Annotated in this window: 93 protein-coding genes, 2 pseudogenes and 1 other annotated feature (2 of these 96 only partly in view); of the genes and pseudogenes, 65 read left to right on the forward strand and 30 right to left on the reverse strand. The window is 52.3% G+C overall.

Going from position 1 to position 115,343, the window contains the following annotated elements:
• Together CPZ25_RS14895 and CPZ25_RS14900 are read left to right on the forward strand one after the other, a co-directional pair.
• Positions 1-721: the 3' portion of a UDP-N-acetylmuramoyl-L-alanyl-D-glutamate--2,6-diaminopimelate ligase gene (locus CPZ25_RS14895; RefSeq protein WP_074618175.1), read on the forward strand. The gene continues 761 nt to the left of window position 1, outside the view; only the last 721 of its 1,482 coding nucleotides appear in the window; the start codon falls outside the window, past its left edge; its stop codon occupies positions 719-721.
• An 87-nt stretch (positions 722-808) separates the two neighbouring features.
• The gene (locus CPZ25_RS14900; RefSeq protein WP_096919141.1) at positions 809-1,609 is read left to right on the forward strand and encodes an epoxyqueuosine reductase; all 801 of its coding nucleotides are present in this window, start codon (positions 809-811) and stop codon (positions 1,607-1,609) included.
• 39 nt (positions 1,610-1,648) lie between these two features.
• Here the strand turns inward: CPZ25_RS14900 and CPZ25_RS14905 are convergent, their stop codons facing one another.
• A complete protein-coding gene (locus tag CPZ25_RS14905) occupies positions 1,649-3,301 on the reverse strand; it encodes a GGDEF domain-containing protein (protein ID WP_096919142.1) in 1,653 nt (550 codons plus the stop codon).
• A 131-nt stretch (positions 3,302-3,432) separates the two neighbouring features.
• On the reverse strand, positions 3,433-5,844 hold the full coding sequence (locus tag CPZ25_RS14910; RefSeq protein WP_096919143.1) for an HAD-IC family P-type ATPase: 2,412 nt from the start codon (positions 5,842-5,844) through the stop codon (positions 3,433-3,435).
• A gap of 480 nt (positions 5,845-6,324) precedes the next feature.
• Here CPZ25_RS14910 and CPZ25_RS14915 point away from each other — a divergent pair, with 480 nt between their 5' ends.
• The 3 genes from CPZ25_RS14915 to CPZ25_RS14925 all read left to right on the forward strand — a co-directional run bounded on the left by CPZ25_RS14915 (position 6,325) and on the right by CPZ25_RS14925 (position 10,844).
• Complete coding sequence (locus CPZ25_RS14915) at positions 6,325-7,779, forward strand: trimethylamine methyltransferase family protein (RefSeq protein WP_058696153.1); 1,455 nt, start codon at positions 6,325-6,327, stop codon at positions 7,777-7,779.
• Positions 7,780-7,951: 172 nt separating this feature from the next.
• The gene (locus CPZ25_RS14920) at positions 7,952-9,244 is read left to right on the forward strand and encodes an MFS transporter (protein ID WP_243129312.1); all 1,293 of its coding nucleotides are present in this window, start codon (positions 7,952-7,954) and stop codon (positions 9,242-9,244) included.
• Between the two features lie 76 nt (positions 9,245-9,320).
• The gene (locus tag CPZ25_RS14925) at positions 9,321-10,844 is read left to right on the forward strand and encodes a BCCT family transporter (RefSeq protein WP_096919144.1); all 1,524 of its coding nucleotides are present in this window, start codon (positions 9,321-9,323) and stop codon (positions 10,842-10,844) included.
• 376 nt (positions 10,845-11,220) lie between these two features.
• On the opposite strand, the gene CPZ25_RS14930 is transcribed toward CPZ25_RS14925, so the two are convergent.
• Positions 11,221-11,667 carry an RrF2 family transcriptional regulator gene (locus CPZ25_RS14930; protein ID WP_074617370.1) on the reverse strand — a complete coding sequence of 149 codons (447 nt, stop codon included), beginning with the start codon at positions 11,665-11,667 and terminating at the stop codon, positions 11,221-11,223.
• Positions 11,668-11,815: 148 nt separating this feature from the next.
• On the opposite strand from CPZ25_RS14930, the gene CPZ25_RS14935 reads away from it, so the two are divergent.
• From CPZ25_RS14935 to CPZ25_RS14950, 4 genes are all read left to right on the forward strand, one after another.
• Positions 11,816-15,136: an ABC transporter permease gene (locus tag CPZ25_RS14935; protein WP_096919145.1), complete on the forward strand. Its 3,321-nt coding sequence runs from the start codon at positions 11,816-11,818 to the stop codon at positions 15,134-15,136.
• Between the two features lie 23 nt (positions 15,137-15,159).
• Positions 15,160-15,744 (forward strand): GrpB family protein, encoded by a 585-nt coding sequence (locus CPZ25_RS14940; protein ID WP_167495247.1) that lies wholly within the window; start codon positions 15,160-15,162, stop codon positions 15,742-15,744.
• 222 nt (positions 15,745-15,966) lie between these two features.
• Positions 15,967-16,419: a helix-turn-helix transcriptional regulator gene (locus tag CPZ25_RS14945; RefSeq protein WP_074617373.1), complete on the forward strand. Its 453-nt coding sequence runs from the start codon at positions 15,967-15,969 to the stop codon at positions 16,417-16,419.
• Between the two features lie 102 nt (positions 16,420-16,521).
• A complete protein-coding gene (locus CPZ25_RS14950; protein ID WP_058695978.1) occupies positions 16,522-16,983 on the forward strand; it encodes a hypothetical protein in 462 nt (153 codons plus the stop codon).
• 159 nt (positions 16,984-17,142) lie between these two features.
• On the opposite strand, the gene CPZ25_RS14955 is transcribed toward CPZ25_RS14950, so the two are convergent.
• Both CPZ25_RS14955 and CPZ25_RS14960 read right to left on the reverse strand, forming a co-directional pair.
• Entirely contained in the window at positions 17,143-17,583 is a 441-nt protein-coding gene (locus tag CPZ25_RS14955) for a DUF2178 domain-containing protein (protein ID WP_096919146.1), read from the reverse strand.
• Complete coding sequence (locus tag CPZ25_RS14960) at positions 17,570-17,797, reverse strand: helix-turn-helix transcriptional regulator (RefSeq protein WP_096919147.1); 228 nt, start codon at positions 17,795-17,797, stop codon at positions 17,570-17,572. The genes CPZ25_RS14955 and CPZ25_RS14960 overlap by 14 nt, the downstream gene beginning before the upstream one ends.
• Before the next feature lie 133 nt (positions 17,798-17,930).
• On the opposite strand from CPZ25_RS14960, the gene CPZ25_RS14965 reads away from it, so the two are divergent.
• Entirely contained in the window at positions 17,931-18,683 is a 753-nt protein-coding gene (locus CPZ25_RS14965; RefSeq protein ID WP_167495248.1) for an ABC transporter ATP-binding protein, read from the forward strand.
• Positions 18,670-20,058, forward strand: a complete 1,389-nt coding sequence (locus CPZ25_RS14970) for an ABC transporter permease (RefSeq protein WP_096919149.1) — start codon at positions 18,670-18,672, stop codon at positions 20,056-20,058. The genes CPZ25_RS14965 and CPZ25_RS14970 overlap by 14 nt, the downstream gene beginning before the upstream one ends.
• 89 nt (positions 20,059-20,147) lie before the next feature.
• Here the strand turns inward: CPZ25_RS14970 and CPZ25_RS14975 are convergent, their stop codons facing one another.
• A complete protein-coding gene (locus CPZ25_RS14975; RefSeq protein ID WP_096919150.1) occupies positions 20,148-21,038 on the reverse strand; it encodes a DegV family protein in 891 nt (296 codons plus the stop codon).
• 173 nt (positions 21,039-21,211) lie between these two features.
• Between CPZ25_RS14975 and CPZ25_RS14980 the strand changes: the two genes are divergently transcribed.
• The 5 genes from CPZ25_RS14980 to CPZ25_RS15000 all read left to right on the forward strand — a co-directional run bounded on the left by CPZ25_RS14980 (position 21,212) and on the right by CPZ25_RS15000 (position 28,296).
• Positions 21,212-23,362, forward strand: coding sequence for a Tex family protein (locus CPZ25_RS14980; protein WP_096919151.1), 2,151 nt, complete (start codon positions 21,212-21,214; stop codon positions 23,360-23,362).
• A 175-nt stretch (positions 23,363-23,537) separates the two neighbouring features.
• The gene (locus CPZ25_RS14985) at positions 23,538-24,875 is read left to right on the forward strand and encodes an MATE family efflux transporter (RefSeq protein ID WP_096919152.1); all 1,338 of its coding nucleotides are present in this window, start codon (positions 23,538-23,540) and stop codon (positions 24,873-24,875) included.
• A gap of 86 nt (positions 24,876-24,961) precedes the next feature.
• Positions 24,962-25,435, forward strand: coding sequence for a CarD family transcriptional regulator (locus CPZ25_RS14990; protein ID WP_038350969.1), 474 nt, complete (start codon positions 24,962-24,964; stop codon positions 25,433-25,435).
• A gap of 148 nt (positions 25,436-25,583) precedes the next feature.
• Positions 25,584-26,690, forward strand: a complete 1,107-nt coding sequence (locus tag CPZ25_RS14995) for a PIN/TRAM domain-containing protein (RefSeq protein WP_058695970.1) — start codon at positions 25,584-25,586, stop codon at positions 26,688-26,690.
• 217 nt (positions 26,691-26,907) lie between these two features.
• Complete coding sequence (locus CPZ25_RS15000) at positions 26,908-28,296, forward strand: RsmF rRNA methyltransferase first C-terminal domain-containing protein (protein WP_096919153.1); 1,389 nt, start codon at positions 26,908-26,910, stop codon at positions 28,294-28,296.
• A 287-nt stretch (positions 28,297-28,583) separates the two neighbouring features.
• Here the strand turns inward: CPZ25_RS15000 and CPZ25_RS15005 are convergent, their stop codons facing one another.
• Positions 28,584-29,846, reverse strand: coding sequence for an MFS transporter (locus CPZ25_RS15005; RefSeq protein ID WP_096919154.1), 1,263 nt, complete (start codon positions 29,844-29,846; stop codon positions 28,584-28,586).
• Between the two features lie 178 nt (positions 29,847-30,024).
• On the opposite strand from CPZ25_RS15005, the gene CPZ25_RS15010 reads away from it, so the two are divergent.
• Together CPZ25_RS15010 and CPZ25_RS15015 are read left to right on the forward strand one after the other, a co-directional pair.
• Positions 30,025-30,318 carry an ArsR/SmtB family transcription factor gene (locus CPZ25_RS15010; RefSeq protein ID WP_058695967.1) on the forward strand — a complete coding sequence of 98 codons (294 nt, stop codon included), beginning with the start codon at positions 30,025-30,027 and terminating at the stop codon, positions 30,316-30,318.
• Positions 30,315-32,804: pseudogene (locus CPZ25_RS15015) on the forward strand (FAD-dependent oxidoreductase). The gene CPZ25_RS15010 and the pseudogene CPZ25_RS15015 overlap by 4 nt, the downstream one beginning before the upstream one ends.
• Positions 32,805-32,911: 107 nt before the next feature.
• On the opposite strand, the gene CPZ25_RS15020 reads toward CPZ25_RS15015, so the two are convergent.
• Positions 32,912-33,676: an exodeoxyribonuclease III gene (locus CPZ25_RS15020; protein WP_096919155.1), complete on the reverse strand. Its 765-nt coding sequence runs from the start codon at positions 33,674-33,676 to the stop codon at positions 32,912-32,914.
• A 105-nt stretch (positions 33,677-33,781) separates the two neighbouring features.
• On the opposite strand from CPZ25_RS15020, the gene CPZ25_RS15025 reads away from it, so the two are divergent.
• The 7 genes from CPZ25_RS15025 to CPZ25_RS15055 all read left to right on the forward strand — a co-directional run bounded on the left by CPZ25_RS15025 (position 33,782) and on the right by CPZ25_RS15055 (position 41,523).
• The gene (locus CPZ25_RS15025) at positions 33,782-35,281 is read left to right on the forward strand and encodes an FGGY-family carbohydrate kinase (protein WP_096919156.1); all 1,500 of its coding nucleotides are present in this window, start codon (positions 33,782-33,784) and stop codon (positions 35,279-35,281) included.
• A 289-nt stretch (positions 35,282-35,570) separates the two neighbouring features.
• Positions 35,571-36,512, forward strand: coding sequence for a sugar-binding transcriptional regulator (locus CPZ25_RS15030; protein ID WP_096919157.1), 942 nt, complete (start codon positions 35,571-35,573; stop codon positions 36,510-36,512).
• A 107-nt stretch (positions 36,513-36,619) separates the two neighbouring features.
• Positions 36,620-38,152 (forward strand): FGGY-family carbohydrate kinase, encoded by a 1,533-nt coding sequence (locus CPZ25_RS15035; protein ID WP_058695962.1) that lies wholly within the window; start codon positions 36,620-36,622, stop codon positions 38,150-38,152.
• A gap of 22 nt (positions 38,153-38,174) precedes the next feature.
• Positions 38,175-39,209, forward strand: coding sequence for a 2-hydroxyacid dehydrogenase (locus CPZ25_RS15040; RefSeq protein WP_058695961.1), 1,035 nt, complete (start codon positions 38,175-38,177; stop codon positions 39,207-39,209).
• Between the two features lie 49 nt (positions 39,210-39,258).
• Complete coding sequence (locus tag CPZ25_RS15045; RefSeq protein WP_074617387.1) at positions 39,259-39,921, forward strand: L-fuculose-phosphate aldolase; 663 nt, start codon at positions 39,259-39,261, stop codon at positions 39,919-39,921.
• 115 nt (positions 39,922-40,036) lie between these two features.
• Complete coding sequence (locus CPZ25_RS15050) at positions 40,037-40,690, forward strand: class II aldolase/adducin family protein (RefSeq protein ID WP_074617388.1); 654 nt, start codon at positions 40,037-40,039, stop codon at positions 40,688-40,690.
• Positions 40,691-40,860: 170 nt separating this feature from the next.
• Positions 40,861-41,523 (forward strand): class II aldolase/adducin family protein, encoded by a 663-nt coding sequence (locus CPZ25_RS15055; RefSeq protein WP_074617389.1) that lies wholly within the window; start codon positions 40,861-40,863, stop codon positions 41,521-41,523.
• A gap of 32 nt (positions 41,524-41,555) precedes the next feature.
• On the opposite strand, the gene CPZ25_RS15060 is transcribed toward CPZ25_RS15055, so the two are convergent.
• A complete protein-coding gene (locus tag CPZ25_RS15060; RefSeq protein ID WP_058695958.1) occupies positions 41,556-42,257 on the reverse strand; it encodes a CatB-related O-acetyltransferase in 702 nt (233 codons plus the stop codon).
• 264 nt (positions 42,258-42,521) lie between these two features.
• Here CPZ25_RS15060 and CPZ25_RS15065 point away from each other — a divergent pair, with 264 nt between their 5' ends.
• Positions 42,522-43,712: a SpaA isopeptide-forming pilin-related protein gene (locus tag CPZ25_RS15065; protein ID WP_096919158.1), complete on the forward strand. Its 1,191-nt coding sequence runs from the start codon at positions 42,522-42,524 to the stop codon at positions 43,710-43,712.
• 65 nt (positions 43,713-43,777) lie between these two features.
• Here the strand turns inward: CPZ25_RS15065 and CPZ25_RS15070 are convergent, their stop codons facing one another.
• Positions 43,778-45,676 carry an ABC-F family ATP-binding cassette domain-containing protein gene (locus tag CPZ25_RS15070; RefSeq protein ID WP_096919159.1) on the reverse strand — a complete coding sequence of 633 codons (1,899 nt, stop codon included), beginning with the start codon at positions 45,674-45,676 and terminating at the stop codon, positions 43,778-43,780.
• Between the two features lie 378 nt (positions 45,677-46,054).
• Here CPZ25_RS15070 and CPZ25_RS15075 point away from each other — a divergent pair, with 378 nt between their 5' ends.
• From CPZ25_RS15075 to CPZ25_RS15105, 7 genes are all read left to right on the forward strand, one after another.
• Positions 46,055-47,236 (forward strand): acetyl-CoA C-acetyltransferase, encoded by a 1,182-nt coding sequence (locus CPZ25_RS15075; protein WP_013378875.1) that lies wholly within the window; start codon positions 46,055-46,057, stop codon positions 47,234-47,236.
• 171 nt (positions 47,237-47,407) lie between these two features.
• The gene (locus CPZ25_RS15080) at positions 47,408-48,184 is read left to right on the forward strand and encodes an enoyl-CoA hydratase-related protein (RefSeq protein WP_058695955.1); all 777 of its coding nucleotides are present in this window, start codon (positions 47,408-47,410) and stop codon (positions 48,182-48,184) included.
• A 139-nt stretch (positions 48,185-48,323) separates the two neighbouring features.
• Positions 48,324-49,163, forward strand: coding sequence for a 3-hydroxyacyl-CoA dehydrogenase family protein (locus CPZ25_RS15085; protein WP_074617392.1), 840 nt, complete (start codon positions 48,324-48,326; stop codon positions 49,161-49,163).
• A gap of 33 nt (positions 49,164-49,196) precedes the next feature.
• Positions 49,197-50,336 (forward strand): acyl-CoA dehydrogenase, encoded by a 1,140-nt coding sequence (locus tag CPZ25_RS15090; protein WP_058695953.1) that lies wholly within the window; start codon positions 49,197-49,199, stop codon positions 50,334-50,336.
• Positions 50,337-50,360: 24 nt separating this feature from the next.
• Positions 50,361-51,143 carry an electron transfer flavoprotein subunit beta/FixA family protein gene (locus CPZ25_RS15095; RefSeq protein ID WP_058695952.1) on the forward strand — a complete coding sequence of 261 codons (783 nt, stop codon included), beginning with the start codon at positions 50,361-50,363 and terminating at the stop codon, positions 51,141-51,143.
• Between the two features lie 19 nt (positions 51,144-51,162).
• Positions 51,163-52,173: an electron transfer flavoprotein subunit alpha/FixB family protein gene (locus CPZ25_RS15100; protein ID WP_013378880.1), complete on the forward strand. Its 1,011-nt coding sequence runs from the start codon at positions 51,163-51,165 to the stop codon at positions 52,171-52,173.
• Between the two features lie 176 nt (positions 52,174-52,349).
• Positions 52,350-52,874, forward strand: a complete 525-nt coding sequence (locus CPZ25_RS15105) for a gamma carbonic anhydrase family protein (RefSeq protein ID WP_058695951.1) — start codon at positions 52,350-52,352, stop codon at positions 52,872-52,874.
• Positions 52,875-52,926: 52 nt separating this feature from the next.
• Here CPZ25_RS15105 and CPZ25_RS15110 read toward each other — a convergent pair whose 3' ends face one another.
• The 5 genes from CPZ25_RS15110 to CPZ25_RS15135 all read right to left on the reverse strand — a co-directional run bounded on the left by CPZ25_RS15110 (position 52,927) and on the right by CPZ25_RS15135 (position 56,135).
• A complete protein-coding gene (locus tag CPZ25_RS15110; protein WP_013378882.1) occupies positions 52,927-53,238 on the reverse strand; it encodes a YbjQ family protein in 312 nt (103 codons plus the stop codon).
• Positions 53,219-53,440: a hypothetical protein gene (locus CPZ25_RS15115; protein WP_096919160.1), complete on the reverse strand. Its 222-nt coding sequence runs from the start codon at positions 53,438-53,440 to the stop codon at positions 53,219-53,221. Before CPZ25_RS15115 ends, CPZ25_RS15110 begins: the two co-directional genes overlap by 20 nt.
• A gap of 63 nt (positions 53,441-53,503) precedes the next feature.
• Entirely contained in the window at positions 53,504-54,847 is a 1,344-nt protein-coding gene (locus CPZ25_RS15120; protein WP_167495249.1) for a hypothetical protein, read from the reverse strand.
• A gap of 93 nt (positions 54,848-54,940) precedes the next feature.
• Positions 54,941-55,429, reverse strand: a complete 489-nt coding sequence (locus CPZ25_RS15130; protein ID WP_058695948.1) for an ECF transporter S component — start codon at positions 55,427-55,429, stop codon at positions 54,941-54,943.
• A 106-nt stretch (positions 55,430-55,535) separates the two neighbouring features.
• A complete protein-coding gene (locus CPZ25_RS15135; RefSeq protein WP_058695947.1) occupies positions 55,536-56,135 on the reverse strand; it encodes a hypothetical protein in 600 nt (199 codons plus the stop codon).
• Between the two features lie 162 nt (positions 56,136-56,297).
• Positions 56,298-56,528: a binding site (T-box leader), on the forward strand.
• 83 nt (positions 56,529-56,611) lie between these two features.
• On the opposite strand from CPZ25_RS15135, the gene ileS reads away from it, so the two are divergent.
• The 3 genes from ileS (at position 56,612) to CPZ25_RS15150 (ending at position 62,889) form a co-directional block, all read left to right on the forward strand.
• Positions 56,612-59,731, forward strand: coding sequence for an isoleucine--tRNA ligase (gene ileS, locus CPZ25_RS15140; RefSeq protein ID WP_058695946.1), 3,120 nt, complete (start codon positions 56,612-56,614; stop codon positions 59,729-59,731).
• A 268-nt stretch (positions 59,732-59,999) separates the two neighbouring features.
• A complete protein-coding gene (locus CPZ25_RS15145; RefSeq protein WP_096919162.1) occupies positions 60,000-61,586 on the forward strand; it encodes a helix-turn-helix domain-containing protein in 1,587 nt (528 codons plus the stop codon).
• Between the two features lie 13 nt (positions 61,587-61,599).
• Positions 61,600-62,889 (forward strand): DMT family transporter, encoded by a 1,290-nt coding sequence (locus CPZ25_RS15150; protein WP_096919163.1) that lies wholly within the window; start codon positions 61,600-61,602, stop codon positions 62,887-62,889.
• 53 nt (positions 62,890-62,942) lie between these two features.
• On the opposite strand, the gene CPZ25_RS15155 is transcribed toward CPZ25_RS15150, so the two are convergent.
• Complete coding sequence (locus CPZ25_RS15155) at positions 62,943-64,211, reverse strand: phosphotransferase (RefSeq protein WP_058695943.1); 1,269 nt, start codon at positions 64,209-64,211, stop codon at positions 62,943-62,945.
• A gap of 336 nt (positions 64,212-64,547) precedes the next feature.
• Between CPZ25_RS15155 and CPZ25_RS15160 the strand changes: the two are divergent.
• From CPZ25_RS15160 to CPZ25_RS15220, 13 genes and pseudogenes are all read left to right on the forward strand, one after another.
• A pseudogene (locus CPZ25_RS15160) lies at positions 64,548-65,999 on the forward strand (trimethylamine methyltransferase family protein); the annotation flags it as partial.
• Between the two features lie 27 nt (positions 66,000-66,026).
• A complete protein-coding gene (locus CPZ25_RS15165) occupies positions 66,027-67,031 on the forward strand; it encodes an EamA family transporter (protein WP_058695941.1) in 1,005 nt (334 codons plus the stop codon).
• Positions 67,032-67,057: 26 nt separating this feature from the next.
• Positions 67,058-67,852, forward strand: a complete 795-nt coding sequence (locus tag CPZ25_RS15170) for a methyltetrahydrofolate cobalamin methyltransferase (protein ID WP_096919165.1) — start codon at positions 67,058-67,060, stop codon at positions 67,850-67,852.
• A gap of 48 nt (positions 67,853-67,900) precedes the next feature.
• On the forward strand, positions 67,901-68,539 hold the full coding sequence (locus CPZ25_RS15175; RefSeq protein WP_058695939.1) for a cobalamin B12-binding domain-containing protein: 639 nt from the start codon (positions 67,901-67,903) through the stop codon (positions 68,537-68,539).
• Positions 68,540-68,702: 163 nt separating this feature from the next.
• Positions 68,703-69,665 (forward strand): DMT family transporter, encoded by a 963-nt coding sequence (locus CPZ25_RS15180; RefSeq protein WP_096919166.1) that lies wholly within the window; start codon positions 68,703-68,705, stop codon positions 69,663-69,665.
• An 80-nt stretch (positions 69,666-69,745) separates the two neighbouring features.
• The gene (locus CPZ25_RS15185) at positions 69,746-70,051 is read left to right on the forward strand and encodes a hypothetical protein (RefSeq protein ID WP_096919167.1); all 306 of its coding nucleotides are present in this window, start codon (positions 69,746-69,748) and stop codon (positions 70,049-70,051) included.
• Positions 70,052-70,138: 87 nt separating this feature from the next.
• The gene (locus CPZ25_RS15190; RefSeq protein ID WP_096919168.1) at positions 70,139-71,125 is read left to right on the forward strand and encodes a metal ABC transporter substrate-binding protein; all 987 of its coding nucleotides are present in this window, start codon (positions 70,139-70,141) and stop codon (positions 71,123-71,125) included.
• 1 nt (position 71,126) lies between these two features.
• Positions 71,127-71,837, forward strand: coding sequence for a metal ABC transporter ATP-binding protein (locus tag CPZ25_RS15195; RefSeq protein ID WP_096919169.1), 711 nt, complete (start codon positions 71,127-71,129; stop codon positions 71,835-71,837).
• Positions 71,830-72,654 carry a metal ABC transporter permease gene (locus CPZ25_RS15200; RefSeq protein WP_058695935.1) on the forward strand — a complete coding sequence of 275 codons (825 nt, stop codon included), beginning with the start codon at positions 71,830-71,832 and terminating at the stop codon, positions 72,652-72,654. The genes CPZ25_RS15195 and CPZ25_RS15200 overlap by 8 nt, the downstream gene beginning before the upstream one ends.
• Positions 72,654-73,157, forward strand: coding sequence for a TIGR03943 family putative permease subunit (locus CPZ25_RS15205; RefSeq protein WP_058695934.1), 504 nt, complete (start codon positions 72,654-72,656; stop codon positions 73,155-73,157). The genes CPZ25_RS15200 and CPZ25_RS15205 overlap by 1 nt, the downstream gene beginning before the upstream one ends.
• A 260-nt stretch (positions 73,158-73,417) precedes the next feature.
• Entirely contained in the window at positions 73,418-73,972 is a 555-nt protein-coding gene (gene amaP, locus CPZ25_RS15210; RefSeq protein ID WP_013378907.1) for an alkaline shock response membrane anchor protein AmaP, read from the forward strand.
• A 15-nt stretch (positions 73,973-73,987) separates the two neighbouring features.
• Positions 73,988-74,296, forward strand: a complete 309-nt coding sequence (locus tag CPZ25_RS21040; RefSeq protein WP_317985603.1) for a DUF2273 domain-containing protein — start codon at positions 73,988-73,990, stop codon at positions 74,294-74,296.
• A gap of 86 nt (positions 74,297-74,382) precedes the next feature.
• Positions 74,383-74,901, forward strand: a complete 519-nt coding sequence (locus CPZ25_RS15220; RefSeq protein ID WP_058695933.1) for an Asp23/Gls24 family envelope stress response protein — start codon at positions 74,383-74,385, stop codon at positions 74,899-74,901.
• A gap of 26 nt (positions 74,902-74,927) precedes the next feature.
• Here the strand turns inward: CPZ25_RS15220 and CPZ25_RS15225 are convergent, their stop codons facing one another.
• The 4 genes from CPZ25_RS15225 to CPZ25_RS15240 all read right to left on the reverse strand — a co-directional run bounded on the left by CPZ25_RS15225 (position 74,928) and on the right by CPZ25_RS15240 (position 79,838).
• Positions 74,928-76,757: a putative bifunctional diguanylate cyclase/phosphodiesterase gene (locus tag CPZ25_RS15225; RefSeq protein ID WP_096919170.1), complete on the reverse strand. Its 1,830-nt coding sequence runs from the start codon at positions 76,755-76,757 to the stop codon at positions 74,928-74,930.
• Positions 76,758-77,102: 345 nt separating this feature from the next.
• Positions 77,103-78,005 carry a prephenate dehydratase gene (pheA, locus tag CPZ25_RS15230; RefSeq protein WP_090410706.1) on the reverse strand — a complete coding sequence of 301 codons (903 nt, stop codon included), beginning with the start codon at positions 78,003-78,005 and terminating at the stop codon, positions 77,103-77,105.
• Positions 78,006-78,018: 13 nt separating this feature from the next.
• A complete protein-coding gene (gene aroF / locus CPZ25_RS15235; RefSeq protein WP_090410707.1) occupies positions 78,019-78,888 on the reverse strand; it encodes a 3-deoxy-7-phosphoheptulonate synthase in 870 nt (289 codons plus the stop codon).
• Positions 78,889-79,202: 314 nt separating this feature from the next.
• On the reverse strand, positions 79,203-79,838 hold the full coding sequence (locus tag CPZ25_RS15240) for a lactate utilization protein (protein ID WP_090410709.1): 636 nt from the start codon (positions 79,836-79,838) through the stop codon (positions 79,203-79,205).
• A 236-nt stretch (positions 79,839-80,074) separates the two neighbouring features.
• Here CPZ25_RS15240 and CPZ25_RS15245 point away from each other — a divergent pair, with 236 nt between their 5' ends.
• From CPZ25_RS15245 to CPZ25_RS15275, 7 genes are all read left to right on the forward strand, one after another.
• On the forward strand, positions 80,075-80,821 hold the full coding sequence (locus tag CPZ25_RS15245) for an HAD family hydrolase (RefSeq protein WP_096919171.1): 747 nt from the start codon (positions 80,075-80,077) through the stop codon (positions 80,819-80,821).
• 541 nt (positions 80,822-81,362) lie between these two features.
• A complete protein-coding gene (locus CPZ25_RS15250) occupies positions 81,363-82,259 on the forward strand; it encodes a dihydrodipicolinate synthase family protein (RefSeq protein WP_096919172.1) in 897 nt (298 codons plus the stop codon).
• A 33-nt stretch (positions 82,260-82,292) separates the two neighbouring features.
• Entirely contained in the window at positions 82,293-82,952 is a 660-nt protein-coding gene (deoC, locus tag CPZ25_RS15255) for a deoxyribose-phosphate aldolase (protein ID WP_090410711.1), read from the forward strand.
• A gap of 33 nt (positions 82,953-82,985) precedes the next feature.
• Positions 82,986-83,792, forward strand: coding sequence for an SDR family NAD(P)-dependent oxidoreductase (locus CPZ25_RS15260; RefSeq protein WP_090410712.1), 807 nt, complete (start codon positions 82,986-82,988; stop codon positions 83,790-83,792).
• Positions 83,793-83,832: 40 nt separating this feature from the next.
• Positions 83,833-85,377, forward strand: a complete 1,545-nt coding sequence (locus CPZ25_RS15265) for an FGGY-family carbohydrate kinase (protein WP_096919173.1) — start codon at positions 83,833-83,835, stop codon at positions 85,375-85,377.
• 82 nt (positions 85,378-85,459) lie between these two features.
• Entirely contained in the window at positions 85,460-86,368 is a 909-nt protein-coding gene (locus tag CPZ25_RS15270) for a damage-control phosphatase ARMT1 family protein (protein ID WP_096919174.1), read from the forward strand.
• Entirely contained in the window at positions 86,355-86,696 is a 342-nt protein-coding gene (locus tag CPZ25_RS15275; protein WP_096919175.1) for a tautomerase family protein, read from the forward strand. The genes CPZ25_RS15270 and CPZ25_RS15275 overlap by 14 nt, the downstream gene beginning before the upstream one ends.
• 45 nt (positions 86,697-86,741) lie before the next feature.
• On the opposite strand, the gene CPZ25_RS15280 is transcribed toward CPZ25_RS15275, so the two are convergent.
• Positions 86,742-87,704, reverse strand: a complete 963-nt coding sequence (locus CPZ25_RS15280; RefSeq protein WP_096919176.1) for a sugar-binding transcriptional regulator — start codon at positions 87,702-87,704, stop codon at positions 86,742-86,744.
• A gap of 452 nt (positions 87,705-88,156) precedes the next feature.
• Between CPZ25_RS15280 and CPZ25_RS15285 the strand changes: the two genes are divergently transcribed.
• Positions 88,157-88,426, forward strand: coding sequence for a Veg family protein (locus CPZ25_RS15285; RefSeq protein ID WP_013378925.1), 270 nt, complete (start codon positions 88,157-88,159; stop codon positions 88,424-88,426).
• Between the two features lie 271 nt (positions 88,427-88,697).
• Positions 88,698-89,933, forward strand: coding sequence for an arginine deiminase (locus CPZ25_RS15290; protein ID WP_096919177.1), 1,236 nt, complete (start codon positions 88,698-88,700; stop codon positions 89,931-89,933).
• 293 nt (positions 89,934-90,226) lie between these two features.
• Here CPZ25_RS15290 and CPZ25_RS15295 read toward each other — a convergent pair whose 3' ends face one another.
• Positions 90,227-90,778, reverse strand: a complete 552-nt coding sequence (locus CPZ25_RS15295) for a Uma2 family endonuclease (protein WP_096919178.1) — start codon at positions 90,776-90,778, stop codon at positions 90,227-90,229.
• A gap of 238 nt (positions 90,779-91,016) precedes the next feature.
• Here CPZ25_RS15295 and CPZ25_RS15300 point away from each other — a divergent pair, with 238 nt between their 5' ends.
• Together CPZ25_RS15300 and CPZ25_RS20705 are read left to right on the forward strand one after the other, a co-directional pair.
• Positions 91,017-92,465, forward strand: a complete 1,449-nt coding sequence (locus CPZ25_RS15300; protein ID WP_096919179.1) for an SH3 domain-containing protein — start codon at positions 91,017-91,019, stop codon at positions 92,463-92,465.
• A gap of 149 nt (positions 92,466-92,614) precedes the next feature.
• The gene (locus CPZ25_RS20705) at positions 92,615-95,278 is read left to right on the forward strand and encodes a hypothetical protein (RefSeq protein ID WP_096919180.1); all 2,664 of its coding nucleotides are present in this window, start codon (positions 92,615-92,617) and stop codon (positions 95,276-95,278) included.
• A 60-nt stretch (positions 95,279-95,338) separates the two neighbouring features.
• Here CPZ25_RS20705 and CPZ25_RS15310 read toward each other — a convergent pair whose 3' ends face one another.
• On the reverse strand, positions 95,339-95,755 hold the full coding sequence (locus tag CPZ25_RS15310; protein ID WP_096919181.1) for a hypothetical protein: 417 nt from the start codon (positions 95,753-95,755) through the stop codon (positions 95,339-95,341).
• A gap of 224 nt (positions 95,756-95,979) precedes the next feature.
• Here CPZ25_RS15310 and argF point away from each other — a divergent pair, with 224 nt between their 5' ends.
• Positions 95,980-97,005, forward strand: coding sequence for an ornithine carbamoyltransferase (gene argF, locus CPZ25_RS15315; RefSeq protein ID WP_058695915.1), 1,026 nt, complete (start codon positions 95,980-95,982; stop codon positions 97,003-97,005).
• A gap of 181 nt (positions 97,006-97,186) precedes the next feature.
• Positions 97,187-98,674, forward strand: coding sequence for a phosphohexomutase domain-containing protein (locus tag CPZ25_RS15320; protein WP_074617411.1), 1,488 nt, complete (start codon positions 97,187-97,189; stop codon positions 98,672-98,674).
• Between the two features lie 205 nt (positions 98,675-98,879).
• Here CPZ25_RS15320 and CPZ25_RS15325 read toward each other — a convergent pair whose 3' ends face one another.
• From CPZ25_RS15325 to CPZ25_RS15355, 7 genes are all read right to left on the reverse strand, one after another.
• Complete coding sequence (locus CPZ25_RS15325; RefSeq protein ID WP_096919182.1) at positions 98,880-102,362, reverse strand: S8 family serine peptidase; 3,483 nt, start codon at positions 102,360-102,362, stop codon at positions 98,880-98,882.
• Between the two features lie 373 nt (positions 102,363-102,735).
• Positions 102,736-104,625, reverse strand: coding sequence for a sensor domain-containing diguanylate cyclase (locus tag CPZ25_RS15330; RefSeq protein WP_096919183.1), 1,890 nt, complete (start codon positions 104,623-104,625; stop codon positions 102,736-102,738).
• A 312-nt stretch (positions 104,626-104,937) separates the two neighbouring features.
• A complete protein-coding gene (locus CPZ25_RS15335; RefSeq protein ID WP_096919184.1) occupies positions 104,938-106,971 on the reverse strand; it encodes a sensor domain-containing diguanylate cyclase in 2,034 nt (677 codons plus the stop codon).
• Between the two features lie 109 nt (positions 106,972-107,080).
• Entirely contained in the window at positions 107,081-109,468 is a 2,388-nt protein-coding gene (locus tag CPZ25_RS15340) for a PAS domain-containing hybrid sensor histidine kinase/response regulator (RefSeq protein ID WP_096919185.1), read from the reverse strand.
• Positions 109,452-110,690 (reverse strand): GGDEF domain-containing protein, encoded by a 1,239-nt coding sequence (locus CPZ25_RS15345; RefSeq protein ID WP_167495250.1) that lies wholly within the window; start codon positions 110,688-110,690, stop codon positions 109,452-109,454. Before CPZ25_RS15345 ends, CPZ25_RS15340 begins: the two co-directional genes overlap by 17 nt.
• Positions 110,680-111,900 carry a GGDEF domain-containing protein gene (locus tag CPZ25_RS15350; protein ID WP_096919187.1) on the reverse strand — a complete coding sequence of 407 codons (1,221 nt, stop codon included), beginning with the start codon at positions 111,898-111,900 and terminating at the stop codon, positions 110,680-110,682. The genes CPZ25_RS15345 and CPZ25_RS15350 overlap by 11 nt, the downstream gene beginning before the upstream one ends.
• Before the next feature lie 43 nt (positions 111,901-111,943).
• Entirely contained in the window at positions 111,944-113,713 is a 1,770-nt protein-coding gene (locus CPZ25_RS15355; protein WP_096919188.1) for a putative bifunctional diguanylate cyclase/phosphodiesterase, read from the reverse strand.
• Between the two features lie 237 nt (positions 113,714-113,950).
• Between CPZ25_RS15355 and CPZ25_RS15360 the strand changes: the two genes are divergently transcribed.
• From CPZ25_RS15360 to CPZ25_RS15370, 3 genes are all read left to right on the forward strand, one after another.
• Positions 113,951-114,679 carry a hypothetical protein gene (locus tag CPZ25_RS15360; protein WP_133067065.1) on the forward strand — a complete coding sequence of 243 codons (729 nt, stop codon included), beginning with the start codon at positions 113,951-113,953 and terminating at the stop codon, positions 114,677-114,679.
• 106 nt (positions 114,680-114,785) lie between these two features.
• Positions 114,786-115,259, forward strand: a complete 474-nt coding sequence (locus CPZ25_RS15365; RefSeq protein WP_096919190.1) for a phage antirepressor KilAC domain-containing protein — start codon at positions 114,786-114,788, stop codon at positions 115,257-115,259.
• On the forward strand, positions 115,256-115,343 hold the 5' end (the start) of the coding sequence (locus CPZ25_RS15370) for a hypothetical protein (RefSeq protein ID WP_096919191.1). 566 nt of this gene lie beyond the right edge of the window; 88 of the gene's 654 nt are visible here — the first part of the coding sequence; its start codon is at positions 115,256-115,258; its stop codon lies beyond the right edge, outside the window. The genes CPZ25_RS15365 and CPZ25_RS15370 overlap by 4 nt, the downstream gene beginning before the upstream one ends.

Here is a 115,343-nt window from a genome sequence, read left to right on the forward strand (position 1 = left end):
GGTTGCCGTCTATTCCTACGGCCTGAGCCCAGAGTGCGATTTTTACGCCAAAGATATGAAATACAGCATTGAGGGCACGCGCTATACGCTGGTGACAAAGGATGGCGAGGAAGAAATTTATCTCTCCATGCCCGGTGAGGTCATGGTTTACAACAGTATGGCCGCCATTATCAACGCGCTGCTCGAGGGGATAGCCATCGAGGTGATTAAGGAAGCGCTGGCCTCCATGAGCGGCGTGGAGGGCCGGATGGAACGCCTGGAGCTGGACACCGATTTTGACATCATCATCGATTACGCCCACTCACCGGATTCGCTGGAACGCCTGCTCAAATCCGTGCGCACCATGTACGATGGAAAAATTTACCTGGTCTTTGGCTGTAACGGCGACCGCGATAAGGAAAAGCGCCCGGTCATGGGCCGGATCGCTGGCGAATTTGCCGACCATATCATCGTGACCTCGGACAACCCTGCCAGCGAGGACCCGCAGTCCATCATCGATACGGTGGCCGCGGCGGTGGCGGAAAAGACAGACGCTTACGAGACAGTGCTCAGACGCTGGGACGCCATCTACTATGCCGCTACCCTGCCAAAGGCGGGCGATGTGCTTGTACTGGCCGGAAAGGGTCACGAAAAACAGGAAACCATGAAGGACGAAAACCTGTATTACAACGAATGGGAAACCGCTGAGGAAGCGGTGAGACGGCTGAAGGAAGGCAGATAATTTAAAGACAGCGATACCGGAGCGTCCCGCTCCGGTATTTTTTAATCCATATGAAAATTTTAAAAAAGACAAGGAAGTGCTTATTATATGAAAGCTTATGTCACCGCGTGTATCGAGGATTATATCGCCGCGTGCCAGAAAACCAGTGAGACCAAATGGGGAACGCCGCTGGTGGGCTTTGCCGACGCCCGCCATCCCCGGCTTGGGGAGCTTCGGAAGGTGGCGAATGAAAACCATGTGATGCCCTGGGAGGTGCTGCCTGACGCCACCGTGGTGGTCTGCTATTTTGTTCCCTTTACCCGGGAGACGGTCTTATCGAACCGGGAGGGCCGTCTTTCCTCACCGGAGTGGGCCAGAGCCTATGAGGACACCAACGCCCTGTTCGCCAGGCTGAACGCCCACCTCATCGAGCGGTTAGAGGCCAGAGGCTACCGTGCAGCGGTATCGCCCGAGGCCACAGCCTTTGACCGTGAAGCGCTCAGAAGCCGGTGGTCCCAGCGGCATATGGCATGGCTGGCCGGACTTGGCAGCTTTGGGCTCAACAACATGCTCATTACCGACAGGGGCTGCTGCGGGCGGATCAGCACTGTGGTCACCAACCTGGATGTGACGCCGGGCAGGCCTCTGGCGGTTGAGAACTGCCTGTACAAACGCGGGGGCCAGTGCGGCGTGTGTGTGAAGCGCTGCCCCTCAGGCGCCCTGACAAAAGCAGGCTATGACCGTCAGAAATGCTTTGGGCTCTGCAGCGAAAACGCCGCAGTCTACCGCGATTTTGGCAATTCCTACGCCGCCGACGCAGCGGGTGAAATACTGGATACGGGCAGCGAGGTCTGCGGTAAGTGTCTGGCTGGCGTGCCCTGCGCTTTCCAAAAACCTATAAAAGAATAAGGCGATAAAAAGGTGGGGTGCGTTTCGCACCCCACCTTTTTAAGTGTTCTCCAAATGACAGTGTTTTTTATAGGTGTACATGTTTTTATCCGCCTCGCGCAGCAGCGCGTCGAGGTCCTCAGGACAGTTGACCGGTCCGTGGCTGAAGCCCCAGGCAATGTCGAGCTTGAGGCTGTTTTCAGCGTTGTACCGGCTGATACGGCTCTCCAGGTCGTTAAGACACTGCTCGAGGGCCTGGGGTCCCAGCCCCCCGGTGAGGATGCAGAATTCGTCACCGCCGATGCGGTAGCAGTCGCCAAGGTCGGAAAAGCTCTCCCGGATACAGCGGCCGCTGGCGATAATCAGGCTGTCCCCCACGCTGTGGCCCAATGTGTCGTTGGTCTGCTTCAGATTGTTGAGATCAAAGGCGATGACCGTCAATTCCTTTAAGGGTAAGGATTCTTTGAGCACTGCCAGATCCCGTTCGTAGGCTGCCCGGTTGGCCAGGCTGGTCATGGTATCGGTGAAGGCCAGCTTTTTGTAGACCTCCAGGTGAACCGAATCCCGGAACCGCGCGAGGCTTTCCCGGATGGTGGAGAAGCCCAGTATTGTGATAAAAACCACCAGCCCCAGCTTAAAAAACAGACTGTTATCCGCGCCCACCGGGTTTTTGTAAAAGCGCGCAAGATCAACAATACCCGTGACACACAGCAGGAAAAAGGCGATGGACAAAGCGCTGAAGCGCCGGGTATGGCAGTGTACCCACTGGTGGATAAGCGTCCATATAAACAGCAGAATGGCACTGAGCAGCAGTACATGGGTGAGCGGCAGCAGCTTTGGGAGCAGAAGGATGCTGACCGTCGAGGCACAGACATTAATGATGAAATTGACGAGCATGAGCAGTGTGATGATATCGTAGGGGCGGGCGTACCGCGTGTCTCCCTCCAGCTTCATAAACTGGACGATGGGCACCGCGATCAGTGTAAAGCTGTAAAAGGACAGAAGCACCGGGAAAGGCGACGCGAGCGGTAAAAACTGAAGAACACCGCAGTCGGTTAAAATCCAGACAGCCGATAAAATCGAAAAGGCCCCCAGACAGATAAAACGGTAACCTCCGTTTTTAAAGCCCGAAAAAAACCAGGAGGTCGCCAGGAGCAGGAGCCCGATGATCAGGATAATAAAGGAAACCGCCAGGCTGCCCGCGTCCGACCAAAGCTGACTAAAAAGAACGCCGGAGCGGCTGCCGTAGGAAACACCATCCACAAAAACCGCGTCCGAAGCGAGCAGCGACTGAAATTCCAGTGTGACCGATTTGCCAGAGGCCGTCTCTGGCAGTGGAATGACATGGACCAGGCTGCCAAAGGATATGTCTTTTGGAAAGGCGTAGATCACCTCACCGTCAACGGATACGGTCAGAGACTGAAAAGCTGTGGAAACCCTGAGAACACAGTCTGGAGGAAGCGTATCCGGCAGGGTGCGCGTCAGAGCGATATGACCGCTCGAGAAAGAGCTGGGAAGGGAGATAGCGTTCTGGGGCGCGCCGTCCGAGTTCAGGGTCCAGCCCTCATTGAGCCGCGCAGCCTCTCCGGTGTCAAAGGAGATATCCCCATTGGGGAGCAGGCAGGATAAAAGAAGCAGGATAGCGCCGCCGGAGACCAGCAGGACTAAAAACAGGGCGGGAATAAAACGAAACTGGTTCTCCTTTATCTTCACAACAGTATGCTCCTTTATCCGTATAGTGATTCTATTGTAGCATACTTTAAGGAAAATAAAACAGAAAATGCGTTCATTAAGCTTAAGAAATAAAAAAGGAGGTGGGGTGCGTTCTGCACCCCACCTTCTGGTTAAATCAGCTTTCGGGCCTCCGGCAGCGGCAGGGGCAGCTTACGGACACGTTTTTGAAACCGGCGGCACAAAGCGACCAGAGCTGCCATCAACAGCGGCGAGAGGATCGTAAAGCCGCCGAGGGTAATAAAACCCTCCAGAGACAGCGGGCTGAGATGGAACAGAGGGCCAAACAGAAAGGCTGCGCCGAAAAATCCAAGGCCCATGGCGGCAATGAGACCGGCCCGCGGCAGATTCAGAGGCTGACAGAGCACAAACAGCACCAGAAGCCCGGCAATGCCTGCAAGCAGCGTACAGATGGTGGAAAGCTGCTCCAGAGGCAGCCCGAGGGATGTCCCGACAACCAAGACCGCCAGAATATTAAAGGCGTTCAGCAGACCGCCGGGCAGCGCGCTCAGCAGCACATTTTTCAAAAAGTGGCCGCGCACCTGACTGTAGGAAGGCTCAAAGGTCAGGGCAAAGGATGGAATGCCAATCATCAGTCCGCTGATGAGGGTGATGTGTATGGGCAGGAAGGGATAGGGGATGGCGGCAAACAGCAGAACCACGGACAGAATAAAGGAAAAAATATTCTTGACCAGAAACAGCGCCGCAGACCGTTCAATATTGTTGATGACCCGCCGCCCCTCTTTTACAATCTGGGGCATCGCGGAAAAATCCGAATCCAGCAGTACCATCTGAGAGGCATGCTGGGCCGCTTCGCTGCCAGCGGCCATGGCGATGCTGCAATCCGCCTCTTTGAGGGCCAGCACATCGTTGACCCCGTCCCCGATCATGGCGACTGTGTGGCCGTTGGCCTTCAGCCCGCGGATCAGCCGGCGTTTCTGCTCAGGCGTTACCCGCCCAAAAACGTTGTGGCTTTCGGCTTCAGCCGAGAGGTCCGTGCCTTCGGGCAGCACACTGGCATCCAGGTAGGCGCCGGCGCCATTGATCCCAGCCCGCCCGGCAATTTCCGACACGGCCTCAGCATTGTCGCCGGAGATTACCTTGATGGTAACACCCTGCTCCTTAAAGTAAGCCAGTGTCTCGTGGACATCCTTCCGGAGCTTGTCCGAGAGAATGATAAATCCCAGAGGCGTTAAGGTCTCTGTCTCCGGCGCATCGTCGGCCGAAACGGTTCCGCGGGCAAACAGCAGCACCCGCTGTCCTGAGGTCAGATAAGGCTTCAGCAGAGAGTCGAACCGTGGGGCGGCTGCTCCCAGAAGCCTTTCCGGCGCGCCCAGAAAGCAGGCGTCGCCATCCTCATAGACGATCGCGTTCCATTTGCGTTCAGAGGAAAAGGGGATTTCCCGCCGGACAGGGGGCGCTTTATCCGCTGGGCCAAAATATCGGGCAAGGGCTGTGGCCGTAGCGTTTTCCGACGTGCTGGCGCTCAGAAAAACGGCCAGCTCCTGACCAAAGGCAGCCCTGGAGCAATTTGCCAGCGGAAGGACTTTGGCCACCTCCATCACGCCCTCGGTCAGGGTGCCGGTTTTATCCAGACACAGCGTGTCGACCCGGGCCAGGTTCTCGATGCAGGACAGCTCGTGGACCAGTGTTCTGCGGCGGGCCAGGTTCATCACGCTCACTGCCAGGGCAATGTTGACCAGCAGGTACAGCCCCTCCGGGATCATGCCCACCATGGCTGCCACCGTGGAGCTGACTGCATAAGGGACGCCTGTGTTTAAGAGCGCGCTCTGTTTAAAAAACATGATGAGCCCGAGTGGAATAATGCCAATGCCGATAAATTTCAGCAGGCGGTCCAGGTCGCGCATCATCTCTGAACGGTGCTTTTTGCGGCGCTTGGCCTCCCGGGTGATGCTGGCAGCGTAAGCGTCATCGCCTACCCGGTCCAGTCTCGCTGAGCAGCGGCCTGATACGACAAAACTGCCAGACAGCAGGGTATCGCCGGGACGCTTGACGATGATGTCCGACTCGCCGGTGAGCAGGGATTCGTTGACCTCTGCTGTGCCCTCGCATAAAATGGCGTCCGCGCAGATCGAGCTGCCTGGTCCAAAGTGTACGATATCGTCTAAAACCAGCTCAGACGGCGGCAGAGACAGCACCCTGCCGTCCCGTACCACGCGGGTATTCTGTTCAGAGAGCAGCGTGATTTTATCCAGCGTGCGCTTTACCTTTAGTTCCTGGACAATGCCGATGAGAACATTGACTACAACAATGCCAATAAACAACATATCGGTATAGGCTTTGACCAGAAAAAGACAGAACGCCAGCGCAAAGAACAGAAAATTGAAAAAGGTAAAGATGTTGTCAAAAATGATCTGCCCTTCCGTTTTTGAGAGCTGTTCCTTTGTCTGGTTGTGCCAGCCGGCTTTTTTCCGCTGAGCGGCCTCAGCACTGCTCAGTCCGGCAGAGGGCGGCGGTGTCAGGCGTGTGATGGGCGGGCGGTTGTGTGAGTGCTGCTTTTTCATCCTGCTTATGGATCCTTTCGTTTTCGTTAAAGCTATTGTATCAGCAAAATCTTACTGTCGACTCGTCAAAATTCTTACTTTTTTGTTAAGATTGCGGAAAACCGCTTAACAGAATAAAAATCTTAAAATCTATAATATTTTGAAAAAATATTTTTATAAAAAGATGCGTTAGCTAAATGAATTAAAGATCAAAATAAAGATAAAAGAAAAAAGTTTAAATACTAATTTAAAAAATAAACAAGAAAAAGGATGTATGAAAACAAAAAAATAAACGTTTTCTCTAATCTGATAAGAAAAATCCTGGTATTATCAGAAATGATAAAATGGATTTGTCTAAAAAATCGTAAAAAATACAATGAAACGGCCGGATAAAGCCATAAAAACATAAGATTTCCGAAAAACGAAAAGTTGGCACAGGACTTGCATTAGTATAAAGGCATAAGCTAGCTAAGAAAAAATAAAAGAACGAGGAGAAGGGTTATGTTAAAAGGAAACTTATTTGACACATTTTATTCAAAGGAAGATATCGAACTGATACACGAGAGCGTGCTGAGAGTATTCAACGAAGTCGGCGTAAAGTTTGAATACGAAGAAGCACTGGAACTGTTCAAGAAACACGGCGCCCGGGTTGAGGGAGACCTGGTATTCATTCCAGAGGAATTACTCAACAAAGCATTGAGCACCATCCCGGAATCATTTGAAATCGTGGGACCAGAAAGCAAGCTGGAAATCGGAATCGGCAAAGGCTTAGTGGTTGCGCCGACCAACGGCTGCCCGAACCTGGAAGACTGGGACGGCAACTACCGCCAGACCAACGCAGACGATCTGGAAAACTTCTACAAAATCATCAATACCAGCGATGTTTACGGCATCTCCAGTCAGGTAGCCGCCGATATCCCAGGCTTTGAGAACTGCCCGACCGAATCCGCCCTGGCCCAGATGGCCATGATGGCAAAATATTCCAGAAAGCCCATGTACAATATCTTAGGGATCACCCCGCACAACTACAAACGCGGCAACGCCCGAGAAGGCGCGCGGGAATGCGTCCAGCTGATCAAGAAATACATGGATAACTTCGACGATTACGTCTGCTACTCCGGCATGTGCGTGCTGCCGCCGCTGACCGTCGGGACCGACGCGCTGGAACACTACTTCGCCTTTGCCGAAGAAAAACAGCCGATCACCATCACCACCTGCTCCATGACCAATATGACCGCACCGCCGTCACTGATGGGCTCCATCGTCGCCGACTTTGCCAACATGCTGGCCGTGGCCGTGATGATCCAGCTGATCGAACCCGGCTTACCGGTGATCTTAAGCCCATTCTCATCCGTATCCGATATGCGTGAAGTCCGGCTGATGACCGGCGCACCCGAATTCCTGATGATCATGTCCGGCCACATCGCCATGGGCGATTACTACCGCATCCCCGTCCGCTGCTCCGGCGCCCTGGCCGACGGCTTCACCTACGACTACCAGGCCGGCGTAGAAAGCACCCTGGGCGCCCTGGCCGTGGCCCTGTCCAATGCCTGCATCCTGCCCCATGCCTCCGGCGACCTGTCCAACTTCAACCTGCTCAGCTTCCCGAAATTCATGATGGACGAAGAAATGCTGCGCTACATGAAACGGCTCCACGACGGCGTGGCCATCTCCGAAAAGAAAGCCAACGTCGAGCTGATCAAAAAAGTAGGCCCACGCGGCGTATACCTGAAGGGCAGAACCCCCAAAGACTACCGCGAAGAAACCTACCTCACCAGCCCCGTATTCAACCGCGGCACCTGCAACGAAGAAGGCCGTGCAGCAACCCCGCCGATCGAAGAACGCGCTTACAAAGTCTACAAAGAAAGAATCGACAGCTTCGAATTACCGGATATGACAAAAGCCCAGAAAGACCTGCTGAACGAACACCTTCCAGAAAAATTCAAGATCAAATAAAAAGTATCTTTCCGAATTGGCGGAGCAGGAGCCCCGCCAATTCATTTCTTACCAGGATTTTTCATTGTTAATCTTTGACCATAAACGGTCTGGACAAAAGAGACAGACCGTTTAAAATGATTTTTTACATATAAAGGGGGAAGATACGGCCTGAAAGCCGTATCAAAGAAGAATGAAAACAAATAAGAAAGAGGTCAACTACACGCAGCTGTCCAAATTCAGGCGCGCGCTGCTCATCTTTCTGTCCGGCGCGGGCAGCGGTATTATCTATGTTCCAGTATATTTAAAAAATGTTTTTTATGAACCCCTGCTCATGGGACTCAATATCACCAATGCCCAGCTCGGGTTTTTATCCGGGATGTACGGCATTATGGCCACCATTCTCTATATTCCATGTGGGATTGTGGCAGACAAGGTGCGGCTTAAGACACTGGCAGCCGGTGGGTTTATCAGTACCGCCGCCGTGGTGTACTGGTACGCGTCCCTGCCCTCCTACCCAGTTCTGGTCTTGATTTTCGCCGTTATGGCAGTGACAACCATTCTCATTTTCTGGGGCTGCCGTTACAAGCTGTTGCGCTTTGCCGCCGCAGAGGAAGACTACCCCGCCGTTGTGGGCGTCAGCTACGCACTGTATGGCCTCGGCGGACTGGCCATCAACGCCGTTACCCTGGCCGTATTTAACGCGATGCCCGATTACCGCGTGGGCGTCAGCGTTTCACTGATTTTCCTGGCAAGTGTCATCCTGGTGCTTGGGATCATCTCCTTATTCGCGATACCAAAGTTTGAAGGTGAAGTGAACCCAGACCCAGATAAGAAGTTTAATATCAACGAATTTATTGAAGCACTCAAGCATCCAGGGGTCTGGCTGGCCAGCGGCACCCTGTTCTTTGTCATGATTGTCTACATGGGCATGAACTACACCACCCCATATCTCACCGACGCGTTCCTGGCGCCGTTGACACTGGTCAGCATCATCGGGATGATCCGTTACTATGGGATCGCCATCATCTCCGCGCCGCTGCTGGGCGGGATCGCCAAAAAAGTCAACTCACCCTCCAAGACCATTCTGGTGGTCATGGCCGCCTGCGCAATCTGCTGCTTCGCCTATATTTTACTGCCGCAGACGGCAGGCTTCCTGATGGCCGCCATTGTCATCACCCTGGTATTGGGCTTCCTGGCCAACGGCGCTTACGGCGTGGCCTCCTCTGTTTTAACCGAAACCCATGTGCCAGCCCATATCTTTGGCGCGGCCTCCGGGCTTTTGTCCGTCATCGGTTTTCTGCCAGAAAGCTTTATGCATCAGCTGTTTGGCAGCTTCATTGACAAGTACGCGGTTCAGGGCTACACCTATATTTTCATTTGCCTGACCGTCAGCGCGGTGATCGCCATCGGCGGCTGCATCGCCACTCAGATTTATATGAAGAAAAAATATCCTAAGGACGATGTGTCGGCGGTAGAAGAATAAATCGATAATAAGATGACATTAAAAAAGGAGGTGGGGTGCGTTTCGCACCCCACCTTATGAAAGAGAGGGGAAGCTTATGGAAGGTCAGGGTAAAAAAAATATCGATAAAACAATGATTGGGGTTGTGCTTGCGTTTATCGTGATTGTTTGCGCCTGCCTGTTTATCAGTCCGGATTGGAGTAAATGGATCATCAACAGTGTCAACAGCTTTATTGCGACCAATCTTGGCTTTGTATATGTATGGATTGTGTTTATATCCATTATTCTGTGTATTGTTCTGGGAACCAGCAAGTTTAAAAATATTAAGCTGGGCGAAGGTGAAAAGGAATACAGTGAGTTCTCGTGGGCATCGATGATGTTCTGTGCCTCTATGGCGGCTGGTTTCCTTTACTGGGGCAGTATCGAATGGGTTTTCCATTATATGGCGCCGCCCTACGGCGTGGACGCGCAGAGTGTGAAAGCAGCTGAATACGCTGCGACGCTGCCGCTTTTCCACTGGGGTATTTCCGCCTGGAGTGTCTATTTGATACCGGCCGTAGCCTTTGCGTTTGTGCATTTTAACCTGAAACAGGAAAAGTTTGATGTGGCCAACGTGTGCCGCGAAATTCTGGGGGACCGGGTTGACGGGCCGCTGGGGAAGGTCATCAATATTTTCTTTATCTTTGGCCTTTTGGGCGGTGTCGGCACTGCGCTCGGCATTGGCTCGCCTCTGGTTTCTGCCTGCCTCAACAAGCTTTTTGGCATTGAGGACACCCCGGTTCTGCGGTTTGGGGTTATGGTTCTGGTTACCTGCATTTTTACCATCAGTGCTTACAAGGGCATTAAGCGCGGGATTAAAATCCTCAGTGACATCAATATTTTTCTCATGCTGGCGGCTGTGGTCATTCTCTTTGTTTTAGGGAACACGACCTTTATTATCAAAATGCAGACCACGTCCCTGGGCATCATGCTTCAGGAATTTATTCATATGAGCACCTATATGGACCCGGTGAACAACAGCGGTCATCCTGAGACCTGGATTGTTTTCTACTGGGCCTGGTGGATGTCCTATTCCATCTTTATGGGCCTGTTCATCGCTAAAATTTCAAAGGGGAGAACCATCAAGCAGGTAATCTTCGGGGGTCTTGGCTATGGCTTCCTGGGTTCCTTTGTATTCTTTTCCATTTTTGGCAATTATTTTATGGACCAGCAGCTCAGCGGCGCCTACGATGTGGTTAAGGGCGTGACGGAAATGGGCGGTCCGGCCACCGTGGTTGATGTTTACAGCAAGCTCCCCATCGGTACAGTGTTTGTCGTCGCGATTTTAATCACCTCCATTATTTCGATGGCCACCAATTTTGACTCGGCCGCTTATACGCTGGCCATGGTTTCCTCTAAAAAGATCCAGCTTGGTGAACGCCCGAGTAAACGGCTGACCATTTTCTGGGCTTTCTGCATGGCCGCGATTCCAATGGTGCTGATGGTATTCGGCGGATCGCTGGCAGAGCTGCAGACCCTGTCGATTATCATGGCGCTGCCAACCTGTCTGGTGTATGCCATTATTATCATCAGCTGTTTCAAAATGCTTAAAAAATATTATGAAGAAAACAACAAGTTGTAGAGATTAGAAAGCTTTAGACCAAAATACCTCATAAAACCAAGCTGTACGGGGCTTTTGGCAAGGGATATCTGATTCCTGTAATATAGTAAGGAGAGGCTGAGAATACGGTTAAAATGGCTATGCGGCGCCTGCCAGGCGCCGCATATTTGCTTTTCCAACGCTTAAGAGCCGCTTAAATTCAGCGAATTCACACGAGATGTTCATAAAACCATCACAATGGGGTATTATAATCACTGTAAAGTTAAAGATACAGCGGACAATCCCCTGCCGCATTGTGGTGGGTTAACATATACTTTTTCATTTCTTTTCCTTATTTTTACAAAGCAAAAGCTGCCGTCCATGGGATAATGGCCATGGACGGCAGCTTTTGTCCGTTTCAGATAAAAAACATAAAGTGATTGTTTCCCTTGTACCGGCCGGCTTCGGCAACCAGCTCATCCAATGTTATCTTTTCAAGATGCTCCTGCACTGCCCGGTCCAGCGGGTTAAACACACATTTTTGCATGGCGTGCTCAATGGCAGGTGAAGCCTCCTCTACACTGGTTTCAGTGCTTTCGAAAAGAATCTGCTCCAGCGCGGTCAGAATTTCGTAGGCGTTGATCTGGTCCGGCTCCCTTGTCAGCCGGTAGCCGCCCTGGGCGCCCTTGACGGAGTTGACCAGCCCGGCGCGCTTTAACAGAGAAAAAACCTGTTCAAGATATATCTTAGAGAGCCCCAGCTTTTCCGCAATCACGATGACCGGAACATAGTCCCCCTCAAAATCTCCCTGAGCAATGGCGATCATGGCAGCAAGGCCATAGCGTCCCTTTGCGGATATACGCATTGCGATACCTCCAATTCATAGTAAGTAAATATGTTTAATTCGATTATATCCCGAAATAGCGGACGCGTCAAGTTAATCGCTTAAATTATGGTTAAACATTTCAGATTAATGTGTTAGAATAAAACCAGTATGAGAAAATGAGGGAAGTATGAAAGCATTAAGAAAAGATACCGCGCGGGAAATACGGAAGTCCCTGAGCCGCTTTTTGTCCATCGTGGCAATCATTGCTCTGGGAATCTGTTTTTTTGGGGGCGTTAAGAGCACCAGCCCCAGCATGAAATATACGGCCAACCAGTATTTTGAGGAGCAGAAGCTGGCAGATATCCATTTGGTATCGACCTATGGCTTTACCGACGATGATGTGGCGGCCCTGAAAAAAGTGGAGGGCGTGGCAGAGGTCATGCCGACCTACTCAACGGATGTGATTGTGGAAAACGGCGAAAAGCGCCCGGTCTTCAAGGTGCTGGCTGTACCGGCCGAAGATGGCCTGAACCAGCCGCTGCTGCTGGAGGGCCGCATGCCGGAAAAGGATAACGAATGTGTGATCGAGATGCCGGACACCACTGGTCCTCACACGGGTCGGAACGCCTACAGCATCGGCAGCACCATCAAGGTATCGTCTGAGTCAGGTGATAAAAAGCTGGAGGACACCCTGTCCCAGAATGCGTACACCGTTGTGGGCTATATCCGCTCACCTCAGTATATCTCCATTGAACGCGGCGCCACCTCTGTGGGCAGCGGCGACATTTCCTTTTATATGATGGTGAAGCCCGGGGTTTTTAAGTCAGAGCGCTACACCGACGCCTATGTTTATTCGACTGCCAGCGCGGACGGGGTCTCAGCCTACAGCACTGAGTACAAGGACGCAGTCTCAGATTTGGAAAAACGTCTGGAGAGTGTGGGACACGAACGCCTTCAGGTCAACTATGACGATATCATGACCACTGGCACCCAGGAGCTCGACAAGGCCAGGCGGGAGCTTCTGGATGCCCAGACAACCTTCGACGACGAGATCACAAAGGCCGAGCAGCAGCTGCGGGAGGCCGAACAGCAGATCGCGGATGGCGAGGCCGAGCTGGCCGAGGGCCGGAGAAGCTATGATGCAATGGTGAGCGCCACCACAAAGACCCTGAATGATAAGCAGGCTGAGCTGCAAAATGCCGAGGACCAGTGGAACGCCGGGCAGCAGCAGTATGCGGATGGACTGAGCCAGTATGAGCAGAATAAGGCAGCTTTTGACGCCGGAAAGCCCGACGCCGAAAACCAGATTGCAGAAAAAAAGGCTGAGCTGGAAAAACTTGGCGGTGTGATTGACGGTCTCAAGAGCCAGATCGCCGTCATCGAAGCCATTCCGGAAGAAAAACGGACAGAGGAGCAGAAACAGGCGCTTATTCAGCTGAAGGCCCAGCTGCAAAACCTTCAGCCCGTTTATGACCAGGGGACAAAGACCCTGAACGCGGCGATACAGCAGCTAAAGGACGCTGAGAGCCAGCTGGCAGCGGCAAAAAACCAGTTGGATCAGTCAAAGGTTACACTGGACAGCGCGTCGGCTCAGATTGATCAGGGAAAGACCGCCATTGCCCAGGGCTGGCAGCAGCTTGAGCAGGGAAAAGCCCAGGCAGAGCAGCAGCTGGCAGAAGGGCAGCAAAAGCTGGACGACGCCAGAAAACAGCTGGCTGAGGGACAAGCTGAGCTGGAGGCCCAGCGCGCCGAGGGGCAGCAGAAGCTGGACGACGCCCGGCAGAAAATCGCGGACAGCGAAAAAGAACTGAAGGAAGTGGATTTCGGAAAATGGTATGTGTTTAACCGTGACGATAACCCAGGCTACAGCGGCTATGGCGAGGACGCCAACCGTATCGACAATGTGGCTGGCATTTTTCCGGTATTCTTTCTGCTGGTGGCCGCTCTGGTTGCCTTTACCACCATGACGCGTATGGTTGAGGAACAGCGTATGGAAATTGGCACACTGAAGGCGCTGGGCTACAGCCCAGCCAGTATCGCGTCCAAGTTTGTGATCTATGCGGTACTGGCAGCGCTGGTTGGCTGCGTCATCGGCGTGGTCAGTGGTATCAATACCCTCCCCAGGCTGATCGTGGGCGCTTACAGCCTGCTGTACCAGGTGCCAGAGCTGTCGCTTTCAGTGCCCTGGGGCGCCATCATCATCAGCTGTATCGTCACGCTTTTGTGTACTGTGGGGGCAGCGGTCCTCATCTGTTCTGTGGAGCTGAGGGAGGAGCCTTCCGAGCTGATGCGTCCAAAGGCGCCGAAAATCGGCAAACGTATCTTTCTGGAAAAAATCCCGTTTATCTGGAAGCGCATGGGCTTTATCTCCAAGGTGACCGCGCGGAATATTCTGCGCTACAAGGCCCGCTTCTTCATGACCGTTATCGGTATATCCGGCTGCACAGCCCTGATTCTGGCGGGCTTCGGCCTGCAGGACTCTATCTTCTCTATCATTCCGAAGCAATTTGAGGAGATATCGGTTTACGATGGTATGATGGCTTTTAAAAATGAGGATACCCTGGAGGCAAAGGCACCTCTGGAATCCGAACTAAGGGCAGATCCTCAGGTTGAGGATGCCATGCTGGCCAAACAGCTGAAAATGAGCGTCGCGCTGGACACTGGCGGCCATTCCAAAGACGCTTACCTCTATGTGCCTGAAACACCCGGTGACATGAACCGTTTCATTGATCTGCGCCACCGGAAAGCGCCGGATCAAAAACTGACTCTGGACGACAGCGGCGCCATCATCACCGAAAAGCTCGCGAACGATCTCGGCATTAAGGTGGGCGACACCATCCGCCTGTATTCAGACGATAAGGAATTTAAGATTAAGGTCGCGGATATTACAGAAAATTATATTGAGAACTATGTGTACGTATCGCCAAAGGCCTATGAAGCAGCTTCGGGCGAGGCGGTCAAATATAATATTGCCTATTTTAACCTGAAGGACACCGGCACAGACGCCGAAAACGCCTTTGGGGAAAAATGGCTGGATAACAGCGACGTGGTGTCTGTGAGCTTTACAGGCAGCATTGTCAAATCCTCCACAGACAGCCTGAGCAGCCTGAACATGGTGGTGCTGGTCATGCTGGCAGCCGCCGGGGCTCTGGCCTTTGTGGTGCTTTATAACCTGACCAACATCAATGTGTCGGAACGGGTGCGTGAGATCGCCACGATCCGCGTTCTGGGCTTCTATGACCGGGAGACAAACAACTATATTTTCAGGGAAAACATTATCCTCTCCTTTATCGGGATGCTCATCGGTTTGGGACTGGGGGTTATCCTGAACAACTTTATCATCACCACTGTCGAGACAGACATCGTCATGTTCGGCCGGGGAATCGACCCCAGCAGCTATGTCTTTGCCTGCATATTCACCATGGCCTTTACGCTGATTGTCAATCTCTTCATGGCGCCGGTGATCAAAAGAGTGGATATGGTTGAGTCGCTCAAGAGTATTGAGTAGCGAACAGAAAGGAGACATCGCAGGTGAAAGCAGATTTGTCGGCATTATCATTGGAGGAGCTGTGGGCATTGTTTCCCATCATTTTAAAAGAGCATAATCCAGATTATAAAGTGTGGTATGAAGAAGAAAAGCAGCGGATTATCAGCAAGGTAAAACCAGAGAACCTTATCCGCATCAGCCACATTGGCAGCACAGCCGTAAAGGGTCTGACCGCAAAACCAATCGTCGATATTTTGCTGGAAATTGATGGCGACTGCGGTGTCTCCGCGATCATAAAGGTCCTGAAGACGCTGGGCTGGAGGCTGATGTCGCAGGAGGATGACCCGGTAAAGCTGTCGTTTAATAAAGGATACACGCCAGAAGGCTTCGCCGACAGGGTTTATCATCTTCACGTGAGATATTTTGGAAATTGGTCTGAGCTGTATTTCAGAGACTTTCTGATCGCACATCCCGATGTGGCAGGGGAATACGAACGCCTGAAGCTAAAGCTCTGGAAGCAGTACGAACACGACCGGGACGGATACACAGAAGCAAAAACGGATTTTGTCAGGCGGTATTCGGATATGGCGAAAGTAGAATTTAACAACAGATATTTGCCAGAATTATAAGCGGGGTCCGCCCTTGCCAAATTTTAGCTTACGCGCCAAAAGGGGTGGGGTACGTTTCACGACATCGCCTTTTATTCCGGTGTTTATGGTATTGAAGTTAAAGGAAATCGGTTCATTGGAGATTTTTTGTTAAGAAGACGTGCGAAAGTGCAAAAATACCGGGTGGATTATTTCTCTGTTTCATCCTATACTTGGTTTATCAAAGGTAAGGAGGAAAATAAAATGAGTTTAGGAAACCGTTTATTTCATGCGCGGAAAAAATGCGGGCTGTCACAGGAAGATGTGGCCGAAAAATTGGGTGTGAGCAGGCAGACAATTTCAAAATGGGAAACCGATGAGACACTTCCAGATATACGGCAGTCAAAGAGGATGGCATTGTTGTACAAGATGTCTCTGGACGACCTTATCGACTTTGATGTTGATGTCAAGGAGATACAGGAGATCATCGAAAAGACCGATGAAAGGACAGAAGAAAAAATAGACTGGACAGAGGCCTGGGGAAAGAAATATCCTATTTTAATACGCTACCAGAACCAGGTCGATATTCAGAAATATGCGACACAGCTGGAATTAATACTGGATGCCCTTAAAGCTGAATACGAATATAATGATTTAGATACCTTTCTTGTTTTAAAGGATATTCTGGCTAAGCTGTGGGGCAGCAGGAAAAAGTAAAGGATGGACGCTGCGTTGGATGGACTGGAACAGTGGCGTTTGATATGAGTGAAGATAAACTGGAAGTTTAGTATTATATTTTGAGATCAAAGGAGAAAACCAATGAAGCTGGACGAAGCAATAAACTTATGCAGGGGTACCGGATTATCGGGATGGGAAATGGTTGGATATGTGAACCGTTTGGTCAATGAAAATATGGAATATTCTGTTGATATACCCTTTACAATGCATAGAAAGGCGTTTCAGATTGGAAAGGGATATTGTGTGCAGCAGGCGTTCTGCGTCCGTGATATATTAAAAACGCTGGGGTATAGGGTTCAGCTGGTTTATTGCCGTAAGGCCATATTTAAGGATACGGGAACTACCTCGGGCCATACCTGGTGCAGGGTTTCCATTGACAAAAAAGAGCAAAATGTGTGCTCATGCCATTCTGATAATTATCCCGGAAAGGTTAACTTTATTCCAGTCTCAAAGGTTAGAAAATATGCCGGGCCGATTGTAATAGGCGGATACTTGGGCTCAATTCCCGTTTGCTTCAAGAGGATGGTTGCTGGCAGTCGGTAAAGCCGACGTTTTAAGTTTCGTAGATGAAAAGCTTTAAAATGGATCTATCGTGTCATCCATTTTATTATGGTTTGCTCTGGCGCATTTTCACACAAAGAACTTCCTGTTTATAGCCCCAAAAGAGACAGCATGCATTCTGCATCCTGCCTCTTTTTCAGTTTAATACTGCCTGTAGTAAAGCCAGAAAGCCAGGAAAATCACGAGGATGACGATCAGGATAGCCCCGAGGGTAAAGAATAGCGCCGGGTTGAAAAAGGAGCAGACAATACCGCCGAAGCCCAGAAGCGCAAGGGTCAGATAGAGGGTGCTGCGGCAGGTTCTCAGCTGAATGGACTGGTTGCGTTCATCTTTTTCGGCGATTTCGAGGGCTGCAAGCTGCTCGGGGGCCCTGAGGGCCCGGGCATACCGCAGGATTCGGAAAATACAGACCGCCTCAATGCCTGCGAACAGGCCAATGCTTTTTGAAAGGATAGAGAGGTCGGGCGGCCCCCCAGACGAAAGGCTATACAGGATACCGGCAATAGCGGCCAGAGCGCCGAAGACAGCGATGAGCACACTGAGCTTTAAGCGGCGGACGATGGTTTTTCTAAAGGGATTCATGGCTTTTTTCTTCCTCCTCAATTTCTGAGAAATCAAAGACCTCCTCAATGGTCAGGCTAAAATATTTTGAGATTTTGTAAGCAAGAACCAGCGAGGCCGTGTATTTTTCATTCTCGATGGAGGTGATGGTCAGCCGGGTGACCTGGACGGCCCTTGCCAGCTGTGCCTGGGAAATATGCCTTTGTTTTCTCAATTCGCGGATACGTGTTTTCATTCCGAAGCTCCTGCTTTTTTTCTAATCATAATATAAAAACAGGAAAACGACAAGTATCAACGCAAAATAGTATAGCACACTATACAATTATTGTATAGTGTGCTATACTATTTTCGGAAAGAGAGGGATGAGAATGGCATTTATTGAGATGAAACAGGTGAGCAAAAGCTTTGGAAGCGTGCAGGCTTTAAATCGGCTGGACCTGGACATTGAGCAGGGATCAATCTGCGCACTTCTGGGCCATAACGGCGCGGGAAAAACCACAACGCTCCGGCTGATTTTGGGGCTGCTGTCGCCGGACAGCGGGGAGGTCGCGGTCAGCGGGCTGAATCCGGAGACAGACGGAGATGAGGTCCGCCGGCTTTGCGGTGTACTGTCGGAAGATACGGGTCTGTATGAGCCTCTGAGTGTTTATGACAACCTGAGCTATTTTGCAAGGCTTTACGGCATGAAGCGCCGGGACTACGACGCGCGGATTGACACATTGCTCGCGCGTTTTAATATTTTGGATAAGAAAAACCTGGCGGTCAAGGGCTTCTCCACTGGGATGAAGAAAAAAGTGGCGCTGGTCCGCGCTTTACTCCACCGCCCGCGGCTGCTGCTTCTGGACGAGCCCACAAACGGGCTGGACCCGGTGAGCATTGAGCGTCTGCGCTCTATGCTTAAGGAGCTGGCTGAGGAAAATGGCGCCACCATTGTCCTGACCACCCACAACCTGAGTGAGGTGGAGCGGATAGCAGACCAGATTGCCATTCTGCGCCAGGGCAGAAACATCTTTACCAACACCCTGGACACCCTGCGGCGTGAAACCGGTGGCGGCAGCTTTGATCTGGAGCGGCTGTATATGAAAATTGAAGGGCAGGCGGACGAAGATGGACGGGATTAGAGCAGTCTGTGCCCAGCAGTGGCGTCTGGTCCTTAAGGACAGCGGCACGCTGGTATTCTATGCCTGCGGAGCCTTCGCTATCGGTGGTCTGCTGCCGCTGTGGCAGTCCGCTGGCCCATTTGTGCTGAACGCTATGGTGCTGTACCCACTGTTTCTGCTTAAGCAATGGGCTTCGGAGTCTTTTGCGGCCGAAAAGGAAACGCGGACTCTTGAGAGCCTTCTGTCCGCGAGTGTGGGGAAGAAACAGCTGATGTTGGGAAAGGGCGCCTTCTGTCTCGGCGCCTCGGGCGCCAGCTTTTGTTTAAGTCTGGCGCCGCTGCTCATTTTAAAGGCTGCTGTGGGCGCCCTGCCCGGCGTCACTGGAATGATGCTGTCTGCTGTGGCTGGACTTTTTATCTTGAGCGCAGTGTGCCTGACACTGACGGGGCTGTATGCTTCGGCAGTCTCCTCCGATGTCCAGGAGGCCGGCAGCCGCGGCCTGCGTTTTTTTATCCCTGTTGTTTTTTGCCTGGCCGTGCTGCTGACACTGGTGTACCAGAGCCAGACTGAGGCGGCAGTGTTCCTGAGCGCGGTGTTTCTGCTGTTCATGGTTCTGATCTCTGGCTGTATGCTTTGGCGGCTGAAGCAGCTGAATCGGGGCGATATTCTGGCAGATAACAGCGGAAAGGCTCTGGCAGGGGATGGATACCGGCGGGATACCCGCAGCCAGAGCCTGATGGTTTTGGGGCATGAATGGCGTTATTTTAAAGCGCTGGGGCGTTTCAAGTTCAGCCTTTTAATTTTTACGCTGGCGCCGGCCGTTTTTCTCGTCCTCTGGGACTACTTCTTTGGCGGAGTCAACGCCTATGCAGCTTTGGCGGTTTTAAGCCTGGGAACGGCCCGGATTACGGTGAACCTGACAGCCTACACCATCGGTGGTGAACGGGCTTACAAAACCCTTGAATCCCTTTTGTCCACGCCCATCGGCACAGGAGCGCTGTTTTTGGGGAAGGGACTGCTGGCCCTTCTGTTTTCACTGGTCGTCAGCGTTGTTTCGGCCCTGCTGGTGCTTGCCGCTTCTGCCCTTATCGGCAGGGAAACACTGTTTTCGCCGGACCAGTGGATACTTCTGGCCGCAGGAATGCTGTTTAGCCTTCTGATGACCTATGTCACCGGACTTGCAGCCATGCTGATGAAAAAGCCGCGGCAAGGGCTGTATGTGGCGTCGGCTTTGAGCTTTCTGGCTGCGGTACCGGCTTTGGCGGTCTGGCTGCTGCCAGGCAGCCCGCTGCTCTGGTCTTCAGGCAGCCTGCTTTTGCTGTTGGCTGTAGATCTGCTGCTGGCCGGGTTTGTCCACAGAAGAATAGGCCGGGAACAGCTCATGCGGTGTATTTAAAAAAGAGGTGGGGTGCAGAACGCACCCCACCTCTTTTGAGATATGAGCAGAAAAACAGCGCTGTCTGGCATGCGCTTTCAAAGGGTTCGTTACGGGTACACCCGCACGTAATTGTCCGGCAGGGCGTCGAAGAACATGATGCCCAGGCAGTCAACGCCTATATGGACGGTCAGAGCACTGCCGGCGCCGGCTTCGGGCGTCAGGAAGTGCTTAGTGCCAAATTCTTTGGTCATGTATTTTTTGACCTTTTCCTGGAGCTCGGGCGCAGTGCTGTTGATCATGCCCACGATCTGATCCTTATCGGCCATACGCTCGTCGATGGAGGCCATCATTTTCTTCAGGGCCTTTTTCTGGCCGCGGACCTTGTCGAAGGCCAGGATCTGCCCGTCCTTAAAATAAAGGATCGGGACGATTTTGAGCATCTCACCGATAAGGGCCACATTTTTGCTGATACGGCCGCCCTGGGCCAGCCAGCGGATATCGCCCACCATGAAGAAGATCTGAATATGCTCTGCCAGAAAGCGCATGCTCTCCACGATTTCCTCGTGAGGCTTATGCAGCTTGTCGAGCTTGAGGCCCTGGTGCAGGATCATCATCATGCCAGTGGTGGCGCATTTAGAGTCTACAATGCTGATTTTGCGCCCCGGGTATTTTTCCAGGAGCTCGGAGGCGATAAGGCAGGCAGTCTGGTAAGTTCCGGAGAGCCCGGAGGACAGAGCCAGATAGATGACGTCGTCGCCGTTTTTTAAGTGCTTTTCAAAGGTTTCCTGGTAGGCGAGGGCCTGAACCTGTGAGGTTTTTGGAAAGCTGGATGGATTGTTTTTAACAAAATTGATGACCATTTCGGGGGTAATATCAATACCGTCGTAATAGGTTTTATCATCAAGGGTGACCGGAATCGGCAGGGATTCAAACTCATAACGGCGCAGAATCTCTTCACTGATGTCACACATTGAATCCACAATAAACTTATTTCCCATGGTACCCCTCCTTTTTCAAATTTCTTCTACCATTTTAACATGGCAGGCCGCCTTTGACAATTGAGGGTTTTCAGGCTTAAAAGCATCTTAAATAAAAGGTTTCCTTGCGGCCGGCGGCTTATAATGGTAAAATGAACCGATGAGAAATTGTAATTTACAGAGGAGTCAACAACGTGGAATATTTAATTGATAAACTGGCACAGGAATTTAATATACGGCCAAAGCAGGTAGAGGAAACCGTGGCGCTCATCGACGCGGGCAACACCATTCCCTTTATCGCCCGTTACCGCAAGGAGGTCACCGGCAATCTGAGCGACGTTTTGCTGCGTGATCTGGACGCCCGCCTGACCTATCTCAGAAAGCTGCAGAAGCGCAAGGAAGAGATCGCGGGCAGCATTGAGGAGCAGGGCAAGCTGACGCCTGAGCTGAAAGCTGCCATCGACAAGGCAGCGACGCTGCAGGAGGCTGAGGATCTGTACCTGCCCTATAAGCAGAAGAAAAAAACCCGCGCTTCAGCGGCAAAGGAAAAGGGCCTGGAGCCTCTGGCCAATAAAATCTATTTGCAGCTTGACACAGAAGCGGCTCTGGCAGAGGACGCCAAAAACTACATTGACCCCGAAAAAGGCGTTGAAACCGCTGAGGAGGCCTTGCAGGGGGCCATGGATATCATCGCTGAAACCATCTCGGACAATGCGGATTACCGAAAGAAAATCCGCCGGATGGTAACGGAAAAGGGCGCGGTCAAGTCCACAGTCACCAAGGCCTTTGCGGATGAGAAGACAGAATTTGAAAATTATTATGATTATGGCGAGCCCGTTAAGAAAATCGCCAATCACCGGGTGCTGGCCCTGAACCGGGGCGAAAAGCGTAAGGTGCTGGCTGTGAAAATCGTGGACCCGGCAGAGGAAATCCTGGATTACCTGAAGAAATCCATCCTCCGCGACAAAGCCAGCAGCTATCTGGTGAGCGCCATTGAGGACAGCTATAAGCGTCTGATTTTCCCGTCCATCGAGCGCGAGATCCGTACTGAGCTCAAGGAAAAAGCTGAAGAATCTGCCATTAAGATGTTTGCGCTCAATCTGAAAAAGCTTCTGCTTCAGCCGCCCTTTAAGGATAAAACCACCATGGGCTTTGATCCGGCCTTCCGTACTGGGTGTAAAATCGCGGTTCTGGACCCTATGGGCAAGCTCCTGGATACAGCTACAGTCTATCCGACCGAGCCGAAAAATGAGGTGGCAAAATCCGAAAAGATTCTGCTGGGCATGATCGAAAAATACAAGGTGGACATCATCTCCATCGGCAACGGTACCGCCTCCCGTGAATCCGAGCAGTTTGTGGCTGAGATGCTTAAGAAAACCGACCGCCCGGTGCAGTACATTGTGGTCAACGAAGCTGGTGCGTCGGTGTACTCGGCCTCGGAGCTGGGCGCTGAGGAATACCCGGACATCAACGTTTCCCTGAGAGGGGCCATCTCCATTGCGGGCCGCCTGCAGGACCCTCTGTCCGATCTGGTAAAGATCGATCCCAAACATATCGGAGTGGGCCAGTACCAGCACGACGTCAATCAGAAAGAGCTTGAAAAGGTTCTGGACGATACGGTGGAGGACGCGGTCAACAATGTTGGTGTCAACATTAACCGGGCGTCTGTGTCCCTCCTAAAGCACGTGGCAGGGGTCAACAAAACCATTGCGAAAAATATCATTGACTATCGTGAGCAGAACGGTAAATTCGGGAGCCGTAAGGAGATCAAAAAGGTCAAGGGGCTGGGTGCAAAGGCCTTTGAACAGTGCGCGGGCTTCCTGCGGATCGACGATGGGGACAATATTCTGGACAACACCGGTGTCCATCCCGAATCCTATAAAGCGGTTCAGAACTTACTGAAAAGTATGGGGCTGACCACCGCTGACCTGGAGGCAGATAAGCTGGCCGAAACGGTCACCCGGCTCAACGCTCTGGACATAAAGGCGACAGCGGCGATGCTGGAAATTGGTGAGCCGACTCTGCGGGACATCATCAAGGAACTGAAAAAGCCGGGCCGCGACCCCCGCGACTCTGCGCCAAAGCCACACCTTAAATCCGATGTTCTGAGCATTGAGGACCTGAAGCCAGACATGGAGCTGGTGGGCACTGTGCGCAACGTCATCGACTTTGGCGCTTTCGTGGATATTGGGGTGCACCAGGACGGTCTGGTCCACATCTCCCAGATCAGCGACCGTTATATCTCCCATCCCACCGATGTTTTATCCGTTGGCGACGTGGTTACCGTCAAGGTGCTGTCTGTAGATGTGGAGCGCAAGCGGATCGGTCTGTCTATGCTCATTTAACAAATCCTTAAAAAACTTGCCGTATTCGCAGAAATGTGGTAAATTATATTAAACTAAAAATTAAACGCTGGGCGCTCCTGTCGCCGGACAGGGACGCCGCTCTAAAGCGCTGATTTCTTACACCGTAGGCCATGGGGTGTGAGGAATCAGCGCTTTTATTTTTCAGGAGGAGAATATGGAAAAAACAGAAATAATTACAGGCCGTCTGCCAAAAATCTTTGTGCACTATGTGTCACTCAATGTCCTCAGTATGATTGGGATGTCCTGCTATATTCTGGCAGATACAGTGTTTGTGGCAGGCGGCGTGGGCAACAGCGGCCTGGCGGCCCTGAATCTGGTGCTGCCGGCCTACAGCTTTATTAACGGCGCGGGCCTCATGCTTGGAATGGGCGGCGCGACCAGGTACGCGGTTCTGAGGGGAGAGGGACGGGATGCGGCGGCGGACAGGGTCTTTACCCAGGCGCTGGCGCTGGGAGCGGCCATAGGATGTGTGCTGACGCTGACTGGCTTTTTTTTCACACCTGCCCTTGCCAGACTGCTGGGGGCAGAGGGTGCGATCCTCCAGCTTTCAGTCCGCTACCTGAGGACGATCCTGCTTTTCTCATGCGCTTTTATGATCAATAATATTCTGGTCTGCTTTATCCGCAATGACGGAAGCCCCCAGCTCTCCATGGCAGCGATGCTGACAGGAAGCTTCAGCAATATTGTGCTGGATTATGTTTTCATCTTTCCTATGGGGATGGGGATGTTTGGAGCGGCTCTGGCAACAGGGCTGGCGCCAGTGCTCAGCATGCTGGTGCTGTCCCTGCATTTTATACGGCGGCAGAACCACTTTCGGCCAGTGGCGTGCAGGCCGAAAATAAGGACAGTGCAGGAGATTTTGGCAACAGGACTGCCGTCCTTTGTTACAGAGTTTTCCTCTGGGATCATTATCCTGCTGTTTAACTTTACGATCCTGCGCTTGTCCGGCACTGTCGGCGTGGCGGCCTATGGAGTGATCTCAAACATTGCGCTGATTGCGGTGGCGGTTTTTACCGGGATCGCCCAGGGCATACAGCCCATTATCAGTGTAAATTACGGCGCGGAAAAGACAGAGCGTGTATGGTGGGCCTACGGGGCGGCGATTCTGCTGGGGGTAATTTCAGGGCTGCTGTTCCTGGTGTTCGGGCTTCTGGCGGCAGAGGACATTGTGGGCATATTCAACCGGGAGGGAGATATGGAGATGACCCGGATTGCCTCAGCCGGTATTCACTTGTATTTTATGGCTTTTCTGTTTATGGGGGCCAATATTGTGACGACCTCATTCTTCGCCTCCATCAACCGTCCGGGACCGTCCTTTGCGGTTTCCATCCTCCGGGGCCTGGCCGCTGTGGTGGTCTTTTTGCTTGTTCTGCCGCCTGCTCTGGGTATGGACGGTGTGTGGCTGACCATTCCGGCCGCAGAGCTGACCACGCTTTTTATTTCAGGGATCCTTTTATACCGCGCAAGGCTAGAAAATAAAAAAATTCATTGACAAAGCATTAAATTTCTTATAAAATATTACATTTATGTTTTATTTATGGTATAATGAAAGCAGCAATTATGATTGAGGTGTATATAATGTACGAAATCGGCGATAAAATTGTATATCCAATGCATGGTGCAGGTGTGGTCAAAGACATCGAGGAAAAAGAAATTTTTGATACCACCCAGATGTACTATTTAATGGAAATTGTATCTGAGGGAATGGAAATCCTGATTCCTGTAGACAAAGCGGACGAGGTTGGTGTACGTGATATAGTAACATCCGATGTCATTGAAAAAATGCTCGACAGCCTTGAGGGGCCGAGCGACCAGATGAACGGCAACTGGAGCAAGCGGTACCAGGATAATATGGATATCCTGAAAAGCGGCGATATTTTTGACGTTGCCAAGGTCGTGAAAAACCTGACGCTGCTGGACCGGAAAAAGGGACTTTCAACCGGAGAGAAAAAAATGCTGACCTCCGCCAGAAACTTTCTCATCAGTGAGATGGTGTTGGTACAGGGCAGGAGCAAAGAAGAATCGCTTCAGGTTATAGAAGAAAAAATTTAGCGCGATCTGGACGCGTAAGGCGATGATTTAGAAAAGAGTTGTCATTTATGACAGCTCTTTCTTTGTATGATGCTTTTGGTTTAACAGATTTTTAAGGCTAATCGTGATATAATAAAAATATTATGAATGGAAAGGAGGTGAACATGAAATGCTGCAAAAATTTTTAAGAGTATGTTTTTCGATTTTGGGCGTTCTGCTGGGGAGTGCTCTGGCACAGATGGTGATCATCAATGAGTGGATTCAGGCGACTCTGCGCATCCAATTTACACCGGAAATCGAGCTGGGAACTTATATTGTTATTATGGTTTTATGTGGACTTATCTTTTTTATTTTCTTCCCTCTTATACTCAAGGGGGTTAAAAATCTTACCAAAATGGTGGAAGCCAGTATGGAAGATGTCCGGCTCGTCGACATTGCTCTGGGCGTCGGAGGTTTGGTGATCGGCCTGATCATCGCAATGCTGATCAGCTTTGCTTTTTATCAGATCCCGTTTCCGTGGGTCAGCAGCCTTCTGACTGCAGTGATCTATATCGTCCTGGGTTACCTGGGCTTTACGCTGCCAGTTAAGAAAAGAGACGATATTGTGGCTGCGATTCAGTCAGGAAAAAAGGACCGGGACAGCGCTGCCTCAACCCGGAAGATCTCAAAGAAAAAGAACAATGCTGCGGCCAAGGTGCTGGACACCAGCGTGGTTATCGATGGCCGTATCTACGATATCTGCAAGGTCGGGTTTATGGAGGGGCCGCTTATCGTCCCGGTCTTTGTGCTCAATGAGCTCCAGCTTATCGCGGATTCCTCGGATGATCTCAAGCGTAACCGCGGACGGAGAGGCCTGGATATCATCAACAAGATGCAGAATGATCTGGACGTACCGGTACAGATATCTGAGGAGGATTACGACGATATTCAGGAGGTTGACGCCAAGCTGGTGCGGATGGCCAAGGAAACCAAATGTAAAATCCTGACCAATGATTACAATCTGAACAAGGTAGCAACGGTTCAGGGCGCCGAGGTTTTAAATATCAACGAGCTGGCCAACGCCGTGAAGCCGGTGGTGCTGCCCGGTGAGGAGATGAAGGTGCTGCTGGTAAAAGCCGGCAAGGAATCCGGTCAGGCGGTTGCCTACCTGGACGACGGCACCATGATCGTTGTGGAAAACGGCAGGAAGTATATCGGTGACAACATTACCGTGATCGTCACCAGTATCCTGCAGACCGCCGCGGGACGGATGATCTTTGCGAAGCCGAGAAAATGATGAAACAGAAGCGGGTTTGCCCGGTGCTTTCAGCAAACGAAAGCATCGGGCTTACATAACAGACCTTACAAATGGAAAATGGAAAATTCAGGGACCAATCCGCTGTCGGCAGATTGGATTGCGGCCGCAGGCCGCTGTTTTAATCGCTTTTACGTAAGTAAAAGGGCACTTTCATTTTCCATTCTCAATTTTCAATTTATTAAGACGGAGATGAAACATGCAGATACCAGAGGCCTTTAAAGAAAAAATGCGGGGACTTTTGAGCGATGAGGATTATGAAAAGCTCATGACTTCTTATGATGGGACAGTGAACAAGGGCATCCGGACCAATACGCTGAAGTGCACCCCGGAGGAGATGGCCCAGAAGACGCCCTTTGAGCTGGAGCCTGTGGACTGGTGCCCGACAGGATACTACATTGACAGTGATATTCGTCCGGGCAAAAATCCAGCTTACTACGCGGGGCTGTACTATGTGCAGGAGCCCACAGCCATGACCTCAGCCGAGGCCCTCGCTCCGGAGCCGGGGGACTGGGTGCTGGACCTCTGTGCCGCGCCTGGCGGAAAATCGACCCAGCTGGCCTGTAAGCTTGAGGGCCAGGGGCTGCTGGTGGCCAATGAGCTGGTGAACAACCGGGCCGAGATCCTCGCCAGCAACGTGGAACGTATGGGCGTAGCCAACGCCCTTCTGTTTAATGAATTCCCAGAACGCCTGGCGGCGCGGTTTCACGAGCGTTTTGACAAAATTTTGGTGGACGCGCCCTGCTCCGGTGAGGGCATGTTCAGAAAGGACAACGGGGCGGCTGAGGAGTGGAACCCGGAACGGGTGGTGAACTGCGCGAAACGCCAGCTGAAGATTCTGGAGAGTGTGGACAAGCTGCTGAAGCCGGGAGGCATCGTAGTCTATTCGACCTGTACCTTCTCGCCCGAGGAAAACGAACAGGTCATTGAAGATTTCCTGGGAAATAACCGGTATGAGCTGATGGATATTGATCTCAGAGGGCTTGACGACCGGGGACGGCCGGAGTGGTCAGAAAAAGGGACGCCAGCGCTCACAAAGACCCTCCACGTCATGCCCTTCCATGTCCGGGGCGAGGGGCATTTTATCGCGAAGCTTCGCAAAACAGCGGCGTGTCCATTGGAGGAAGAGCCCCTTAAGCTCAAGGGAAAATCCCGGCTGAAGCCTGCTGGACGCAGAGACCTGGACGATTATGAGACCTTTGCCAAAGCGTATCTGAACCGGCGGTTTGGCAACCTGCATCTGCAGGGGGATCAGCTCTACAGCCTGCCAGAGGGCATCACACTGCGGGACATTGAGGGTTTGAAGGTACTGCGTCCGGGCATTCACCTGGGCGCCCTCAAGAAGAACCGTTTTGAGCCGTCCCACACCCTGGCCATGGTGCTGAGACCTGAGGACTTTAAAACCATCTACACTGTGAGAGATGAGGAGGAGGCCTACACCTATCTTAAAGGGGAACCCATCATCGGGACAGATCTCAAAGGCTGGGTGCTGGTCTGCTTTGATAAATGGCCCCTGGGCTTTGGAAAAGCCAGCCAGGGTATGATCAAAAACCACTTCCCCAAGGGGCTGCGCATTCGGAAAAAATAAAAGAGTTCTTAGAAAGGCATCCTCAAAAGCCTCAAAACTACAGATCCTTGGTGTTTTGAGCCTTTTGAGGATGCCTTTCTAGAATTAAATTTGTTTTTATAATCTTTAAAATAAATATGTAAACGGTTAAATATATAACAAGATATATATATTTAACAAGCTCCACTGCGCATTTTCATTTTTTATTATGATTGAAGAACCCATGCTCAAAAGACTCAAAACGCCATTTGCCGGTGGTTTTGAGTCTTTTGAGCATGGGGACAGAAAAAATAAAATTCGGAAGCAGCTTAAAGGCCCGCCTGTTTCCCACTGGCTTTTTCATGGTTGATCCTTCTCACAGCCAGCACGAACAGCACAAAGCCGATGACAAACAGAAAGGAGATAGAGATGATGCCATAGCGGGAGTGACCCGTGAGCTGAGTGACGACGCTGACGAGCAGGGTGCCGGTAAAGGCCGCGCCCTTGCCGAAAATGTCGTAAAAACCAAAGTACTCGGCAGATTTCTCCTTGGGGATGATCTTGGCAAAATAGGAGCGGGACAACGCCTGGATTCCCCCCTGAAAGATAGCGACACAGACCGCCAGAAACCAGAATTCCCACGCCTTATCCAGTTGAATGGCAAAGAGGGCGATGAAAAAATAGCCGATGATCCCAGTGTAGATCAGCTTCTCAGTTTTGACCTTTTTCGAGAGCCAGCCAAACAGGAGCGCGAAGGGGAAGGCCACGATCTGGGTGAGCAGCAGAGCCATCAGCAGGTCGTTGTCGCCCACACCCACATCTTTACCATAGGAGGTTGCCATCTCGATGATGGTGTAGACACCGTCGATGTAGAAGAAAAACGCCACCAGGAACAGCACAATGTTTTTATCCTGACGGATATTTTTAATGGTATTGCCCAGGCGCACAAAACCCTCTTTTACCGGATTGGACACGTGTCCCACAGAAAATTTCTGCTGATAACCTCTGAGCAGAGGGACTGTCATCAACACCCACCAGACCGCGGTGATGACAAAGGAAATGGACGTTGCCAGCTGGGTACTGATACCAATGCTTCCGGCAAAGAGCACCAGGAGCATGCAGGCCGCAAAGGGTATACAGCTGCCGATATATCCAAAGGCGTAGCCCACGCTTGAGACCTCGTCCATGCGGTCATCGGTGGTAACGTCGGTGAGCATGGAGTCGCAGAAAATAAGGCTGCCGTTATAGCCGATTTTGGCAACGACAAACATGACGAGAAAGAGCAGCCATCCCATGGGAATCCCAAGTGCCACGCATCCCGCGGCCCCCACGCCCAGCGACAGGAGAAAAAGACGTTTCCGGTAGCCGCTGGTGTCCCCGATGGTGCCGAGAATGGGCCCCAGTATTGCCACGATCAGGGTGGAAAGGGAGGTGGCGTACCCGAAATAAGCGGTCGAGTCCGCCATGGAAACTCCGGCGGCGGAGGCAATGTTTTTAAAATAAATGGGTATAATGGTAGAAACCAGCATGACAAAGGCTGAGTTGCCCACATCGTACAGGATCCAGGCTTTTTCGATTTTAGAAAATCTCATAGGAGTCCCCTTTTTTTGTTCTTTAAGTTTATTATAAAGAAAAAAAGGGAAAAAAGCTATCTTTTTATGTTAAAAGTATGTTAGAGAACGACCGGCTAAAAATTATCTTGACGATATTAATAAAATATAATATAATAATATTATAAAATTATAATATACGAATAAAGGAAGTCGATCAATGGATAAAAAAAGGCAGCAGGAAAACGAGCAGGCCGCCGGGATTTTAAAGGCGCTGGCCCACCCGGTGCGGCTGTGTATGGTGCGGGGGCTCATGGAGAGAGGCCGCAACAATGTCTCTTATATGGAGTCCTGTCTGGATGTGTCCCAGTCGGGGATTTCTCAGCATTTGTCCAAGCTCAAGGCAGCTGGCATCGTGCGCGGAACCCGCGAGGGAAATGAAATTTACTATGAGCTCTGTAATGAACAGGTTAAAGAAATTGTAGAAGTTCTATTCAAGGAGGAACAACAATGAAAAAAATTCTGATTGTCGGTGGTGTAGCCGGCGGTGCAACCGCTGCGGCACGTTTGAGACGCTTGAGCGAAGAGGACGAAATCATTCTTTTTGAACGCGATGAGTATATTTCCTTTGCAAACTGCGGGCTGCCCTACTATATCGGGGATGTGATTAAGGACCGCAGTAAGCTGCTGGTGCAGACCGTGGCCGGAATGTCCAAGCGTTTTAATCTGGATATCCGCAATTTCAGTGAAGTGGTTTCCGTCGACCGCACAAACAGCACCGTAAAGGTTAAAAACACCAAAACCGGTGAGGTTTATACTGAAACTTTTGACCACCTGATCCTGTCTCCGGGCGCTAAGCCTATTGCTCCACCGATTCCGGGACTGGCTGAGGCGGACAGCATTTTCACTCTGCGCAACGTGGCCGATACGGATAAGATCAAAGCCGAGGTGACCGAGCGGAAGCCTAAACGTGCCGTGGTGGTAGGCGGCGGCTTTATCGGCATCGAAATGGTTGAAAACCTGCGGGATCTGGGCATTAATGTAACCCTGGTCGAAAAGCTGAACCAGGTATTAAAGCCTCTTGACTACGAAATGGCACAGATTATCCATCAGGAGCTGAACGCCCACGGCGTCAATTTGATCCTGGGCGACGGCGTCGACCATTTTGAGGACGCTGGCAAAAGCGTCGTGCTGGAAAGCGGCATGAAGCTGGACGCGGATATGGTGATCCTGGCCATCGGAGTGGCGCCGGAAAACAAGCTGGCAAAGGACGCCGGCCTAAAGCTGGGGCCACGAGGCCACATTGTCACCACTGAAACCTACGAAGTCATGGACGGCGAAAGCGGTGAGGTCATTAAAAATATCTACGCCATCGGAGACGCCATTGAGGTCCGCGATTTTGTGGACGGCTCCCAGACCGCTGTGCCGCTTGCGTGGCCAGCCAACCGTCAGGGCCGCACCGTAGCGGACCATATCAACGGTATTCCCTTTAAAAACCATGGCATTCAGGGAACCTCTGTAGCCAAGGTCTTTAACAAAGTTTTCGCCACCACCGGTAACAACGTGGGACAGCTGCGGGCAAAAGGACTGCCATTCCAGCAGATTCACGCCCATCGCGGTAACCATGCGGGCTACTATCCAGACGCCACAAATATCGCATTAAAGCTCATTTATGATCCTAAGACATTAAAAATTATGGGCGCCCAGGCTGTGGGCCAGGAAGGCACTGAAAAGCGTATTGACGTCATTGCCTCTGTGATGAAGATGGGCGGCACGATCTACGACTTACAGGACATGGAGCTGTCTTATGCGCCGCCCTTTTCAGCCGCAAAGGATCCGGTCAACATTTTGGGCTACATTGCCCAGAACATCGACGAGGGCGTCTACAAAACCGTTGAGTGGGACGAAATTGACGACATCATCGCGGAAGGCGGATATCTGCTGGATGTCCGCACGCCGGTCGAATTTGGTGCCGGTCATGTAGAAGGCTCCCACAATCTGGAACTGGATACCCTGAGAGACCATATCGACGAGATTCCAGTGGGAAAGGATGAGCCCCTGTATATTACATGCCAGGTGGGCCTGAGAGGTTATCTGGCCATTCGTATCCTGGAGGATCACGGCTTTACCAATCTTTATAACCTGGCTGGCGGCTACAATACCTATAAAACCGGTCACTACAAGCTGGCAGAGCCAAGCTTTGACGTGGAGGACTCTCAGCCGGGGGAGCCAGAAGCCCCCAAGGGGGCGAAAGCAGACGTAAACCCTATTAAAACAGTGGATGTGACCGGGCTTCAGTGCCCCGGCCCGCTGATGGCAACCTATAAGGCTGTGAGTGAGGTAAAAGAAGGCGAGCTGGTACAGACCATTGCTACCGATTTTGGTTTTGTACAGGATGTGGAATGCTGGTGCAAAACCAATGGACACACCCTTATTTCCCAGGAAACCAGGGGAAATTAATACATTGCCACTATCCGGAAGGGCGGCGGCGCCTCTGCCTGCGGTCTGGCTGCAGCCGCTCCGGCGGTTCAGAAAAACGCCACCATGGTTGTGTTTGATGGTGAGCTGGATAAAGCCATCGCAGCCATGATCATCGCCCAGGGCGCAGCAGCCCAAGGCAAGGATGTGACCCTGTTTTTTACCTTCTGGGGCCTGAACGTGCTGCGTAAGCCGAAGGCGCCAAGGGTAAAGAAGAATCTGATTGAAAAAATGTTTGGCCTGATGATGCCAAAGGGCGCCAGGCGGCTGCCTTTATCCAAAATGAATATGCTGGGGATTGGGCCTGCCATGATCAAAAGCATCATGAAAAAGAAAAATGTGGACGACATCGAAACCATGATTCACAAGGCTCAGGACGCCGGGGTACGCTTTATTGCCTGCACCATGAGTATGGAGCTCATGGGGATTAAAAAGGAAGAGCTCATTGACGGCATTGAGTACGCGGGCGTCGGCACCTATATCGCCAGCAATGAAAATGTCGGGACCACCTTATTTATTTAACAGCACAATGCACGAAAAAGCCACTGCAGATTTTGCAGTGGCTTTTATTGTTGCTGCCAGTAAAAATTAAAAGCGTATACCAGGGGATCATAACCGGGTCAGGCTTTTCAGACCTCAATCTCGATGGAAACCGGGCAGTGGTCAGAGCCGGTGACATCGGTGTGGATAGCGGCGTTTTTGACCATGCCGATGGCGTTGTCGGACACAAAGAAATAATCGATGCGCCATCCGGCGTTGTTGGCCCGGGCATTAAAACGGTAGGACCACCAGGAGTACTCAATGGTATCTGGATGCAGGTGACGGTAAGTATCCACATAGCCGTTTTCAAAGAAATGGTCAAGCCACTCGCGCTCCATAGGCAGGAAGCCCGAGCGTTTGGCGTTGGATTTGGGGTTTTTCAAGTCCATCTCGGTATGTGCAGTGTTGACATCGCCGCAGATGATGACCTTTTTACCCTGGTCGACCAAGGCGTTGACATCCTTTAAGAAACAGTCATAAAAATCCATTTTAAACTGAAGACGCTCATCATCCTTCTGACCATTGGGAAAGTAAATATTAAAGAGGGTGAACGCCGGATATTCCATGATAATGGTACGGCCCTCATGGTTGAAGCGGTCATCGGACAGTCCGGTGGTGATTGAGAGAGGTTCTTCTTTATAGTAAACAGCAGTGCCGCTGTAGCCTTTGCGCTCGGCAGAGTGGAAAAAGCTGTGGTAGCCGGGAATGCCCTTGATGTCCTCGCTGATCTGATCCTCAGAGGCTTTGACCTCCTGAAGGCATAGAATATCGGGCTGAGCGGCTTCGACCCATTCGGTAAAGCCCTTTTGTGCCACCGCCCGGATGCCGTTGACGTTCCAGGAATATAGTTTCATATCAATGCTCCTTTATCGATTTTTCATTGTTTTTTTGGTATAATGTAATTTATTATAACACAGAATCATTAGCAGTGAGTCAAGAAATATACGGGAGATGAAAAAATGAACTATATCATCGGGATTGACGGCGGCACCACCAAAATAAAGGCAGTTCTTTTCGATACCACAGGCCATGAGATCGAGACTGTGGCTGCACCCAGCGATATTATAGAGGACGGTGTACGTAAGGAACTGGATATGAATTTCTTCTGGGAAAAAACAGCGGCCTGCGTGCGCCTGCTGATGGAGAAGGGCCCTGCAAAGCCTGAGGATATCCTGGCAGTCGGGGTGACCGGACAGGGTGAGGGGCTGTGGGCTCTGGATAAAAACAACCGGCCAGTGGGCAGAGCAATTTTGTGGAATGACGGACGCGCCCATGAGGAAAACTGGGCTGTCAATGAAAAAACACCGGGGATCGGCAAGCTGGTGCACCGAAATCTGGGCACGCCGATAGGGGCTGGGAGCCCCCTTCTGCTGCTGTGGTGGACCAAGGATAACCGCCCGGATGTGTACCAGCAGATTCAGACTGTGTTTTTCGCAAAGGACTGGCTGCGGTACTGTATGACGGATAAAATAGCCACAGATCCCACCGACGGAGGCGCCGCCTATTTAAAACTTATCGACGGCGCGCCGGCCAAACAGGCTCTGACTGTGCTCAGTCTGTCCGAGGTGGAAAACAACATCCCTGAGGTATTGTCTTCCGATACAGTTGCCGGGGCGTTGACAGCGGCTGCTGCGGAAAAGATGGGCTTACGGATCGGAATCCCGGTGGTCACCGGGGCCATGGATGTGGTCGCCTCAGCGGTAGGCACTGGTGCGGTGAGCGTGGGTGACGCCGCGGTGGTATTGGGCACTACCTGCGCTGTGGAACAGGTGCTGCGGCTCCATGACTGTGATGTGACACGCTGCCGCAGACACTACCTGCACCACGTGCAGAAGAATCTGGCCATAGATTTGTCCTCCACCATAAACGGTATGGAAAATGTCGAATGGATGATGCGTGAGATTGCCAGAAGCGCCAATTACCGGGTGGTCGAGGGCCTTATCGAGGATACCCGTCCGGGAAGCGGCGGGATTATTTACCATCCTTATCTGTCCGCTGCCGGTGAGCGGGCTCCTTTTCAGCATCGAGATGCCAGCGCCAGCTTTTTTGGGGTGAACTCACGAACGACCAAGGGAGATCTTATGCGCGCGGTATACGAAGGACTGGCTTTCTCGGTTCGTGACTGTCTGGAGGGCGGCAGCTATGGTGAGCGCCTGCTGCTGTCCGGCGGCGGCGCAGGAAGCGAGACACTGTCCCAAATGATTGCCGATGTGACCGGACAATCCGTTGTGGTTACTAAGGGCTCCGAGTTCGGAGCACTGGGGGCAGCCATGACGGCCGGGGTCGCCATTGGCCTCTTTGAGAGCGTGGGTGACGCCGCTGCTAAATGCTGCCGGCTTAAAAAGATATATAAACCCCGCCAAAATGAGATGTACGAAAAGGGCTATACCTTCTACCGCGAGCTCAGAGCTGCTTTCGGGCCGTTGTGGGAACGACGGACGGAGATTTTTGGGAAATAAAAGTAAATTAAATAAATAAAAGCAATTTTTATGAATAAAAAGTCTGATGTGCGTTTTTGTGCATTAGGCTTTTTATTTTGCGCTTTTTAGGGCTAAAAAGATAAAATCAGAACTATTACCTTAAAAAAATGGTGAGAAAATGTAATATTACTTGACAAATGTAAGGAAACGGTGTAAATTATATTCATGAAATACATTTGTAAAATAAAAATACAAATGTAACGCAATTGAAAAATAAGTGGACATATGTAATAATGAAAAAAATATGGACACTTATTTGGAGGTTGCCATGGAAGATAAAAATCTGTATATCAAGATCGCGCACTGGTATTATACCTTAGGCATGACGCAGGATGAGATCGCAAAGCGGCTTTCTTTTACAAGACAGCGTGTGAATCGGATCATCAGCTCCCTGAGGGATATGGGCATTGTCACCATAAAGGTTAACGGCTATGCTCAGGGAAATGTAGCGTATGAAGGGGCGATCGAGGAACATTTTGGTTTAAAAAGAGTAATCATTGCGGAATCGTATGATGGTGAGAGCAATTATCTGCCGTCGCTTGCAAATACGGCATCTCAGTATTTGGAGGATTACCTTCAGCCGGGTATGAGCATTGGGGTATCCTGGGGGGAAACGCTGGCGGCAACCATTTCGAACCTTTCTTTTAAAAGGCGGAGTGAGTGCACAGTGGTGCAGATGGTCGGAGCGCAAAACATTGACATGGATATGTTAAAGTCGGATGAAATCGCCCGGTCGCTGGCAGATAAGCTGGACAGTGTGTGTTATATGCTTTACGCGCCAGTTGTTGTCGATCACGCGGAGACAAAGAGAATGCTAATGGAAGAGCGGACCATTCAAAAGTCCTATGAGCTCATGAGGCGCTGTGATGTGGCGCTCTTTGGGATCGGGCAGGTGAGCCGGGAGTCTACCATGTGTAAGCGTGGTCTGCTGAAGGTCGAGGACATTGACCGGCTGAGGCAGGACGGTTTTATTGGAGATGTCTGTGTGAATCCAGTAACCATTGATGGCCGCTGGCAGGATTGTTTTATCCGTGACCGTGTTATCAGCGCGAATATGGACATTCTGAAAAATATTCCGAATGTTGTGGCCATAGCTGGTGGGGAAGATAAGACCGAAGCTATCATCGGCTGTTTGGCCTCTGGGGTCATCGACACACTCATCACCACCGATATGACAGCAGAACGCATTGTGAGAACTCTTAGTTTGTAAAACTGGTTTGAACCACCTTGTGGTTTAGATAGATAAGTCAACGGCCGCATTGTGACAACAAGGGGGACGCCGTTGTCTGAAAAAACTATGATTCTCGGAGGGAAAACATGAAGTATATTATCGGCATTGATGCGGGGACATCGAATGTAAAGGCAGTTTTGTTTGATGTGGACGGCAATGAAATTTTAGTCGAAACTTTGGAAAACGAGCCCATTTATATCGGTGATACAGATGTAGAGCAAAACATGAATATTTTGTGGGAAAAGGTTGCTCTTTGTATCAAAATGATCATGGAAAACGGACCGGCAAAGGCAGACGATATTCTGGGTATCGGCGTCACCGGCCAGGGCGAGGGTATCTGGCTCATGGATGAAAACGGTGAACCCGTACAGGATGCGATTCTGTGGTGTGACGGCCGCGCTGCCGATGAAGTCGCCAAGGTGACAGAGGATGATCCAAAGCTCGGCGAAATGATTTTCAAAACAACCGGGACACCGCCGCTGACAGGAACACAGCTGATGCTGCTGAAGTGGATGAAAAACAACCGCAAGGAAGTACTGGACAGAGCGAAAACCATGTTCTTCTGTAAGGACTGGGTGCGTTATAAGCTGACTGGTATCATCAATGGCGATATGAGTGACACAGGAACATCTTTAATGGACGCAGAAAAAGGTGAAGTGGCAGTGGATTTGTTAAAGGCACTGGATCTGGGCGAGTATGCAGATCTGATCGCTCCAGTGGTTATTTCCAACAAAATCGTCGGTAATGTTCTTGACGGTGTCGCGAAGGATCTTGGCCTTAATCCAGAGACGCCGGTCGTAGCGGGAGCCATCGATGTTGTCGCCGCTGCGGTGGGGATCGGAGCCGTAGAAGACAAGGACATCTGCGTTATCTTAGGCACTACCTGCGCCAATGAAATCTTCATGAAAAAGGAAGACTGCGAATTTGGCAAGGAGGGAACCCGCCTTGAAAAGCATGCGGTGGGCGATCTGTTTGTCAATCTGATGCCAACCATGAACGGAACACCGAACATCGACTGGGTGCTCAACGAAATTGCTCTGACTAAGGATTTTTCTAAGGTCGATATCATGATCAAGGACGTTCCGGCCGGCAGCGGCGGCGTGATTTACCATCCCTACATCAGTGCAGCGGGTGAACGTGCTCCGTTTTATCACCCGCACGCCAAGGCGAACTTCTTTGGTATCAGCGCAAACACCAAGCGTGCAGATTTAGTTCATGCGGTTTACGAAGGCATCACCCTTTCCATTAAAGACTGCCTGCAGGGCGCGGATAGAAACAGCAAAATTTTTATTGCCGGCGGGGGAGCCAAGAGCTCGATCTGGGCGCAGATGATCTCAGACGTCACTGGTATGGAAGTTGTTGTTTCTGCTGGAAACGAGTTTGGTGCCAAAGGAGTTGCCATGATGGTAGGACTTGCGGTAGGCGAATATGAAAGCTATACCGATGCGGCCCGAAGAACCTGCAAATCCGAGCGTATTTACCGTCCGAGACCAGACCAGAATGCGATTTACGAAGATATTTACACATTGTATAAGGGCATCCGTATTGCCTGCGAAAGCCTGTGGACAGCCCGTGCCGATGTGATGAAAACCATCAGTAAACGTACTCGTGAAAACTAGAGACAGAAAGAAGGATAACACAATGAAAATTTTTTTTACTGCAGAATATGATGAAGAACAGTTAAAGCCATTATACGAAATGGGCGAAGTGGTAAAGGATGGCTGGGCCATTGGCCTGCCAAAAATGCCGGAGGAGGAGCTGATGGAGAAATCCGCCGACGCGGACATTATCATCACAAGCTATGATGATATTACCCGAGCGGTCATCGAAAATGCCCCGAACCTCAAGCTTATCGCCTGTACACGAGCCACTCCTGTCAATGTTGATATGGCTGCAGCAAAAGAACGAGGTATCCCTGTTATCTATACACCAGGACGTAATTCTGACACCACGGCAGAGATGACTGTAGGTCTCATACTCTCCATCGCCAGAAAGATCCCAATGGCTTACAAGGCATTGAAAGAAGGTAAATTTACCGCAGACCCCAATGCCCAGAAAGTGACTAAGGAAGGGTTAAAGGTCGATATGGTTTGGGATATGGAACCCGGTTCACCTTATATGGTCTTTAAGGGGACTCAACTCCATGGCAAAACCCTGGGAATCGTGGGTTACGGCAGTATCGGCCGTCGTGTAGGCAAAATTGCCCGCGCTTTTGGTATGGAACTGTTGATTTATGACCCGTTTCTCTGTCCTATTGATCTGGAGGAAGTCGGCGTTAAAAAAGCAGAAAAATTGGAAGATCTGATGAAAAACGCTGATTTTATTACTTGCCATATGAAGATTACTCCGGAAACTACTGGTATTATCAGTCGTGAAATGATTGCTCTCATGAAACCGACCGCTTATTTTATCAACAGCTCCAGAGGCGCAATTCTTGACGAGGAAGCCCTGATCGACGCACTCCGGGAAAAGCGGATTGCCGGCGCTGCCTTCGATGTCTATGCTAAGGAGCCTATTGCCAGCAACCATCCATATATCACTGAACTCGACAATGTGGTCATTACACCCCATATTGCCGGTGCTACCGACGACGTCCTTATTAATCATACCAAACAGATTGTCGCCGATGTAAAGCGCTTTTCAGAAGGCCGAAGAATGTTGTACGAATACCGTTAGGGCTGGAAAGATAAACCTGAAAAAATATATAATAAAGAGGAGATTAAAAATGTTACTGCAAAAAGAAAGAGAAGACGTTGTTAAATACTGCCAGATGTTGATTACCCACGGATTAACCAAGGGGACTGGAGGAAACATCAGTATTTTAAACCGGGAAGAAGGTCTGTTTGCCATCAGTCCAAGCGGCATTGACTATTTTGAAACTGAGCCCGAAGATATTGTTGTCATGAATCTGAAGGGTGAGATTGTGGACGGTGACCGTAAGCCCTCCAGCGAGCACGAGCTCCACCGTATCTTTTATACTGACCGCGACGATATTGCCGCAGTGGTGCATACCCACTCAGTTTACAGTACTGTTCTGGCAACCTTGAGAGAAGGATTGCCGGCTTCCAGCTATTTGGTCGCATTCTCCGGCTATGATGTCCGTTGTGCTGAATACGCCTCCTACGGCTCAATGGAACTGGCTAAAAATACCTTCGAAGCCATGAAAGAACGCAATGCCGCTTTTATGGCTAACCACGGTCTTATCGCCGGAGGCGGCGATATCCTCAATGCTTTCAATATTGTGGAACAGATCGAACAGTGCGCGGAAGTCTATGTTAAAGCAAGAGCTATTGGTACGCCGGTGCTTTTGGACCACGACGAAATGACCCGCATGATTGACAGCTTTAATAACTCTTACGGCCAGCGTAAAGCTAAAAAGGATCTCTAATAACCAAAGTCATGTGACTATTTTCTGAAATGAATAAACCCCATCAAAACCCGGAGACAGCAGATTGGCCTCCGGGTTTTCCTTTTTGGAAACTGGGGAAGAAAGGAAGAACAAGATGAAATACATGGAAATAAGGCAGGCCATCATCGATGCCTGCCTGTGGCTCCAGGATACCGGCATGGTCATCGGTACCTGGGGAAATGTGAGTGTGCGCCTGGATGATGGCACGATCATGGTGACACCCAGCAAAATCGACTACGAGGACTTGACACCAGCGGACATGGTGATTGTGGATATGGCGGGCAGCAAGCTTGAGGGCGAACACAGCCCCACCTCTGAGATGCACGTACACCGGCTTATTTATGTCAACCGGCCCGACGTGGGCGCAGTGGTTCACTGCCACCCCATCTATGCCTCAGCCATGTGTGCGGCGGACCACGGTATTCCTGTCATTTTTGAGGAAATGAGCCAGATGATCGGCGGGGAAATCCCCATCACAGCTGAATATGTGAACGCCGGACAGCATGTGCGTCTGGGAGAGGTGACAGCCGAAGCACTCGGCGATAAAAACGCTGTCCTGATCCGCAATCATGCCCCTGTTTGTGTAGGGCGTGACCTCAAAGAGGCGCTCACCTGCTCGCTGGTAACTGAGAAGGCAGCCAAGTGCTATCTGGCGCTTAAGGGCGGTGTGGAGATCACCACTATTCCAGAGGATATGGTTAAGGCAGAACGTCACCGATTCCTTTACAGCTACGGTCACGAGCAGTAAGAAGGAATGAAAGTCTTAAGAACCTTAAAAGTTTAGTTGATGAATTCTCCTTAAAAGAGTATAATAACATTTAAACAAACCTTACCCGGAGACATAATCCTGTCTTCGGGTTTTCCTGAATCTGGAATGAAAAGGTTATCCTGCTTTTAAATGTGTGAAAGGAGAATGTTATGGAATACGCAAAAGAAAGAAAAGCCATTGTGGATGCCTGCCGATGGCTGGAAGCCAACGAAATGGTCATTGGCACCTGGGGCAATGTGAGCATGCGCCTGGGTGAAGGAAAGCTGCTGGTTACCCCGAGCCGGGTGTCTTTTACGGATATTTACCCCGAGGATCTGGTGGTGGTAAACGCCGAGGGCTGTAAGGTAGAGGGTGTCTGGTATCCGAGCTCCGAGGTCCATATTCACCGTCTGATTTACGAAAGACGTGAAGACGTCAATGCCATTATTCAATGCTACCCCACCTACGCCTCAGCCATGTGCGCTTCTCAGCAGGGGATTCCCCCAATTTTTGAGGAAATGAGCCAGCTCATCGGCGGCGGTATTCCAGTAACACCTGAATACATTAATGCCGGGCAGCACCGGCGGCTGGCCGAGGCTGTTATTGAAACCATTGGTCAGAAGAATGCAATCCTTATCCGGAATCATGCGCCCATGTGCTTTGGCCGCGATATGACCGAGGCCCTCACCTGCTGTAAGGTCACCGAGAAGGCCGCTAAATCTTATCTGGCACTCAAGGGCGGTGTGGACGTGGCCGTAATCCCTGACGAGATGGTCGCAGCCGAACGCGAGCGCTACCTGAATAAGTATGGGCATGAGGGATGTGAAGAATAAACGTAAAAAAAGGACTGGTGTCAGTCCTTTTTTTATTTCGTGTTTCCCAGTCGTTCAATAACTGTACGGGCCGCATCGCCAAGCCATTTCTTTTCGAGAACGGCGTCAATATGGCCGTTGATCAGTTCGGGCAGAAATTCACGGATCTCCTCGTCGGGGAGATCCCACCATTTCAGTGCCATGAGTTTCTCAATGGTGTCATCATCAAAACGCTTACGGATGGGCCTGGCTGGGTCGCCGGCTACCACTGTGTAGGGCGGGACGTCTTTTGTCACGACGCTGCGGGTACCGATAATGGCGCCGTCACCAATGTGTACACCCGGCATGATCACGCTGTTGTACCCGATCCACACATCGTTGCCCACGATCGTCGGCCCTTTGAGGGTACAGACCTTGTCATCGGAGAAAAAACTTTCGTCCAATGCCCAGTGAGCATTCACAATGGGGAAGGGATAGTTGGCCAGAGAATCAAAGTTATGGTTGGCCAGGGGACAGATAAAGGTCGTGCCTGAAGCCAGCGAACAGTATTTCCCGATAATAATCTTATCCTGGTGGAACTCGGGAAAGTGGTACAATACGTTGTTTTTTACAAAATCCCGAGGGTCATTCTTTTCATCATGATAATAGGTATGTTCCCCCACCTGAATATCGGGGTCATCAATGACATTTTTCAGATAAACCACCGTGGGATCGTCGTCATTGAGATAGATTCGCTGATCGTTGTCCTTGCGCATTTTATACACTCCTGTAAATTCAAAATATCTTACGATACTATTATATCAAAAACTTACAGCTTTGGACAGATGCTGTTCGATTTTTCCTGACAGAGAGCAAGAAATGACAACTAACTTTCTTCTAAAGCTAAAAGCATAAAGAAAAAAGCAGGTAGCTCTTAAGATGTGGGAAAAGCCTTTTTATGGGTAAGTAATACATAGGATATTTTAATGTATTATAAAATTTTGGAGATTTTCCCATTGTATTCATAGAAAGGAATCAGCATGAAAAAAATAACGGGCACTCTGACAGTCCTTCTCATGGTCATATTATTTTCGTTTTCACCCGTTTGGGCGGCCCAGGGGGCAGAAACAAAGCCCACGCCCACTGCGCCGGCAAAAACAGATACCATAAAGCCGGCGGACAAATCGGAGCCTGCTGATAAAGGCAGCAGCGAGTCCGCTGACAAGATGGAACCGGACAGCTCGGCGGCTGTGGAGAAGGCAGCAGTTCTGAAGTCAGGAAACTATTATACCTTTAAGCTGCCGGAAAGCGTGATCATCACCGAGGAGCTGTCATTGCCTCTGACCGATAAAAACGGTAAGCTTTACGGCACCGTTTATGTGGGCACCGATGGTGTGGCCGTCATTGCCCTGAGTGAGGAGGCTGCCGGTGATGCCGAGGTGACGGACCGGTTGGAAGCAGCTGGAGCCGAGCCGGCTGTTGTCCAGACGCTCGGAACCCAAACCGGCCCCCGGGGCAGTGTTGTTTTCAAAAAACAGGACGAAAACGGCAATGGCCTGGAGGGGGCACGGTTCGAGGTTTTAAAAACAGATGAAAACAACCGGACCGTAGCCGCTGTTACCTCAGGCGCAGACGGTAGCGTCCGCTGTGACGGCCTTGAGCCAGGAACCTATCGGGCGGTTGAAACTGAGGCACCCGGCGGCTTTCTGCGAAACCGCGAGGTCATGGATTTCACCATTTCCGATTCGGCACAGACTCAACCTGTTGTGGTGGATCTGGGGGTACATATAAGCTACCAGGGACGCCTGTCAATCTTAAAAATGGACGAAGAACGGAACCCGCTGGCAGGGGCTAGCTTTAAAATTCTGGATGCCAATGGCTATACGCTCCAGAAGGATATGGTCACCGATTCAGACGGCAGGATCTGGGTCAGCAATCTGGCGCCCGGGCGCTATCAGGTCATGGAAACCGAAGCGCCCTCAGGTTATCATCTGGACGCCACCCCGGTGAGCTTTGAGGTGGCATCAGAGGCAGAAGGCGAGCCCACAGCGATGGAGGTTAAGGCCGTCAATGTCAGACGCTCGTCCAAGCTTAAGTATTCTACGGGTACGGCGTCTCCCAATGCGGATACAGGTGTAGACAGCATGGATTTCCTTGGCCTTGGGTTTGTTGCCATTGCGGCGGTCATTGCCGCAGGGGTGATGGTTTACCAGAAAACAAAGCATAAATAAAGTAAAACAAAGCGTAAAATTTAATTTTTCTTCCTATTTATATTAGGGGCTGAATTAGCACTTTATCATCCCCTGTTTTTCTTTGACTGACGAATAATGTCTTCCAGGTACTCCTTACGCTCCATTTTTTCAAGGAGTGTGTTCTCCAGCAACTCTTTTTCCTCGGTTAGAACCTGGAGACGGGTGTAGTCGGTAGTGATTACGGCTATCTCCTGGTCGATGGCCTCCAAGCGGTCCTCCATTTGCTTCATATCAGCATCGATGCAGTTATATTCCTGCTGTTCCCGGTAACTCAGCTTCACAGCCTTTTGCCGGGGCTTCTCGGTTTTTTGTTCACTGGGTTTACTAATCTTGTCGTCCTGATCCCGGTTTGCGTGCTTTTGCATGTAATCGGTGAAATTACCGGTCTGCACCAGGATATTACCGCGGCCTGTAAAGGAGAAGATAGTATCACACACCCGGTCCAGGAAGTAGCGGTCATGGGAGACGGTGAGCACGCTGCCCTGGAAATCATCCAGGTAATTTTCCAGAATTTTGAGAGTATCGATATCCAAATCGTTTGTGGGCTCGTCTAAGAGCAGAACATTCGGTGCGGACATAAGAATACGGAGCAGATACAGGCGTCTGCGTTCACCGCCGGACAGTTCGGAGATCCGCACCCACTGGGCGTAGCGGTCAAAAAGAAACAGCTCCATCATCTGGGCCGCAGTGATGACCTCACCCCGGGCGTTTTCCACGGTTTCAGCGCCCTCGCGAATGTATTCAATGGCGCGCAGATTCAGATCCATGTCTTCGGATTCCTGGGAGAAATAGCCGATTTTGACCGTGTCGCCGATAATGATGGTTCCACTGTCTGGCCGGATTTTTCCAGCAATCAGATTCAGCAGAGTGGATTTCCCCCTGCCGTTTTTTCCGATGATGCCAATGCGTTCATCGGGCCCGAAAATGTAGCTGAAGTCCTTCACCACGCACTGGTTTTTAAAGGACTTGGACACATGGTCCATGTCTATCACCTGTTTACCAAGTCGGGTGAAGCCTACGTTGATTTCGAGGATATCCTCGCTCAGGTCGGCGGCGCTGTTTTTAATATCCTCGAAGCGTTGAATCCGGGCTTTCTGTTTGGTGGTCCGGGCACGTGCACCGCGCCTGATCCATGCCAGCTCACGCCGGTACAGGTTCTGTCGTTTCTGTTCCATAATGTTTTCGAACTCTTTGCGGGCGGCCTTTTTTTCGACGAACTCGGAATAATTGCCGGTGTATTCGTACAGGGCGCCGCCGTCCAGCTCGACGGTTTTGTTCACGACACGGTCCAGAAAATAGCGGTCATGTGTGACCATTAAGAGGGCGCCCTTGCGGTTTTCCAGATACTTTTCGAGCCAGGCAATGGTCTCATTATCCAGGTGATTGGTGGGCTCGTCAAGGATCAGGAGGTCGCAGGGGGTCAGGAGTACGGAGGCCATTGCCACGCGCTTGCGCTGCCCGCCGGACAGGGTGCCGATGGTTTTGTCGAAGTCCTTGATACCCAGCTGGGTCAGGATGGTTTCGACCTGGGATTTCAGGTTCCACAGGCCGCCTGCGTCAATGGTATCGGTCAGAGCCAGAAGGTGCTTCTGGAGTTTTTCATCCTCTGGGTAACGCGCCAGGAGATCCAGAGTGCTCTCATAGTCCCGCAGAGTGTTCATCTCCGGCGTGTCGGCCCGGAAGACCTGGGCCAGGACGGTGACATTTGGGTCGAGCTCGGGTGTCTGGGCCAGATACTCAATGCGTTTGCTGCCGTAGATGCGGATTTCGCCAGCATCCGGGGTATCCTGCCCGGCGACAATGCGAAGCAGGGAGGATTTCCCAGTGCCGTTAACGCCGATGACGCCGATTTTATCGCTGTCCTCGATGTTGAAACTGATTTTTTCAAAAAGGGTTTTGACACCGTAGGTTTTTTTAAGGTTGATGACGGATAATAGGTTCATGATTTCATTTTCTTTCTTTTAGCTTTTAGCGGTTTTCTTAAGGGCTATTTTAACACAAATTATGCTAAGAAAAAAGAAATCTCAAAATAAGGCTAATTTAAAGCTTTGTTGAGTAGTATAAATATACAATAAAACACCGCTTATGTATGATTTGAGTAGTTATAGGGGGTCAATATACCTGTATATACATATTTCACAAAAAAAGACCGTTTAATAACAGAATTTTCCTGTAATCTATTGCAAATTCGCCAAATATGTGGTAGTATTGTTATATATTTAACAGATACTCCTTTTGTTCTATAAATGGACAGTTGGAGTATAAGATAAATGATTCAAATATTCACATGGAAATGTGAGAATTAATGGAGGGAATTTTAAGTGGCAAAAGAAGTAGTATTAGCTGGTGCTGTACGTACAGCAATTGGTAGTTTTGGTGGTTCTTTAGCAAACGTTCCAGTGGTAGACTTGGGAACCATCGTTATTAAAGAAGCATTAAACCGCGCAGGTGTTAAACCGGAAGACGTTGACGAAGTATTAATGGGTTGTGTATTACAGGCAGCTCAGGGACAGAGTGTCGCTCGTCAGTCCGCTGTAAACGCTGGTATTCCTGTTGAAGTTCCAGCTTTAACACTTAACAATTTATGTGGTTCTGGCCTTAAATGCATCAACCTTGCAGCTGCTATGATCCAGGCTGGAGAAGCGGATATTATTGTTGCTGGTGGTATGGAAAGCATGTCTGGCGCTGCTTATGCTGTTCCTAAAGGACGCTATGGCTACAGAATGGGCGACGGCCAGTTCATCGACACCATGATCAAAGACGGTTTAACCGATGCCTTCAATCACTATCACATGGGTATCACTGCTGAAAATGTAGCAGAACAGTATGATGTAACCCGCGAAGATCAGGATGATTTCGCCGCTAAGAGCCAGCAGAAATGTGAAGCCGCTCAGGCAGCTGGTCGTTTCGACGATGAAATCGTACCAGTTCCGGTTAAAGTTAAAAAAGAAATTGTTGAATTCAAAGTTGATGAATTCCCAAGAAAAGGCGTAACTGCCGAAGGTATCAGCAAAATGCGTCCGGCTTTCAAAAAAGACGGTACCGTAACTGCTGCAAATGCTTCTGGTATCAATGACGGCGCTGCTGCCATCGTTGTTATGTCTGCTGAAAAAGCAAAAGAATTAGGCGTTAAGCCAATGGCTAAATTTGTTGTCGGTGCTTCCGCTGGTGTTGATCCATCCATCATGGGTGTTGGACCAATCTTCTCAAGCCGCAAAGCCTTAGAAAAAGCTGGTTTAACCATCGATGATATGGACTTAGTTGAAGCAAATGAAGCTTTCGCAGCTCAGTCTTGTGCTGTAGGCAAAACTTTAAATATTCCTGAAGATAAATTGAATGTAAACGGCGGTGCCATCGCTCTGGGTCACCCGGTTGGTGCTTCCGGTTGCCGTATCATGGTAACCTTACTGCACGAAATGCAGAAACGCGGCGCTAAAAAAGGTCTTGCAACCTTATGTGTAGGCGGCGGTATGGGCGTGTCCACCATCGTAGAAATGGACTAATTTTGCAAAAGTAAAGGACGAATTACTCGGTAAGCTGCGTGTAGCTGCGGTCAGCGCGCTCATATAGAAATGACAAGACGTCGTTTCTGCAGCTTACGCCTTTTATTTCGATCTTTCTCTTAGCAGAAAAAGGAAATTAAACATATCAATTAAGGAGAGAAGGTAATTACAATGGGTTTTGTTAAATATGAACCACAGGGTGCAGTTGCTGTTATCACCATCGACCGTGAAAAGGCTTTAAACGCTTTAAACAGTGAAGTACTTGAAGATCTGGACAAGGTCATCGACGGTGTTGATTTAGATACGATCCGTTGCCTGATTATTACAGGCGCCGGTCAGAAATCTTTTGTTGCCGGTGCGGACATCGGTGAAATGAGCAGCCTGACTCAGGCTGAAGGCGAAGCTTTTGGTAAAAAAGGAAACGATATTTTCAGAAAGATCGAAACTTTACCAATCCCGGTTATCGCTGCGGTTAACGGTTTTGCACTGGGCGGCGGCTGTGAATTATCCATGTCCTGCGATATTCGTCTGGCTTCTGAAAATGCAACCTTTGGCCAGCCTGAAGTTGGCCTTGGTATCACTGCTGGTTTCGGTGGTACTCAGCGTCTTGCACGTCTGATCCCGACTGGTAAAGCAAAAGAAATGCTGTATGCCTGCACCAATATCAAAGCGGCTGACGCTTTGAGCTGGGGCCTGGTTAATGCTGTTTATCCGGCAGACGAATTAATGCCTGCTGCATTGAAATTAGCTGGTAAAATTGCTAACAATGCTCCAATTGCTGTTCGCAATACTAAAAAAGCTATCAATGATGGTCTTGAAATGGGTATGGACGACGCAATTGCCTTTGAAGCAAAACAGTTTGGCGGATGCTTTGAATCTGCTGATCAAAAAGAAGGTATGGCTGCTTTCCTGGAAAAACGTAAACACGAACCTTTCCAGAATCGTTAAGCTTGTAATTTAATATGATTTTCAACTCAAGGGTATTTTTGTATAAAAATACCCTTGAGTTTGGGCTTTTCGCCTGTATATACAAATCTGTATATACAAGAATACAAAAAAGTTTTTAATTTATCTAGGAGGACTTAAAATGAAAGTTGGCGTTATTGGTGCCGGTACAATGGGATCTGGTATTGCTCAGGTTTTCGCTTCTACCGATGGTTATGAAGTTGTACTTTGTGATATCAAACAGGAATTTGCCGATGGTGGTAAAGCTAAAATCGAAAAAGCATTAGCAAAACAGGTTGCTAAGGGCCGTATCGATCAGGCTAAAATGGACGCAACCTTAGCAAAAATCACAACAGGTTTAAGAGATGCTGTTGCGGATTGTGATCTGGTTGTTGAAGCTGTCTTAGAACAGATGGAAATGAAACATGAATTATTCCAGGCATTACAGGAAATCTGTAAACCAGAATGTATTTTTGCTTCCAACACTTCTTCTTTATCTTTAACAGAAATGTCTCAGGGCGTTGATCGTCCAGTTATTGGTATGCACTTCTTTAATCCGGTTCCGGCTATGAAACTGGTTGAAGTTATCGCTGGTTACCATACTTCTCAGGAAACAGTTGATACTATTAAGAAGATTGCAACAGATATCGGCAAAACACCGGTACAGGTTAACGAAGCTGCAGGTTTCGTTGTAAACAGAATCTTAGTTCCAATGATCAACGAAGGTATCGAAGTTTATGCTGCTGGTACTGCTTCCGCTGCTGATATCGACACCGCTATGAAATTAGGCGCAAACCACCCAATGGGACCACTGGCTTTAGGCGACTTAATTGGTCTGGACGTTGTCCTGGCAATTATGGAAGTATTACAGGCTGAAACAGGCTCTGACAAGTACGCTCCGGCTCCACTTCTGCGGAAAATGGTACGCGCAGGCGTTTTAGGTATGAAAACAGGAAAAGGATTCTTTGATTACACAAAATAAGCTTGTGTGACAAATATATTTAGGAGGAACAGTATGGACTTCAATCTGAGTAAGGAACATCAAATGTTGCGCACACTCTACAGAGAGTTTGCAGAAAATGAAGCAAAACCAATCGCCCAGGAAATTGACGAAGAAGAACGCTTCCCACAGGAAACCGTTGATAAAATGGTTAAAAATGGCTTTATGGGTATTCCAATTGCCAAAGAAGACGGTGGACAGGGCTGTGACACTTTAGCTTACATCCTGGCTGTTGAAGAATTATCCCGCGTTTGTGGTACTACAGGCGTTATCCTTTCAGCACACACTTCTTTAGGTATGGACCCAATCCGTAAATTCGGTACTCCAGACCAGAAAGCAAAATATTTACCACGTTTAGCTAAGGGTGAATTATTAGGCGCTTTCGGCTTAACTGAACCAGGCGCTGGTACCGATGCTTCCGGACAGCAGACAAAGGCTGTTTTAGAAGGCGACCATTATGTATTAAACGGTACTAAAATCTTCATCACCAATGGCGGCAAAGCAGATGTTTATATCATCTTCGCCATGACCGACAAGAGCAAAGGCACCAAGGGTATCTCTGCATTCATCGTAGAAAAAGACTTCCCAGGCTTCTCAATCGGTACTAAAGAAAAGAAAATGGGTATCCGTGGTTCTTCCACAACCGAATTAATTTTCGAAGACTGCATCGTTCCAAAAGAAAATCTTCTTGGTAAAGAAGGTAAAGGCTTTGGTATCGCAATGCAGACTCTGGACGGCGGCCGTATCGGTATCGCTGCTCAGGCTTTAGGTCTGGCTCAGGGCGCTTTCGACGAAACCGTTGCTTACGTTAAAGAAAGAAAACAGTTTGGCCGTTCTATCGCCAAATTCCAGAATACACAGTTCAAATTAGCCGATATGTACGCACGTATCGAAGCTGCCCGTAACCTGGTTTACAAAGCAGCCATCGCTAAAGATACACAGAAAGTATTCTCTGTAGAAGCAGCAACTGCTAAACTTTTCGCAGCTGAAACCGCTATGGCTGTCACCACAGAATGTGTACAGTTACTTGGTGGTTATGGTTACACCAGAGACTATCCAGTTGAACGTATGATGCGTGATGCTAAGATTACCGAAATTTATGAAGGAACAAGCGAGGTACAACGTATGGTTATATCTGGCAACGTTCTGAAATAGGAAGTTCAAAAGGAGGAAATTTAGGTGAATATTGTAGTTTGTGTAAAACAAGTTCCTGATACAAATGAAGTTAAACTTGATCCAGTAACAGGTACATTAATTAGAGATGGCGTTCCAAGTATTATGAACCCAGATGATAAAGCTGGTCTGGAAGCTGCATTAGAGCTGAAAGATGCTACCGGTGCGCACATTACCGTTGTTTCCATGGGACCACCTCAGGCAGATGACGTTCTTCGTGAAGCACTCGCTATGGGCGCTGATGAAGCGATTTTAGTAACCGACAGAGCTTTCGGCGGCGCCGATACCTGGGCTACTTCTACAACCATCGCAGCTGCGGTTAAAATGTTAGACTATGACCTGATCATTACAGGCCGTCAGGCAATTGATGGCGATACCGCTCAGGTTGGTCCTCAGATCGCTGAACATCTGAACATTCCAAATGTCAGCTACGCAGAAGATATTAAGGTAGAAGGCGATTCTGTTATCGTAAAACGTCAGTATGAAGACAGATACCATACCATTAAAGTACAGATGCCTTGCTTAGTTACCGCTTTAGGCGAAATGAATACACCGCGTTATATGACTCCAGGTGGAATCTTTGACGCTTACAGAACAGACGAAGTTAAAGTCTGGACACTGGAAAACATCGACGTTGATACAAGCAACATCGGTTTAAAGGGTTCTCCGACACGCGTATTCAAATCCTTCCCAAAAGCTTTAAAACCGGCCGGAACTGTTGTTCAATTAGATCCACAGGAATCTGCTGATTTCTTACTGGAAAAATTGAAAGAAAAATTCATTATTTAATGGAAAGTGGTGAACATAGATGAGTTTACAAGATTATAAAGGTGTTTTCGTCTTTGTACAGCAGGTAGATAATGTTATTACTCCTGTTTCTTTCGAACTGATTGGTAAAGGTAAAGAATTAGCCAATGATTTAGATACAGAAGTAACTGCTGTTGTTTTAGGTTCTAAAATCGACGCTATGGGTAAAGAATTAGCCCGTCATGGTGCAGACAGAGTCATCATGGTCGACGATCCTGCTTTAGAAGTATATACAACCGAACCGTATGTACATGCATTTACTGAAATTATTAACAAATACAAACCAGAAGTTGTTCTGTTTGGCGCTACCGCCATTGGCCGTGATATGGCTCCTCGTGTATCTGCACGTGTTCATACCGGCTTAACCGCAGACTGTACAAAACTGGAAATCAACCCAGAAGATAAGGGCTTAATGATGACCCGTCCGGCTTTTGGCGGTAACATCATGGCGACTATCCTGTGTCCGGATCACCGTCCACAGATGTCAACGGTACGTCCTGGCGTTATGCAGAAACTTCCTACAAACGACGCAGCGGAATGCGAAGTAATCAAAGAAGAAGTTGCTGGCTTAAGCGATCACATGAACGTAGAAGTGATGGAAATTGTTAAAACCGTTGCCGAAAAAATGGATATTCAGGATGCTAAAATCCTTGTATCTGGCGGCCGTGGTATGGCATCTCCAGAAAACTTCAAGCTGCTTGAAGACCTGGCAGACGCTTTAGGCGGAACCATCTCTTCTTCAAGAGCCTGTGTAGATGCTGGCTGGGTTGAAAAAGACCGTCAGGTTGGTCAGACTGGTAAAACCGTTCGTCCGAATCTGTATATTGCCTGCGGTATCTCCGGCGCAATCCAGCATTTAGCTGGTATGGAAGAATCTGATGTCATCATCGCGATCAACAAAGACGAAACTGCTCCGATCTTCAACGTAGCAGACTTTGGTGTCGTTGGCGATGTATTCAAAATCTTACCACTGTTCACAGAAGCAGTTAAGAAAGAAATGGCAACCAGATAGTTAGAAGTTCTTATGAAATTAAAAGTCCGAAGCCTTAAAAAGCTTCGGACTTTTTTATTGAGCGCATCTGCATTTTTTTGCGCAGTCGGTAGAAGTTTTTGCGAGAGCATGTACAAACGCGGTGTAAGGGTGTAAGATAAAGGTTAATAGAAACGTTACTTACGATGGAGGATTCGATGTCAGGAAAAAATATTTTTATCGCGAAGAGTGCCGATGTACTGGGCAAGGTCCGGATCGGCGATTACAGCAGCATTTGGTACCAGGCGGTACTGAGAGGGGATATGGACAGCATTACCATTGGCGAACGCAGCAACGTACAGGACGGCTCCGTGGTGCATGTGGCACCGGGAGGATATTCTGTGAAGATTGGTGACGGCGTGACTATTGGGCATAACTGTACCATTCACGGTTGCACCATTGAAGACAATGTGCTGGTCGGCATGGGCTCCACCATCTTAAACGGAGCGGTGATCGGTGAAAACACCATCATCGGCGCAGGCTCCCTGGTCACCCAGAACAAAGTCATTCCGCCGGGGTCCCTGGTCATGGGCAGTCCGGCAAAGGTGATCCGTCCCCTTACCGATGCCGAGATCGAAAGCATCCGCGCCAACGCGCGGGAATACATGGAATGTATGCGTCTGGAACCTGGCAAGAGCTATTATGAAAACAGCGAGGGTATTATTGTCGTCAGACAGCTCTAAACGGATCAGCGTAATAAAAAAGCACTCAGATACAGGTTCTGAGTGCTTTCTTTTATACAAATTTAACCGCTGTCCCGTAGGCGATAACCTCGGCAGCCCCCTGCATGATGGCCGATGAGGCGTAACGGATATTGACTACCGCGTCGGCACCCAGGCCCTCGGCCTCCTGTACCATCCGTTTGGTAGCCAGTGCGCGCGCGTCGTTCATCATTTCATTATAAGCCTTGAGTTCACCACCCACAATGGTTTTAAACCCTTGGCTGATGTCGCGCCCAATGTTTTTGGACTGAATGGTCGAGCCCTTGACCAGGCCCAGCATTTCAAATTCCTTACCACTGATATAATCAGTATTTACTAAGATCATCTTCTTCTCCACTCCTTATCTCATCAATTCGCTGAATTAAAACATGGAGGGAAACGCCGGCCAGCGCCAGTGGCAGGATACTGCACAAAATCTTAATGATCAGTGGGACATCAATCAGAAAACAGACGATGATAAAACCCACAAAATATAAGATCAGCAGCAGTCCAATGACCAAAGGGGCAATGATTTTCTTTGTTTTCATAAACAGGCTGCTCCCTTCCTAAGCTGTTTCCATTATATCGGATATTTGTCTTCAGGACAAGGACTAGTCGTCATAATCGCCGAAAATATTGCGGCTCCGCCAGTTTCTGAGTTTGAAAAAGGCAAAGACACCGCCGCCGGCCAGCACGATCACAATAGGAACCGCGATAAACAGTGGGTTAATGCCCTTATCCGTCGTTTTTAAAAGGATCAGGTAATCCCCCGGGGCGTTTACATTAAAGGTCGCCACCTTGGTATCATTGTGGTAAGTGGTGACAACCGGGTCGATACTGTCGTTTTCGCTGTTGTACTTGCTGGCAGTGAATTGGGATTCTGACTGAAGCTTTGAGGCCTGGTCATCGGTCAGGGCAATATTAATTTCCAGAGGTTTCTCAAAGCTTGAAAGCGAGGACAGAGCTCCTGTGGATTTTAGGGTTGACGCCTCAATTGTAAAAGGTGTGGTCACAGGCGTCAGCTTAGTTTCAGACAGTTTATAGCTGCTGTTTGAAAGGCTGGGGCCTTTTTTGAGTCCAAGGACCAGTTTGTCGCCGTCGGCCAGCTTACTCAGGTCATCGTTTTTTAAAATGGACGGTGAAACAATGACAGAATCCTTATTGACAGGAACATTTAAAACGATTTTGCCGGTCTGCATATTTTTGAGGGCCGGCGCGGGCACGCGGATATTGACTTCCGGATCTGTAAGCCCTTTAGTTTCAATGGCCGGAGCTTTTAAAACCAGCTTGGTGAGGGCAGAGGAGCCCGCCTGCTGCTTTTCGGTCAGCTTAACGGCACCGGCTGTAATGGCCGCGTTCAATGCATCGTTGTTAAATTCGACGGTCACCGTATTTTGGCTGGTAGCTGCCGTATAAGCGTTTGACGGCAGGTTGACGTCGATGGTCGTTTCCTTAACAGTCAGCGTGATGGGATAATCGCCCTCCACCTTCTGGACTTCCTGCACCTGTTCCTCCACTGTGGTTTCTACCGTTGTGGATTCCGTGGGCACATAGTCGTCGCTGTCATCATAGGAATTGTTGTAATAGGAAGGTGTGTAGTCGTTATTATCATAGCTGCCGTCGTAGCCATCATTATAATCACTGCCATCGTTGTTGTCGCTTGGCCCCGGGTCTGGGTTTGGCGCTGGATCCGGAGCTGGGTCCGGAGCGGGATCGGGTTCAGGGTCCGGCTGTGGATCAGGGTCGGGCTGTGGATCAGGGTCGGGCTGTGGATCAGGATTAGGGTCCGGGTCTTCTACTGGCGGTGTTTCAGTCTCGTTATTTCCGCCATCCGGGTCACGTGTGCTGGTCATAACAGAAAAGGAGCCTGCCTTGTAAACAGAGGCGCAGGCTGTCTGCACTGTAAAATTAAAGATCAGAGCAAATGTCAAAATTGCTGTCATTAGTTTTTTCATTTTTCTCTCCATTACATAAAAAGATAGTCCCAATTAAAAAATCGAATTGTGATCTTCATTATATCACAATTCGATTAAAAATAGTAAATTCTTTTAAGATTCGATGCGGAACTGAGCCAGCGGCCGGAACAGCAGCATGGAGATGACAATGCCCACAATGGCCTGCAAAGCGTTAAAAGGAATATTAACCAGCGGAGAGACAAAACTGCCGTACAAGATAATTTCTGATACATAGTAGATCAGAGTCATGATCACTCCGGCAATTACCATCACAGCGATTTCTTTTTTCCGTCCCGGGTTACCGCGCAGAAAATATCCAGTCAGGTAAGCCATCACGCCTTTGGCCAGCATGGTAGGGATGATATAGGCCCCAAAGCCGGCGAAGTAATCCGCCGCCCCTGCGCCGATGGCCGCCGCAATGGTGCCGTAGACCGGCCCCAGAATAAAGCCACACAGAAAAACCGCCGCGTCGCCCAAATGGATGTAGCCGTTGGGAATCGGGATCTTCACGACTGAGATCATGATAAAGGTAACGGCCATTAGCAGCGCCGTATAGCATACTTTTTTGGTTGTGATGTTCACTTTTAGACCTCCGAAAATAAAACGTTGCATCCATTATAGCACATTGGCAGGGAATGAAAAGGACCAAAAAGGACCAAAATCGTGCGGATTCTGGTCCCTATGGGTTTTACTGTACTTTTTCGATAAAAATGCTCACGCTGCTCGCGTAGTCGAGACCGGTGCGCTGCGGATTGTTGGGGCTGATGGTTACGCTGATATCGCAGCCGTCCACGTTGCCGGTGATGGTGGTAGAAGCGTCGCTGTCGGCCTGGTTAAAGTTTTCGGCAGAAGCCATGAGATCCGAATAAAACTGCGCCAGCTCAGCCGTGTCGGCAGTGGAGCCGTAAACCGCTGTCCAGCCGGGATTTCCATTGTTTGTGGTAATATCGTGGGAGTCTCCGACGCCGCTCACTTTGTAAAGCGGCAGAAGATTGCTGGGGTAGGACTGGGCCAGCTGTCCGTCCTCATTATTATAGAGGTCGGCCTGGTTCGCGTCAATGACCTCCTGCATTTCCGGCGGGGTCTGTAAACCCTCGGTGGTTGCTGAGTTGTCAACTGTGGGCTGCGGGGTTGCCGTCGGGGTATTGTCCGCGACGGAGGGCGCGCTGGTCGGGGTGGTTTTGGCAGCGTCTTTTGATCCGTTAAACATGGGAACAAAAAACATAATGCCCACGATGATGACAATCACTGCTAAAACGCCGAGAAGTACTTTTTTTTTCGTGTTCATGTTGAGTCACCTTCATTCATCTTTCTAAAATACTATTAATGATTCCGTATAATTCATTATAAACGATTTTCTCTAAAATATAAACCATTTTCTTTAGAAACTAAAGAATACACTTGATTTTCTCCAGAATATTAGGTAAAATAGACTTCATGTATGAATCGATCAAATGCAATGACGAGGACGCTGTGATCACACGTTTTTCAGAGAGGTAACCCTAGTGCTGAAAGGTTACCAGAACAACGGTCATGGAAATCACCTCTGAGCAGGGTTTTTGAGCCAGCCGGTTAGGAAACCACGGGAAACCGTTATCTTTATCGAGTGGGCAGGCACCCTTATAGGGGCGCAGTCTGTCAATCTGGGTGGTACCGCGGAGTTTTGCGCTTCGTCCCTGCGTTGTTGCAGGGGCGGAGCTTTTTTAATGCTTGATGATCCTGCAAAATAACGATCAAAATAACATTATCAAATGAGGAGGCACTATGGCTGTATTTAAAAATTTATCCAATGAATGTGTCAGTGAAACTGAAAATAAAATCGCCAGCCGCTGGGAAGAGATGGATATCTTAGACAGAACCATCAAAAACCGCGACGACGCAGAAAATTTTGTATTCTATGAGGGGCCGCCGACGGCCAATGGAAAACCGGGGATCCACCATGTGATCGCCCGTACCTTAAAGGACTCGGTCTGTAAATACCAGACCATGAAAGGCTACCGCGTGCTGCGTAAAGCCGGCTGGGATACCCATGGACTGCCGGTTGAGATTGAGGTCGAAAAGCAGCTGGGGATCAGTAGTAAGCCAGAGATTGAAGCTTACGGAATCGCAGAGTTTAACAAAAAATGTAAGGACTCTGTCTTTAGCTATGAAAAGCAGTGGCGCGAGATGAGCAAGCGCATGGGCTATTTCATCGATCTGGAAAACCCCTACATTACGCTGGACAACAACTACATTGAATCCGTCTGGTGGATTTTAAATAAATTCTTTAACGAGGGATATATTTATGAAGGGCATAAGATTCTGCCCTATTGCCCGCGCTGCGGCACCGGGCTGGCATCCCACGAGGTCGCCCAGGGCTACCAGGAAATCAAGACCAATACGGTTGTCGTGGCTTTCAAGCGCGCCGACGCCGATGAATACTTCCTGGTCTGGACCACCACACCGTGGACGCTGGCCGCCAATGTGGCCCTGGCCGTCAATCCCGAGGCCGACTATATCAAGGCAAAAAGCAAGGGCGAGGTCTACATCTGCGCCAAGGTGCTCGCGCCCAAACTGCTGGGGGACGATTACGAAATCATCGAGGAAATGAAAGGGAAAGCCCTCGAGCATATTCCTTATGAACGTCTCATGGACTTTGTGCCTGTACCGCCGAATAAAAAAGCTTTCTTTGTTACCTGTGCCGACTACGTCACCACCGAGGACGGTACCGGTGTGGTTCATATTGCTCCGGCCTTTGGGGAGGATGACTACCAGGTTGGACGTAAATACAACCTGCCTGTGCTCCAGCCTGTAGGGGAGGACGGTAAATACACCGAAACACCCTGGAAGGGACACTTTGTCATGGAGGATGGCCTGGACATCCAGATCATCACCTGGCTCAAGGAAAACGGCAAGCTGTTTAAGAAAGAAAAAGTGCTCCACAACTACCCGCACTGCTGGCGTTGTAAGACACCGCTTTTATATTACGCAAAACCCAGCTGGTATATCGAGATCACCAAGATCAAGGATCGTCTCATCGAGAACAACAATGGGGTGGACTGGTATCCTGAATTTGTGGGTGAAAAACGCTTTGGCAACTGGCTTGAAAACCTCAACGACTGGGCCATCTCAAGAAGCCGTTACTGGGGAACACCACTGCCCATCTGGCGCTGTGACGACGAAAACTGCGGTGAGCTGGCCTCTGTCGGCTCAAGAGCTGAGCTTGCTGAGAAAGCCATTGAGGACATCAGCGAGGACATCGAGCTGCACCGCCCCTATGTGGACGACGTGCACCTGCGCTGCCCAAAATGCGGCAAGCCCATGACCCGTGTCAAGGACGTCATTGACTGCTGGTTCGACTCCGGCTCCATGCCCTTTGCCCAGTACCACTACCCCTTTGAGAACAAAGAGCTGTGGGAAAGCCAGTTCCCGGCCGATTTCATCTGCGAGGGCATCGACCAGACCCGCGGCTGGTTTTACTCACTGCTGGCCATCTCCTCCTTTGTTACTGGGAAAGCTCCTTACAAAAAGGTGCTGGTCAACGACCTGATCCTTGACGCTGAGGGTCAGAAAATGTCTAAATCCAGAGGAAATACGGTCAATCCCTTTGAGCTGTTTGACCAGTACGGCGCCGACGCGCTCCGCTGGTATCTGCTCTACGTGTCTCCAGCCTGGACGCCCACCCGCTTTGATGTGGAGGGCCTGAAGGAGGTACAGAGTAAATTCTTTAATACCCTGAAGAACACCTATAACTTCTTTACCCTGTACGCCAACACCGACGGTATCGACCCGAGAACCTTCTTTGTAGATTATGACAAACGCCCGGAAATCGACCGCTGGATGCTGTCCAAGTACAACCGTCTGGTGCAGGAGGTCCGCGGTGAGATGGAAATCTATGACCTCACCAAGGCTGTCCGCAAGATTCAGAACTTTGTCAATGAAGACTTATCCAACTGGTACATCCGCCGCAACCGCCGCCGCTTCTGGGGCAGCGAGCTGACAGAGGATAAGAAGGCTGTGTTCAACACCACCTTTGAGGTGCTGGAAGGTCTGGCCCGCCTGGTGGCGCCCTTCGCGCCCTACATCAGCGAGGAAATCTACACCAAGCTCACCGGCGCCGAATCCGTTCATCTGGCGGACTATCCGGCCGTCAACGAAGCTCTGATCGACGAAGCGGTGGAAGCGCCAATGGATCTGGTCCGCGATCTGGTCAGCCTGGGCCGAAGCGCCCGCGAGGAGGCACAGATCAAGGTGCGCCAGCCGCTTTCCGAGATCATCATCGACGGCAAGTACAAGGATACCCTGGGTGATCTGACCCGCCTGATGGAGGAAGAGCTGAACATCAAAAAGGTCGATTTTGAGGATAACCTGGGCGATTTCATGAACTATACCTTAAAGCCAAACTTTAAGGTGGCCGGCCCGATCCTGGGCAAAAATGTCAAGTTGCTGGGGAAGGCCCTTGCTGGCGTCAATCCTGCCGAAGTCGTGGCGAAGCTGGACGCCGGGGAAGTTTACCCTGTGGAAATCGACGGTGAAACCATTGAGCTGACCAAGGATTTCGTGGATGTCCGTATCGCCGCCAAGGATGGATTTAACGTACAGACCGGGGGGAATAAGTTCATCATTCTTGACACTACCCTGAGTCCAGAGCTCATCAACGAAGGATACGCCCGCGAATGCGTTTCCCGAATCCAGCAGCTCCGCAAAAACAGCGGATTTGAGGTCAACGACCACATCGACATCACCTACCAGGCCGACGATGAAGTGACCGCTGCCATCGAAGCCTTTGCGGATTTCATCAAAAAAGAAACCCTGGCGGAGTCTATCACCAAGGGAGAAGGCAACCTGGAAGCCTGCACCCTTAACGGACACGAGGCCGCTTTTGGGGTAGCGAAGGTTCAATAAACGAAGTGACATAAAGCAGCCGGAACACCATTTGAACGGTGTTCCGGCTGTGTTTTTATAAAAATTTAAAATAATTCTTAAAAAATATTTTTTTACAAAAGTATAAAAAAGAGCATGAAATTGCGGATTAAAGGGTAATCTGTGAATAAAAAAGGAAGCAAAGAAGAAGTATCTCTAACTTTAAGCGAAGATGACAACATTTACTTTTCGTAAACAGAGTGCTATAATAATAAATTAATACAGAACCTGTTTGAGGGGAGACAAACATTTGGATGTTAAGAAAAAACATGCTGAAAAGTCAGGGTGGGACTGTTTTTTTAAAACCTCAGTGATTTGGATTTTAGCCATCCTTTTTTTCGCATTCCTAATATACCGCTATGTCAGCGTCATGTTGCCTGAGGACACGCAGAAGGCATTTACCGATATTCTGTTAAAGATCACAGTTTTAATTATTGTCATCGGCCTTTTTCTCAATTTCTTCATTCTTCAGAACTACTATATTGCGATTTCACGTATCGTTGGCATTCTGGACGAAAATACCAGTCAGCATGTGGATGATTATTATACGACCCAAAATCCTGCTGGACATATTTTTCAGAGTTTTGATCAGTTCTATCAGGAGTATGACTCCTACAAAAGTAAGGTAGAGCAGCAGCAGGATATTTTGTTTGAAAATTTTCTGGTGCGTCTGCTCAAAGGGCATATTCAAAACGAGGCCATTTACTATCAGCTGATGGAAGATTATGATTTTGATATCCGAAACAATGCGTTTGTATTGGTACTCTTTGACATTGTCTCAGATGGCGACCAGATCGAGGATGAAAAGCTGAGCTATATTTATGCCTTTATAAAGGAAAACTTTTCCTCCTATATGAAACGAATCTATCAGAGTTATGGAACCGAGGTCGACGGCCGGATTGCTTTTTTTATCCTCTCGGATGTCGAGTCATTGGATACTACTGTGTCCGCCGTCGAGATTGAACGGATGGTCAAACTCATGCGTGAAAATATCTGGAGCCGGTTCAGCTATGATCTGTGGGTGTGTGTCAGCAGCGTGAACCGCGGGATTCCCGGCTGTAAAACTGCTTATTTCCAAACTGTTGAAACCCTGCAAAAAGCACGCCTTACTGGCAGCGCTGACCACGTGCTTTTTTATTCAGACTATATGACGGGCAAGTCCTACAGGGGCAATGAGCAGATGTGGTTTAAATACGAGCATCATTTTATCAACGCTATCAATGCAGGGGACTATGAGGAGGCCTCCAGAATTTTTAACAAGCTTTTGAAAAATGACTATATCACCGGCGCATCCTCCCTTAATCTGGCCCGGTTCCGGCTTTTTGGTCTGCTAAACTCCATGATTAACGCCCTGGGAGAGGTTCGTCTGTCCATGAATGTCGAGTTTTTTGACGAGCTGGATGCGCAGCGTCTTTTGCTGGAGTGCAAGTCGCTGCCTGAGCTGGAAGCTGTATCCCAGAGTATTTTTGAACAAATTAACCAGTACTCGGCAAAGAATCAGGTATCAGCTTCGAACAGCAAAATGCAGCGGGTGAGTGAATACCTGAAAACCCATTACGACGACTGCAACCTGAACGCTGTGGCTGTAGCCGAAACGTTTAACATGAACCCTTCCTATTTTTCCAGAAGCTTTAAAAAGGCCGTGGGTACAGGATTCAGCGATTACTTGTCGCGGCTCAGGATTCAGGAGGCCTGCCATCTTTTAGAGGAAACCGATATGACAATTTCCGACATTGCGGATAAAATTGGCTACAATAACGCTCTTACGCTGACGCGGGCTTTTAAAAAGATTGAAGGAACCACCCCAGGGCAGTATCGTCAGAGCCACCACGATTAAGAAGGATACCATCATGAAAAAAGATCACCTCATTGGCTATAAACAGAATATTATCCGGTGCAATCTCGGCTTCCGCTATGCGCTCATCTGCGGTATGTGCTGGGGGATGGCCTATATCCTGATCACGTCTGTCATGAAAGCCTATCCGCGGGACAGCTATTCCATGACGATGCTGCCCATTGTGCTGGCCACTTCAACAGCCCTGATCGTGACGCTCATCAACGTGGTGGGATTGGGCTTCAGGAAAAAATTCCGGGAGTTTGTCCGAACGCTGCACGCGCCATCCATTTTAGGGAAGCTGATTCTGGCCGCTGTCATGGGCGGGATTGCAGCTTTTTGTACTTATATTCTCGCGCTGTCCGACACTATTTTTTCGACCATCGCGGTGTTATTCTACCCGGTGCTCACTGCGGCTATTGCGCGCAAATGGTACCGGGAAAGAATCAGTTGGCAATGTGCCCTTGGCATTGTGGTGATTCTGGCGTGTTCCAGTCTTATCTACCTGCCAAATCTTTTTGCCGAGAGTGGCAGCTCATTGGTCCTCTCGCTTTTCGGTCTAGTAGCCGGTATTGGCTGGGGCGTGGAGGCCGCTATTGTGGGCAGGGTCTGTGAGACGGCTGACTCTGATGTCTGCCTCAGTATCCGGTTTTGCTTTGAGAGCATTCTCTGGGTGCTTATCTGTCTAGCACTGGCTTTGACGGGCAGTCCATTGTCCACTGCTTTCGAACAGTGTTTTCAAGGGCAGGCCGCGTGGATGATTCCTGGGATTGCTGTTTTTCTGGCGGTCAACTATATGAACTGGTATCGCAGCATTGTTTTTATCGGAGCCAGCAGGGGACCGGCGGTCAGCAATCTCTCCGGCTTTATCCTGTTGGTACTCAGCATGGTTTTTTACATGAACAATCCAGACTGGTTTACAGTCTTTTCGGCCTCCGGGTCTCTGATTGGTGTGGTCATCATCTATATGGACTGCGCCAACTCGGACGGACTGCCCTTGTTGCGGCAGAAGGGTGGCCGGGCTGCCGGGTGCGGACGTGAGTTGTCTGCCAAGCCGCCGGCAAAAATGGTTATTCTGAAGTACCTGGAGTCCTCCCGGATGCTCTGGGACTACGAGATCGCAGACTATATTGAAGATTATGAAAAGAACTATACCACCGAGTACAGAGAATTGGTGCGGGAATGGACCGTTGAACTGCGCGCCATGGGGCTGATCGAAATCATTCAGGAAACTGTGGACAACGGAGAGCATTTTCAGCGTGGGAAACGCCTTTGCCAATACCGTCTGGCAAAAGAGGAGGAATAAACAAAAAAGAACTGCCATACCACGGTGCGGCAGTTCTTTTATTTTTTGTGCTGCTATGCGAAGGCTTTTCGGAAAGTCTCCTCGTTGTCCTCAAGCCATTTCAGGCAGGCGACAAAGTGCTGGGTATAGAATAAATATTCATACGGGTCCAGGGTGGCGTCGTAAACACAGGCAGAGCTGCACCAGCCCAGGTCGTAGAGAGCGCCCTGCACGGTTACTTCGTACAGATAATTTTTTTCGATGTCGGTCAGAGGTTCGATACCTCCGGCCTTACGCAGCTCCTCATCGTAGGTTTTTACAAACAAGGCTGCGCGGTTCAAATTGATAATACCGTTGGTATCTGACAGCCAGGAAGAGAAGCAATAGTGGATGGCCAGTCCCAGCTCAAACAAGCGGGAGTCGATTTTGGCCATGTCATAGTCAAAGCTTCCGCAGACCTCGCCGTTGTCCAGGTATTTAAAGTTGCCGGGATGGAAGTCGCAGTGGCACACATTGGAGATCATGGTACTGTAGTCTGCATCCGGAATTACTGAGCGCTCGCACATTTTTGCAAAGAAGTTATAGTTAGCGTCATAGTATTCGGTATAGACATTTTCGAAGCCAGATTCGGCGTAGCTTTTCCGGTATTCCTTCAGAGTTTTCGGGAATTTACGGATAATCTCATTGACGGTGATGTCCTCGTTGTCCATGATGTTGTCTCCATGGCGTCCCTCAGGGTCAAAGTTCCGGGTCGAGTTGTGAAACTCGGCCAGTGATTTGGCGGCAGAGGTAACAGTAAGATCGGCCACACCTGAATTGGCCCAGTTGGGAATCCAGTCATAATGGGCCTTTCCGCCCACAAAGTTAAAGACTGCAAAATAGCTTTTAGTGTCACCTTCGGTAGTGGTCTCAGTTACCTCGTGATAGGTTTTGCCGTCTCTGGCCGGGATGGGGACTGCGCCGTAGGTAAAACCGTTTTCCTTGGCGTGCTTTAACATGCTGTGTTCAAAAAGCAGAGATTCCAGCTCCTTGCCGTTTTTGTATTTCCTGACAAACCAGGTCTGTTTTTCGCCGTCTTTTTCTGTGTAAATTCCAAAGGAGGTGTTGATGTAACCGCCAAAGATTTGATACACTTCTAGCAGCGTGCCGATATCATAATAATTTTCCACCAAATCCCGCAGCTGTGTATACAGATAGGACTCGCGTGTCTTTGCCAGAACCTCATCCAGGTATTCCTGCATGCCAGAGGCGGCGTTAAAAATATTTAACAGTGCCTGGGCGTTTGTGGGTGGATAGTTTTTCATAATTTCGGTCTGCATTTCAATAAATTTTCCGTCTACCATTTTTATTCCCCTTTTTTAATATGTATTGGTCAGCCTGTTTACATGGCTGCCCTGATCTGTTTTCAGGATAGCACAGTTTTTTTGAAAACGAAATCAGCAGTTTTTGATCTGACAATCGCCCGGTGCAGAATGTCAAAATTTGATGGGTGCGGAAATTTTTGAAGCTTTTGGAACAGGGCAGCTTTATTTTTTAATCAGCGACCATAAAAAATTGAAGTGTGGTTCATTTTTTGATTTTGGCGGAAAATGCATGCCAATGTCAGAACCTGCGCGTTGTCATGGCGAAAAAAACAGGCTATGATAAAGCCATGAAACGAACGGGCCGTTCAGAAAGCAAAAAATTCAGGAGGAGTAATAAACATGATAAACTCAAAAATTGAAGTGCTGAGTCCCGAAGCGATGGACCGTGTACACGAAGCCAGTATGGAGATTCTGGCGAAAAAAGGGGTTATTTTTGAAAGTGAAAAAGCGCGCAGTCTGTTAAAAAAGGCCGGCTGTAAGGTAGAAGGCGAAATTGTTTTCTTCCCGAGAGCGTTGGTTGAGGCTTCTGTTAAACAGTGTCCATCAACCTTTAAACTTCAGGCAATGGACGACGCCAAAAGCGTGGAATGCGGCGCTCAGCTGTCTGTGCATCCGGCAGGGGGCGAGGTTTTTGTCTCAGACATGAAGCAGGGACGGCGGGCGCCTCTCTTAAAGGATTTTGCTAACATGCAGAAGGTTTACCAGGCTTGCAAGAATATTCCCATTGCCGGCTATCAGCCCATGAGCCCGAGTGATGTTCCCCAGCGTTATAAAGGAATGTACATGACCTACGAATCTTTCAAGCACTGTGACAAGCCGCTTCTGGCGCCCATGGAGCTGGACTCCATCGCTGAAAAGGAAGAAAATCTCAGACTGTATGAGGTGGCCTTTGGGAGAGAAGGCTTCTGTCAGGACCACTACGTGACCTGGCACGCGGTCTGCCCAAACTCACCGCTGTATTACTCCGAGTTTGCCTGTGAGGGTATCGAGGTTTATGCGGCATGGAACCAGCCGGTATCCATTGTGTCTGCGCCAATGTCCGGCATCACTTCGCCGGTATTTCTGTACTCGACTGTGGCGCTCCAGAATGCCGAACAGCTGGCCGGTCTGGTCTATGCCCAGCTGATCAAGCCCGGGGTACCGGTCATTCTGTCCGCGTCTTTAACCTACGGCAACCTCAAGTACGCCTCCTGGGAATGTGCGGCGCCAGATACTGCTCTCATGCTCATCGCCGCCACCCAGATGTACAAGGATTACTACCATCTGCCAGCCAGAGCCCAGACTGGTGTCACCAGCTCCAAAGCCATCGACTATCAGGCCGGCATGGAAACCATGCAAAGCTTTATCCTTACCGCTCTTGCCGGCGTCACCCTGACCAGCCAGTCTGTAGGTACTCTGGAAAATCTGATGTGTACCTCCTTTGAAAAAACCGTTCTTGACGACGAGCTCATCGGCCGTGTGCAGCATATATTAAAGGGAATGGAAACCACCGAGGAAACCCTGGCGCTGGACGAAATTTATGAGGCTGATTTCCGCGGCGATTTCATGACCAATGACAGCACCCTGGACTATTGCCACGATGACTGGCAGCCTACCGTATCGGACTGGGAAAGCTACGAGCAGTGGGAAAAGAACGGAAGCCCGGAACTTATCGAGCAGGCTAATAAGCGCGTTCAGCAGATTTTGGACGAAGCACCTGAGATGGTAGTGGATCCGGCCGTAGACGCAGAAATGAAAAAATATATGAAGATGGTGGAGGAGCGATAAGTGTCGTCCCCTAAAGAGAGGTAAATTATGTCAGCGAACAAGAAAAAGGGAATCCTGTTTGGGGTGGCCTCTGGGCTGTCCTGGGGATTTTACACTGTGCTCCTGTACAATGTTTTAAATCTGTACGCGGGGAGCACCGGGACGGTTGATAACTTTCACGGTTGGATTCTCATCATCACTACGGCGCTGGTTATCGGTCTCTGCGACAGCGTATTTGGACTGATCTTCGAATGCTGCTACCTGATTAAAATCGGCCAGTTCAGGGATTATCTAAAGGTGCTGTTCAGCAAGAACTCCTTTGGCATTATACCGGCAGCCCTGTTTTCGGGGCTGATGGGGGCCATCCCCTATTCCATCGCCAGCAGCTACTCGTCCTCGGTGGCGGGAACCATCTCGGCGGCTTTCCCGGCTATTGGGGCCATCGTAGCAGCAATCTGGTTTAAGGAGAAGCTGACCAAGCTAAAGTTTTTCGGTATTATCCTGTGTATTGTGGGGACCGGGGTCATGTACGGTCTCTCCGGTGCGGGAGTTCCGGTTTTTGTGTATGGCATCGCCTTTATCTGCGCGGTCGGGTATGCTATGGAGGGCTGCTTCGGATACAATATGATGCGTGGGGATGTGTCCTCAACTGTGTCGACCACCCTGAGAAGAACCTTTCTCCTGCTGCTGTATCTGATTTTAATCATTGTGATCTCAGCTGTGACAAACAATTTCGGCTATGTGCTCAGCCTGGTTCAGTCCTTTGATATGAACATGGCCATCCCAGCCTTTGCGGGGCTTGGGGGCGCCAAGGTTGCGGTGTGGATCATCCTGTTTATTGGCTCCTGCCTCGGCGGGGTGTCTTACATCACCTGGTACTACAGCATGGAATACAGCGGCGTCGCAACCGCCCAGGTACTCAACATTACCTACGGGATATGGATTGTCATTATCCTGATGTTCCCACCGTTTTTGGAAATGCCGGGAATCGGTACCATTCTGGGCGCGCTGGTGCTCTTTGGCGGTGCGGCCCTAGTGAGTAAGGAAAGTTAGAATTTAAAAAAGAAAGAGGAAAACGGATGATTATCATAGGAGAAAAAATTAATGGCTCCATTCCTACAGTGGGAGAGGCCATCAAAAAACAGAACGCAGAAGAAATCAGGCACCGGGCCATAATACAAGCCGAGGCCAACGCCACCTTTATTGACTGCTGTGCCTCGGTGGCCGAGGCAAAGGAGGCTGAAACCCTAAAGTGGATGATCGACCTCATCCAGGAGGTTACCGATGTTCCCATCTGTGTGGACAGCCCCAGCCCCCAGTCCTGTGTCGAGGGCATGAAATACTGTACTCAGCCTGGGCTCATCAATTCGGTTTCAATGGAAGGGGATAAAATCGATACGATCTTCCCCATCATTGCAGACACCAAGTGGGAGTGCGTGGCGTTGCTCTGTGATGACCGTGGCATTCCAGACACTACTGGACGCCGCATGGAGGTTTTCCACAACATTATGGCCAGGGCCGAGGAATACCATATCGCCCCCTCCAGGCTGCACATTGACCCATTGGTAGTTACGCTTTCCACCAGCGAGGACGCCCTGACCACCTTTGCCCAGTGCTGTCGTCAGATCAAGGCTGAGTACCCGGAAATACACATTACCAGCGGACTCAGCAACATTTCCTTTGGTCTGCCGGGAAGAAAGTACGTGAATCAGGCGTTTATGGTACTGGCCATGGAGGCAGGCATGGACAGCGCCATCGTAGACCCAACCAACCGGGATATGATGGCCATGATCTACGCGGCCGATGCATTACTTGAAAATGACGAGTACTGTCTGGAATACATCGATGCCTTCAGAGAAGGTATTATCGGTTAAACGTTGCATAAAAATAAGATTTATTGATAATAAAAGAGGGAGAAAAAAATGAACGAAAACATTCAAAAAGTATCAGAAGCCATTGCAAAGGGAAAAAGAAAATTAATCCAGGGTATTGTCCAGGAGGCTTTGGACGCGGGCTGCGACCCGATGGAAATCCTGAATACGGGTATGATCGGAGCCATGGATGAGATCGGTGAGCGCTTTAAAACCGGCGAGGTCTATGTGCCTGAAATGCTGGTGGCTGCCAAGGCCATGAAGCTTGGAGTGGAGGTCTTAAAACCCCATCTGGCCAGTGGAGACTCTGCCAGCGGCGGAAAGGTGCTGATCTGCACTGTCCACGGCGATTTACACGACATAGGCAAAAATCTTGTATCCATGATGATCGAGAGCGCTGGCTTTGAAGTGACTGACCTGGGCGTTGATGTCCCGGCGGAAAAAATCATCAAGACGCTTCAGGATAACCCGGATATCCAGGTGGTTGCCCTGTCGGCGCTCCTGACCACCACCATGCCGTCCCTCGAGGAAACTGTGGCGGCCATCCGGTCGGACAGCAACGTCAGCCATGTGAAAATCCTGATCGGCGGGGCTCCCATCACAGCCGACTTCGGCGAAGCGATAGGGGCTGACGCCTATGCCTCTGACGCCGCTTCTGCCGTGACCTCAGTCAAGGAGCTGGTCGCCTGAAAAAAAGTGTGTCCAATCATAATCCTTTTATAATCCAATTATTGAAAGCATCCGTGGTATTCCAATCTGCACTGCGGGTGCTTTCTTTTTGTGTTCCGAAAATGTATAATAAGAACAGGCGGCTGTAAAGCCGGACCGCTGTAAGAATAGAGGACCAATTATTTTGAATAACAACGCGAATAACATGCAAAATACCTTTTTTAAAAAGAAATCAAACGCCATTCTCACTGCCATCCTCTGCACCTTTTTGTGGGGGAGTGCTTTTCCGGTGCTCAAGATCGGGTACCAGTGGTTCCAGATTCCAGCGGGGGATATCTGGTCTAAAATGGTGTTTGCCGGCCTGCGCTTTTTCCTGGCTGGCTTTGTGGTACTTGCCCTCAACCGGCTTTTTAACAAAGGGGACCGGGTGCGCTGGTATCCCGAGTACGGGCGGTGGATCGTAGCCCTGGCGCTTCTGGGCACCACGGTGCAGTATTTCTTTTTCTACATTGGGGTGGGCAATACTACTGGGGTCAAGGGCAGTATCGCCGCCACTGCGGGCACCTTTCTGGTCGTGCTGCTGGCGCCATTGTTTTTTAAGAGCGACCGCTTGAACCGCAATAAGGTGCTCGGTATGCTCCTCGGCTTTACCGGTATTCTGCTGACTGCCCTCAACGGCGGCACAGAGGGCCTTAATTTTAATTTCACCCTCATGGGCGAGGGATTTCTCGTCATTGCCGGGCTGGGGGATGCCGGGGGCGTTCTGGTGGCCAAATACCTGTCAGATAAGATTAACCCTTTCCATTTTTCCTTTTATCAGATGGTTTTAGGTGCGCTGGTGCTTCTGGCCCTGGGCATAGGCTTTGGGATGGCGGGAGGCGGGCTGCACCTGGTATTTACTCTCAGGGGGATGCTGCTGCTCGTCTACGCCGCCATTATCTCTGGTGTGGCCTTTTCGCTGTGGAATGTGCTGCTGCGGTATAACGAGGCCAGCGCAATCACAGCTTTTAAATTCCTGATTCCGGTTTTCGGGAGCCTGCTGTCGATCCTGTTATTACCCGGGGAATCTTTTACCCTCTTTATTGTGCTGGGACTGCTGGCGGCGTCTCTGGGAATCTATCTGGTCAACCGGAAGATACAGCCTTAATAAAATTTGACAAGACTTACAAAATCCGATATACTTGAACTCAATTCACATACTGGAGTATGGGGCAAGGAGGGAACAGAATGACGATAAGGTCTGAAAAGAAACGTGTTTTGACACTGTTGCTGGCGGCTTTTTTTGTTGTGTTCTTTTTCCTCAGCACCGCCTTCATGACAGAGGAGGCCCATCACGACTGTGTGGGCGATGGGTGCCCGATCTGTATGCAGATTTCTGCGCTCCAGAACTTTTTCAAGCAGCTGGATACCGGCGCGGCCCTGACAGCCGCAGTGCTGGTGCTGCATCTTATTTTTCGCTGTATAACGCCCAAATGGGACAGCTTCTTTTTAGTCACTTCGCCGGTTCGGCTAAAGGTGCGGATGAATAACTGAAAAAACCTCAAGGGAGTAGTTCTGCTTATAAAAGCAGCGTATCCTTGTTTCTTTATACTCAAAATCAGAGAAAATGGAGGTTTTTTTATGATAAAACAACGATTAGCATGGTTTTTAACTATTATTTTATTAGTGGGGATGCTGACACTGGGAGCTGCGGGCTGCCAGCAAACCAGCGGAAAAACAGACAGAGACACTGTTGTCAAGGTGGTTGCCACCAACTTTCCACCCTATGATTTTGCCAGGCAGGTGGGCGGTGACAAGGTAGAGGTCTCGATGCTGGTGCCCCCGGGAGCCGAGAGCCATTCCTATGAGCCAACGCCTCAGGATATTATTAAAATTCAGAACTGCGATGTGTTTATCTACGGCGGCGGAGACTCCGACGCCTGGATCGACGGTATTCTGGATTCCATCGACGCGCCGAATATGAAGAAGATTGCCATGATGGACTGCGTACAGCCTGTGGTGGAGGAAACCGTTGCGGGCATGGAGGATGACCACGATCACGACCAGGAGAGCGGCGGGGCCGAAGCGGCCGAAGCGCCGGAGTATGACGAGCACGTGTGGCTGGATCCACAGAACGCTGCGAAAATTGTCGAAAAGATCAACAGCACCCTGGATGAAGTCGACCCGGACAACAAACAAATCTTTGACCAGAACACAAAAATCTACACTGGTAAGCTCAACGCTTTAGACGAGCGCTTCAAGGATATGGTGGCTGGCGCGGCCCGGAAAACCATTGTGGTGGGCGACCGGTTCCCCTTCCGCTACCTGACAGACGCTTATGGCCTTAACTATTATGCTGCTTTCCCGGGCTGCTCCACCGAGACAGAACCCAGTGCGGCCACGGTGGCTTTTCTGATCGACGAGGTGAAAAAGGAAAAGATTCCTGTGGTTTTCCACACCGAGCTCTCCAATGAACGGATGGCTGATTCCATCGCCGAGAGCACCGGCGCGGTAAAACGACAGTTAAACGCCTGCCATAACGTGACACAGCAGGACTTTGACAGCGGCAAGACTTATCTGGACTACATGAACGAAAATGTGGACGTTCTGCGGGAGGCATTGTATTAAAATGGCACTGTTTACCTGTAAGGATGTTGCCTTTGCTTACGATGGCGTGACCGCCGTAGAGGGGCTGAATTTTGAAATCAATGCCGGGGATTACCTCGGGATTGTGGGAGAGAACGGTGCGGGAAAAAGTACCCTGATCGCCGGACTGCTGGGGCTGAAAAGCCCTGGCTCCGGCCAGATCATTATGGGGGACGGACTCAGGAAAAACGAGATCGGCTATCTGCCGCAGAAAAGCCCTGTCCAGCGCGATTTTCCCGCCAGTGTGTACGAGGTGGTGCTTTCCGGGGGGCTGAACCGCCAGGGGTTCCGCCCCTTTTATAAAGAAGCAGACAAGAAGGCCGTACAAATCAATTTAAGGAGGCTGGGTATCGAAGACCTGAAAAAGCGCTGCTTCCGCGAACTGTCCGGCGGCCAGCAGCAGCGGGTTTTGCTGGCCCGGGCCCTTTGTGCCACCAACAAGATTCTGCTGCTGGATGAACCGGCCGCGGGTCTGGATCCAGTGGCCACACGGCGGCTCTACGAGCTGGTAAAGGCAGTGAACAAAAAGCTGGGGATCTCGGTGGTCATGGTGTCCCACGACATCGAGAGCGTGATGCGCTACAACAGTCATGTTCTGCACCTTGGTGGCCGTCAGCTGTTCTATGGCACCGTGGAGGAATACCGGCGCAGTCCGGTAGGGCGCCATTTTCTGGGAGGTGAGGACCATGATTGATCTGATCCGGGAAATGCTGTCATATCCTTTTTTAGTGCGCTCAATGGTGGTGGGGATACTGGTAACGCTCTGCGCGGCGCTGCTGGGCGTCAGTCTGGTGCTCAAGCGGTATTCCATGATCGGGGACGGTTTGTCTCATGTGGGTTTCGCGGCTCTGGCCATCGCCATGGCCTTTAACCTGGCGCCGCTGTCTGTGGCCATTCCGGTGGTGGTGGTCTCTGCTTTTTTCCTGCTCCGCATCAGCGAGAACAGCAAAATTAAGGGCGACGCGGCCATCGCGCTCCTGTCCACCAGCGCTCTGGCGGTTGGGGTGGTGGTTATCTCCATGACCACAGGCATGAACACCGATGTATGTAACTACCTCTTTGGCAGTATTCTGGCCATGAGCGTGAGCGATGTGCGGCTCAGCATTATCCTGTCCATTGTGGTGCTGGTGCTCTTTGTGATTTTTTACAATAAGATTTTTGCCATTACCTTTGACGAGAACTTCGCCAAAGCGACCGGCGTAAAGACTGAGCTTTACAATATGCTGGTCGCGATCCTGACCGCGGTCACCATCGTGCTGGGCATGCGCATGATGGGAACCCTGCTGATCACCAGCCTGATCATCTTCCCGGCCCTTTACTCTATGCGGCTTTGTAAAACCTTCCGGTCGGTTCTGATCTGCGCGTCGGTGATGTCGCTTGTGTGCTTTCTTATCGGCCTGGCCTTCTCCTACGTCCGGGCGACTCCCACAGGCGCCAGCATCGTCATTGTGCACATTGTGATGTTTGGGGTCTTCTGCCTCATTGATTTTGTGAAAGGAAAGGTAATTTGATGAAAAGAAAAATGTTAACCGTGCTGCTCCTGGCTGCGCTCCTTTTGCTTTCCGGCTGCTCCGCTCAGAATGGGGGCAGCGGGGACAGCGCGGCATCCTCCGCGCAGTCCTCAGGCGGCCAGGCCCAGGGGGCTCAGGAAATCGCTGTGGATGTGGACATTACCGAGAAGATGTTTGTGGCCCAGATCAATGATATTTATCTGAACCCGCAGAATTATCTGGGTAAAACCATCCGTCTGGAGGGAATGTTCAAGAGTACGGCCAACCTTTCGACCGGGGACAGCTACCGGTTTGTGTACCGCAACGGCCCAGGCTGCTGCGGTACGGATACCATGCCGGGCTTCGAGGTAAAGGGCGATGGCAATTACCCTGAGGACAACGCCTGGGTGCGGGCCACCGGTGTGCTGGAAGAATATGAGGAGAACGGTAAGCCTTATTTCCAGCTGAGGCTTAAGGAGCTTAAGGTGCTGGATAAGCGCGGACTGGAAACTGTATCGCAATAAGTAGGATTGAAGAATAACTGTAGGGAGAAAAGGGCACAATGCCTGTTCGTGGGAGCAGGCATTGTGCCCTTTTTCGTTATCCTGAGGGACGTACAATAAGGTGATATTTTTTCTACTGATTGTTTAAGGAAAAATTAATATTAGTGAAATAAATGGTTAAGAACCAAATTTGAAGGGTACATTTATGTACAACAAACAGTAAACAATAGAACATTTATTGAAAGAGAATGGTAATTGATTACTCAGAAAGGAGAAAAACAATGAATAAACTTGAACGTATCCTGTTATTTATTGTATCGCTGTTAGGATTAGCAACTGCCTTCGTAATGTTTGCATTGCTGTTTCCGGTACCCTATGTATCCGACACGCTGGCAGCTTACCTGGTCTTTGAAAACTGGCTGGGATACTATTTAATTGGATTCAGCGTTGTACTTATGATTGCATTCCTGGTGTTATTCTTCATTTCAATACTGGCACCGGCCTCTTCCCACTATCTGACCATTAACAAGGCAAAAGGGAAGATTAAAATTTCTAAAGAAGCCATTGAGTCTACCGCGCGTTATGCGGTGTCTGACCTTATCGGCAATAATGCCATTGACGTTAAGGCCAAGCTGAACAAGCGCTCCCATGAGCCCAAGATTCAGGCCGATGTCTATGTGGATGACGCGGACGACATCACCGGGCTTGCGAATAATATTCAGCAGAATATTTACCAGACTGTCGGCAGCACCATTAACCAGCCGGTTAAATCCGTTAAGGTGAAGGTGCATGAAATGGATGCCCGAAGTAAGGGAGCCCACAGACAGGTGCTCTAAGAAGGAGGGACACACATGAATAATCAAACGCAGAATCAAATGCAAAACAGCATGAACGTCCGTCAGCAGGCAGCGCCCCAGGCTGAGGAAAAACAGCAAAAGGAAAGCCGTCTCAGCCGGTTTTATGCGTGGGCAAAGCCCTACTCAGGCAGGATTATCTGGATTCTCGCGGGAATCATCACCGCCGTTCTGTTTTTGACCATCGGGTTTTGGCGTACCATCCTGATCGTCATTTTAGCATTGATCGGGTATGCCATCGGTGTATATAAAGATAACCCCATGCGGTTTATGCGCTGGCTGAACATTCTTAAACGGTTCAGCTGATAAAGATGCCAATAGCCGTCTTCAAATGAGGGCGGTTGATATAGATTAAAATAAAAATTATAAATGAATGAAAGGTGGTTTTAATTATGGCAGCAGAAGCAACAATGCACACAATGAACAATAATCAGCAAAAGGGAGGTAACACTCAGCAGCAGAACATGCAGCAGAAAACCTCATTGACCTATGACGATAAAGTCGTCAAGAAGATCGCAGGCCTGGTCGCCCAGGATGTCCCTGGTATTTTGGCCATGAGCGGCGGCTTGATCAGTAATATCACTGAAAAGATTACCGACAACGAAAATGTAACAAAAGGAATCGGCGCGGAAGTCGGCAAAAAACAGGTAGCTCTGGATTTAGACGTTATCTGTGAATACAACCGCAATATCCCACAGATTTTCAAGGATACGATTGATAAAGTCACCAAAACCGTTAAGGATATGACGGGATTGGACGTCATCGAAATCAATATGCACGTGGACGATGTTATGACCAAAAAAGAATACGAAGAACAGCAGAATAACAACAATAATAACTCCCGCGTCGACAATGACAATAATAACAACGGCGGCTTCATGGGTATGGGCGGTAACAGCCGCGTACAGTAACCCCTTAGATAAAAAACACCCGGATCTTAATGCTCCGGGTGTTTTTGCGTTGGCAGCAGGTTATATTTTTTCTGAAACGCTGAAAGGGGAATGGGCTTTGAAAAGTAATAGCCCTGCCCTACGGCGCAATGGATGGTTTTTAAGAATTCGGCGTGCTCCAGGGTTTCGACGCCCTCGCAGACCACGACCATGTTCAGGGAATGGGCCATTTCCACCACGGATTTGATGATGGCGTAAGCCTTCTCAACCCGGATACTCTCCTGCAAAAAGATCCGGTCGATCTTCAGGACGTCAATGGGCAGCTCGCGCAGCAGGTTCAGGGAGGAATACCCTGAGCCAAAGTCATCCATGGAGATGCTGAACCCATAGCTCCGCAGCTGGGAAAGAATCTGCTCAACCGTGTTGGCGTCAAAGATAAAGACATTTTCTGTGATTTCGATCTCGAGGTATTTCGGCGGGACCCCATACCGCTCTGCCATCTGCACAAAGCGCTTGATAAAGTCATTCTGGAAGAGCGTGACCCTGGAGACATTGACCGACAGCACCACAGTGCGCTCAGGCGAGATCTCCAGCGACTGCTTTAATATCCGGCAGGTGGCCTCCAGCACGTAAAAGTCCAGCTCTACGATGAACCCGTTTTTCTCAAACAGAGGGATAAACTCATCTGGCGGCAGGAAGCCAAAGGGTTCGGAGTTCCAGCGGATAAGGACCTCGGCCCCGGTAACCTCAGACTGCTCAAGATTGACCTTGGACTGGAGATAAATCTGAAATTCCTTTTCGGAAAGCCCCTGGCGCATCCAGCGGGTCATTTTATTTTCGTTATTAATTTTGTCGAGCAGGTGTTTGTCATAATAGGCGACGGTGCGCTGGCTGCTGCGGCCCTCCTTCAGCGCTGCGCTGGCCTTGCTGAGGCAGGAGGCGATAGACTCGTCCGGGTCGGGAATGGTATAAACGCCGTAGCTGCATGTTAAAATATCCGAGAGGTTTAAATCCCGCTCACTTTCGATGGAGTCGAGGATCGCGGTCTGGAGGTCCTCGATGACGTGATCGCGCTTTTTAAGCAGAATGGCGAAGTGGTCGGCGTGCAGATGGGCGCAGATTTCATTGTTGTTGCAGAACCGTTTCAGCGTGGCGGAGAAGGCCAGCAGGAGCTTGTCGCCGGCGTTGTAGCCATAGGAGTCATTGACAAATTTAAAATTATTCAGGTTGAGGTACACCATCAGGTAAATGCCCGGCGGCGAAGCCCTGAGCTTTTCGGCGGCGCTGATCTCAAAAGCGGCCTGGTTGGGGAGGGCGGTCAGGTGGTCGGTGTAGAATACCCGCTCCAGCTCCTGCTGGTTCCGCCGCTCCAGGGTATACATGATCAGCGAAACCGCGAGGATCATGACAACGCTCAGGATAATGCTGTTCCGCAGCTCGTTTTCTGCCCGGTACTGGGCGGCGTAGACCATTTGGTTGGCCAAATTAAAGTGTTCCTCGCTCAGGTCCAGAAAATGCTCACGTATCTCTATGGTAGAGGACGTTCTCAGGGTTGGAATTTCCGTCTTGATCTCCTCCCATTTAGCCTTGACTGCGGCCAGGTTATCCTGGTAGTCGACTGAGTCATGAGAAGTGTAAAGGTGCTTGTTTTCGGTGGCCTCAAGCTTGCGGATCAGTTCGTCCAGATAGGCGATCAGCTCATCGTTGGGCTCTCCGCTCAGCTCCAGCTTGGCAGACCGCTGGGTACCGCCGCGCACAATGCCGGCGTCATTGATGATATTGGCGTAGCCCTGCATTTGGATGAGTGAAAACAGTAAAAACCCCATGACAAAGATGCAGATTAAGATAAAAATATAGGTATTTTTTTGTTTGCGCATAAGCTCCAGCGCTTTTCGGAACCGCGACGAAAAACACCTCTACCCCTTTGCCAGTGTTGATTATGTATTCAATACGATTCTAAAGTATATAAAATAATTATACATCAAATTGTTATCCATTTCAAGAATTAACACTTATTCAAATAATATTTAGTTGTCGGTGTGATCGGGAGCAATAAAAACCTCCCGGCATAAAACGGGGAGGTTCCTTGATTTTTATGTATTTATGCCGCGGAGATCGCTGAATTTTGAAATTTCCTGTAAGAACTCGAAATTATAGACGATGTATTCGTCCGCTAATTTTAGTACAATTTGGAAAAATAGTCCATAAAAATATCAAAAAATCTAATTATCTTTATAGATTCCAAGGAAATGGAAGCCCTCTGTTTTGGAAATCACTTCCTCCATGACGGTGTCGAGGGGCGTTCCGTCAATATTGCCGATAAAGTCAATGAAGAACAGGTATTCCCAGTTGTGGTCGCGGATGGGACGCGATTCGATTTTACACAGGTTCAGGGCGTTGGCGTCAAAAACCGAAAGGGCCTGAAACAGGGAGCCCGCCACATGGGGCAGGTGAAAGGCGATGCTGATTTTATTGCAGTCGGGGCAGAGCTCCATGCGGCTGGCCACGATCACAAACCGGGTGACATTGGTCTCGGACAGGTTGATGTCCTCTGCCAGAATACTGAGGCCGTGGATGGCGGCGGCCCGGCGGCTGGCGATGGCGGCAAAGGCCGGGTTGGCGCTTTTTGCCACATGCTCGGCGGCCACGGCGGTGTTGTAGTAGGTCAGGCACTTCCAGTCCGGGTAGGCGGCGAGAAACTCACCGGACTGCTCAAAGCCCTGGGCGTGAGAGTATACCTCGCGGATGTCCGAAAGGCGGCTTCCGGGCACCCCCAGAAGACAGTGCTCAATCTTGACCTTGGTCTCCCCGACAATATAGCAGTTGTACTTGGCTAAAAGGTCGTAAACCGCGGCGATGGAGCCAGTGGTGCTGTTTTCAATGGGCAGGACGCCGTAGTCCGCCCCCTGGCTTGTGATGCTTTTAAAAACATCCTCGGATAAACGGTGGGATACGCGGCGGCAGTCCTCGCCGAAAAAACCAATGGCGGCCTGCTCGGTGTAGGACCCCAGCGTGCCAAAGTAGGCCACAGTGGGGTTTTCGACCGGCGTGCGGGTGTTTGCCATGGCGGACTGGTAGTCCCGGAGGCTTTTCTGCTGTTCGGGTGTGAGTGATAAGGGCGTCATAGTGGTTTTCCGATTAAGCCCCGAGCTTTTTGCCCATGAGCTCAGACATCGGCCGGATTTTGTCCCTCATCAGAGTGTCGAACTGGTCTGGCGTTAAGGACTGGGGGCCATCGCAAAGGGCGTTGGCCGGATCGTTGTGGACTTCGATAATGAGGCCGTCAGCGCCGGCGGCCAGGGCAGCCAGAGACATGGGCTCAACCAGCTCAGCCTTGCCGCAGCCGTGGCTGGGGTCAACGATCACAGGCAGGTGGGTCAGTTTTTTCAGGACAGGAACGGCTGAGATGTCCAGAGTGTTGCGGGTGGCGGTCTCAAAGGTACGGATACCGCGTTCGCACAGAATGATGTTGTCATTGCCGCCGGCCATGATGTATTCCGCGCTCATCAGGAGCTCCTCGATGGTGTTGGCCAGCCCGCGCTTTAAGAGGATCGGTTTTTTGCTGCGGCCCAGAGCCTTGAGTAAATCGAAGTTCTGCATATTGCGGGCGCCCACCTGGAGGATATCCACATCCGCGAAAAGGTCCAGCAGCGCGATGTTCATGATTTCGGACACGATGGGCAGCCCGGTTTCACGCTTGGCTTCCAGCATCAGCTCGATGCCGTCTGCGGCCATTCCCTGGAATGCGTAGGGGGAGGTTCTGGGCTTGAAGGCCCCGCCGCGCAGGACAGTGGCGCCAGCGGCCTTTACGCGGTTCGCCACCTCGGTGATCTGTTCCTTGCTCTCGACTGAGCAGGGGCCGGAGAAAACGTGGAAGTTGCCTTCGCCGAAGTGAATATCACCAATATTGATGATGGTGTCCTCAGCCTTGTATTTACGGTTGGCCTTTTTGTAGGGTTCCTTGATTTTCATTAATTCTTCCATTTCGGGATCGTTGAAGGGTGTCATTTGTTTTTCCTCGTTTCTTTTATTTTTGTTTGGTGGTTAAAAATCGAAAAAGGGTCTGCCTCTGTTACCAGAGACAGACCCTTGATGATCATATCATTGTACAATCCGATCAGGCTGTTCGCTCATGGCAACTAAATTTTGGACACCAAAAGAAGCTAAAGCTAAAAAAGCTAAAGCTGCTGAAAAAGGTATTCGTTTTTTTAACATTGTTTAAAGATGTTAAAATTGCCATGAGATTACTCCTGTTTACAAATTGATTGGGTTAATTGTACGCTACCCGCAAAACATTGTCAAGTTTATTTTTTGGTGCAATTCTAATAACCGCACGCCTCGCCGATTAAAATAATCTTGATGCGCCCCGGGATCGGGTTGTTCCGGGTGATGACGATATTGCTGCAGATGCAGTCCGCGCTGTGGCAGTCGCCGCAGACGCCAGTGCTCAGGCAGGGCGTCTGCCGGTTCAGGCGCACGCAGTTGATGGGGGCGGCCTCGTTGCGGGCGCGGTCAATGGCATTTTCAAGGCTTCCGGCGACCTTGTTCATGCCAGCCAGCACAATGACCTGGTCCGGCCCATAGGCCAGGAGGGCGATCCGGTTGCCGAAGCCGTCGATGTTGACAAGCTCGCCGTCACGGCTGATGGCGTTGGCGCTCATGAGAAAGGTATGGGCCATCATGCCTTTTGCGATGGCCTCGCGCTTTTCGTCCGGGGTAGTGGCGACACTGCGGTCGATATAGTTGTAAACCCCCTGCTTGACCGCGTCCACCAGGCCGATTTCCTCGATGGTCATGCAGCCGCCGTGTGTCACCGATGCCCCGTCGGGGATGAGGGAGAGCGCCAAAACCAGCGCTTCTTTTTTGGTCGCACAGTAGTGGGCTTCAAAATGGCGCTTTTCCATTTTGGCGATCAGCGTTTTGGCCAGTGCCGCGTAGTGATCGGTACGAAATGACATAATGATACCTCCAGTTGTTAAAAAAGTATATTTACATATATTATACCCTGTATTTTATGTAAAGACCAGTAAAAATCAGGATATATTTGCGCGGTAAAGACTCGTGGGCAGCAGGCGGGGTTGAGTGAGGCAACACCTTTTCTAAAATCCAAGGATACTTGGCCAAATTTGTGGTATAATGAATAGACCGAAAGACCGACATCTGCATCGGGACAAAAAAATGGAGGCGAATCACCATGACAACTGCGAAAGAACTGTTCAAACCCCGCTACAGCGGAATTATCTTTGATTTAGACGGTACCCTGATCAACTCTCTCGAGGACCTTGTCGATGCCTGCAACCAGGTAATGCTGCACTACGGGCTGGAGCTGAAAAGCTACCAGGAGGGCAAAAAGCTCATTGGCCGGGGATTGAGAAACCTGATCAAACGCGCCGTGACCCCGGAAATGGCAAAAAACGAGGCCCTGGTGGACGAAGCAGTGGCCCTGATGAAGGACGAGTACGCCAAACGCTACACCCACAAAACGGTAGCCTACGACGGCATCAAGGATTTACTGCGCTACCTGCATGTGCACAAGATCCCCTTCGCCGTGTGTACCAACAAGCCCGACGGCGCGGCCAAGACCATTGTGGACGCTCTGTTTGACATCAGTGAATTTGTGGATGTGGTAGGGCAGAACGACAACAAGCCCAGAAAACCAGACCCCACACAGACCCTGGAGGTCGCGGCTAAGATGGGTGTGGCTCCCGGTGACTGCATCTATATGGGGGACAGCTCTGTGGACTACGAGACCGCCAAAAACGCCGGAATGCTCCCGGTCCTCTGTACCTGGGGCTTCACCGACCCCGAAAAGCTCATGCAGTACGACGATGCCATCTGGATTAAGAATCCTCTGCGCGCCATCGACGCCCTGAAATACGGTGACCAGATGTATGAGATTTTTAATGAGAAGAAGCAGGACGAGCTGAAGGAAGAAGAATAGGACCAAGGACAGGAACCCGCTGCGGCGGGTTCTTTTTTAATGCCCGGAGAAAAGCGCTAAACCTTAAACGCGCAGGAAAGGAAGTGTGCCGCAGGCAGAAATATGCTATAATACAGTGACATAAAAATGATTTGCGATAAAAATGAAATTTTGTTCATATTTATTTTCAAATAGAGGCTTTAAAAACAAATTGAAAAGATAAGACGATGAAAGCAAAGAGATTCTCAGGTTAGAAATGAATATATTCTCAAATATACTTAATATATAATATTTTTTCAAAATAATTCTGTATTGCTATATATAGATATAATGACGCCGTTATACAACTATATATTGATAAAAAATACAAAAAATATAATTTTAAACAATTGAAATGAGGTTAAATGAAAGAGTGAATGCGTTTTCTGCTATTGCTTTTTGAAATGGAACGCTATATAATGGGGTTGAACAAATGATTATAAAGCTTTGAATTCAAAATTATGTTCAATTCATGTTCAATTTTCCGAGTGCTCAGAAAAATTTCAGTAAGGAGTAAAAGCATATGGCAGATAACGTGTCTTTTAAAGGTGTAATGACCGAACTGATCACGCCATTTACAGAAGACGGACAGGTGGATTACCCTCTGTTAAGGGGTGAGGTAGCGTATCAGCTTCAAAATGGCATAAAAGCGCTGTTTACCAATGGGATAGCCAGTGAATCCCTGTCACTCACGGCAGAGGAGCTGATTGAGACCACTAAGACAGTCGTGGAGGCAGCCGGGGACCGGGCGCTGGTAATGGGGAACATTGCCTGCCAGACCCTTCCGGAGGCCATGCAGGTTTTAAGGGGCTATGAGGCTGCCGGCGTGGACGCGGTCTGCATCCAGCAGCCCTGTGTTTACAGCATTCCCCAGGAGGAGCTGGTGGCCTACTTTGACGCCATCGCGTCCGCCACGACCCTTCCGGCAGGCATCTACAACGCCCCGCAGACAGGGAATACGCTGTCGCCGGCGTCGGTGGCGGCCATCTTCAAGCATAATGAAAATATGCAGTTCTACAAGGAGAGCACCATCGACTTTGTGCACATTCAGAACACGATGCGCCTCATCGGGCCGGACCGCTCCATGACGTTTTTAAATGGCAGTGACGCGACCACCTTTTCGGTCATGCAGCTCGGCGGGGCCGGCGTGGTATCCCTGATATCCGCGGTCTTTCCAAAGGCGGTTCTGAAGCTGGTAAACGCCATGGAGGCAGGAGATATTGCAGGTGGACGAGCGGCGCAGAATGAAATTCTGCTCATTCGGGAAGCCCTGAAGACCGGGCCCTTTGTGGCAGGCTACAAATACGCCGCCGGGTTGATGGGTGTGCCTCTGGGGTATATGCGCAGGCCGCTGGCAGAGCTGAGTGAGGGCGAAAAAGAAAAGATAAAGACAAGCCTGGAAAAGCTTCGGCTGGTCTGAGTGACGGATTAGAATAACGAAACGAGGTTTAGTATGGATAAAAAACAATTAGCTGGTATGATGGACCACACCCTGCTCAAGGCTGTGGCCACACCGGAGCAGATCGCGAAAATTTGTGAGGAAGCCAGGGAAATCGGCGCGGCGTCGGTATGCGTCAATCCCTGCAATGTAAGACAGGCGGCAGAGCTTCTGAAGGGCTCAGAGGTTAAGGTATGCACCGTTATTGGGTTTCCGCTGGGGGCCAACACCCCGGCCGTCAAAGCCTTTGAGACAGAGGACGCCATCGCGGGCGGCGCCCAGGAGGTGGACATGGTCATCAATGTCGGCGCGCTGAAGGCAGGCGACCAGGATACCGTGTACAGAGACATCAAGGCTGTTGTGGACGCCGCGGACGGCACCCTGGTCAAGGTGATCATTGAGACCTGTTACCTGACCGACGCCGAAAAAACCACTGCCTGCCAGATGGCCGCGAAGGCGGGAGCCGACTTTGTCAAGACCTCCACAGGCTTTGGCACCGGCGGCGCCAACCCGCACGACGTAGCGCTGATGAAGGCCAGCATTCCAGACACCATGCAGGTAAAAGCATCTGGGGGGATGCATGTATGGGCAGACGCCAAGGCCAATATCGAAGCCGGCGCTGACCGTCTGGGCGTGTCGGCCAGCCTGGCGATACTCGACAGCTTTGATGAATAGCATGATTTAAGGGGATCATTTGAGAGGAGATATATGATGAATCATCAAAAGAATACAATGTCCGAAAAACCTGTTATCGCCGTCACCGGCGGCGGTCAGGGGATAGGACGGGCCATTTTGCTCTACTTTACCGAACGCGGCTACAATGCCGCTGTGCTGGATATGAACCTGGAGACAGCCGCTGCTGTGGCTGAGGAATGTAAGGCCAGGGGCGCTGACGCCATCGCGGTCGAGTGCAATGTCACAGACTCCGCGAGTGTCAACGCCGCCTATGATCAGATCGGAGGTTATTTTGGCGGGCGTCTGGACGTCCAGGTCAACAACGCCGGTGTCTTCCGCAGAGAGCGCGTTGAGGATGCAACCGACGACGTGACCGACCTGCTCATCGACGTGAACCTGCGGGGGCCGGTTTACACCAGCCGGGCAGCCATTAAAATCATGAAGGAGCAGGGGCACGGCAGTATCATCAACGCCCACTCCATCCTGGGGCAGTTCCCGGATTTCGGGCTTGGAGTCTACAGCGCCACCAAGGCCGGGCTCTTTGCACTGACCCGCGTACTGGCCGCGGAGTGCGCGCCCTACGGCATCCGCGTGAACGGCTACGCGCCGTCTGTCACCGACACCCCGATGGTGCACCACATCATTGAGGAGCGTCCTGAGGCCAAGCTGGACCAGATCCCCATGCGCGAATTCGGCACGCCGGACCAGATCGCCAAGATCTGCTGGTTCTTCGCGTCGGATCTCTGTGAGTACACCACCGGGATCAATGTGCCCTGTGACGGCGGCACCTGGGATGTTCAGAGGCCTTTCATGGCCTGGAAGGCCGCCGGAAAGCTTTAAGCGGATTGTGATTTAACAGGAGAGATAGGAGAGTAATACGATGAAAACTGGTTATATCATTGGAATTGATTCGGGGACATCTATGGTAAAGGCCGCTTTGTTTGATATGCAGGGGAATGAAATCTGCGTCGCCTCACGGTCGACCCCTGTGGAGGAACCGTACTTTGGCTGGTCAGAATTCGACATGGACGTGGACTGGAAGGAGGTCGCCAGCGTTATCAGCGACCTCATGGGAAAATGCGGCGTGGACAAGAAGGAAGTGCTGGCCATCGGGCTCGGCGGAAAGGGTGTGGGCGTCTGCTTCCTGGATAAGGACAACCGTCCTGCCCGCAAGGGGATTCTCTGGAACGACGCCCGCTGCGCCGGCATGACCCGGGAATGGATCGAGAGCGGCAAGATGGAGCAGATTTTTGGCGCGACTGCCAACTGGCTGATGACCGGCGACGTAGGCATCCTGCTGCCCTGGATGAAGGCCCATGAGCCCGAGGTGCTGGAACGGACAGCCCACTTCTGCCTGAATACCAACTGGATGTGCTACAACCTGACCGGCGAATTCGGCTCAAACGCTACAGATTTTTACTCCCAGATCGATGAGACCCGCACCTACAGCGACAAAGTCATGGAGATTGAGGGGATCCTCGACCTGAAGGATAAATTCCTGCCGCTGCAGGAGCCCTGGGAAATCTGCGGCCATGTCACCGAAAAGGCTGCGCAGCAGACCGGGCTGGCAGCCGGCACGCCGGTGGCCTCTATTGGCTGGGATGTTGTCTGCTGCAGCGCCGGCGTCGGCGCGGTGGACGACGGACAGGCCAATATTATTCTGGGAACCTCTGGCGTCATCATGCTGACCATGCCGAAGTTTGCCCACTCACCCATGCTGGGCTGCCAGACCATCCACAACATACCGGGTAAATGGCAGCAGCTCATCGCGCCGCTGACCGGCACGCCGAACAGCGACTGGTTTGTGAACAACTTTACCTGCGCGGATAAGCTGCAGGCCGAAAAGGAAGGCCGCAGCGTGTACGCCCTCTTTGACGAGGTGATCGACAAGGTGAACCCGGGCTGTGACGGCGCCATCTACCATCCTTATATGAACGCGGCGGGAGAACGCGCGCCCTTTACCAATACCAACGCCAGGGGCAACTTCTTCGGGCTGAACCTCCACAGCGACCGCCACGTCATGCAGCGCGCCGTGTACGAGGGCATGGCCTTTGCCAACAAGCACTGCCTGGACGCCTACACCTATCCGGTGAGCGATATCCGCCTGTCCGGCGGCGGCTCCAAGAGCCCGGTGTGGTGCCAGATTTTTGCGGACATCTGCAACGCGCCCATCAGCCTGCCCGGCGGCACCGAGTTCGGCGCCAAGGGTGTCGCCTGGAACGCGGCACTGGCAGCCGGCTATTTCGGCAGCTGGCAGGAAGCCTCCGAGGCCTTCTGCAAGGTGGAACGCGTCTACGAGCCCATTGCGGAGAACGTAAGCATCTACGCCGACCTGTACGAGGTCTACAAGGCGATCCCTTACGCGCTGTTCCCGGCCTGGGAAGCCCGGACCGAGTTCCTCAAAAAACACGGCTTCCAGGGATAATCCCGGGATCGTAACCCTCTATAACTTATAAGAGAAACCGGCTTTTCCCAAAGCCGGTTTTTTACTCAGAAAGGAGCACACAATGCATTTTCTATGTCTGGCAAGGTGCCAGCTGGGGTTTCTGCTGCGGCAGTTTGAGCTGTTTGGCCTTTCCGCCGAGCAGCAGAATGACATTTTGAGAAAGGAAGTGGCCCTGGTGAGCGGCCAGAGCATCGACATTCACGCCGGTATTTCCGGCTCGCGCATGTTTCGGCTTCTCTGTGAGGCTCTGGGAGACCCGGACCCGCTAAAGGGCGCGAGAGAGAGCCAGAACGCGCAGATGCTGGAGCTCCTGCCCGCTGTCCGGGAGGCTGTGAGAGCAGGGGAGAACCCGCTGCACTGCGCCCTGAAGGCAGCTGCCAGCGGCAATATTGTGGACGTGTCCTTTGCCGATGACTTTGACGTGGCCGGCGCCCTTGAAAAAAGTATGGCGGCGCCCTTTGCCATCGATGACTTCGGGCTTTTTACCCGGCGGCTGGCAGCGGCCAGAACCCTGACGCTGGCGGCAGACAACGCGGGGGAGATTGTGCTCGACCGTCTGCTGCTGGAGGAAATACAGCGCTGGCGGCGTCAAAAGGGCCTGCCCGGGGTCAGGGCCACCGTACTGGTAAAAGGCGGCCCCATTTACAACGACGCTTTGAGGCAGGACGCCCTGACGGCCGGGCTGGACCGCGAGGCTGATATTCTGGACACTGGGTCCGACACGATCGGCATTCACGCCGCCTGCCTGTCGGAAAGCGCCCTTGAGAACCTGCTGGCCGCGGATATGATTATCTCAAAGGGGCTGGCGAATTACGAGAGCGATTTTGGCAGCGAGGCTTTCCCAGAGAAGATTTTTTACCTGTTCCGGTCCAAGTGCGAGGTGCTTTCAGGCCAGCTGGGCATTCCGCTGGGGAGCGGCGTGCTCATGGCCCATCATAGAGAACAAGGAGGAAGAAATGCCTTACATTAAGATCAGTCTTTCTAAGAAGATAACCTGCGAGGAAAAGCAGGCGCTGGCCGCAGAAATCGCGGCCGTTATTCCACTGCTGCCAGATAAGCCCGGAGACCGGGCCATGGTTGAGATTCACGATGGCTGTGATTTGTACCGCGGCGGCCAGCCCGCCGGCTGCGCCTTTATGGAGACGCGCCTGTACCAGGAAACGCCCAAACCCTTTTTAAAACAGTATACTGAAGCGCTGTTCGAGGTGTTTGAGCGACGGCTCGGATACAGTAAAGCCCAGATCTATTTCAATATTCTGGAGCTGGACCACTGGGGCTCAAAGGGAACCCTGCGGTGAGTGCGCATTAAAAAAGAACGGACCTGAGAAGCCGTTCTTTTTTATTTACAGCACGCCCTCGCGCCGCGCCAGGTCAATAACCCGCGCCGCGGTCAGGGAGTCGGTGACCAGCACGTCGATCCAGCCGGCTTTCAGGGCATAGTAAACCGCCCTGGCCTTTTGGCGGCCGACGATGCAGGCCAGCACACATTCGGCGTTTTTAATGGCGTCCAGGGAGACACCGACCGTACGCTTATCCAGCTCGGGATCACAGATATTGCCGTCTTTATCAAAGAAACGGCTGCAGATACTGCCAACAGCCTCCACGTCTCTCAGCCTGGCGATGTTGTCATCGTTCAGGTATCCGGCCTGATAGAGGCAGGAATCCTCGTCCGGGGTCGCGATGTTGACAAAGAGCTTGTTGCAGTCCTCCACCCGTTCCAGCAGGCTGCGGACCTTGGCGTCGTGCAGGAGGATATCGAGGATAATCGGGCTTTCCACCAGCGCCGGGCAGGGCAGGCAGAAAGCGCTCTCGGCGCCCAGCTTCTGTGACAGGTTGCTGATGATCTCGTGGGCGAAGCTGCGGCAGTTGGCATTGTCGACTGCCCCGGAGAGCTGGACCAGGGAGCAGTCCGGCAGGGAAAAGGCCGGAAATTCCTTTGAGAGCTCAAAGAGCGTCCAGCCCCAGTTCACGCCAATATGGTCGCCCGGGTTCAGAAAGGTCGGAAGAAACTGCGCGCCCAGGCGGGCGGTGAGCTGGATGGCCAGCTCCACATCGTCCTCGGGCACAGAGGCCACGCGGGCGCCCTTGAGGTGAAAAGCGGTTAAGAGCTGCTGCTCCATCTCGCTGATATCGTCGATGGCGTCGTCGATGAAAATCTTGACGATGCCCCGTTCCCGCGCTTCCGCCAGCTTTCTCGACACCTTGGGACGGGAAATGCTGAACTGGGTGGCGATTTCGGACTGAGTCCGCCCCTCTTCATAATATAGCTTGGCAATTGCCTGTAATAAGCGCTGATCTGTGTTCATTGTCTTTATCTCCAATGCGTTTTTCAAATTGATCGTCTGTTTAATCCTTAGACGATGAACAAAAAGTGTCCTTTAACCTCTATTATAGATTAAAAGACTTGTTTTTACAAGCGAAATGGGGGCAAAAATGAAATTTTGTTCAAAAATTAAAAAAATAGTCATATGGTTTGCGGGATAAAACAGTTCGGACTTTTAACAGATAAGGTGAAAAAGAAGCATAAAAACATTTGTGTTAAAAAACGGGTTTAGGGCTGGGCTGGTTTCTACATCCGGTTATTTTGTAAAACCATTACACAACATATAGACGCGAATGTAAACGAGAAACATTTTGAAAACAAAAAGTGCATTTACATATTGACAATGATAATTAAGACTGCTATAATTATACTTTACTTTTTGGAGGAATCGTGTTATAATGACTAAGATGTAAATCCACAAACGAGGTGAAGTTCATGCAGAAACAAAAAGCGACAATTATGGACGTCAAGCGTGAGGTTGAAAACTATCGTGGAAAAAGAGTAAAACTGGAAGCCCATAAGAGCAAGAAAAAGCTCTATCAAAAAGAAGGCGTTATTGAAGGGACTTACCCAAGCATCTTTACCGTCAGCGTAAAGGAAGATAAACGACCGACTCAGAGATTATCCTTCTCATATTCCGATGTCCTCACAAAAAGCGTTAAAATTGCGTTAGTAGACGAAGTCGAAGGCGCTTTCAGCTACTAAGAATCCCACTGACATTCTGATTAAACCCGCATAAGCTCAAACGAAGGGGAAGAATCGCGTATTCTTCTTTTTTGATGCCAAATTTTGGCAGTTGAAAGCCTACAGACGGCGCCCTCGCAGGCGGATGTTAAATTTTATGACATCCATCTGCGAGGGCGCCGTTTTATTTGTTCTAACTTTAAGCCAAAAGGGGTATAATAGAACTATATGCCGTTTCAGGCAGGATACCGGATGGCGCTGGCTGTCCAGATAAAGATTGGAGAATAAGTGAATGGAAGAAAAGCTACTGAGTATACAGTCGGAGATTGGAAAGCTGAACGCGGTCCTTCTGCACCGGCCGGGCAAGGAGCTTGAGCGCATTGTGCCCAACGTCCTCAAGGAGGTTCTTTTCGAGGATATCCCGTGGCTGCGGCGCATGCAGGAGGAGCATGACGCCTTCGCGAGGGTGCTCACCGGGCGCGGTATCCATGTGTATTATGTGGAGCAGCTGCTGACCGATATTCTGGCCGACGCAGAGGTGCGAAAAAGCCTGGTGCACGACGTCATCGACCAGAACCCCTCCTCGGGGAACTACATCGATGGGTTTTTGCAGGAATACCTGCTTTCCATGGAGGACTGCAAGCTGGCGGAATCGCTGATCGCCGGGGTGCTCCAGAAGGAGCTGGACCATGTGGAGCGGGAGCGGGTGCTCTCGGATTATATCAACGAGTCTGAGCCCTACGCCTTTTACATGAATCCGCTGCCCAACCTGTACTTTATGCGCGACCCGGCGGTCACCATCGGCGACGGCATGAGCATCAGCGCCATGGCCACCGAGGTGCGCAAGCGGGAAAGCCTGTATATGCACTATATTTATAAAAATCATCCCCTGTTTGCCTCCTGCGGCGGGAAAGCTTACTATGAGTATGATAAGTTTTTCTCCGTAGAGGGCGGCGATATCCTGATCCTGAGCCCCACCGTGGTGGCTGTGGGCTGCAGCGAGCGCACCCAGGTGCAGGGGGTTGAGGAGCTGGCAAAACGCCTGTTTGAGGACAAGCCGGAGCTCGAGGGCGTGCTGGCCGTCAAGATTCCAAAGGACCGGGCTTTCATGCATCTGGACACCGTCTTTACCATGGTGGATTACGACAAATTTACGGTGTATCCCGGCATTCTGGACCGTGTGGAAACGGTGATGATCCGCCGGGGCAGCAAGGGGCATCTGCGCTACGAGCGCATTGACAGCCTGCACGACGCCCTGAGGCGCGCCCTGAACCTCACCAGCATAAAGCTCATTGAGAGCGGCGGCGGCAATCCGGTGGCCGCGGCCAGAGAGCAGTGGAACGACAGCACCAATACCCTGGCCATCGCGCCTGGGGTGATCGTGGCCTACGGGCGCAACGAGCGCTCCAACGAGGTGCTGGCCCAGAATGGCATCGACGTGATCAGCATCGAGGCCTCCGAGCTGGTGCGGGGCCGTGGGGGCCCGCGGTGTATGACCATGCCCCTTAACCGCGACCCGGTGAAATAAAAAAGCGCCGTGTTTTGGGGCGCTTTAGAGTGTCGACAAACTTTAACACGAAGCGATGAAGCGTCAAGAAGAGGCTTTTGAAGTTGAAAGTGGATAGTGGAAAGTTGAAAGTTCAGGAGCAAATCAGCCCTTGGCCGATTTGATTGAATGCGGCCTGCAGCCGCTGTTCCAGTCGTTTTTGCGTCAGCGAAAACGTTCCATAACTTTCCACTTTCAACCTTCAACCCAAAGGGCTTCAAGCTTTCTCTTTGCCGCTCATGACCGACTTTGCCAACGTCCTGAAGCGCTGTGTTTTACGGCGCTTTTGGGAAAATATCGCGCAGCGGGATTTTAAGGTCCTCAAAAATACCGGAGGTCAGCGTATCCTCAAGGGTATACTCGTTGACCGCACCTTTTGTGAAGGTATGGACAATAACGGTTTTTGACTTTGGGCTGACAATCCAGTATTCCTGCACACCTGCCAGCTGATACTTGTTGAGCTTTACAAAGAGGTCGGTGCGCATGGAGCCGGAGCTCAGAATTTCCACCGCGATGGTCGGCGCGCCCTCATAGCGCTGCTCCGAAAACTTTTCCGGGTCGCAGAGGATACTGATGTCCGGCACGAAGATGTCTTTGTTCAGACGGACCTCCAGCTCCGAAAAGGGGCGGCAGGTTTTGCCTTTGAAAAAAGGTGCGAGGGAAACCGAGAGATTAAAGAGAATACTCTGATGAAGTACGCCGGGACGGGGCATCATCAGCACCATATCGTCAATGAGTTCATAGAGATGCTGCTCATCCATGGGCAGCGCGTCGAATTCCTCGAGGGTAACTTTTTGGAAATGTTCGTTTTCTTTTAAAAGCGGCATAAAGGACACTCCTTTCGTGTGTTGTTAGCTTAATCATAGCACGTGGGAGGGGCTCAGGTCAAATGAATGCCAGGAGATACGGCTTTCCCTTAACCGTAATAAACTGTAAAAATCAGTAAAAACCGCAGATATGAGGATCTGCGGTTTTTTTCGGGCCCAAAGCGGTAGCCGTAAATCTAATTCTGTTATATAATAGGGTCAGGTATGGAAGGAGGATCGCATAAAAGGAGAAAAAGAAGTGAAAAAGACAAAAATCCTTGGGATTTTATTAAGCGTACTTTTAGCGGTATCCTTTACGGCCTGCGCCAAAACAGATAACGCCCCGCAGGGGACTGCGGGCACAGGCAGTGTGGACGGCGTGCTCAAAAGCTACTCGTCCGGAGTACTGGTGATGACAAGGGGCGATAAAAGCGAGCTGACCTTTGACCTTTCAAAGGCGACGGTCAGCTGCAAAAACATGCTGTCCGGCGACAGCATCACCGTTTTATACGACGGCGCCATCGAGGGTACGGACACCAGCGGCGTCACAGTGACCGAGATCAAGGACAACGGCTCCGCCGCGCCGAAAGAACAGACGATGGTGGGAACAGTCCAGAACCTGACCCAGCACTCGCTGACGCTCAAAGAACCGGACGGATCAGAGTATACCTTTACCACCGCCGGAGCTAAGCAGGTTTATAAGAACGGCATCGAAAACGGCAACTGGGTACAGGTAAAATACGTGGGCGAGCTGAGCGGAAACGATGCCGCCGGCGTCAAGGTTCTCGAGATTGTGGACAATGACGAGAACATCAAGAAAGCACAGGAGCTGGACAAGGTGGCAATCAAGGCCGCGGACGAAAAGGTATGGGCCACAGACACCGTACATGTGCGGGAGTCCTACACTACGGATTCCAACGTGCTGGGCGACCTGGCACCCGGCAATGAGATCACCCGCACAGGCGTGTGTGATAATGGCTGGTCCAGAGTGAACTACAACGGAAAAGACGCCTTTGTCTATTCCAAGTATCTGACCACCACCCAGCCCGCTGCTCCCAGTCAGCCCGCGCCGGCCAAGCCGCAGCCAAGTCCGAGCCAGCCGGCCCAGCCAAGCGCGCAGCCAACGCCAAAGCCGACCCCGGCCCCGACGCCTGCGCCAGCGCCCGATCCCATCCCGGCCCCAACGCCAGAGCCGACGCCAGAACCGACCCCGGCCCCGGCTCCAGACCCAACACCTGAGCCAACGCCAGAACCCACACCAGCGCCTGAGGTCAAGACCCTCACCGGTTACGTGGTGAGCTACGCGGACGGAGAGCTCGTTGTTTTCGCCAACGGCGCCGATTACCCGCTGAACGTGACCGACGCGCAGCACGATTACGCCAACGGCATTTTGACGGGCAATGAGGTCACCGTTACCTATACCGGCGACCTTCAGGCTTATGAAACAGTGGTGGTGCTGAGTGTGAGCGATTCAGCGCTGAACGCCGGCGACCGGTCAGTCATTACCGGTGTGATCGCGTCCGCTTCCATGAACACCCTGGACCTGACCACAGACGACAACACAGAGATTACCTTTGAGACCATGAACGCGGAGGTCAACAGCCAGAATTACCAGGTTGGCGCCCGCGTCAGCGTGACCCTGGACCTGTCCCAGAGCGTGGACACTTCCAACATCTTTCACGCCTTAAAGGTGGACGACGCACAATAGCGCTTTTAAAGAGGACGTATGGAGCCGTCCTCTTTTTTTAGTGGCAAATATTCTTGAAGCTTTCTTGAATTTTTACGCCTGTGATACATGTTAAAATAGAAGTGAATTCATAGTTTTCCTTAGATAAGGGAAAGACATGGGAGGTAAAAATGAAAAAGAAAATCAGAGAGCGTTTCAGAGGCGTTTTGTCAGCGGTGGTTATCCCGGCGGCGCTGGTCTGCTCAAGCGTTCCGGTCCTTGCGGAAACAGTCCCTGCGGCCGCCACAGCGCAGGTGGCAGAAAGTCAGAATACAGAAGCGGTACCAGCCGCGCGAACGGCCGATTTTGCTGTGCCGGACGCGGACAGCGGCCTGCTGCAGCGTGTGGAGGACGCTTTAGCCAGGGGCGCTGAGGCAGAAACCCCGGCAGCTGAAACGCCCGCGGAGGAGAAAGCCCCTGCGGCTGAAAAGAAGGCCGATGAGGCCCCTGCGGCAGGAACACCTGTGTGCACCGTGACAACTGGCGCCCAGAGCCGCCAGACAGGCGCGGACGTCACCTATGGTACCCTTGAGGAAGCCTTCGCGGCCATACAGGATGGCCAGACCGCAACCATTACCTTAACCGGGGATGCTGTGGTGAAGGATACCATTGTGGTGCACGGCAACGTGACCCTGACGGCGGACGGCGATTATACGGTGAGTTTAAGTGAAGACACATCATCGAGATCGTTTTTCACCCTTTATGATGAAAATCAGCTGACCATTGACGGCGCGGGCCACAGCATCACCCTGACAGCGCCGGAAGAGATCGGCGGCGTCATCAATGCCAGGATGGACAGCGTCTTAAACCTGAAAGCTGGCGTGGCGCTGGAAAACTGCAGTATTAACGCGGCAAACAATGCGGCGCTGAACATTACAGATGCCGCGGTCACCGGAACATCAGACGGGGAGAATCCGGTGATCGTAGACGTTTCAGACAACGCGGCACTGAAAGCCACGGGCGCGACCCTGCCAATTGTGGGTATCTTAACTGAGAATAGCGCTTCTTTTGACGGCTGCCAGGTGTATGCCATTGCGAACCTCAGCCCAAACGTGCGGATAAACGGCTCGTCTGTCGGCACGATTCAAAACCGCGGTTCGGCTCTGCTGATCAGCGACTCGTCGGTCGATAACCTGTTAAACGACATACTCACCGCCCAGTTTACCCTGTCCGGGAAAACCGATATTGCGTACATCATGCTCGCTAAAAACCCCATCATCCTCGCTGAGGATTTTGACAGCAGCGTGGTCAGCAGGGTTTATATGGCCTATCCTTTAGTATTTAACAACCCAGCCGTTCTGGCCGAGGCGGCATCGGGTGCGCTGAGCGCGGAGACGGCCAACTGCTTTTGCTACCAGTTAGAGGAGAATAAGGACGCTCAAACCTACGCGCCCTATCTTAAGAACGGCAAACTGGAAACCGCCAGAGTGACAAACACCATTGTGTCGGTCAGGGTCGAGCATGATAATTACCCTTACACTGGCAGAGACCCGCAGGCTGAGGGCGGGCTCGGCAAGGTTACCATCACGGTGACAGACGAGGAGGGCAAGGTGATCACACCGGCTGCCGACAAGCTGACCACGACTTACACCCACTATTCGGACGTGCTTGAGACGCCGCCGACCATTCCGGGGGATTACTCGCTCAACGTGAGCTACGCCGGCGAGGAAAACCGCGATACCCAGACCCTTACCCGCGGCAGCTCAGGCGCAGCTTCCTTCTGGATCACAAGAGCTGAGCTGAAAGGCGATTTCGTGAGCTTCCCATCTGAGATTTCCGTCTCCCAGGGCAGTGTGCGCGCGGACTTCAGGCCAGCGGAGGGCATCGATGCCGTGCTGCTGAAGCTTAACACCACTTGGACCCTCACCGATAAAGACGGCGCAACCGCCACCGTCAACGGTGATACCCTGAAGCTGACCAAGGCGGATATCGGTAAGACCGCACAGGTCACTGTCGAAGATACCAGCGGTTTCTACTATGACGCGGTCACCAGTAGTCCCTTTACCATTGGCGGGGTGGCCACCGGCGTCCGGATCGACGGGCTGAGCTGGGACTCGAACGCCAATTACTTTGAGTCCAACGACGCTCTGCAGGCCCTGCTGGCAAAGGATAAGGCCATCCTCGTGACCTACCTCGACCCGGACGGTTATCAGAACATCGCCTGGGATAAGGGCGAGATCAGTCTGGAGTATTACAGCACAGAGGATGATAAACAGTTAGAGCAGGCGCCCACCGAGCCGGGAACCTACATCCTGAGTGTCGCCTTCACCCCGAATGACGCCCACCAGGCTCAGGACCTTCAGTTTACCAGCGTCTCCTACACCTACACCCTGATGATGCCCACCACCACAGAGATCAACGCTTCAGCCCTCAAGGGCAGTTATGATGTGTCCGATACCCAGAGCCTGGACAAAGACATGGTCAAGGCCACCACCGTCAGGGATAAGGACGGCCGGGTTATCAAGCTTGACCAGGACAGCGGCCTGCTGAGCTTTGAAGCCTACACCGACGCAGAGGGCAAAAACATCGCCCAGACTCCCGCGGCGGGCACCTATTACGTGCGTGCGTTCTACAACCGGGACGGCCAGGAAAAAGCCCATATTGCGAGCAGCAGTGCGCTGGTGAAAATCACGCTGACCCAGAGCGGCGCAGGCGGAGACACCACCACCAGTACCACCACTGGTACTCCCCCGGGCAACCCCTCGACCGGGACGCCCGCAGGCGCGGGTCTGTCACTGGTACTGCTGGCAGCGCTGGCAGGCGGGTCCGTACTGATCCTTAAAAAACGTAACTGACAATAAAAAACCACTGTGGCGTAAGCCACAGCGGTTTTTTTAATACAGGCGGAAAACAGCCTAAGCGATTGGCAGAGAATCCCTGTTCAGCTTGGCGCCGTAAATGTATAAGCCTGGAACGACCAGACCGAGAAGCGCGTAGATAACGGAGGAGGCGGCAAAGCCCGCGCCAGCCATGTTCACGATGGCGGCGAGGATGGAAATAATTAAGACGACAATACCGATTTTAAAGCATCCGTCCGCCTTATCCGCTTTGTTGCAGCCGCGGATGCCCATTACGCCCGCGAGCAGCTGAATAATAGAGGCGATCATATAGATCACTGCGATCATGGTTACAGAGATACCACCGCCGCCAGCGCCCTGGTCGATCACCGCATAGCCCATGAGCAGGCTGAGCAGTCCATAGGATACGAGCCCCAGGATACCGCCGATCAGCATCAGGATACCGGTAACCTTCAAATAAGTTTTACCTTTCATTGTTTACTCCCTTGATAAAATATTATAAGTGTTTGGTCACTTATATTTGATTATAAGTCACCATTAATATCCAGACAAGCTTTTTACCGATAACGTCTTGTTTTTACCGCATTTTGGGGGGACACGCCTGAGGTTCCACACCTGCAAACGATAAAGCATTGCTTAAACGCGGTGGTTAGGGTAAAATAAAGTCAAATAATGACGAAAAATGAGGAGGAATTCCCATGGGGATTGATTTAAAGGGCCGTAGCTTCCTGACATTAAAGGATTTTACGCCAGAAGAAATAAACTTTATGCTTGACTATGCCGCTGCGCTGAAGAAAAAGAAAAAAGAAGGACGCCCGGGCCGGCTGCTGGCTGGCAAGAACATCGTGCTGCTGTTCGAGAAAACATCCACCCGCACCCGCTGCGCCTTCGAGGTCGCCGGCTTTGACGAGGGAGCCTGCGTGACCTTCCTGACCAACAGCCAGATGGGCAAAAAGGAATCCATCGAGGATACCGCCAAGGTGCTGGGCCGCTTTTACGACGGCATCGAGTTCCGCGGCTTTAAGCAGGAAACCGTGGAAGCCCTGGCCGAGTTCTCCGGCGTGCCAGTATGGAACGGCCTGACCGACACCTACCACCCCACCCAGATTTTAGCCGATATGCTCACCATGCGGGAGAACTTCGGCGCGCTGGCTGGCCGCCGCCTGGTCTATGTGGGCGATGCCCGCAACAATATGGGCAACTCCCTGATGATTGGCTGCGCCAAGCTGGGCATGCACTTTGTGGCCGTCGCGCCCGAGGTGCTGTTCCCGGAAGAAAGCCTGGTTCAGGAAATGCGCGCTATCTGTGAAGAAACCGGCGGCACCATCACCCTGACCGACGACATTAAGACGGGTGTGAAGGGCGCGGACGCCATCTACACCGACGTGTGGGTCTCCATGGGCGAGGAGGACCAGATGGCCGAGCGCATCCAGCTCTTAAAACCGTATCAGGTCAACGCTGAAATGATGGAAGCCACCGGCAACCCGGATGTGATCTTTCTCCACTGCCTGCCGTCCTTCCACGACCTGAACACCGATGTGGCACAGGACGTGTACGCGCGCTTTGGCCTGACCGAGCAGGAGGTCACCGACGAGGTGTTCAGAAGCCCGGCCTCCAAGGTTTTTGACGAAGCCGAAAACCGCATGCACACCATCAAGGCTGTCATGTGCGCCACCCTGGCCACCAACCAGGTGGACGCCGACGGAAAACCAATTGTAGACTGATCAGACTAGTTGATAGTGGACAGTGTGTAGTGGATAGTTATTGAACAAAATGCCAGAGGCATTTTGAATTGAATCAAATCCGCGTTGCGGATTTGTTCCTAAATTATCAACTATCAACTATTAATTATCCACTCTGATGGATAAAGCGAACGATTCTTATCATATTTAACCGGAGGGAACTATGGAAATACAAAACATCACCAAGCTTCAGAACGGCTCAGATATCCGCGGGGTTGCCATGGAGGGGGTTGAGGGTGAGCACATCACCCTGACCCAGGACATGGCCATGAAGATTGCCTACGCCTTCAGCAAGTGGCTGAAGGTGAAAACCGGAAAGGACAGCCTGAGCGTGGCAGTGGGCCGCGACAGCCGCCTGACCGGGCCGAACCTGGCGCAGGCGGTCTGCCTGGGCCTGGTATCGGACGGCGGCCATGTGTACGACTGCGGTATCGCCACCACGCCGGCCATGTTCATGACCACCCTGGACCCGGAGATGGACTGCGACGGCGCGGTCATGATCACCGCCAGCCACCTGCCCTTTAACCGAAACGGCATCAAGCTGTTTACCAAAGACGGCGGCCTGAACAAGGAGGACATCGCCGAGATCCTCGAGCAGGCCGAAACCATTGTCACCGAGTTTAAAATCGGCGGCAAGCGTGAGGACTGCGCCTTTATTCCCAGGTACGCGGCCAACATCGTGCGCATGATCCGCGAGGCTACCGGGGAGGAAACCCCTCTTCAGGGCGCGCACATTATCGTGGACGCGGGCAACGGCGCGGGCGGCTTTTTTGCGGAGGGTGTGCTGGCCCCGCTGGGCGCCGATACCCGGGGCAGCCAGTTCCTGGACCCGGACGGCCACTTCCCGAACCACATCCCCAATCCCGAGGATCAGGACGCCATCGACGCGATCCGCCGGGCCGTCATCGACAACCAGGCGGATATGGGCATTATCTTTGACACCGACGTGGACCGCTCTGCCGTTATCGACGAAAAGGGCGACGCCATCAACCGCAACGGCTTTATCGCTTTTATTGCCAGCATGCTGCTGGAAAAATACCCGGGTACCACCATTGTCACCGACTCTGTGACCTCCACCGGACTCACCGAGTACATCGAGAGCCTCGGCGGACATCACCACCGCTTTAAGCGCGGTTACAAGAACGTCATTAACGAGGCGGTCCGCCTGAACGAACACGGCGTGGAAACCCACCTGGCCATGGAAACCAGCGGCCACGGTGCCATCCGGGAAAACTACTTCCTGGACGACGGCGCATACCTGGTCACCATGGCGCTCATCAAGTTCGCCCAGCTGCACAAAGCCGGCAAGCCGCTCTCTGTGTTCTTAAAGGATCTCAAGGAGCCTGCTGAGGCGAAGGAATACCGTTTTAAGATCGGGGCTGAGGACTTTAAGGCCTACGGCCAGGAGGTGTTAGACGGCTTCCGGAAATTCGCGGAGGAACAGCCCGGCTGGAGTATTGTGGAGCCTAACTTTGAGGGGATCCGCGTCAACTGCGAAAAGGACGCCGGCAACGGCTGGTGCCTGATGCGCATGTCCCTCCACGATCCCATCATCCCGCTGAACATCGAGTCTGACGAGGCAGGCGGCTGTGAGAAGATCAAGGCCGCCATCGACGTTTTCCTGAAAGATTATCCAGAGCTGGAGGGCTGATGAAATTTATTGTGAAGCGGCGAAGCGTCAGACAGAGGATTTTTTAGCTGATAATTGATCGTTGACAGTGGATAAGTTCTGGTGCAGATCTGGCCGCCGTCAGATTTGATGAAATGCGGCCTGTGGCCACAAAAAAAGGCTCCCCCGTGAGGGGAGCTTTTTTGTGTTTTGGATTTTATGGATAAAAAGGCAGGGCGTCTTTTTTCTAACGTGTACGTTTTCTAACCATGAACACCATCACCAGCATTGCGGCCAACAGTGCGGCGCAGGCTGCCAGGGCGCCTGGCCCGGACAGGATACCGGTGCTGGCGTTGGGAGCGGCAGGGTCCGGAGTGTCCGGACCGGCTGGTGTAACCGGGGCTTCCGGAAGCCTCTGTTCGCCGGCCTGCGGGATGGTTTCCACTGCGGTTGACCGGAAAAGCATTTCGCTCTGGGTGCTTGGTGAGCTGCCCAGCACGTAGAACTGACCGTTGTAGGCGGTGCCGGTGAGCTCCAGAATCAAATCGCCGCCCATGCGCTTAGGGACTGGCGTAAAGCCCTTGCCGCTTGAAAAGCCCAGCTGCCAGGTGTCGTAAAGATCGCCGTCCACCTTGCCCTGGGAGCCAGCCAGGAGCATGCCGTCCCGGAGTGTGCCGCTGACATACTCCGGCTTGGCGCTGCTTGTGGTCGGCAGGATGTCTTTCAGGATAACGGCAGAGCGGCCGTCTTTCAGGTGTTCAAGGGTGTTGTTGGCAGTCATGGCGCCGGCCGCTTTGTCCCACTGATAGCCCGAAGCCATGTAAAGGCCGTCGCCCTGGGTGTAGGCGGTTTTGCCGAAGGCCCGCCCGCCGGCCAGCTCGCCGGATTTTTCCAGGGAGTTCTTATCGGGACGGATGGTGTAAATGTCCCGGACAAAAAGCTTGTCAAAATCCAGCGTGGACTGATCCACAGTGGTTTCGCCGATGGCGCCGCTCAGGCTTTGGGACAGGGCTTCGGGGTCTGCGCCGCTGGCCGCCTGGGCGCGCAGGGCGTTCAGGGAAGCGGCGGGCAGCGTGTCGGAGAGAATGCTGAAGTCCATGCCGCCAGCCACCACGAGGGTGTCGCCGCTGGTGGCGACGCTGGCGCCCAGCAGGCTGCTGAGTGCCGGGTGCTCAAATAATTCCCAGCGGTTGGTCTCGGGTGTGTAGAGTGCCAGGCAGAAATGATTGTTGTCTGAGCGCAGGGCTGTGGTCACCAGCTTCCCGTTCCAGGTGCAGGTGGCGTCGGACGGGATAAAGGCTTCGCTGTTTTCAGTTTCGAGCTGTGTCCATTCCCTGGACTGGATATCGTAGCGCCAGACCTGGGAGTGGGTGTCATCCAGCGTGCCCAGATAGTAGAGCTTCCCGTTCAAAGCGGTCAGGCTCTGGGCAGTCATGTCGTAGAAGCTGTGCTGTGCCTTGGGGTCGGGCAGGGGCAGGCTGTTTTCATAGAAGACATTGCTGTCAAAGAGCTCAAAGCTCTGGTGGCCTGAGAGGGCGCTTCCGCCGTCGGCCTTCTGGGTGACCGTCACGGTTTTTTCCCCGCCGGTAAAGCCCTCGGGCAGACGGACACGGATCTGGGTATCGCTCCAGTCAAGGATATTTTCAGCGGGTAGATCGCTTTTTTCAATGGCCAGGGCGCCCGGGGAATCGCCGAAGAAGTAACCGTCGATGACCAGCTCGTTTTCACCGGAACCGGGAAGCGCCCGGTTGAGCACCGGCGCGGGCTGGCTGACGTTCTTCAGGCTGGCGTAACCGCCAGAGACAGAGGTGCCTTCCAGGTTCTGCGCCCATACGGCGCTGCCGATAACGCGCGCGGCCCGTTTGGCAGAGCTGTCCTCAGGATAGCGGGCAGCCAGGATAGCCACCTCACCTGTGACGGCCGGGGCGGCCATGGAAGTGCCAGAGCTGTCCGCGTAGGGGAGCAGCGCGCTGCCGATCCCCAGGGCGTCCAGATAGATTTCGCCGGAAAGGGAGGATGGGTTCTGCTGGTCACTGGTATCAAAGATATTGGCTTCGATACGCAGCGTGAAATCCGCCCAGTCGGTGTTATCCGGCAGAATAAAGGCGTTATCACTCCAAAGGCCGGCGTGGCTCTGGGCCAGCGGTTTATCGGGCTCTGTGGCGTTGTACAGAGGGAGGAACGTGTTTTCAACTGTTTTTACCGCGGCGCTGACAACCAGCGTGGTGCTGTCCGGTGAGAGCCCGTCCCGGATTGGTGTGACAGCAGGCAGCGACAGGAAAGCGGGCTTCTCTGCAAGTGCGGACAGGTCGACCGGCTCGCTCTCCAGGCCGGCGACGTCCAGAGTGCTGCCGTTTACTTCAGCGGCGCCAGTGGTAAGCTTTAAGCTGGCGACGCCGTCCCGGGCAAATGTGCCTGAAACGATTTCCATGTCCTGGTTTTGGTAGAGCTTTTTAAAGCTAAAGCCGTTTTGACCACTGTCCTCGAAGCTGTTGTAGCGCAGATTATCCGCGTCGGTGGACAGCCTTGCACAGTAGCGCGCCATGGACATAGGATAAGTGGACAGGATGTTAACGCCCGGGGCGGCGATGTCTGTGCTCCGGGGGCCGTAGTTGCTAAAATAAGCCATCTCACCCTGACTGTCCAGGGCGTTGACAGCAATGACGTAGGGATTGCTTTTGAGCCCCCAGACGGTGGTGCTGTTTTCGTCGCAGTTGGTGAACTCGTTGCCTGAGGCAAAGACACTGACAACGCCCAGCTCACCCACCTGGGTGATCGCCTCGTTAAGCGCGATGCCGCTGTACTGGCCGCCCCAGGAGTTGTTGACTGCCACGACGTTGACGCCGTTCTGGCAGGCGGCTTTGATGTAAGCGTAGCCCTTCAGGATGGAGGCAGAGGAAAAACCCCCGCCGTCGTTGCCAGCCTTAACGGCCATCAGCTGGGCGTTTCCGGATGCGCCGCTGGTGCCGTGGCCGTTCCAGCCCGAAGCGATAATGCCTGCGCAGTGGGTGCCGTGGCTCATGTCGTCCATGGGGTCGGTCTCGTCGTAGGGGTCGCCGGCCATGGTGGTCCCGGCAGAATTGTAGCCGTAGGTCCCGCCGTCCAGGCGCATGCCCTCGGGTCTTGTCCAGATGCTGGGCGCGAGATCGGGGTGGGTATAGTCGATACCAGTGTCCAGCACCGCTACGACGACGCTGTCCCAGCTGGCTTCGGGCGTCTTATCCCAGCCCTCAATGCCCATGTCCATGCCGGCGCGGCCGCCCATGGCGCCCTGATTGTTATAGGCCCACTGGTAGGCGGTCAAGTCCTTATAGCTGGTGATGTCAGCAGATGGGCTGTCCGCCCCGGCCACGTTAAAGACATAGTTAGGCTCTGCGTAGAGCACCCTGTCGTTTTGGCTGAGGGCGTCGATAAGGGCCTCGGTGGACAGCCCGTCTGCGCGCACCAGGCCGATAATACCGGCCATCTCTGCGGCTCGGTAAGACTGTATATTGTCAGCGTTTTCAACTCTGGGCGCACTGTCAAGCGTCATGAGCACGTCCATGTCCGCCAGCAGGGAAGACCCGGCGTCACGGCTCAGACTTTCAGGCTTCAGGCAGACAATGGCCTCGCCTTCGGTATAATGATTCGGTTTAGCAGCCTCAGCGTCTGTGACGCTCTGGGCCAGGGCAATGGGCGTGCCACTGAAAAGCAGCAGGGCTGTGAGCAGGCAAGCCAGTAATTTTTTCATTTCCTCTCTCCTTATTCATCAGAAATTTTAATCATTATATCATGGGAAAATATATTTTACAATTATAATCTAAAAAAGCAAGGGGGACAAAGAATTCGTCTCCATCTCAGGATGTCGACAAAGTCGGTCGTGAGCTGCAAAGCAAAAGTGAAAGGTGGTATGAATGGAGAATTGAAAATGGAGAATGGAGAATGCCGGAACGCTTTCGCCAAGGCTCAAGCGATTTAAGCTGCGGCCGCAGGCCGCGTCTAATCAAAATGCGTTAGCATTTTGTTCCTGTAATTCTCAATTCTCCATTCTGCATTTTCCATTCAAAGCTTGCTTTTCAACACTCTGAGCAGGAGGGGACGAAGAATTCGTCTCCTGTTTTCATTTAGTACAGCTTAAACCCATCCTTTCCCTGGGCCTTGACGTCGTACAGGGCGCTGTCGGCTTTTTGGTACAGGGCGGCGAAGTCATGGCCGTCCCGGGGCGCCAGGGAGGCGCCCACGCTGGCGGTGATCTGCCTGCCGCCTTCGTAGCTTATGTGCAGGGCGGCCACCAGGCTTTCGGCTTTCTGTCTGGCGTATTCGGGCGAGGGCACCGGCACAAAGGCGGCAAACTCGTCGCCGCCGATACGGCCGACAATGTCGTCCTCGCGGAACTGGGCCTTGAGCACAGAGGCGAAGCGTGAGATGACCAGGTCGCCCATGGCGTGGCCGCAGGTATCGTTGACGTCCTTGAAGTCGTCGATGTCCAGAATAAAGAAAGCGTAGGTTTTTTCGGGCTGCGCGGCCAGGGCGCGGTCGATCTGCTCCTGGGTGCCCACCTTGTGGTAGAGGCCGGTGAGGGAATCCCGCTTCATCTTTTCGTACATGTACTGCTCCCGCTTTTTCTCCTCGTCGATGTTCTGGCGGTACACAAACATGCGCACAGACTGGTCCTCCTCCCAGAAGAAAATGCGCGCTGTGATGCGCATCCAGTAATAGTGCTGGCCGTCCTTGGTGATCATAAACTCGTAGCGCAGGTTTTCGATGCCCAGCTCGTAGGCCCTGAGAACCTGCTGGGGGCCGAAGGTGGACAGGTAGCCGTCGCGGTAATCTTCTTTAATCTGCTTTTCGGCAATGATCGCAAGGGCGTCGTCGTAGGCGGCGGTGTCCTCGGGCACGCCCAGGCTCTCAAAATACTGGTGGGTGGCCGCGCTGGCAGCGCGGTTGTGGGTGATGTCGATCTCGTAGATGTTCTCGTAGATTTTTTCGGTCTCTTCCTTGAAAATGGCGCTGTGCTTCTTCTCACGCTCCAGGGTCAGGCCCACGATCTGGGCGTTGTAGCGTCTTATGACCCGGGTAATGACAAGGAGGACGGTGGCGGTGACCAGGGCGATGACCAAGACGCCGACGCTCAGCTGGACAATGGTTTTATTCCGCCAGGCGGTGGTGTCGTTGTCGATCATGAGGTACCATTTAAGGCTGGGCACGTACCGGGCCACGCCGTAGCCCTCGTGGCCGTCCTGGCGGTACCAGAAGGCGTTCTCGGCATCGGGCGCGGGAAAGGCCTTGTCCTCAAAGACCGCGCAGCCGTCAATATCAAAAAGGCTGGAGGGCTCGAAGCCGGTCTGGTCGGTGGAGATCTGGATGGTGCCGTCCGCGTCGATGAGGTAGGCCTTGATGCCGAACTGGTTCTCGTAATTCCGAAAGATGCCCTGGAGGGAATCGACCTTGAAGCCAACGCCCACCACGCCCAGCACAGACCCATCGTCGCCCTTGATCTTGCAGTTGATGAACACGGTCACCTCGTTCTGGGCGGCCTCGTCGTTGTCGATGTTGAGGCCAGTGTCCTCCCGGCCGTTCAGGAAGGAATAGTACCAGTCGTTCTCGGGGTTGCCGGGGGCCAGGGTGCGGTCGATGCCGTTAAAGTGGTAGTAGCGGCTGGTCTGGGCGGAGACGAGAAAGACGGAGTCGTAGCTGTACTTTTGCTTGTAGCCGTACAGGTAGTTTTGCATGGTCTGGACAAAGTCGTCCTCGTCGCCCCGCGCGGCCTCCTCGTTCAGGAATTCCTTGAGCAGGTGGTCGTTGGCCATGGTCAGGGAGATGTTGATGGGCTTGGTGAAAATGGCGTCGATCTGGTAATAGATGCCCTCTGAGGTGAGGGAGGAGATATGCTCCACGTCTTTTTTGAAGATGCCGTTGTTGGAGTGGTAGCTGACATAGGAGGCCACCGCGAACCCCAGAACAATGATCACACAGATGAAGAGATTGGTTTTAAGCAGAGCGTCTTTTTTCATAGGTTTTTCCTTTTTATTGAATCGAGTGCAGGGGGAAAGCCCTTAAATTGTAGTTTACAGACTGTCAAAGAGGCGGCAATGTTCGAGACTGCGCCTTTTATCCAGATAAGAAAAAGAGTCCAGGCGCTGCGATAAACGGCCAAGAATCGTACTGCTTTAACGGGACAGCCGGACACTGATAATATAAAGCGTCAACGTTAGAGAAGAAGATCCTGGTGTGAGGCAGTGCCCGCAGGACATCTTTTTCTTTCTTAGGTAAAAGGCTTCGTCTCTTGAGGTTGTCTGACAGCCTTAAAGCCGCCAGATAACGGCTTATTCGTAAAATACCATGGTGTCGCGCCCCTGGCGCTTGGCCTGGTAGAGGGCGCTGTCGGCTTTATCGTAAAGCTCCTGGAAGCTTCTGCCGTGGCTGGGGAAAAGGGCGACCCCGATGCTGACAGTGAGCGGAGCTTCGGTCAGACCCAGATGGCAGAGCCGTTCTCTGAGCACGTTCAGGCGGTCTCTGATAATGGCGGTGTCGGACAGGCCGCGCATAAAGATCATGAACTCGTCGCCGCCCAGTCGCCCGGAGAAGTCATTGCTGCGCAGGCAGTCTCTCAGGGCGCCAGCCACCTCGATGAGAACCCTGTCGCCGAACTGGTGGCCGCAGGTGTCGTTGAGGGACTTGAAATGGTCGATGTCTAGAATGATGAGGGCGTGGTGAGCCGCGGTGCCCCGGCGCAGCACGCGGCCAAGGCGCTTGATGAGGGTGGCCCGGTTATAGAGCCCGGTGAGCGGGTCGGTCTGGGAGAGCTTGCGCAGCTCCAGGGAGCGCCGCTTGCTGCTGTCAATGTCCTGGATGAGGGCGAAAAAGCGCACTGCGCCCACAAAGGGGTCGTCGATCATCTGCACGTCGGCTCTGGCCCAGAAAAAGCCGTCGCCGGACGGACGCAGGCGGCGGTGCTCCAGGCTCAGCTCGCTGGTTCCCTGGCGGTGCAGCTCCAGCAGGCGGCCGCGGCCAAAAAAGCGCCGGTATTTTTTCCGGTCCTCGGGCAGGACAAAGTGCTCGCTGGTGTAGTGGGTGAGGGCTTCCAGGGTCTGCTGGCAGTCCTCGGGAATGCTGTCCTTGGTCTGCCCCTCAAAGGTCTCGAGCACATCGGCGGACAGATTGAACTCGTAGTAGGCGATGCTGTCCTTGCGGCGCTGTTCGTAGGCGGTAAACCACCGCTCATAGGCGATCTCGCGCTCGTGCAGCTCGGTGCTGTCCGAGTAAGTGATGATGGCGGTGATGGGCTCGCCGCCGTCGCTGTAGACCAGGGAGTAATCCGCGATATACCAGACGTAGCGGTTCTGGTCTGGGGCGAACATCCTGACCGAGGTATGGCCCTCGGGCTGTCCGGCCAGCATGTCCCGGTAAAACCGGAGGTAGTCGGCGGTGGTCTCGTCCGCGATGTCGAGGCCCTGGATCACCGAGTCGGGCACGTTTTCGGTCACGGTTTTCTGCCCTAACAGCTGGGCGGCCTCCTCGGTCTGGAACAGGGTATGGGTGCGCAGATCGTACCGGGCGATAAACTTATCGGAGTGGCGCAGGGCGATACGGTTTTCCTCCTCGCTGATGCGCAGGGCCTCCTCGGCGGTCTTGCGGTCGGTGATGTCGAACACAGCGCCGAACAGGGTGTTGTCCGACGGGTTGTACTGGCAGCGGACCAGCACCCAGAGGGTCGCGCCCCCGATGGTGCGGCCCCGGTTTTCAAGCTCGAAGGAATACTGCCCTGCGGTGATATGGCCTGTAATCTCGCTGTGCACGCGCTTAAAATCCTCGGGCGGCACGATGAGCTCGCAGTTTGAAAAGCCTGCGGCCTCAGCCGTTTCGCGGGTGTAGCCGTAGGTCTCATAGAAAAAGGCGTTGGCGTACAGCAGGGTCAGGCGGTCGTCTACCATGGCCTTAAAAACGCCGCAGGGCACCTGGTCGGCGTAGCTCTCGGTCTGGGTGCGCTTCAGGTACCGCAGGTCGGCAAACTGGCAGAGGATAAGGGCAGGGGCGTCCTCGGGCTTTGAGACCTGCTGGCAGGAGGCGCAGACCCAGGTGGGAGTGCCGCTGCGGTCTGTCAGCCTCTGGCGGGCATGCGCGGTCTCGCCAGGCTTCAGGCGGTTCAGGAACGCTTTAAAGGCTGGCAGGTCTTCCTTCTCCATATAGGCCGCGAGGGAGCCTGGCAGGACGCTCAGTCCCAGAAAATCCATGAGACTGGGGTTCAGGTAGCGCGGGGTCAGGGAGGCGTCTGCCTGAAAGCAGGCGATGCCGTCAAAGAGAAGCTCAGGTGTTTCGGTTGTAAAGGTATAGAACGATTGGGTGGTTTGTACTTCCATGAGCAATTCTCCTTAAAATGGATTATTTTGTCTATTCTATCATTTTTGTATTTTAAAAACAACAAAGAGTGTACCTGCAAAAAGTAAAATTGGCACGTTATCGGTAAATTTACAGGAGCCTGTCGAGCTCCTGTAGCATGAGCTGGAGGTCCAGGGGCTTGGCGAGGTGGCTGTCCATGCCGGCCTCCCGGGCCTTTTCGATGTCGGCCGCGAAGGCGTCGGCGGTCATGGCGACGATGGGGATGGCGCGGGCGTCGGCCCGGGCCATCTGCCGGATGCTGCGGGTGGCCTCGTAGCCGTTCATGACAGGCATCTGCACGTCCATGAGGATCAGGTCATAGTAACCGGACGGGGCCATGGCAAAGGCATCGCAGCCCTCGGCACCGTCGCCGGCGCAGTCCACAGCCGCGCCGGCCTGGGACAGGAGCTCGACGGCGATCTCCTGGTTGAGCGGGTTGTCCTCCACCAGCAGGAAACGCCTGCCGCCAAAATCGTACCGGGGCGCTTCACCGGCGTGGCCGGTGTTCAGGGGCTCGCCGTGGATCAGCCGCTTGAGGGTATGGCAGAGGGTGGATTTGAACAGGGGCTTTGAGATAAAGTCGTTGGCCCCGGCGCTTTGGGCCTCCTGCCTGATGTCGGCCCAGTCGTAGGACGAGGCGATGAGGATGGGGAGCTTATCCCCAAGCTGGGCGCGGATCTGCCGGGTGACACCCAGGCCGTCGGTGCCGGGCATCTTCCAGTCCAGGATCAGCACGTCAAAATCCTGCCCGTCCTCGTGGGCTTTTAAGACCCGGCGCACGGTGTCCCCGCCGTTTTCGGCGCACTCGGCGTCAATGCCCAGGGCGTTCAGGGTCTGGACGGCGTACTCGCACATGAGGGCGTCGTCGTCGGCGATGAGCACCCGCAGTGCCGGCAGCGCCGGGTAGCTGTCCGGGTTTGCCTCGATGTGCAGAGACAGGTATACCACAAAGGTGCTGCCCGCGCCCGGAGCGCTGCGGACTGTGACGCTGCCGCCCATCATGTCCACGATCTTTTTGGTGATGGCCATGCCCAGGCCGCTGCCCTCGGTCTTATCCACCCGGCTGTCGCGCTCACGGGTGAAGGCGTCGAAGATATGGGCCGCGAAGTCCTCGGTCATGCCCATACCGGTGTCGGCGAAGGTGAAGCGGAACTGTCCGAAGCCCTCCCAGGCGGCGGGAAATTCCTCCAGGGTCAGGGTGATGCTGCCTGCCTCGGGCGTAAACTTGACGGCGTTGGACAAAATATTGATAAAGACCTGCTTGAGGCGCAGCGGGTCGGCGTACAGGTGCTCGTGCTCCACGCCAAAGGTGCGGATGAACAGGTGCTGGCTTTTTTCGGCCGCGGCGGGCTGGATGATGGCCACGATGTTCTCCATGAAGTCGGGCAGGGAGAAGGGGCTGTTGTTTAAGGCCATGCTGCCGCTCTCGATGGCGGACATGTCCAGCACGTCGTTGATGAGCCCGAGCAGGTGCTGGCTGGACAGGGCGATTTTGTCCAGGCAGTTTTCCACGCGGTCTGGGTCGTCCAGGTGTGTTCTGGCGATCTCGGTCATGCCCACGATGGCGTTCATGGGCGTGCGGATATCGTGGCTCATGCTGGACAGGAAGTCGGACTTGGCGCGGCTGGCCTGCTCGGCGGCTTCGAGGGCTTCTTTAAGCTCTGCCGCCTGAGCTTCGAGCTGGCTCTGCATTTCCCGCAGCTCGGTGATGTCGGTCACGTCGATGAAGATGGCGAGGTAGACGGGCTCCTGGTTCTGCCAGTCCACGCAGGTGGCGCTCAGCTGCAGGCGGGCTTCCTGGCCGTCCGCGCCTCTGACGGTAAGGCCCAGGCTGAGGGGTTGCCCAGACAGGATTTTCTCCCGGCTGGCCTCGATGGCCCGGCGGTTCTGGGCGTAGTTCTGCAGAAAGAGCGGGTTTGCCCCGGTGTCCCAGCAGTCCTCGCCGAAAAAGGCGGTGTAGCGCGTGTTGGCCTCCAGCAGGGTGAGCCTGAAGTCTCTGCTGACATGAAACTTGGCCACAAAGCCAGGCAGGGCGTTGTAGGTGACGGTCTGGGCCTTCTGCATGAGCACCAGGTCGTTGATGTCGGTCATGACCGTGTAGGAGACCTGATGGCCGTCGATGTACTCGTCAGAAAAGGTGGCCACCATGCGCACCCAGACGTACTCCCCGCCCTTTTTGGGCATGTGGGAGATGTGGGTGTAGCCGCCACGGTTGTTGTTGATGGCGTCCATGACCACCTCGGTGAGCTTTGCGAGCTCGCCGGGGTCGTCGGCGTAGTAGGTGTCGCACAGGTTGTGGTATCTGGCCTCATATTCGGCCTTGTCCCAGCCGATGAGCTCATAGTAGAACGCGTTGGCCCAGACCAGGGTAAAGTGCTCGTCCAGCAGATGCTTGCTGACGCTCACCTGCATCAGGCTCATGAGGGTGTTGTACTCATAGCCTGCGGTATCGCTGTGTTGCTTAAGGTCTTCTTCCATTTTTATTTCTTTCGGTGTTTTCTTTATCGTGATACATGCGCTTGTCCGCTGTCTGGATAAGGGCGTCCGGGCTCTCGCCCTCACCGCTCTGCGCCAGGCCGAAGCTGACGGACATGGCAAAGGGGTGGCCGGGCATGTGGCTGCGGGCCCGCAGGCTCCGGTTCACCCGGTCCATACGGCTGGCCGCAATGGCGGGCGTCAGGTCCCGGAACAGGAGCAGGAACTCGTCGCCGCCGTAGCGGAAAAGCTGGTCGGCGTCCTGGCGGCAGGCGCTCTGCAGGGTCTGTACCACAGTGAGCAGGTAGCGGTCGCCCATCTCATGTCCCTGGGTGTCGTTGACAAGCTTCAGGCCGTTGAGGTCCGCGAAGCAGAGGCAGAAGGGCGTGCCTGTCTCCAGCCAGCCGGCGGTGGCGGCCTCTGCCATCTGCCGGTTCGGGCAGCCGGTCAGCGGGTCGGTGGAGGCGATGCGGCTCAGCTCCAGCGCTTCCTCTCTTTGATGTTCTAACGCCGCGAGCACCTGGCTGTTGAGCGCCCGGTACTGGCCCAGCCGGCTGATGCGGGCCGCGTACCGGACGGCCAGATAGAGGCCCAGCAGCGAAAAGACACAGGACTTGACGCCCCACAGCTTGAGCACCAGGAGGTTGCCGGGCTGTGTGTAGATGAGCAGGTTGAGCACCAGGTACAGGTAGATGGCCAGGCTCAGCTGGATCAGGAAGCGCCTCCGGGCAGGGTCCTTGAAGACGACACGCGGGTTATCCATGTGGGCGTCGTAACGCCGGGCGATCTGAAAGTAGAGCCCGGCGGCTAAAAACCCCAGTCCCACCGGGTAGCGCTTGAGGTTGCCAGCGTCCATCGAGTTGTTGTCAAAGCTGGCGAGGGGCAGGTCAAAGGCTGCGGCCAGCAGGCAGCGCAGCAGAATGTTTAAAGCCAGGCCGATAATCATGGAGAACAGGGCCAGGATAAAGCCGTCGCTCAACGGGCAGCGGAAAAAGCAGAGGATCTCGATGAGCAGCAGGGTAAAGATCAGCAGCCAGTTGACGACCAGGTGCAGCTGCAGAACTGAGCAGAGGGTAAACAGCGTGTAGTTGAGGAAAAAAGCCAGCGCGATCCACCGCCTTTTTACCGGTTTTAACAGGATGGCCTCCGCGTAGCGGAAAAAGAACCAGTTCTGGTAAAAATAGATCAATCCGATGACAATGAGCGGGATCATGTCAGAGGTCATGCCGCACCTCCCTCCCGCGCCGGGCGCTTTTGTCCGCATACATGCTGCGGTCCGCCTCCCGCACGAGGCTTTCCCGGGTCTTTTTGGTGCCTGCGGGTGCCTCGGCGGTGCCAAAGCTGAAGGATAATGAAAAACCCTGCCCGCGCGGGGCCTCGAGCCGCGTCCGGGCAGCTGACAGCAGGGCCTCTGCCGCCTCGGCGGACAGACCGGGCAGCAGCACCATGAACTCATCGCCGCCCACCCGGGCAAAGACGTCCTCGCCGCGCAGGGCCTTCGTGAACTGGCCGGAGAATTCCCTCAGATAGTGGTCCCCGGTCAGGTGGCCGTAGGCGTCGTTGACGGCCTTCAGGCCGTCCAGGTCCAGGTAGGCCAGCGTGAAGGGGGTATGGCGGCTCAGCAGCAGCTCCAGGTAATTAAAGAGGTAGAGTCTTGTGTAGGCGCCGGTCAGCGGGTCGCGGTAGGCGGTGTCCCGCAGGGCCTCGGTGCGCTCGGCCTGCTGGTGCATGGTGGAGGTGAGGCGGGTGTGCTCATATTCCAGATAGTCCTCCTGCCGGATAATGTTCAGCTGGTTCATAAAAAAGCCCACCATCATGAGCAGCAGGGCGTTGCTCCCCACCAGAAACAGGGAAACCACAGCGCTGGGGAGCTCAAAGAGGCAGGCGGCAGCGTCCGCTAGCACAAAGATGACTGCCAGAAAGGTAAACCGGACAAACAGCCGGGATTCCTCGGAGCCGTAAATATCCCGGAACTCGGCCAGAAAGCCGGCGCGGCGGCTCAGCAGCAGCTCGGCGGCGAGGCCGAAGAGCAGCAGAAGCGCCAGGCAGGCGGCGCGGAGCGCCGGGTCGCTCAGGACTGCGCGGGTGTCAAGCCCCAGGCCAAAGGATAACAGGCCCAGAAGGATCAGGCAGGCAGCGCAGGTGAACAGAAAGCCCACGTTCACGGCCGCCCAGTTTGGCTGGCCCGGCTCTGGAAAGTGCAGAAGCTCGCAGACCTTGAGGCCGTAGAGCAGCAGAAAAAACAGGGGCAGCGGCAGGTTAAATAACGCCATGATCAAAAACAGGGCGCACAGGCACAGGCCGAGGACCGGCCACCAGTGGCGCAGGTGCGGCATGTCCTGGTTCAGGGCGCTCAGGAGTCCCCAGCTGGAAAAGGCGTAGAGGCCGGACAGCAGGAGAATGAGCAGCATGAGGGCATTCAGGTTTTGGGTCATGGGATCACTCCTTTATCGCGAAGGCTGCGGCCCGCGCCGCAGCTTAAGGGTTGTCAGTTTCACCGCCGCCAAAGGCCAGCGTCTCAAAATCCGGGATGGGCACCGGGCGGGAGAATACATAGCCCTGCACCATGTCGCAGCTTGACTGTCTGAGGAATTCCACCTGCTTCTGGCTTTCCACACCCTCGGCCACTGTGGACATGGAGAGCTTTTCGGCCATGTCGATGACCGAGGTCACCACGTCCCGTTCCCTGGGGTTGTCGGCGTTCTGGGAGGTGAAAAAGGCCCGGTCCAGCTTGAGGGTATCCATCTGCAGGTCCTTGAGCAGGTTGAGGGAGGAGTAGCCGCTGCCAAAGTCGTCCATGGAGCAGCGGTAGCCCCGCCTGTGAATCTGGTCGATGACCTGAAAGAGCATCTCGGGGTTGGTGAACACCAGGGTCTCGGTCAGCTCGATTTCCAGAAGCTCCGGCGGCACGCTGTACTCGCTTCGGATGGCCTCGTAGGCGTCCAGGAAATCGGCGTCGGCCAGGTGCGCCCGGGACATGTTCACCGAGATGGGCACTGGCTTCACGCCTCTGTCCAGCCACCCCCGCAGCAGGATACAGACCTGCTCGAACACGTACAGGTCCACCTCCACGATAAAGCGGTTTTTCTCAAAGAAGGGGATGAACTCATCCGGCGGAATCAGCCCGCGCTCGGGGTCCTGCCAGCGCACCAGGGCCTCGGCGCCGGCGATGGCATCGTCTTTTAAGGACAGCTTAGGCTGCAGGTAGACCACGAACTCGCCGTTCAGCAGGGCGTCCTGCATGCGGTTTTCCATGTCCTTTTCCCGCATGAGCTTCAGGCGGTCCAGGTCGGAGTAAAACTGGCAGGCGAACAGGCGGCTGTCGCCCGCGTCCTTCACGTTCTTCAGTGCCACGTTGGCCCGGTCCAGCTGCTGGGTGAGCGGCAGGTTGGGGTCCAGCACCGGGTAGATGCCAAAGGCCAGGGAGAGGAAATATTTGCGCTCGCAGCCGTCGTTAAAGCTGTTGATGTCCTGAGCCATCCGCTCAAGCCGGTTGACGAGCATCCGCTTGTCCGCGTTTTGGAGCAGCAGGCAGAAATTGTCCGCGGCGGCGCGGCAGACAAGCTCGTCGTCTTTTAGATGTCGCCGCATGACCTCGTACACATAGCGCAGGGTCTGGTCACCCATCTCGATCCCAAAGAGGTCGTTGATGAGCTTGAACTTGCGGATATCCATGGAGACCAGCACATAGTCGCCGGGCGCGCCCTCCAGGATCGCGCCGCCGGCGTCCATGTCAAATTTAGAGCGGTTGGGTCCCCTGGTCATCGGGTCCACAAAGGCCAGCTCCAGCAGCTTGGCGTTGCTGCGCTGCAGGGCCTGCTCCTGCTCGATGTAGTCGGTCATGTCGGTCATGACCGTGTAGGCCACCGGGCAGCCATCGACCACCTCGTCGGTAAAGACGCCCACCATCTTGATCCACATGGCCCGGCCGCTCTTGTGGTACATGCGCGCCATGGCCTCATAGCTGGTGTGGCCCGCGCCGGCGGCAGCTGCTACCTTTTCGACAATGGCCGACCAGTCCTCCGGGTTTTGGTTGAAATAGATATCTGGCCGGTTGTGGAACAGCGCCTCGTACTCATCCTTTGGGTAGCCGATAAGCTCGTAATAGTAGGGGTTGGCGCTGATAAGGGTGAAATGCGCATCCATCAGATGCCGGCTCACGCTCACCCGCAGAGCGCTCATGAGCATGTTGTACTCATTGTCGGGCGCGATGTCATAATGTTTGATGCCTTGTTCGTTTTCTGACATTTCGGTTTCCTTCTTTATTTATATTTTAACGCTTATAATTATTCTATTTTACCACTGCTTTCAGGTAAAAGCAATAAGAAAACCGTATATGATTAAGCAAAATAATAAAAAGTTTATATTAAGAATGGATTTTTATTCTTATAGCGGTTAAAATATAAGCGAGAGGAGTGATAAACCATCGCTAAATTCGTAAACCGCTATGTTCAGGAGGTGATCGTGGAGGCCGGGGAGTTTATCATGGACGCCATGCCAAAGATCCCCGGCCACGCCAACCGCTGGCGGCTGCACCGCTACTGGGTGGCGCACGGGGCCATGCCCCAGGTCATAAGCTGCACGCCCGCAGAGCCGCTGCACTGCGAGAATCACGTGGTCTACAAGACGACCAAAAACCAGACGCGGCCCAGAACCCAGGTCTGCGGCGCGGTCCTCACCTACAACAGCAGCGAGCTGCGCGGCCCCACCGAGGTGGACGGCGTGCCCACCTTTTTCATGGTCGAGGTGCACAGCTGCCCAGACTGCGCCGGGCGCAGACGGGCCGACCCGGACTTTTCCGGGCAGGTGCACCACCGGATCCTGACCGACAACATGATCAAGTACCGGTCTCACCTGTCAAAGGTGTATGAGGACATTATCCTGGAGGGCATCGAGCCCGGGCGCACTGTGGCCTTTCCCTTCAGCGAGGAGCACGCCGGCCGGCTCAGAAGGCAGTTCGAGGCCCTGACCGCCCTGGCCAGGGAGAGGGTGGGCGCCCTGTATACCCCGGCGCCTCCGCCCTTGTACCGTGTGCCAGAGGGCGCGCGGCGGGACCGGCGCGACAGCGGCAGGGAACACCGGGCCCAGGGCGTGGCCTACATTCAGGCCTTTACCGCCAAGCGGCCGGCCACACCGCTGATGAGGGGCTGGTACAGCCGCCTCCTCCAGTTTTTCGCAGATGTCAATGGGGATATAGCCGCCGTCCCCCGATAAAAAAAGCGCGGTTCTCAACGGATTGTTCCTTAATTCAGCTTCCGGACTCAGGTACCCTGTAGATACACCCAAGCGGTGAATCTAAAATCTGCAAGGAGGCAATAATATGCAGAAGAAATCAACAACAGAATTGTTGGAAACGTTCTTGTCAGGGGGCTTGTTTACTGTGCCCGAAAACCAGAAGCTTTCGAAGGATGAGGCGCTGGCCCTCGGGCTCATCGAAATCGCCTGCGCCATCAGTCTTATGGCCGCCGACGCCCAGTTCGCCAGAGAAGCTCTGGGCAGCTGCGGCGTCTTTCCCGTCAGCGAGATCGCCGGGGATTACGGCTACAGCGCCCAGGCCTTTAACAAGCTGCTCTGCGACCAGGGAATCCAGTACAAGCGGGGCCGCCGGTGGTATCTGTACGACTGCTACCAGGGCCTTGGCTACACAGCCACCCGGCTCACCACCCGGGAGGCGGGCGGCCGTACCCGCGCCTTCAGCGGCATGCAGTGGACCGTCAAGGGACGGCGCTTTCTCTACGACCATCTGCGGGCCCAGGGCATTGTGCCCACCGCAGGCAGAAAGGAGCAGCCATGAACTACCTTACCGAGCACCGGAGCTTTTACGCCTGGCTTGGGAAAAACCCCAGGAGCACCGCGTTCCAGAGCCTCTGGAATTACC

The organism is Eubacterium maltosivorans (assembly GCF_002441855.2).
Lineage (GTDB): Bacteria > Bacillota > Clostridia > Eubacteriales > Eubacteriaceae > Eubacterium > Eubacterium maltosivorans.

Coding starts and splice junctions, on each gene's coding strand:
- CPZ25_RS14925 (WP_096919144.1), top strand. CDS start 9,321: ATGGAAGGTCAGGGTAAAAAAAATATCGATAAAACAATGATTGGGGTT.
- CPZ25_RS15325 (WP_096919182.1), bottom strand. CDS start 102,362: ATGAAAAAATTACTGGCTTGCCTGCTCACAGCCCTGCTGCTTTTCAGT.
- CPZ25_RS15000 (WP_096919153.1), top strand. CDS start 26,908: ATGCAGATACCAGAGGCCTTTAAAGAAAAAATGCGGGGACTTTTGAGC.
- CPZ25_RS15225 (WP_096919170.1), bottom strand. CDS start 76,757: ATGCGCAAACAAAAAAATACCTATATTTTTATCTTAATCTGCATCTTT.
- CPZ25_RS14950 (WP_058695978.1), top strand. CDS start 16,522: ATGAAGCTGGACGAAGCAATAAACTTATGCAGGGGTACCGGATTATCG.
- CPZ25_RS14920 (WP_243129312.1), top strand. CDS start 7,952: ATGAAAACAAATAAGAAAGAGGTCAACTACACGCAGCTGTCCAAATTC.
- CPZ25_RS15275 (WP_096919175.1), top strand. CDS start 86,355: ATGCCTTACATTAAGATCAGTCTTTCTAAGAAGATAACCTGCGAGGAA.
- CPZ25_RS15100 (WP_013378880.1), top strand. CDS start 51,163: ATGAGTTTACAAGATTATAAAGGTGTTTTCGTCTTTGTACAGCAGGTA.
- CPZ25_RS15110 (WP_013378882.1), bottom strand. CDS start 53,238: ATGATCTTAGTAAATACTGATTATATCAGTGGTAAGGAATTTGAAATG.
- CPZ25_RS15195 (WP_096919169.1), top strand. CDS start 71,127: ATGGCACTGTTTACCTGTAAGGATGTTGCCTTTGCTTACGATGGCGTG.
- CPZ25_RS14975 (WP_096919150.1), bottom strand. CDS start 21,038: ATGGGAAATAAGTTTATTGTGGATTCAATGTGTGACATCAGTGAAGAG.
- CPZ25_RS15115 (WP_096919160.1), bottom strand. CDS start 53,440: ATGAAAACAAAGAAAATCATTGCCCCTTTGGTCATTGGACTGCTGCTG.
- aroF (WP_090410707.1), bottom strand. CDS start 78,888: ATGACACCCTTCAACGATCCCGAAATGGAAGAATTAATGAAAATCAAG.
- CPZ25_RS14970 (WP_096919149.1), top strand. CDS start 18,670: ATGGACGGGATTAGAGCAGTCTGTGCCCAGCAGTGGCGTCTGGTCCTT.
- CPZ25_RS15340 (WP_096919185.1), bottom strand. CDS start 109,468: ATGGAAGAAGACCTTAAGCAACACAGCGATACCGCAGGCTATGAGTAC.
- CPZ25_RS15290 (WP_096919177.1), top strand. CDS start 88,698: ATGGAAGAAAAGCTACTGAGTATACAGTCGGAGATTGGAAAGCTGAAC.
- CPZ25_RS15280 (WP_096919176.1), bottom strand. CDS start 87,704: ATGAACACAGATCAGCGCTTATTACAGGCAATTGCCAAGCTATATTAT.
- CPZ25_RS15050 (WP_074617388.1), top strand. CDS start 40,037: ATGAAATACATGGAAATAAGGCAGGCCATCATCGATGCCTGCCTGTGG.
- CPZ25_RS15310 (WP_096919181.1), bottom strand. CDS start 95,755: ATGAAAGGTAAAACTTATTTGAAGGTTACCGGTATCCTGATGCTGATC.
- CPZ25_RS15005 (WP_096919154.1), bottom strand. CDS start 29,846: ATGAGATTTTCTAAAATCGAAAAAGCCTGGATCCTGTACGATGTGGGC.
- CPZ25_RS15355 (WP_096919188.1), bottom strand. CDS start 113,713: ATGTCAGAAAACGAACAAGGCATCAAACATTATGACATCGCGCCCGAC.
- CPZ25_RS15220 (WP_058695933.1), top strand. CDS start 74,383: ATGGCAGCAGAAGCAACAATGCACACAATGAACAATAATCAGCAAAAG.
- argF (WP_058695915.1), top strand. CDS start 95,980: ATGGGGATTGATTTAAAGGGCCGTAGCTTCCTGACATTAAAGGATTTT.
- CPZ25_RS15265 (WP_096919173.1), top strand. CDS start 83,833: ATGAAAACTGGTTATATCATTGGAATTGATTCGGGGACATCTATGGTA.
- CPZ25_RS15035 (WP_058695962.1), top strand. CDS start 36,620: ATGAAGTATATTATCGGCATTGATGCGGGGACATCGAATGTAAAGGCA.
- CPZ25_RS15105 (WP_058695951.1), top strand. CDS start 52,350: ATGTCAGGAAAAAATATTTTTATCGCGAAGAGTGCCGATGTACTGGGC.
- CPZ25_RS15245 (WP_096919171.1), top strand. CDS start 80,075: ATGACAACTGCGAAAGAACTGTTCAAACCCCGCTACAGCGGAATTATC.
- CPZ25_RS15090 (WP_058695953.1), top strand. CDS start 49,197: ATGGACTTCAATCTGAGTAAGGAACATCAAATGTTGCGCACACTCTAC.
- CPZ25_RS15345 (WP_167495250.1), bottom strand. CDS start 110,690: ATGACCTCTGACATGATCCCGCTCATTGTCATCGGATTGATCTATTTT.
- CPZ25_RS21040 (WP_317985603.1), top strand. CDS start 73,988: ATGAATAATCAAACGCAGAATCAAATGCAAAACAGCATGAACGTCCGT.
- CPZ25_RS15040 (WP_058695961.1), top strand. CDS start 38,175: ATGAAAATTTTTTTTACTGCAGAATATGATGAAGAACAGTTAAAGCCA.
- CPZ25_RS14930 (WP_074617370.1), bottom strand. CDS start 11,667: ATGCGTATATCCGCAAAGGGACGCTATGGCCTTGCTGCCATGATCGCC.
- CPZ25_RS15330 (WP_096919183.1), bottom strand. CDS start 104,625: ATGAAAAAAGACGCTCTGCTTAAAACCAATCTCTTCATCTGTGTGATC.
- CPZ25_RS14995 (WP_058695970.1), top strand. CDS start 25,584: ATGCTGCAAAAATTTTTAAGAGTATGTTTTTCGATTTTGGGCGTTCTG.
- CPZ25_RS14935 (WP_096919145.1), top strand. CDS start 11,816: ATGAAAGCATTAAGAAAAGATACCGCGCGGGAAATACGGAAGTCCCTG.
- CPZ25_RS15060 (WP_058695958.1), bottom strand. CDS start 42,257: ATGCGCAAGGACAACGATCAGCGAATCTATCTCAATGACGACGATCCC.
- CPZ25_RS15190 (WP_096919168.1), top strand. CDS start 70,139: ATGATAAAACAACGATTAGCATGGTTTTTAACTATTATTTTATTAGTG.
- CPZ25_RS15320 (WP_074617411.1), top strand. CDS start 97,187: ATGGAAATACAAAACATCACCAAGCTTCAGAACGGCTCAGATATCCGC.
- CPZ25_RS15205 (WP_058695934.1), top strand. CDS start 72,654: ATGAAAAGAAAAATGTTAACCGTGCTGCTCCTGGCTGCGCTCCTTTTG.
- CPZ25_RS15365 (WP_096919190.1), top strand. CDS start 114,786: ATGCAGAAGAAATCAACAACAGAATTGTTGGAAACGTTCTTGTCAGGG.
- CPZ25_RS14985 (WP_096919152.1), top strand. CDS start 23,538: ATGGAAAAAACAGAAATAATTACAGGCCGTCTGCCAAAAATCTTTGTG.
- CPZ25_RS20705 (WP_096919180.1), top strand. CDS start 92,615: ATGAAAAAGAAAATCAGAGAGCGTTTCAGAGGCGTTTTGTCAGCGGTG.
- CPZ25_RS15025 (WP_096919156.1), top strand. CDS start 33,782: ATGAACTATATCATCGGGATTGACGGCGGCACCACCAAAATAAAGGCA.
- CPZ25_RS15070 (WP_096919159.1), bottom strand. CDS start 45,676: ATGAACCTATTATCCGTCATCAACCTTAAAAAAACCTACGGTGTCAAA.
- CPZ25_RS15010 (WP_058695967.1), top strand. CDS start 30,025: ATGGATAAAAAAAGGCAGCAGGAAAACGAGCAGGCCGCCGGGATTTTA.
- CPZ25_RS15175 (WP_058695939.1), top strand. CDS start 67,901: ATGAACGAAAACATTCAAAAAGTATCAGAAGCCATTGCAAAGGGAAAA.
- CPZ25_RS14960 (WP_096919147.1), bottom strand. CDS start 17,797: ATGAAAACACGTATCCGCGAATTGAGAAAACAAAGGCATATTTCCCAG.
- CPZ25_RS15170 (WP_096919165.1), top strand. CDS start 67,058: ATGATTATCATAGGAGAAAAAATTAATGGCTCCATTCCTACAGTGGGA.
- pheA (WP_090410706.1), bottom strand. CDS start 78,005: ATGACGCCCTTATCACTCACACCCGAACAGCAGAAAAGCCTCCGGGAC.
- CPZ25_RS15285 (WP_013378925.1), top strand. CDS start 88,157: ATGCAGAAACAAAAAGCGACAATTATGGACGTCAAGCGTGAGGTTGAA.
- CPZ25_RS15260 (WP_090410712.1), top strand. CDS start 82,986: ATGATGAATCATCAAAAGAATACAATGTCCGAAAAACCTGTTATCGCC.
- CPZ25_RS15200 (WP_058695935.1), top strand. CDS start 71,830: ATGATTGATCTGATCCGGGAAATGCTGTCATATCCTTTTTTAGTGCGC.
- CPZ25_RS15155 (WP_058695943.1), bottom strand. CDS start 64,211: ATGGTAGACGGAAAATTTATTGAAATGCAGACCGAAATTATGAAAAAC.
- CPZ25_RS15270 (WP_096919174.1), top strand. CDS start 85,460: ATGCATTTTCTATGTCTGGCAAGGTGCCAGCTGGGGTTTCTGCTGCGG.
- CPZ25_RS14965 (WP_167495248.1), top strand. CDS start 17,931: ATGGCATTTATTGAGATGAAACAGGTGAGCAAAAGCTTTGGAAGCGTG.
- CPZ25_RS15030 (WP_096919157.1), top strand. CDS start 35,571: ATGGAAGATAAAAATCTGTATATCAAGATCGCGCACTGGTATTATACC.
- CPZ25_RS15360 (WP_133067065.1), top strand. CDS start 113,951: ATGGACGCCATGCCAAAGATCCCCGGCCACGCCAACCGCTGGCGGCTG.
- ileS (WP_058695946.1), top strand. CDS start 56,612: ATGGCTGTATTTAAAAATTTATCCAATGAATGTGTCAGTGAAACTGAA.
- CPZ25_RS15185 (WP_096919167.1), top strand. CDS start 69,746: ATGACGATAAGGTCTGAAAAGAAACGTGTTTTGACACTGTTGCTGGCG.
- CPZ25_RS14990 (WP_038350969.1), top strand. CDS start 24,962: ATGTACGAAATCGGCGATAAAATTGTATATCCAATGCATGGTGCAGGT.
- CPZ25_RS15080 (WP_058695955.1), top strand. CDS start 47,408: ATGGGTTTTGTTAAATATGAACCACAGGGTGCAGTTGCTGTTATCACC.
- CPZ25_RS15065 (WP_096919158.1), top strand. CDS start 42,522: ATGAAAAAAATAACGGGCACTCTGACAGTCCTTCTCATGGTCATATTA.
- CPZ25_RS15150 (WP_096919163.1), top strand. CDS start 61,600: ATGAAAAAAGATCACCTCATTGGCTATAAACAGAATATTATCCGGTGC.
- CPZ25_RS15135 (WP_058695947.1), bottom strand. CDS start 56,135: ATGAACACGAAAAAAAAAGTACTTCTCGGCGTTTTAGCAGTGATTGTC.
- CPZ25_RS14915 (WP_058696153.1), top strand. CDS start 6,325: ATGTTAAAAGGAAACTTATTTGACACATTTTATTCAAAGGAAGATATC.
- CPZ25_RS15240 (WP_090410709.1), bottom strand. CDS start 79,838: ATGTCATTTCGTACCGATCACTACGCGGCACTGGCCAAAACGCTGATC.
- CPZ25_RS14900 (WP_096919141.1), top strand. CDS start 809: ATGAAAGCTTATGTCACCGCGTGTATCGAGGATTATATCGCCGCGTGC.
- CPZ25_RS14955 (WP_096919146.1), bottom strand. CDS start 17,583: ATGAATCCCTTTAGAAAAACCATCGTCCGCCGCTTAAAGCTCAGTGTG.
- CPZ25_RS14945 (WP_074617373.1), top strand. CDS start 15,967: ATGAGTTTAGGAAACCGTTTATTTCATGCGCGGAAAAAATGCGGGCTG.
- CPZ25_RS15055 (WP_074617389.1), top strand. CDS start 40,861: ATGGAATACGCAAAAGAAAGAAAAGCCATTGTGGATGCCTGCCGATGG.
- amaP (WP_013378907.1), top strand. CDS start 73,418: ATGAATAAACTTGAACGTATCCTGTTATTTATTGTATCGCTGTTAGGA.
- CPZ25_RS15165 (WP_058695941.1), top strand. CDS start 66,027: ATGTCAGCGAACAAGAAAAAGGGAATCCTGTTTGGGGTGGCCTCTGGG.
- CPZ25_RS15120 (WP_167495249.1), bottom strand. CDS start 54,847: ATGAAAAAACTAATGACAGCAATTTTGACATTTGCTCTGATCTTTAAT.
- CPZ25_RS15085 (WP_074617392.1), top strand. CDS start 48,324: ATGAAAGTTGGCGTTATTGGTGCCGGTACAATGGGATCTGGTATTGCT.
- deoC (WP_090410711.1), top strand. CDS start 82,293: ATGGATAAAAAACAATTAGCTGGTATGATGGACCACACCCTGCTCAAG.
- CPZ25_RS15045 (WP_074617387.1), top strand. CDS start 39,259: ATGTTACTGCAAAAAGAAAGAGAAGACGTTGTTAAATACTGCCAGATG.
- CPZ25_RS15020 (WP_096919155.1), bottom strand. CDS start 33,676: ATGAAACTATATTCCTGGAACGTCAACGGCATCCGGGCGGTGGCACAA.
- CPZ25_RS15295 (WP_096919178.1), bottom strand. CDS start 90,778: ATGCCGCTTTTAAAAGAAAACGAACATTTCCAAAAAGTTACCCTCGAG.
- CPZ25_RS15350 (WP_096919187.1), bottom strand. CDS start 111,900: ATGACCCAAAACCTGAATGCCCTCATGCTGCTCATTCTCCTGCTGTCC.
- CPZ25_RS15250 (WP_096919172.1), top strand. CDS start 81,363: ATGGCAGATAACGTGTCTTTTAAAGGTGTAATGACCGAACTGATCACG.
- CPZ25_RS15335 (WP_096919184.1), bottom strand. CDS start 106,971: ATGGAAGTACAAACCACCCAATCGTTCTATACCTTTACAACCGAAACA.
- CPZ25_RS14910 (WP_096919143.1), bottom strand. CDS start 5,844: ATGAAAAAGCAGCACTCACACAACCGCCCGCCCATCACACGCCTGACA.